The 115,343-nt window shown below is 42.7% G+C and carries 84 protein-coding genes, 1 tRNA gene and 1 pseudogene (1 of these 86 running past the window's edge); 34 read left to right on the forward strand and 52 right to left on the reverse strand.

The genetic code is table 11. The features are described from left to right. Nucleotides 1-68 precede the first annotated feature (68 nt). The 4 genes from H6H03_RS16700 to H6H03_RS16715 form a co-directional block, all read right to left on the reverse strand. Nucleotides 69-332: an alpha/beta fold hydrolase gene (locus H6H03_RS16700; protein WP_242057871.1), complete on the reverse strand. Its 264-nt coding sequence runs from the start codon at nucleotides 330-332 to the stop codon at nucleotides 69-71. A 39-nt stretch (nucleotides 333-371) separates the two neighbouring features. Continuing rightward, on the reverse strand, nucleotides 372-1,121 hold the full coding sequence (locus tag H6H03_RS16705; RefSeq protein WP_190956205.1) for a glucose 1-dehydrogenase: 750 nt from the start codon (nucleotides 1,119-1,121) through the stop codon (nucleotides 372-374). Nucleotides 1,122-1,410: 289 nt separating this feature from the next. Beyond that, nucleotides 1,411-1,794 carry an SgcJ/EcaC family oxidoreductase gene (locus tag H6H03_RS16710; protein WP_242057872.1) on the reverse strand — a complete coding sequence of 128 codons (384 nt, stop codon included), beginning with the start codon at nucleotides 1,792-1,794 and terminating at the stop codon, nucleotides 1,411-1,413. Between the two features lie 131 nt (nucleotides 1,795-1,925). After that, nucleotides 1,926-3,497, reverse strand: a complete 1,572-nt coding sequence (locus H6H03_RS16715) for a GMC family oxidoreductase (RefSeq protein ID WP_190956206.1) — start codon at nucleotides 3,495-3,497, stop codon at nucleotides 1,926-1,928. Between the two features lie 110 nt (nucleotides 3,498-3,607). On the opposite strand from H6H03_RS16715, the gene H6H03_RS16720 reads away from it, so the two are divergent. Beyond that, nucleotides 3,608-4,795, forward strand: a complete 1,188-nt coding sequence (locus H6H03_RS16720) for an RNA-guided endonuclease InsQ/TnpB family protein (protein ID WP_190956207.1) — start codon at nucleotides 3,608-3,610, stop codon at nucleotides 4,793-4,795. A gap of 208 nt (nucleotides 4,796-5,003) precedes the next feature. On the opposite strand, the gene H6H03_RS16725 is transcribed toward H6H03_RS16720, so the two are convergent. From H6H03_RS16725 to H6H03_RS16750, 6 genes are all read right to left on the reverse strand, one after another. Further along, entirely contained in the window at nucleotides 5,004-5,561 is a 558-nt protein-coding gene (locus H6H03_RS16725) for a DsbA family protein (RefSeq protein WP_190956208.1), read from the reverse strand. 206 nt (nucleotides 5,562-5,767) lie between these two features. Continuing rightward, nucleotides 5,768-6,397 (reverse strand): response regulator, encoded by a 630-nt coding sequence (locus H6H03_RS16730; RefSeq protein WP_190956209.1) that lies wholly within the window; start codon nucleotides 6,395-6,397, stop codon nucleotides 5,768-5,770. A 12-nt stretch (nucleotides 6,398-6,409) separates the two neighbouring features. After that, complete coding sequence (locus H6H03_RS16735) at nucleotides 6,410-12,379, reverse strand: AAA family ATPase (RefSeq protein ID WP_190956210.1); 5,970 nt, start codon at nucleotides 12,377-12,379, stop codon at nucleotides 6,410-6,412. A gap of 483 nt (nucleotides 12,380-12,862) precedes the next feature. After that, complete coding sequence (locus H6H03_RS16740) at nucleotides 12,863-13,918, reverse strand: mevalonate kinase family protein (protein WP_190956211.1); 1,056 nt, start codon at nucleotides 13,916-13,918, stop codon at nucleotides 12,863-12,865. A 358-nt stretch (nucleotides 13,919-14,276) separates the two neighbouring features. Continuing rightward, nucleotides 14,277-14,519 carry a hypothetical protein gene (locus H6H03_RS16745; protein ID WP_190956212.1) on the reverse strand — a complete coding sequence of 81 codons (243 nt, stop codon included), beginning with the start codon at nucleotides 14,517-14,519 and terminating at the stop codon, nucleotides 14,277-14,279. Nucleotides 14,520-14,747: 228 nt separating this feature from the next. After that, the gene (locus H6H03_RS16750) at nucleotides 14,748-14,951 is read right to left on the reverse strand and encodes a hypothetical protein (protein ID WP_190956213.1); all 204 of its coding nucleotides are present in this window, start codon (nucleotides 14,949-14,951) and stop codon (nucleotides 14,748-14,750) included. 78 nt (nucleotides 14,952-15,029) lie between these two features. Here H6H03_RS16750 and H6H03_RS16755 point away from each other — a divergent pair, with 78 nt between their 5' ends. The 4 genes and pseudogenes from H6H03_RS16755 (at nucleotide 15,030) to H6H03_RS16770 (ending at nucleotide 19,401) form a co-directional block, all read left to right on the forward strand. Then, complete coding sequence (locus tag H6H03_RS16755) at nucleotides 15,030-15,179, forward strand: hypothetical protein (RefSeq protein ID WP_190956214.1); 150 nt, start codon at nucleotides 15,030-15,032, stop codon at nucleotides 15,177-15,179. A gap of 84 nt (nucleotides 15,180-15,263) precedes the next feature. Then, nucleotides 15,264-15,356 (forward strand): annotated as a pseudogene (locus H6H03_RS40385) (RNA-binding protein); the annotation flags it as partial. 45 nt (nucleotides 15,357-15,401) lie between these two features. Beyond that, entirely contained in the window at nucleotides 15,402-15,629 is a 228-nt protein-coding gene (locus tag H6H03_RS16765; RefSeq protein WP_190956216.1) for a hypothetical protein, read from the forward strand. 190 nt (nucleotides 15,630-15,819) lie between these two features. Continuing rightward, nucleotides 15,820-19,401, forward strand: coding sequence for a WD40 domain-containing protein (locus H6H03_RS16770; protein ID WP_190956217.1), 3,582 nt, complete (start codon nucleotides 15,820-15,822; stop codon nucleotides 19,399-19,401). 16 nt (nucleotides 19,402-19,417) lie between these two features. On the opposite strand, the gene H6H03_RS16775 is transcribed toward H6H03_RS16770, so the two are convergent. From H6H03_RS16775 to H6H03_RS42045, 10 genes are all read right to left on the reverse strand, one after another. Continuing rightward, entirely contained in the window at nucleotides 19,418-20,215 is a 798-nt protein-coding gene (locus H6H03_RS16775) for an oxalate:formate antiporter (RefSeq protein ID WP_190956218.1), read from the reverse strand. Nucleotides 20,216-20,252: 37 nt separating this feature from the next. Then, nucleotides 20,253-20,408 carry a hypothetical protein gene (locus H6H03_RS16780; protein ID WP_190956219.1) on the reverse strand — a complete coding sequence of 52 codons (156 nt, stop codon included), beginning with the start codon at nucleotides 20,406-20,408 and terminating at the stop codon, nucleotides 20,253-20,255. Next, nucleotides 20,389-21,657, reverse strand: coding sequence for a glycosyltransferase (locus tag H6H03_RS16785; RefSeq protein ID WP_190956220.1), 1,269 nt, complete (start codon nucleotides 21,655-21,657; stop codon nucleotides 20,389-20,391). The genes H6H03_RS16780 and H6H03_RS16785 overlap by 20 nt, the downstream gene beginning before the upstream one ends. An 89-nt stretch (nucleotides 21,658-21,746) precedes the next feature. Then, a complete protein-coding gene (locus H6H03_RS16790; protein ID WP_190956221.1) occupies nucleotides 21,747-22,139 on the reverse strand; it encodes a YybH family protein in 393 nt (130 codons plus the stop codon). Between the two features lie 108 nt (nucleotides 22,140-22,247). Beyond that, nucleotides 22,248-22,811, reverse strand: a complete 564-nt coding sequence (locus H6H03_RS16795; protein ID WP_190956222.1) for a DJ-1/PfpI family protein — start codon at nucleotides 22,809-22,811, stop codon at nucleotides 22,248-22,250. A gap of 17 nt (nucleotides 22,812-22,828) precedes the next feature. Further along, complete coding sequence (locus tag H6H03_RS16800) at nucleotides 22,829-23,236, reverse strand: nuclear transport factor 2 family protein (protein ID WP_199338969.1); 408 nt, start codon at nucleotides 23,234-23,236, stop codon at nucleotides 22,829-22,831. Between the two features lie 174 nt (nucleotides 23,237-23,410). Further along, nucleotides 23,411-24,169, reverse strand: a complete 759-nt coding sequence (locus H6H03_RS16805; RefSeq protein WP_190956223.1) for an alpha/beta fold hydrolase — start codon at nucleotides 24,167-24,169, stop codon at nucleotides 23,411-23,413. A 180-nt stretch (nucleotides 24,170-24,349) separates the two neighbouring features. Then, a complete protein-coding gene (locus H6H03_RS42040) occupies nucleotides 24,350-24,790 on the reverse strand; it encodes a GFA family protein (protein ID WP_190956224.1) in 441 nt (146 codons plus the stop codon). Between the two features lie 213 nt (nucleotides 24,791-25,003). After that, nucleotides 25,004-25,366: a hypothetical protein gene (locus tag H6H03_RS16815; protein WP_190956225.1), complete on the reverse strand. Its 363-nt coding sequence runs from the start codon at nucleotides 25,364-25,366 to the stop codon at nucleotides 25,004-25,006. Between the two features lie 257 nt (nucleotides 25,367-25,623). Further along, a complete protein-coding gene (locus H6H03_RS42045) occupies nucleotides 25,624-25,785 on the reverse strand; it encodes a hypothetical protein (RefSeq protein WP_190956338.1) in 162 nt (53 codons plus the stop codon). Nucleotides 25,786-25,993: 208 nt separating this feature from the next. Between H6H03_RS42045 and H6H03_RS16825 the strand changes: the two genes are divergently transcribed. Further along, nucleotides 25,994-26,413, forward strand: a complete 420-nt coding sequence (locus tag H6H03_RS16825) for a GFA family protein (RefSeq protein ID WP_190884670.1) — start codon at nucleotides 25,994-25,996, stop codon at nucleotides 26,411-26,413. A gap of 367 nt (nucleotides 26,414-26,780) precedes the next feature. Here H6H03_RS16825 and H6H03_RS16830 read toward each other — a convergent pair whose 3' ends face one another. After that, nucleotides 26,781-28,763: an ATP-binding protein gene (locus H6H03_RS16830; RefSeq protein ID WP_190956226.1), complete on the reverse strand. Its 1,983-nt coding sequence runs from the start codon at nucleotides 28,761-28,763 to the stop codon at nucleotides 26,781-26,783. Beyond that, nucleotides 28,760-30,040 carry a DUF4255 domain-containing protein gene (locus H6H03_RS16835; RefSeq protein WP_190956227.1) on the reverse strand — a complete coding sequence of 427 codons (1,281 nt, stop codon included), beginning with the start codon at nucleotides 30,038-30,040 and terminating at the stop codon, nucleotides 28,760-28,762. Before H6H03_RS16835 ends, H6H03_RS16830 begins: the two co-directional genes overlap by 4 nt. 586 nt (nucleotides 30,041-30,626) lie before the next feature. On the opposite strand from H6H03_RS16835, the gene H6H03_RS16840 reads away from it, so the two are divergent. Next, on the forward strand, nucleotides 30,627-32,555 hold the full coding sequence (locus tag H6H03_RS16840; RefSeq protein ID WP_190956228.1) for a serine/threonine protein kinase: 1,929 nt from the start codon (nucleotides 30,627-30,629) through the stop codon (nucleotides 32,553-32,555). A gap of 135 nt (nucleotides 32,556-32,690) precedes the next feature. On the opposite strand, the gene H6H03_RS16845 is transcribed toward H6H03_RS16840, so the two are convergent. The 4 genes from H6H03_RS16845 to H6H03_RS16860 form a co-directional block, all read right to left on the reverse strand. Further along, complete coding sequence (locus tag H6H03_RS16845; protein WP_190956229.1) at nucleotides 32,691-33,776, reverse strand: phosphate ABC transporter substrate-binding protein; 1,086 nt, start codon at nucleotides 33,774-33,776, stop codon at nucleotides 32,691-32,693. A 905-nt stretch (nucleotides 33,777-34,681) separates the two neighbouring features. Then, the gene (locus H6H03_RS16850; RefSeq protein ID WP_190956230.1) at nucleotides 34,682-35,797 is read right to left on the reverse strand and encodes a redoxin domain-containing protein; all 1,116 of its coding nucleotides are present in this window, start codon (nucleotides 35,795-35,797) and stop codon (nucleotides 34,682-34,684) included. A gap of 111 nt (nucleotides 35,798-35,908) precedes the next feature. Next, nucleotides 35,909-36,730: an alpha/beta fold hydrolase gene (locus tag H6H03_RS16855; RefSeq protein ID WP_190956231.1), complete on the reverse strand. Its 822-nt coding sequence runs from the start codon at nucleotides 36,728-36,730 to the stop codon at nucleotides 35,909-35,911. A gap of 149 nt (nucleotides 36,731-36,879) precedes the next feature. Beyond that, nucleotides 36,880-37,272: a carboxymuconolactone decarboxylase family protein gene (locus H6H03_RS16860; protein WP_190956232.1), complete on the reverse strand. Its 393-nt coding sequence runs from the start codon at nucleotides 37,270-37,272 to the stop codon at nucleotides 36,880-36,882. Between the two features lie 239 nt (nucleotides 37,273-37,511). Between H6H03_RS16860 and H6H03_RS16865 the strand changes: the two genes are divergently transcribed. The 3 genes from H6H03_RS16865 to H6H03_RS16875 all read left to right on the forward strand — a co-directional run bounded on the left by H6H03_RS16865 (nucleotide 37,512) and on the right by H6H03_RS16875 (nucleotide 40,292). Then, a complete protein-coding gene (locus tag H6H03_RS16865; RefSeq protein ID WP_190956233.1) occupies nucleotides 37,512-38,504 on the forward strand; it encodes an ABC transporter ATP-binding protein in 993 nt (330 codons plus the stop codon). 119 nt (nucleotides 38,505-38,623) lie between these two features. After that, nucleotides 38,624-39,442, forward strand: a complete 819-nt coding sequence (locus H6H03_RS16870; RefSeq protein WP_190956234.1) for an ABC transporter permease — start codon at nucleotides 38,624-38,626, stop codon at nucleotides 39,440-39,442. Nucleotides 39,443-39,491: 49 nt separating this feature from the next. Continuing rightward, on the forward strand, nucleotides 39,492-40,292 hold the full coding sequence (locus tag H6H03_RS16875) for an ABC transporter permease (RefSeq protein WP_190956235.1): 801 nt from the start codon (nucleotides 39,492-39,494) through the stop codon (nucleotides 40,290-40,292). 55 nt (nucleotides 40,293-40,347) lie between these two features. Here H6H03_RS16875 and H6H03_RS16880 read toward each other — a convergent pair whose 3' ends face one another. Continuing rightward, a complete protein-coding gene (locus H6H03_RS16880; protein WP_190956236.1) occupies nucleotides 40,348-40,734 on the reverse strand; it encodes a hypothetical protein in 387 nt (128 codons plus the stop codon). Between the two features lie 299 nt (nucleotides 40,735-41,033). After that, nucleotides 41,034-41,690, reverse strand: coding sequence for a DUF3386 domain-containing protein (locus H6H03_RS16885; protein WP_190956237.1), 657 nt, complete (start codon nucleotides 41,688-41,690; stop codon nucleotides 41,034-41,036). A gap of 100 nt (nucleotides 41,691-41,790) precedes the next feature. Between H6H03_RS16885 and H6H03_RS16890 the strand changes: the two genes are divergently transcribed. Next, nucleotides 41,791-42,462 (forward strand): LuxR C-terminal-related transcriptional regulator, encoded by a 672-nt coding sequence (locus tag H6H03_RS16890; RefSeq protein WP_190956238.1) that lies wholly within the window; start codon nucleotides 41,791-41,793, stop codon nucleotides 42,460-42,462. Between the two features lie 258 nt (nucleotides 42,463-42,720). Here the strand turns inward: H6H03_RS16890 and H6H03_RS16895 are convergent, their stop codons facing one another. Further along, on the reverse strand, nucleotides 42,721-43,434 hold the full coding sequence (locus H6H03_RS16895; protein ID WP_190956239.1) for a DJ-1/PfpI family protein: 714 nt from the start codon (nucleotides 43,432-43,434) through the stop codon (nucleotides 42,721-42,723). A gap of 640 nt (nucleotides 43,435-44,074) precedes the next feature. Between H6H03_RS16895 and H6H03_RS16900 the strand changes: the two genes are divergently transcribed. After that, the gene (locus tag H6H03_RS16900) at nucleotides 44,075-46,057 is read left to right on the forward strand and encodes a DUF4347 domain-containing protein (RefSeq protein ID WP_190956240.1); all 1,983 of its coding nucleotides are present in this window, start codon (nucleotides 44,075-44,077) and stop codon (nucleotides 46,055-46,057) included. Between the two features lie 298 nt (nucleotides 46,058-46,355). On the opposite strand, the gene H6H03_RS16905 is transcribed toward H6H03_RS16900, so the two are convergent. Both H6H03_RS16905 and ldpA read right to left on the reverse strand, forming a co-directional pair. Beyond that, nucleotides 46,356-48,086, reverse strand: coding sequence for a R3H domain-containing nucleic acid-binding protein (locus tag H6H03_RS16905; protein ID WP_190956241.1), 1,731 nt, complete (start codon nucleotides 48,084-48,086; stop codon nucleotides 46,356-46,358). A gap of 147 nt (nucleotides 48,087-48,233) precedes the next feature. Then, a complete protein-coding gene (ldpA, locus tag H6H03_RS16910; protein WP_190956242.1) occupies nucleotides 48,234-49,403 on the reverse strand; it encodes a circadian clock protein LdpA in 1,170 nt (389 codons plus the stop codon). 333 nt (nucleotides 49,404-49,736) lie between these two features. On the opposite strand from ldpA, the gene H6H03_RS16915 reads away from it, so the two are divergent. Next, nucleotides 49,737-55,646, forward strand: coding sequence for a PAS domain-containing protein (locus H6H03_RS16915; RefSeq protein WP_190956243.1), 5,910 nt, complete (start codon nucleotides 49,737-49,739; stop codon nucleotides 55,644-55,646). 7 nt (nucleotides 55,647-55,653) lie between these two features. Then, entirely contained in the window at nucleotides 55,654-57,333 is a 1,680-nt protein-coding gene (locus H6H03_RS16920; protein WP_190956244.1) for a hybrid sensor histidine kinase/response regulator, read from the forward strand. 42 nt (nucleotides 57,334-57,375) lie between these two features. Here H6H03_RS16920 and H6H03_RS16925 read toward each other — a convergent pair whose 3' ends face one another. The 6 genes from H6H03_RS16925 to lepB (H6H03_RS16950) all read right to left on the reverse strand — a co-directional run bounded on the left by H6H03_RS16925 (nucleotide 57,376) and on the right by lepB (H6H03_RS16950) (nucleotide 67,521). Further along, a complete protein-coding gene (locus H6H03_RS16925; RefSeq protein ID WP_190956245.1) occupies nucleotides 57,376-58,731 on the reverse strand; it encodes a hybrid sensor histidine kinase/response regulator in 1,356 nt (451 codons plus the stop codon). Nucleotides 58,732-59,314: 583 nt separating this feature from the next. Continuing rightward, nucleotides 59,315-61,150, reverse strand: a complete 1,836-nt coding sequence (locus H6H03_RS16930; protein WP_190956246.1) for a two-component system response regulator — start codon at nucleotides 61,148-61,150, stop codon at nucleotides 59,315-59,317. Continuing rightward, nucleotides 61,147-64,704 carry an ATP-binding protein gene (locus H6H03_RS16935; RefSeq protein ID WP_190956247.1) on the reverse strand — a complete coding sequence of 1,186 codons (3,558 nt, stop codon included), beginning with the start codon at nucleotides 64,702-64,704 and terminating at the stop codon, nucleotides 61,147-61,149. The genes H6H03_RS16930 and H6H03_RS16935 overlap by 4 nt, the downstream gene beginning before the upstream one ends. Before the next feature lie 503 nt (nucleotides 64,705-65,207). After that, nucleotides 65,208-66,017 carry an MOSC domain-containing protein gene (locus tag H6H03_RS16940; protein WP_190956339.1) on the reverse strand — a complete coding sequence of 270 codons (810 nt, stop codon included), beginning with the start codon at nucleotides 66,015-66,017 and terminating at the stop codon, nucleotides 65,208-65,210. Between the two features lie 65 nt (nucleotides 66,018-66,082). Then, entirely contained in the window at nucleotides 66,083-66,688 is a 606-nt protein-coding gene (lepB, locus tag H6H03_RS16945; RefSeq protein WP_190956248.1) for a signal peptidase I, read from the reverse strand. Nucleotides 66,689-66,867: 179 nt separating this feature from the next. Further along, nucleotides 66,868-67,521, reverse strand: coding sequence for a signal peptidase I (gene lepB / locus H6H03_RS16950; RefSeq protein WP_190956249.1), 654 nt, complete (start codon nucleotides 67,519-67,521; stop codon nucleotides 66,868-66,870). A 318-nt stretch (nucleotides 67,522-67,839) separates the two neighbouring features. Between lepB (H6H03_RS16950) and H6H03_RS16955 the strand changes: the two genes are divergently transcribed. Both H6H03_RS16955 and H6H03_RS16960 read left to right on the forward strand, forming a co-directional pair. After that, nucleotides 67,840-69,159, forward strand: a complete 1,320-nt coding sequence (locus tag H6H03_RS16955) for a dihydroorotase (RefSeq protein ID WP_190956250.1) — start codon at nucleotides 67,840-67,842, stop codon at nucleotides 69,157-69,159. A 395-nt stretch (nucleotides 69,160-69,554) separates the two neighbouring features. After that, nucleotides 69,555-70,733, forward strand: coding sequence for a patatin-like phospholipase family protein (locus H6H03_RS16960; RefSeq protein ID WP_190956251.1), 1,179 nt, complete (start codon nucleotides 69,555-69,557; stop codon nucleotides 70,731-70,733). Between the two features lie 756 nt (nucleotides 70,734-71,489). Here the strand turns inward: H6H03_RS16960 and tsaE are convergent. Together tsaE and H6H03_RS16970 are read right to left on the reverse strand one after the other, a co-directional pair. Then, on the reverse strand, nucleotides 71,490-71,984 hold the full coding sequence (gene tsaE, locus H6H03_RS16965; protein ID WP_190956252.1) for a tRNA (adenosine(37)-N6)-threonylcarbamoyltransferase complex ATPase subunit type 1 TsaE: 495 nt from the start codon (nucleotides 71,982-71,984) through the stop codon (nucleotides 71,490-71,492). A gap of 76 nt (nucleotides 71,985-72,060) precedes the next feature. Continuing rightward, nucleotides 72,061-73,431, reverse strand: a complete 1,371-nt coding sequence (locus tag H6H03_RS16970) for a gluconeogenesis factor YvcK family protein (protein ID WP_190956253.1) — start codon at nucleotides 73,429-73,431, stop codon at nucleotides 72,061-72,063. A 177-nt stretch (nucleotides 73,432-73,608) separates the two neighbouring features. Between H6H03_RS16970 and ruvC the strand changes: the two genes are divergently transcribed. Further along, nucleotides 73,609-74,100: a crossover junction endodeoxyribonuclease RuvC gene (ruvC, locus tag H6H03_RS16975; RefSeq protein ID WP_190956254.1), complete on the forward strand. Its 492-nt coding sequence runs from the start codon at nucleotides 73,609-73,611 to the stop codon at nucleotides 74,098-74,100. An 84-nt stretch (nucleotides 74,101-74,184) separates the two neighbouring features. On the opposite strand, the gene H6H03_RS16980 is transcribed toward ruvC, so the two are convergent. From H6H03_RS16980 to H6H03_RS16995, 4 genes are all read right to left on the reverse strand, one after another. Continuing rightward, nucleotides 74,185-74,257: transfer RNA gene (locus tag H6H03_RS16980), tRNA-Phe, on the reverse strand. Between the two features lie 75 nt (nucleotides 74,258-74,332). Continuing rightward, a complete protein-coding gene (locus H6H03_RS16985; protein WP_190956340.1) occupies nucleotides 74,333-75,202 on the reverse strand; it encodes a metal ABC transporter permease in 870 nt (289 codons plus the stop codon). A gap of 114 nt (nucleotides 75,203-75,316) precedes the next feature. Then, nucleotides 75,317-76,117 carry a metal ABC transporter ATP-binding protein gene (locus H6H03_RS16990; protein ID WP_190956255.1) on the reverse strand — a complete coding sequence of 267 codons (801 nt, stop codon included), beginning with the start codon at nucleotides 76,115-76,117 and terminating at the stop codon, nucleotides 75,317-75,319. 50 nt (nucleotides 76,118-76,167) lie between these two features. Continuing rightward, a complete protein-coding gene (locus H6H03_RS16995) occupies nucleotides 76,168-77,187 on the reverse strand; it encodes a metal ABC transporter substrate-binding protein (protein WP_190956256.1) in 1,020 nt (339 codons plus the stop codon). 329 nt (nucleotides 77,188-77,516) lie between these two features. Between H6H03_RS16995 and H6H03_RS17000 the strand changes: the two genes are divergently transcribed. Then, nucleotides 77,517-79,139 carry an iron uptake porin gene (locus tag H6H03_RS17000; RefSeq protein ID WP_190956257.1) on the forward strand — a complete coding sequence of 541 codons (1,623 nt, stop codon included), beginning with the start codon at nucleotides 77,517-77,519 and terminating at the stop codon, nucleotides 79,137-79,139. Nucleotides 79,140-79,826: 687 nt separating this feature from the next. Here the strand turns inward: H6H03_RS17000 and H6H03_RS17005 are convergent. The 7 genes from H6H03_RS17005 to prfC all read right to left on the reverse strand — a co-directional run bounded on the left by H6H03_RS17005 (nucleotide 79,827) and on the right by prfC (nucleotide 90,841). After that, entirely contained in the window at nucleotides 79,827-80,084 is a 258-nt protein-coding gene (locus H6H03_RS17005) for a collagen-like triple helix repeat-containing protein (RefSeq protein ID WP_190956258.1), read from the reverse strand. A 14-nt stretch (nucleotides 80,085-80,098) separates the two neighbouring features. Then, nucleotides 80,099-81,838 carry an Rqc2 family fibronectin-binding protein gene (locus H6H03_RS17010; RefSeq protein ID WP_190956259.1) on the reverse strand — a complete coding sequence of 580 codons (1,740 nt, stop codon included), beginning with the start codon at nucleotides 81,836-81,838 and terminating at the stop codon, nucleotides 80,099-80,101. Between the two features lie 348 nt (nucleotides 81,839-82,186). Beyond that, on the reverse strand, nucleotides 82,187-82,438 hold the full coding sequence (locus H6H03_RS17015; protein WP_190956260.1) for a hypothetical protein: 252 nt from the start codon (nucleotides 82,436-82,438) through the stop codon (nucleotides 82,187-82,189). A gap of 295 nt (nucleotides 82,439-82,733) precedes the next feature. Further along, nucleotides 82,734-84,008: a glycosyltransferase family 4 protein gene (locus H6H03_RS17020; protein ID WP_190956261.1), complete on the reverse strand. Its 1,275-nt coding sequence runs from the start codon at nucleotides 84,006-84,008 to the stop codon at nucleotides 82,734-82,736. Nucleotides 84,009-85,724: 1,716 nt separating this feature from the next. Next, a complete protein-coding gene (locus H6H03_RS17025) occupies nucleotides 85,725-86,225 on the reverse strand; it encodes an RNA recognition motif domain-containing protein (protein ID WP_190956262.1) in 501 nt (166 codons plus the stop codon). A 622-nt stretch (nucleotides 86,226-86,847) separates the two neighbouring features. Continuing rightward, nucleotides 86,848-89,088, reverse strand: a complete 2,241-nt coding sequence (locus H6H03_RS17030; RefSeq protein ID WP_190956263.1) for a zinc metalloprotease HtpX — start codon at nucleotides 89,086-89,088, stop codon at nucleotides 86,848-86,850. 124 nt (nucleotides 89,089-89,212) lie between these two features. Beyond that, on the reverse strand, nucleotides 89,213-90,841 hold the full coding sequence (gene prfC, locus H6H03_RS17035) for a peptide chain release factor 3 (protein ID WP_190956264.1): 1,629 nt from the start codon (nucleotides 90,839-90,841) through the stop codon (nucleotides 89,213-89,215). A 125-nt stretch (nucleotides 90,842-90,966) separates the two neighbouring features. On the opposite strand from prfC, the gene H6H03_RS17040 reads away from it, so the two are divergent. The 9 genes from H6H03_RS17040 to H6H03_RS17080 all read left to right on the forward strand — a co-directional run bounded on the left by H6H03_RS17040 (nucleotide 90,967) and on the right by H6H03_RS17080 (nucleotide 98,892). Continuing rightward, nucleotides 90,967-91,326, forward strand: coding sequence for a DUF4870 domain-containing protein (locus H6H03_RS17040; RefSeq protein WP_190956265.1), 360 nt, complete (start codon nucleotides 90,967-90,969; stop codon nucleotides 91,324-91,326). A 20-nt stretch (nucleotides 91,327-91,346) separates the two neighbouring features. Further along, complete coding sequence (locus tag H6H03_RS17045) at nucleotides 91,347-91,484, forward strand: hypothetical protein (protein ID WP_190956266.1); 138 nt, start codon at nucleotides 91,347-91,349, stop codon at nucleotides 91,482-91,484. A 234-nt stretch (nucleotides 91,485-91,718) separates the two neighbouring features. Then, a complete protein-coding gene (gene hemB, locus H6H03_RS17050; RefSeq protein ID WP_190956267.1) occupies nucleotides 91,719-92,699 on the forward strand; it encodes a porphobilinogen synthase in 981 nt (326 codons plus the stop codon). A gap of 342 nt (nucleotides 92,700-93,041) precedes the next feature. After that, nucleotides 93,042-93,332 (forward strand): helix-turn-helix domain-containing protein, encoded by a 291-nt coding sequence (locus H6H03_RS17055; protein WP_190956268.1) that lies wholly within the window; start codon nucleotides 93,042-93,044, stop codon nucleotides 93,330-93,332. A 936-nt stretch (nucleotides 93,333-94,268) separates the two neighbouring features. Then, the gene (locus tag H6H03_RS17060) at nucleotides 94,269-95,252 is read left to right on the forward strand and encodes an alpha-ketoacid dehydrogenase subunit beta (protein WP_096539961.1); all 984 of its coding nucleotides are present in this window, start codon (nucleotides 94,269-94,271) and stop codon (nucleotides 95,250-95,252) included. A 134-nt stretch (nucleotides 95,253-95,386) separates the two neighbouring features. Next, on the forward strand, nucleotides 95,387-96,799 hold the full coding sequence (secD, locus tag H6H03_RS17065; protein WP_190956269.1) for a protein translocase subunit SecD: 1,413 nt from the start codon (nucleotides 95,387-95,389) through the stop codon (nucleotides 96,797-96,799). Then, nucleotides 96,796-97,782, forward strand: a complete 987-nt coding sequence (gene secF, locus H6H03_RS17070) for a protein translocase subunit SecF (RefSeq protein WP_190956270.1) — start codon at nucleotides 96,796-96,798, stop codon at nucleotides 97,780-97,782. Before secD ends, secF begins: the two co-directional genes overlap by 4 nt. A gap of 132 nt (nucleotides 97,783-97,914) precedes the next feature. Next, nucleotides 97,915-98,307 (forward strand): hypothetical protein, encoded by a 393-nt coding sequence (locus H6H03_RS17075; RefSeq protein WP_190956271.1) that lies wholly within the window; start codon nucleotides 97,915-97,917, stop codon nucleotides 98,305-98,307. Nucleotides 98,308-98,424: 117 nt separating this feature from the next. Beyond that, entirely contained in the window at nucleotides 98,425-98,892 is a 468-nt protein-coding gene (locus H6H03_RS17080) for a GNAT family N-acetyltransferase (RefSeq protein ID WP_190956272.1), read from the forward strand. Nucleotides 98,893-99,518: 626 nt separating this feature from the next. Here the strand turns inward: H6H03_RS17080 and H6H03_RS17085 are convergent. Beyond that, on the reverse strand, nucleotides 99,519-100,454 hold the full coding sequence (locus tag H6H03_RS17085) for a sensor histidine kinase (protein WP_190956273.1): 936 nt from the start codon (nucleotides 100,452-100,454) through the stop codon (nucleotides 99,519-99,521). 318 nt (nucleotides 100,455-100,772) lie between these two features. Beyond that, the gene (locus tag H6H03_RS17090; protein ID WP_190956274.1) at nucleotides 100,773-101,372 is read right to left on the reverse strand and encodes an L-threonylcarbamoyladenylate synthase; all 600 of its coding nucleotides are present in this window, start codon (nucleotides 101,370-101,372) and stop codon (nucleotides 100,773-100,775) included. 428 nt (nucleotides 101,373-101,800) lie between these two features. Between H6H03_RS17090 and H6H03_RS17095 the strand changes: the two genes are divergently transcribed. From H6H03_RS17095 to H6H03_RS17125, 7 genes are all read left to right on the forward strand, one after another. After that, entirely contained in the window at nucleotides 101,801-103,159 is a 1,359-nt protein-coding gene (locus tag H6H03_RS17095) for an AAA-like domain-containing protein (RefSeq protein ID WP_190956275.1), read from the forward strand. A 54-nt stretch (nucleotides 103,160-103,213) separates the two neighbouring features. After that, entirely contained in the window at nucleotides 103,214-106,714 is a 3,501-nt protein-coding gene (locus H6H03_RS17100) for a WD40 domain-containing protein (protein ID WP_190956276.1), read from the forward strand. Between the two features lie 531 nt (nucleotides 106,715-107,245). Next, entirely contained in the window at nucleotides 107,246-109,360 is a 2,115-nt protein-coding gene (locus H6H03_RS17105) for a M10 family metallopeptidase (protein WP_190956277.1), read from the forward strand. Nucleotides 109,361-109,513: 153 nt separating this feature from the next. Further along, nucleotides 109,514-109,795 (forward strand): peptidoglycan-binding domain-containing protein, encoded by a 282-nt coding sequence (locus tag H6H03_RS17110; protein ID WP_190956278.1) that lies wholly within the window; start codon nucleotides 109,514-109,516, stop codon nucleotides 109,793-109,795. Nucleotides 109,796-109,814: 19 nt separating this feature from the next. Then, nucleotides 109,815-110,678, forward strand: coding sequence for a glycosyltransferase (locus H6H03_RS17115; protein ID WP_190956279.1), 864 nt, complete (start codon nucleotides 109,815-109,817; stop codon nucleotides 110,676-110,678). A gap of 116 nt (nucleotides 110,679-110,794) precedes the next feature. Next, on the forward strand, nucleotides 110,795-114,454 hold the full coding sequence (locus H6H03_RS17120; RefSeq protein ID WP_190956280.1) for a VCBS domain-containing protein: 3,660 nt from the start codon (nucleotides 110,795-110,797) through the stop codon (nucleotides 114,452-114,454). 266 nt (nucleotides 114,455-114,720) lie between these two features. Next, nucleotides 114,721-115,343 carry the 5' portion of a calcium-binding protein gene (locus H6H03_RS17125; protein ID WP_190956281.1) on the forward strand. Its footprint extends 235 nt past the window's final position, so 623 of the gene's 858 nt are visible here — the first part of the coding sequence; it begins with the start codon at nucleotides 114,721-114,723; its stop codon lies beyond the right edge, outside the window.

The raw sequence follows: 115,343 nt of genomic DNA on the forward strand, positions 1-115,343 counted from the left end.
ATATCTCAAACCCGTATTTTATCATATTCACTAGTTAGCTTTTGATGCTTGCATTTACGTCTCATAAGCTAGCCACAGCAAAGCTTTGACAGTTTTCGGAGATGTCTCGTGTAGTCAAATTCATTTACAGTTGGCATCGAACTGTTGCCGTAACCCGGATAGTCAGGAGCAACGAGATGGAATTTATCAGCAAGTGCTGGTATGAGATTACGGAACATGTGAGACGACGTTGGGAAGCCGTGCAATAACAGAATCGTCGGATTATTACGAGAACCAGCTTCACGGTAAAAGATGTCTAAACCATCGATGGAAACTGTGCGATATGTAGTCATGGGATTACTCTTTAGTAAGTGATAAAAGCCTTTTGGACTTCAAATCTGTGCCATACCGCCATCAACAAACAACTCAATGCCGTTCACAAAGCTGCTGTCATCTGAAGCGAGAAAGACAACGGCTTTGGCAATTTCATCGGGTTTGCCGACTCGTCCCAGTGGGATGGTGCTGGCTTGGCTGTCTACGAATTCTTGCAACTGCTGGTCATTCAATCCCAAATGATCGTAACCAGGAGTCGGAACCACACCAGGGCTAATGGCATTCACTCTGATCTTGCGTTCTTTGAGGTCGAGTATCCAATTCCGAGCAAACGATCGCACGGCGGCTTTGGTAGCACTGTAAACACTGAATGCTGGCGTACCTTTTATGGAAGTAATCGAAGCATTCAGGATAATAGAAGCGCCCTCTGGTAACAGTGGCAGTGCCTTTTGTACGGTGAACAGCAAACCTTTGACGTTTACGTTGAATGTTTTGTCAAAGTGTTCCTCAGTGATTGCTCCAAGTGGGGCAATTTGTCCAACACCAGCATTAGCGAAGATAATATCGAGGTGTCCTTGCTCTTGGTTAATGGTGGCAAACAGGCGATCGAGGTCTGCCAGATTAGAAACATCGCTCTGCACAGCCGTAACATTTTTGCCAATAGCTTCTACAGCAGCATCCAGTTCCACTTGGCGACGACCCGTGATGTAGACATAGGCACCTTCAGCAACAAACTGTTTGGCTGTGGCAAGACCGATACCACTGTTGCCACCCGTGACAAGGGCAATTTTTCCTTCTAGTTTTCCCATTATGCTAATCCTTTGATTGTTGGGTTTAAAGCGGTCAGTTACTAATGGAGAGTGGAGTCAGGAGGAAGAATAGTCAGCCCTTATTGGGGAGCTAGGGCGATCGTCTTTTGTATCTTAACAAGCGTACCATTCCTTACATCTCCTTTGATTGATCTGCTTGATGAGGCTGCTTGAGACTCGAAACGAGGTCGGTCACTTGACGTTGAGCTTCTGCGCTCAGTGAGTCAAAGTCGTCTAAGAAGAATTGACGTTCTAGCGTTAACTTGCGGGTATTGAGTAACCCTTCGATCTACCAACCTTCGTCGCCTTTCGTTACGACGTATAGGGGCAGTGAATCTCGTGACGGTGAACTTTCGGTTTGTCCGGGCAGTATTACCCTGATAACTAGGAGCATGAGCGCGAGTTGTGAGTTCACGAAGCGGACAAAATCCACCTCACCCTCCAGGCGTGTTCCTTTGACAACCGTGTCGAACGCTTGCTGATGAAATGCAGCGATTTCTTTTCGACCCTTGAGATGGGTGCCCTCGAACGTGATGAAATCGGCAGTTTCGCTGAACGGGGCAGCAAAGCCTTCGCCGCTACCTCGATTCCAAGCATCAATCATCTGGCGATGGAAAGCACGGATTTCCGACTCGTCAGCAGGAGTGATGGTTTGAGCTACTTGTGAATTCATAGTTGAGTTTTCCTTTTAAGTGATAAATTAGTTTTCAAGCGGCATAGAGGGTGTTATAAACTCTGAAAATCATCGGTTCTGTGAGCCAGTTCCAACCATTCCTCAAAAATCGCAACCAGGGCTGAATTTCGCTAGAGATGCGATTGAACTTGGAAATTAAGTTTATTGGCAATGCTTTTTGAGGTACGCTCCGCTTTGATTAAATCTGCTGCTTTTTCGCCAATCATAATAGTCGGTGCGTTTGTATTTCCCGTGGTGATCGTGGGCATGATGGAGGCATCCACGACACGCAATCCCTCAACCCCATGTACTCGTAGTTCAGGATCGACAACTGCCATTGAGTCAGTACCCATTTTGCAGGTGCCAACCGGATGCCACACAGTACTGCAAGTGTCTCGGATGTAAGCTTCGAGGGCTGCATCACTTTGAATATGGGAACCTGGAGCTATTTCTTTGCCACGAAACTCATCAAAGGCAGTGCTTTGAAACAGTTGTCGTATTAACTTAATTCCCTCGACCAGCTTTTGCACATCGGCTTGATTGTGCAAATAGTTCATTTGAATGGTTGGTGGATCGTTGGGATTAGATGAACGTAAGTTAACGCTGCCAATATTCTGGGGATGCGTCAAAGAGACTGCACCCGTAAATCCAAAATCAGCAGGAGCATAACCAGGTGACAAGAATTGAATCGGGCCGAAGAAAAATTGCAAATCGGGTGTAGCCTCCAAGTTTCCCTTGCTATGCAAAAATAATCCAGCTTCGGTTCCATTACTTGTGATGGCAGGGTGTACATCTTGAGTGGCTGCTTGCACAACACAAGTGAGAATGTGATCCTGAAGGTTTTGACCAACTCCCGGCAAATCTGCAACGACAGAAATTTCCATCGCTTGCAGATATTCTGCATCCCCAATACCAGAAAGCATCAGCAGCTTAGGCGAATCAAATGCGCCTGCACTTAAAATCACTTCCTGGTTGACTCTGACCTGGTGGAGCTTACCTTCATGCAAGTATTCCACCCCAACGGCGTGAGTGCCTTCAAACAGCAATCGCGTTACCAATACCCCTGTCGTTACGGTCAAATTAGGACGATGGAAAATGGGTAAAAGAAAAGCAGCAGCAACACTGTGCCGTTTACCATCCTTGACTGTCAATTGATAGGGTCCTACACCTTCTTGCTGTACACCATTAAAATCAGGATTGTAGTTGTATCCCATTGACACACAAGCATCTACAAAGTGTTGGGAGACCACAGCAGGAGACATCAAATCGGTAACGCTCAATTCTCCATCAACTCCGTGAAATTCTGACGCGCCTCGTTGTTGGTGTTCTGATTTCTTGAAATAGGGCAAGACCCCCTGGTAATTCCAACCAGGATTTCCTAATTCCTGCCAGCGATCATAATCTTGAGGATTGCCCCGGACATACATCATGAAATTAATCGAACTGCTGCCCCCCAAGACTTTGCCACGGGAACAAAGCATTTTGCGATTATTCAAGAAGGGTTCTGGTTCAGAGAAATAGCTCCAGTCCACCTCTGAGCCTAGTAGATTGACGCACTCTGCTGGGATGAAAATCTCTGGTTTCGTATCTGGGTTGCCCGCTTCGAGTAGTAACACAGTTGTGTCATTGTCTTCGGTTAGACGATTGGCAACCACACAACCTGCTGACCCTGCACCAATTACAATGTAGTCATAATTAGTCATAGAACCTCGCGGGAGTGTGGAAACCCAGTAGCTTTAGCTCTGGGAGGAAACACGACACGGGCGGCTAAAGCTGCCGTCAAATCTCTCTCTGGATGAGTTACAATATATGTATGACTCAATCTATATCCGTAAAATGCAAGCTTATAGTCCCCTCTAACTTGGGCGGCGAAATCGACCGCACGTTGGAGAGTTTTGCTGATGCTTGCAATCGGATTTTGGAGGCAGCCAAGCGTGATAATTGCTGGAATACTACTAAGCTGCACCACAAGGTTTATAAGCCTGTGCGTGAGGCAACGGGTTTGAAAGCTAATCATGTCTGTCAGGCTATTAGACGAGTTATTGGTAATGCCAAGGCAGTTAAACAAATCCACAGATTTAGGCCCACCTCTATCAGTTTGGATGTTCGCACCTTTGTTTATAAGGAGGAAAGCCAGTCTGTAGGGGTGACTTTGATGTGTGGACGAGTTGAATTTAAGTTGTCCATTGGTGGTTATCAAATTGCATTGCTTAGGGGACAAGCCCCAACCAGTGCAACATTGAATAAAACCAAACATGGCGGCTACTTTATCAACTTCGTTGTCGATATCCCAACTCAACCTACGGGCAAAACTCCGAAGGTGATTGGGGTTGATTTGGGTAGACGCGATATTGCTACCACTTCCACGGGTAAATCTTGGAGTGGTAAACAGATTCAATCGGTTCGTGACCGCTACAGCAAAATCAGAGCGAACGTTCAAAGTAAACGCACGCGCAGTTCTAGGCGACTGATGCGAAGGCTCTCTGGCAGAGAACGACGCTTTCAAGAATGGTTGAATCACAACATCTCTAAGCAGCTTGTTCAAGATGCAAAACGATTGAATGCAGCACTGGCTTTTGAGGATTTGACCAACATCAGAGAATCCCTGAATCAAAAGCCCAGGAGTAAGGTTGAACGCCGCAGGACTAACAATTGGGCGTTTTACCAACTGCGTTTGTTTGTTGGGAACAAAGCAAATATTGCCGATATCCCGGTTGTATTTGTGCCACCCGCCTACACAAGTCAAACTTGTTCCCGATGCGGAGGTATTCACCCCCTTCAGAGTAAATCCTATCGCAATGGAAAAATTTTTAAGTGTGGTCGCTGTGGTTTTGAACATGATAGCGAAGCGTTAGCGAGTCTTCGAGCGTCTGCTGATATAAATGCGGCTCTTAATATTGCTGCTTTGGGGAAGTCCGTAAGCCTTCCTGAAAGCCTGGGGATGAGTTGTCAATTGCAGGGGCAAATGTCTCTGTTCCCGATATCTCAAATCTGTGGCTAAAGCCCCGCGTCTTTAGACCAGGGTATGCTTACAAAGTTCTCTTCCTCTGTTATCTACAATGGATAAATTGAGTCAAGAATGAACTGATTTAAAGAGCGATCGCCTCTGTATTCTTGCTAAATTGCTGAAATCTCTGGTTCTTGTCGTTGGTATAGAAGTTATGAAATACTCTCCGTTGAAACACTTATTAAGATAAGCACTAAAAACCTTAATCATTTGCAGCAACAATGGCTGCCATTATCTGCTCAACATTCCAGCGATTGGGATAGCGAATTCCATTAATAAACAAAGCGGGTGCAGCCTCCACTCCACTTCGCAGTCCACCTTCGATATCCGCATTAATCCGATCAACATAGGTTCCCCTGGATAAATCCTGCAAAAATTGAGAAATATTAAGTCCTAAACGATTGGCGTACTCTACTAGATAGCCATTCTCTAACTCTTGTTGATGAATGAACAATATCTCATGCATTTGCCAAAACTGCCCTTGAGCCGCAGCGGCTTCCGCAGCTTCCGCTGCTCGTTGAGCATGTGGATGAATCTGTACCTGAGGAAAATGACGGAAGATAAAACCTAAATTGTTTTCTCCAAATGAAACCTTCAATTGGTGTTGAGCAACTTTAATCAATCGATAGACGTTGGCACTTTGAAAACATTCATAATCTCCATACATGACAAAGACTACAGCAGCATTCAGTGCACCTTGAATATGATCCTGGGTTGAAGGCAGAACGAATAAAGAACGATTATCACGGTCGTAAGTCATGTTTCGGTTTGTATTAAGCAAACTTAAGCCTTACAACCCAACTGCGCTAACGTTGCTATGGATTTAATATAGACAATTGACCCTCTGTTGTCGTCCACTCTGGGTTGACATTTTTGTACAATCGACTGATGGATGAACCTGTCCAGCTCGCAGTGGAAAGTTGTCTCCAACTAAAGTTGGAATTTGGATACCAACTTTAGTACAGCTTATAAATTGACAATCCCACGCTTAACAGCAGTAATCACGGCTTGTGTGCGATCGCTTACTCCCAGTTTGCTCAAAATCCGATTTACATGGGATTTGACGGTACTTTCACCAATAATCAAAGTAGTCCCAATTTCCTGATTACCCATTCCTTTTGCCATCAAACGCAGCACTTCCAACTCTCGTTCACTAAGTTCTGGATTGCTGATTCGCTGCAATAATTTTGCACCCACTTCTGGCGGAATATATTTCTGGCCATTATGAATGGCGCGAATCGCATTCAAAAGCTCGCCAGGTTTAGCATCCTTGAGCAGATAGCCTTGAGCGCCCGCCTGCAAGCCGCGATAGATGTCTTCATCACCATCGTAGGTTGTGAGTACCGCGATTCGAGCCTGCTTAAATTCAGCACAAATCGCCATAATGGCTTCAACACCTCCCATTTTGGGCATTCGTAAATCCATTAGCGTAACATCGGGTTGGTATTCTCGAAACGCGGCGATCGCCTGCTGCCCATCTTCAGCTTGAGCGATCGCTGTCATTTCGGGATCGCGGTTAATGATGGTTGCTAGACCCTTTCTGACAATGGCATGGTCGTCAACAATCAGCACCCGAATCGTAGTGGATTGGCTCATTGTAATTCTCACTCAAGGGTTGATAGTGACAATAATTTCTGTTCCTTGACCCGGTTGACTTTGGATTTTTAGTTGTGCGCCAATGCGCTCTGCCCGTTCGCTCATTCCTAATAATCCAAACCCACCGCTCAAAGGAATGCTACCTACTCCAAAGCCCCTACCATCGTCTTTAACCCTTAAAATACACTGTGTCTCGTTGTACACCAACTCAACCATAATTTCGCCAGCACTTGCGTATTTAATCGCATTGGTTAATGCTTCCTGCCCAATTCTGAGTAAGTTATTCTCCACTTCGGTTGGTAAGGAATAGGCTCTACCCTGAGTTTCGCAAATCAGAGCCGTGTCGGTCGTCGAGCGCATTTGAGCCACAATACGATGCAAGGCACTCTCTAAATTACCTTCTTCTAGTAGTCGCGGACGGAGTGCTGATACGGATCGCCGTGCCCCTGCCAGCCCAGCGCGTGCTAGTTCCTCAATTATTTCCAAATGCACTTGGGTTGCCTCTGGGTCGTCCGCCAGCACTTGTGTTGCCGCTCCCACCTGAAGCAGAATACCTGTGAAAGATTGAGCTAGTGTATCATGAATTTCTCGCGCCATTCGGTTGCGTTCTTCCAGAATGGAGGCGTGTTCGGCTCGTTTGCGATCGCTGATGTCTGTGTTTAAAGCATAAAATCCAATGACTTGAGCATTTGCATCGAAATCAGGAATTAAGGTTACACTCAAGTACTTTTTGCCTGCTGGCAGAGGCATTTCTGCTTCAAACGTGGTTGTTTCTCCCCTTAGCGCCTGGTTAATGTAAGGTTCTATCATTTGATACGATGTATGATCTACCAGTTCACGAATCGACTTGCCTAAAATTTCATCTCGGCTACAGTTGCGCCAAATCTCATAGGTACGGTTGACAAAGCGGTGGCGTTGCTTGGCATCAATGTAACCAATACCAACCGGGAGAGCGTCTGTAATGAGTCGCAATTCCTGTTCATGAGCGCGCAGTTCTGCTTCACTTTGCTGTAACGCCGCTGTTCGTTCCGCAACCTCCTGTTCCAAAGTGCGGTTGTAATTTGCTAAGAGGTGTTCTGCTTGTTTACGCTCAGTGATATCTTGAAAGGCTACAATCGCATAAGCTACCTTGCCCTGTTCGTCAAAGACTGGAGTACCCCAAACCTCAACTGGAATAATTGCGTTGCTTTGGTGAATTTCCACATCATCAACTCTGGTATGTTTGCCGCTCAAAGCCTGGATGATTGGCATTTTCTCAGTTGGATATTTTTGATTCGTTCCTGCCAAATAAGTTTGATAAACTTCTGCAAGTTGATCGGGTGTCACAGAAGGATCAATACCTTTGCCCAATAGCTGAGTTGCCCGTCGGTTGAAGTAGTAAGGACAACCTGCCATATCCATGACTGCAATGCCCACCGGAACTGCTTCTAGAAATTGAGCCATCCTGCTTTCGCTCTCACGTAGCTTTGCATAGAGTTTGGCATTTTCAATTGCGATCGCTGCCTGCGTAGAAAGTAGGCTGAGAATTTGCGTTCGCGTAGCGTCTCCTTCGGAGAATCGCTCCGGTGTAAATGCCCCAGTTGCCAACTGATTTTCTAGATACAACACACCGATGAGCTTGCTTTGATTGAGCAGAGGTAAACAAAAGACTGATTGAGTCTGGTGGTGTTGAATGTAGGGATCGTTGATAAAATTACCTTCACGAGTAGCATCATTGAGAATGACCGACTCATGAGTCCGAATCACATAATGAATGATCGATTCAGGTAAACGATTTGCGATCGCAGTCGATTGCAGTACTTGGGTTGCACAGGTCTGTGCACCCTCAACCAATTCACAGGTCGCTTTGATCGTCCATTCTCCTGCGTTTTCTAAAAGCAGACATCCGGTTTGTGCCCCAGCATTCTCAATGAGGATCTGCATTAAGGTGTGGAGCAGTTGTTCCAGTTCAATCTCACTAGAAATAGCTTGGGATGCCTTCATTATTGCTGCTAAATCGAGAGCAACATGTGAGGTATTAGAGGTAGTTCCAGCCGTAGTGTGGATTGGCATGGAACTCACACTTGTTGATTTAGGAAAAAACTGAGGATAATCAGCCTCCAAATTCTTGACCTTTGCCGTTGCGCCCCACCGTTCATAGCAGTAGTGAGCTTCTTTCATGTAAAGATGAGCAAATTTTTCCAAACCTCGCGCCAGATAATGTTTAGCAGCTAATTCGTAAGCTAAGGCTTCTTCCTGAATATATCCGTTTTCTCTAGCTCCTTGAATCGCTTGTTCGTAGAACCCTTCTGCATCAAGCAACTGACCTAAAACTCGCGCTTTTTCTGCCTCGACTAAATGATATTTATGTAGAAAATTCATCGGCGCATGACGCGCCCATTTGTGCATTTTTTCCTGGTTGCTGCTCACGTTAAGGAAAAATACTTTTTGTTCTGAATCAGGAACAGATGAATAAATTGCTAGTCGCACCAAAGAGTCATAAAAGCAGAACAGTGGCATCGTTACTTGCCCTGGCGCACCTTTGAGATACCCTTCAGCCGCATTTGCACTCTCTAACGCTTGAGTAAACTGTCCAAATAGATAGCAGAGGATCAGCTTGTTAATATAGAAATATTGAAATCCCAGAGAATCATTGTTTGCTAAATAGCGGTTCAATCCCTGTTGCTCATTGTAAGCAACGCCTTGTAAACAGCAGGGGTTATTAACCTGTCCTTGTAAGTTAAGCACTGCCTGCCAAAAGATTTGATGGTAACTTAAGCAAGTTTCCTGCTTCAATTGGGCGATGGCATGGCTGTAATTCTCCATCTCCTGTTCTAATTCTGTCAGTTCTAATCCACTGAAATATAAATACTCACATTTTTGATAAGCCGCTAAACCTGCAAATCCGAAATCTCCAGTTTCTACTCCGCTAGAGTAACTTTCCTGTAATAGGGATACAATCTCCCTAAAATGAGACTTGCCAAAGCTGATACCTTCCGCAACAATTAGAAAGGTTTTGCTTTTAAGTTCTTGGGCATTCAGCCGTTCCACAAGGTTGAGGGCGAGTTGACCTAATTGATGAGCTTTTTCTACATCCTGAGTTGCGGCAGTGATCACGACTCCATAACAAGAATAGGCAACCGCAGAAGTGGGTGCATTGCCATATTGAATCGATAACTTGACTTGCTCACATGCCATCAGCCAAAACAGTGCAGGTGCAGCCTGAAAAGCAGGAGAAGCGATATTTGAAATAATCCGCATGGCTGCCAATCTACTGGCATCTGTCATTAAAGGTAAATGCACCAAATCTTGAATATTCCTGCCTTGCAGAACTTCTGTTGTTTCTAAAAGTGCTTGTTGAATCTGCAATTCTGTGGGAAATTCTGGTAGGTTCAGCCCTAATTTTGCCAACACTTGCAACCCGACTTTAATCGCGTCTAACTTGTGAGTTTGTGCTACATAGGTTTTGATTGTGACCTCATGAACTTTCACTTCATCTAAAATGGTTCTGGCTGCTTGCAAAACAATAGCAACCCATTGCTCCATCGCCAGAAAGTCACCGGATAGATAGGCAGTTTCTGCGGCTTCTTCATGGAGAACCAAACTGAGGTCATACTGATGTTGCCAACTATCGGTTGCGAGTAACTCGATGCCTGCGATCGCATATTTCAAAGCTGCACTATAGGCAGTAGCCGCTTTGGCTTTTTGGGCTGCCATTAAGTTGAGTCTGGCAATGCTGTTTCGTTCCTGCCCAAAGACGAGAGCGATCGCTAAATTGAGATGATCGACAATTTCAAACAGCCGCTCTGATAACTCCTCTGGCAACGTTTTTTCCAGCAGATTGCGACCGATTTGCAGATGAACCACCTGTTTGTGCGATTCATCGATTAGAGCATAAGCAGCTTGCTGGACGCGATCGTGCAAAAACTTATACTCTTGAATTAACAAGTTTTCATCTAATTCAGATAGTGGTTGAATTAATCCAGCTTGTATGGCTGCTAGTAAATCTTGAAAAACCGTTTCAGGTGGTTGATCGCAAACAATCGATAGAGTATCTAAATTAAATTCAGCACCGATACAAGCTGCTAACTGGAGAATTTGCTGTGTGTTTTCTGGTAATTTATTTAACTGGATCAGTAGCAACTCCACCACATTATCGGTAATATCCTGGGCTTGAATATCAGCTATGTTCCATTGCCAGCATAAGTGTTGAGCATCAAATGTCAGCAGATTTTCGCTATACAGCATTCTCAAAAATTCATTGACAAAGAACGGATTGCCCTCAGTTTTACGCAAAACTAACTCAGCTAAGGGACGAACGATATCTGCATTCCGATGCAGTGTCTCGGCAATCAACTGATTCAACGGCTCCAGCGTTAAGGGTTCTAAGATAATTTCCTGAAGTACTACCCCTTGTTTTCGCAGTCTCTCTAGCATTAATGCTAATGGATGCGTTGGCTTCACTTCATTATCTCGATAAGCTCCAATCAAAAATAGTGATTGGGCTTGCTCATCCAGCAGCATCAACTCAATTAACTTCAGCGTTGCTGAGTCTATCCATTGCAAATCATCTAAGAATATCACCAGGGGATGTGATTCTGAACAAAACACTCGCACAAATTGCCCAAAGATTCGATGAAAGCGATTTTGAGCTTCAGTTGCTCCAACTTCTGCTACAGGCGGCTGCTTGCCGATAATTAATTCAACTTCGGGGATGATATCAATTATGATTTGTGCGTTGTTTCCCAAAGCGGTAAGTAAGAGCGATCGCCACTGTTGCACATACTCGTCTGGCTCACTAAGTAATTGCCGTACCAATTTTTGCAGGGCATCTGCGATCGCACTGTAGGGAATATTGCGCTGAAATTGATCGAATTTACCAGAGATAAAATAGCCACGCTTTTGGGTGATTGGTTTATAAATTTCCTGCACTAATGCAGATTTGCCAATGCCAGCATAGCCAGATACCAACATCATTTCGACTTGGAATTTTGGGTTGCCCGTTTGTTGGGTTTGTGAAGTTGTTTCTGACTCTGGACACGCTACGCGAACAAACGCCGCCAGTAACATTGCAACTTCCCGATCCCGTCCATAAAGTTTTTGGGGAATTTGGAAGCGATCGCAAACGTCTTGAAGCGCTAGTTGAATGCTAGAGATTTGACCGATTTCTTTTAATTGTTCAGCACAGATTTCTAAATCCGCTTTAATGCCCCAGGCACTTTGATAGCGATTTTCAGCATTTTTCGCCATCAGTTTGAGAATGATATCTGAAACTGGCTTGGGAATCGTTGTATTTATTTCATGAGGCGGAATAGGATGTTTGGCAATATGACAATGGACTAGCTCCAGCACGTCTGTGGTGGGAAATGGTAGTTGTCCGGTGAGCAGTTGGTAAAATGTCACGCCTAGCGAGTAGAAATCAGTCCGGTAATCGAGTAAACGGTTCATCCGCCCGGTTTGCTCTGGAGATAGGTAGGCGAGGGTTCCTTCTAAAACATGAGGGTTCTTGAAAGTCGGATTCGTGCGGTTAAATTGGGTGGCAATCCCAAAGTCTATAATTTTGACAACGCCAGTATCCAGATTGAGAACTATATTTCCAGGGTTAATATCTTTATGAATGACATTGGCTGCATGGATTCTGCCTAGAATATCAGTGAGGGCGATCGCAAAACTTAGAAAAGTCGATAAAGGCATCGGACAGAAAATATCTGGACGCTTGTACATCCATTGCTCTAAGGACTCTGCCCCAAAATCCTCTAAGACAATTACCAGAGTGCGTTGATAGTCTTGCTGGCTGTATGCCTTTACCACTCCTTCCACTGCCAGGGAACGGATAATTTTATATTCTTGTCTGTAACGAGTTAGTTCTTGAGGTGATGGATAATCAAGCTTTAGCATTTTTGCGACGATCGCTACCCTATCGTCTCTCATGCCTCGATACACTAGAGAATTAGAACTTTCATATATTTTGTCTTCTATGGTAATACCAGGTAGAGCAATCATAGAGCAACTCTTGAGAATATGATCTGGCATATCTCAAACTATACAGTAATTCTCATTCTGAAAATAATTACTTGCTTTTTGGTAATCAAGAAGAAATTTGATGAAATAAAAGATTAATAAGTGAACTACCTACAGTGACGCTTCTCTACGAGAGGCTTTCGCCAACGTTGTAGCAACTGCCGTCGGAAGATTGTCGTCAACTCACGCGCAATTCATAAGGACACTTGCGTGGGCGGGTTTCCCGACTTGAGCAAAGTGTCCGTCTCATCACTTCCGGTATCGCTGTAAGTGAGAGGCTTCTTGCTGTTCAAGCTAAGTCTACGCTGTCGTTATCCATTTCTGGTCTATATAAAAAAGAATAACCAGCAACGGCAGCGATGGCTCTAATATAGGTGATGCTAAATTGTTCTTTTTGTTGATTGATATCCATTAAATTAGAAATTACAAGTCAAGCTTAATGCTTTTTGTCCTCAGTTAAGTTAATCATACGGGTAGTTTTGAAATAGTTAACTGTAAGGCTTGCATTTGAGGAAAATCGCGCTTAATAATTTCGATAGCCTTTGTTTGACTGTCTTGATTTTTAACGATCAGTTGTGCAGTGCCATCACCCTGAGAACCCACCCCTTTTCCTCCGAAGATATAAGGTCTCAAAGGCTCGTGATGGAGAAGGAGATGCAGCTTTTTTGCAGTTAATTCTTCTGGACAAGCCGGAACTACGTGGCGATCAAATTCAGTTTGGGCTTTTGTCATTAAAGCCCCAAGAAGTTGGGCATCTCCAAGTTGTATGGCTTCAACTGCCGCCAGGGTAATTTCCGCACTAATAGAACCCAAGTATTTTTGCACATTTTGTCCTATTAGATTAGTAGCTATTGGATAACACTCATTCAATCGTCTGAGAATTTCTTGTGTGTCTTTGCTGCCATCGAGATCCACAATTACAAAAAACAAATCTTTGCTAACTTTTAGCTCCCTTATGTCGATTTGTTCACCATCAAATATCATCAAGATTGGGCGATTTCCATAAGCACAAGCCTGATCCATACGACCACAAAGACTAGGAGTGGTTCTTTCTCCAAGGTATGCCAACTCCATTTCTTCTCGAATTGTCATCTTCAACTCGTACAGACGATTAAATGCTCTCGCCATCAGAACGCAAAAGGCAGCACTTGAAGATAATCCCTTTTGGATGGGTAAGTCGGTTAGATAATTATCAATCTCAAGTCCACCAACACCATAACGAGTAAGAAATTGATAAGCTGTACCAGCAGCATAACTAAAAAAACCGCCCTTTTGGGCTACGCATAAAAGGGTATTAGATTCCATAGGTAATCTGAGCGGTTCATAATGACTACCATCGTTGAGAGAAGAACGAATAATTAACTCAGTTGAATTAGGTTTGACCGAGGCATAAATTCCTTGATTAGTCCCAACAATTAAGGTATAGCCCTTTTCAATCTTAGGGTTAATCCGCCGATATTCTCCTGCCCAATCGCTATGTTCTCCGAACAAACAAAGACGACCTGTCACAAAAATTCTCATTTTCAGTTTCCTGTTGTTAATCGGAGTATATGCTATCCCGATCAACTTCAATCAACAAGTGAAGAAGAAGATGTTGCCAGTTGAGATAGCCGCAACATGCCCTTAGCGTTTAGCAAAACGATTTGCCATCGACCTACGGATTCTTCTTTAGGCTTGGGTTTGATTGATTCTGCATATTTTTTGATGCCAGCCTCAAGTCATTCAACTTTGGCATTGAATTCTTCTAATTTATGAATTGAAAATTGACAATTGTTTCATTCAAGGTTTAAGACTTCTCCTTTCAAGGAGAAAAAATCAAAAAATAAATCCTTTTTTCCAATCCTCTCACTTCTAGGGCTACCGTGTATACACAAGTCTTTTAGAGTTGTTGTGTAAGACACAACAAATTAATTTTTGCTTTTCGATGCAACAAAGGTGCAAGGCGATGCAACAAAGGTGCAAGGCGATGCAACAAAGGTGCAGGGCGATGCAACAAAGGTGCAAGGCAATGCAACAAAGGTGCAAGGCGATGCATCAAAGGTGCAAGGCGATGCAACAAAGGTGCAAGGCGATGCAACAAAGGTGCAAGGCGATGCATCAAAGGTGCAAGGCGATGCAACAAAGGTGCAGGTCAAGAGACTTGTGTGTACACCGTAGCACTTCTAGGGAGAGGGAAAAAGTCAATTGTTAATTGTTAATTGTCCATTGTTGAACTACATTGCTCTGATGAGCGATGTCTTGAGTAATTACCGACTTTTCAAAATAGCTTCATAACAACTTATTAATCAATATTCAATCCGGCAACAACCGAGGGCGATCGCTTCAGGGGGCGACATCTAACCAGAAGCTGTTATTCCGACTCGTTGCCGTATGTCACACAAGGACTATCAACTTCCTGCATCGGTTGAAATGAATTGCAGAAATTTACAGTAGCACAATTAACAACTGCTTCATCGGGGTGAATACATTGCACAACGCCCTCTAACACATGAAAGGCACAGTCATTACAGATAGTTTTACATGGCAATGGTTGAGCATCGATTGAGTTTGACATAGATCAAGATTTTCAAGAAAGGAAACAGCAGCGATAGCAGGCATAAAGCTGAGATGCATTTTAGCTTCAGTGAAAACCATGTTAATTGGGCGTATACTGCTACGCAACACCTACGACATCCCAAGCCGGCGATCGCACCTCATCATCACATTACTGGTTAACCTTTTATTAACCAGTAATGTGATGCGTAGATTTGCCTTCTATGTCATCCTAATTCAGGAGAGTTAATTCGGCGATCGTGTTTGTTTTTAGTATTCACAGGCTTATCTCCGGAATTTAATCTCTACAAGCTGATAATTTTGGAGAAAATCGATGTCAATTTATGTAGGCAATCTCTCTTACCAAGTTACGGAAGAAGATATCAGAGGCGTTTTTGCTGAATATGGTATTGCCAAGCACAGGCAGGGTAAAAGACATTTCCGCACTTGAGTTTCACATAGATATAAATCAATGCCCCATAGAATTTATGAGGGCTTTTTTTTTAGCTATGACCATTCTCTTAAAGACCGATTGATTCAACTTGGTACTGGTCATGGTGGCGCACCAATACTAAGTTTACGTTTAATCGAGATAAAAGTTGGTAAAACTAGCTATTCTTACATTACTTCTGTCCTTGATCCACAAATTTTACTGTTTTTTTGTGACTTTTTTGCCGATTTTCAATTAATCTTAGCGTAGGCGTAGCCCGCACTTCGACACCCTTCGGCGTCGCTCAGGGCAAGAAGCTCAGTGACCACCGCAGGCATCGCAATACCTACTTAGTTTCTCGTGGTTCATATCTAGCAAGGTTTTTGGCTTTTTTTAACCGTCGAACTCACGTTAAATCAGGTAAGATGTGACTAGCAGATCCTTAACCATGTTTTGACTCGTGGACTTAGAGCAAGCCCTAGAGATCGCCAATCAAGCGGTTCATGCTCAAATCGGCAGATACTTGAGTGATGTTGAGCAGCTTATTTTTGCAGGAGCTTGGCAGAGGCAAACCTACGAGCAAATCGCAGAGATAAACGGCTACTCAGTCAAGTATCTTAAGGACGATAGTGGACGCAAGTTTTGGAAGCTCTTGAGTCAGGTACTAGGCGAATCGGTCAGTAAGAACAATTTTAGATCGGCAATTGAGCGATTACGTCAACGTCAGGAAACGCAACCCAAAGCTGACCGAAATCAGTCGGTAGAGATTGTTTTACCTCGTCCTGCTGGCATCCAAACCGATTGGGGCGAGGTCCTTGATGTTTCTCAGTTTTATGGTCGCAGTGCTGAACTCACCACCCTAATGCAGTGGATCGCAAACGATCGCTGTCGTCTGATTGCATTACTGGGGATGGGCGGCATTGGCAAAACGGCTCTCTCAGTTAAGCTAGCCAATCAACTGCTGATTACCTCTAGCATTCAAGGACGCAATGAGTTTGAGTTTGTCATCTGGCGGAGTTTGCGAAATGCTCCTCCTCTAGAGAATTTATTAGCGGACTTAGTATCGTTTCTCTCAAATCAGCAGGATACGCAAAACACTCTCGATCGCTTCATCTACTACTTGCGATCGCATCGTTGTTTAGTCATTCTCGACAACATGGAAACCATCTTGCAGAGTAGTGAGAGCGCAGGACAGTTTCGACCTGGATATGAGGGCTATGGTGAACTGCTACGGCTGGTGAGTGAATCGAATCATCAAAGTTGTGTGGTTCTCACCAGTCGAGAAAAACCTGCGGAAGTGGCAGCATTTGAAGGCGTTGATTTTAAGGTACGATCGCTGCGACTGAGCGGATCGCAACAGGCGGCACAAGCGATTCTGCAAGCCAAAGGATTAATTGGTTCACCTGAACAAAATCAGGAATTGGGCGATCGCTATAGCAATAGCCCGTTAGCAATCAAGATTGTATCAACTTCGATTCAGGATTTGTTTGAGGGCGACATTGATGAGTTCTTGAAGCAAGACACTACAATCTTCAATGGCATTCGTCGGTTACTCGATCAACAGTTCGATCGCCTCTCTCCACTAGAGCAAACGACGATGTATTGGCTCGCGATAAACCGTGAGTGGACCAGTATTGCAGAACTTCAAGACGATATTATTCCTGCGGTTTCTAAGGGGAAGTTATTAGAAACGTTAGAAAGTTTGAATTGGCGATCGCTGATTGAAAAGCAATCGGGTAGCTATACTCAACAGCCTGTAGTGATGGAATACATTACAGAACGTTTGATTGAGCAAGTTACAACAGAATTAAACACAGCAGAACTTAATTTTTTTACGAGTTACGCACTAACTAAAACAACCGTAAAAGAATATGTGCGAGAAAGTCAGGTGCGGTTAATTTTGCAATTTGTAGCTCATGGCTTCTATCAAAAATTTAGTTCCATAGCTGCTCAAGAACAGCAAATCTTCCGAATACTGAGGCAGTTAAGGCGAAGCGAAACTCAGCAATCTGGTTATGGTGCAGGTAATTTAATGAATCTCTGCAACTGTTTGCAGTTAGATCTAACCAACTACGACTTTTCTGGGTTGATCGTTCGACACGCTTACCTACAAACTGTGAATTTGCATCAAGTTAACTTCACCTGCACAAACTTTGATCGGTCTGTCTTTGCCCAAACATTCGGTGCAGTTTATGCCGTTGATATCAGTCCTGATGGCAGTCTGTTTGCGATCGGAGAAGCGAATAACCAGATTCGTCTTTACAACTTTGTAGACGGTCAACCTCTGCTTGTTCTCAAACAGCATACCAGTGAGGTTATGTTCGTCAAATTCAGTCCAGATGGCAAACTGCTTGGCAGTGCTGGTGCAGACTTCACCGTTAGACTATGGGATATTCCGTCTGGAACCCTATTAAGAACGCTAACAGGACATACCAATCCAGTTTGGTCTGTGGCATGGAGTCCCGATGGCACAACGTTAGCCAGTGGTGGTCAGGATAAAATCGTGAAGATTTGGGATGTCTCGACTGGAAAGGTATTGCAAACCTGGCAGGGACACTCCGATCAAATTTGCTCGGTTGCCTGGAGTTCTGATCGCACAACCCTCGCTACGGGGAGCAACGATCGCACCATTAAGCTGTGGAACGCTTTGACTGGACAACTCCTGAATGTCCTGAAGGGACATACGGATTGGGTGCGATCGGTTGGGTTCAGTCCAGATGGCAGAATGCTTGCCAGTGCCAGTGCAGACTTCACCGTTAGACTATGGGATATTCCGTCTGGAACCCTATTAAGAACGCTAACAGGACATACCAATCCAGTTTGGTCTGTGGTATGGAGTCCCAATGGCACAACATTAGCCAGTGGTAGCCACGATCAAACCGTGAAGATTTGGGATGTCTCGTCTGGAAAGGTATTGCGAACCTTACAGGGACACCGTTATCAAGTTTGGTCAGTGGCATTTAGTCCCGATGGTAGGATCTTAATCAGTGGTGGTCATGACCAAACGATTAAGGTCTGGGATGTCGTCACAGGTCAAGTTCTACAAACCTCTCAAGGATATAGCGACTGGGTATGGTCAGTTGCCTGGAGTGCTAATCATGCTGTGATGGCTCAAGGCAGTCGAGATCGAACCGTAAAGCTGCGCGATGGTGCGACAGGAAAACTCTTCAATATCTTAAACAAGCACACTAGCTCGGTGCTGGCAGTCGCGTTTAGTCCCGATAGCCTTGCGATCGCCAGTGGCAGTGCGGATCAGTCAATTCAAATTTGGGAGGTCGCAACCGGACGAGTCTTGCGATCGCTTCGAGGACACACAGGCTGGATTTGGTCAGTTGCCTGGAGCCTGGACGGAACCATGCTTGCCAGTGGTAGCAATGACTTAACCGTAAGGCTGTGGGATGTTGCAACCGGGGAACTGATCAAAATCCTGGAAGGGCATCTCGGTTGGGTGACATCGGTTGCGTTTAGTTCAGATGGTAACGTTCTTGCCAGTGGCGGGTTTGATCAAACCGTAAAACTTTGGGATATTTCAACCGGACAGGTTCTAAAAACTCTGCAAGAGCATAGCGACTGGGTGTGGTCAGTCCAGTTCAGTCCAATCGCTCCACTGCTGGCGACGGGTAGTGTTGACAAGACGGTGAAACTTTGGAATAGCTCCAGAGGAAACGTTTTAAGAACCTTGCAGGGACACACCAACTGGGTGACATCGGTTGCGTTTAGTCCCAATGGCAAACAACTTGCTAGCAGCAGTTATGACCTGACAGTGCGGCTGTGGGATGTTGCCTCTGGACAACTACTAAAGACTCTAGAAGGACATACTAGCTCGGTTTGGTCTGTCGCCTGGAGTCCTGATGGCGTGACTTTACTCAGTGGCAGCGCTGATGAAACAATTAAACTATGGGATACGCAAACCGGAGTCTGCTTAAAGACACTCAGAGCCGATCGCCCCTACGAAGGGATGAATATCACGGGAGTTACGGGTATCACTGAAGCGCAAAAAGCAACGCTCAAAGCATTAGGGGCGATCGAGCAATCGAGTTGAATGAAGGGTATTAGGCTTAGATTTGACAGGCGCGCATCGTCTTGAGGTATTCAACAGCAGCTTCCTCAGCAAATTCATGAGGGATAATAGTCATAGAACGGAGCGATCGATAAATTTCGATGCAGCGTTCTAATGCTGAATAGCAACTTTCGGGTTCGTACAAAGCCACCGTGCCTTTAAGAGCTTCAGCTAAGGTAGGGGCGAGTTGTTCAATCTTCCGAACACCGGAAGGTTTGCATCCTGATCGCAATAGCCCCAAAGGACCCAGAACAGTGCCGCGCAGATATGAAATCAAGTCCAGTGCTTCAAACAGTTCTCCTCGCGCAACTTTACCAACGCCATAGTGAATCCAGATCCAAAATCGATCTTCGATCCACTGTTCATTCGGCATGGGATATGCACCGGTGCTGGAGGCAAAGACCTGTGACAGACGGCGATCGCGTTCCCACAAAACCACTGGCTCATCCACCCGCTTTTCAGCATCAGCAAGAGAGATAAACTTAAGGTCAACATGCAGTAGAGGCGAGTTGTACAGGCAAATCAATACGCGAGGTTCGCCCACGTGTTCACCTGTAAACGATGCCAATAACTCTCCCAACGATGCAGCAATGCTCTGTCGCTCAAACATGACCTGTTCAAAGCTTTCAGGCTCTACCGCAATGATCAAATCGAGATCGCTAAACTCATCCATTGAGTTCTCTGCCCAAGATCCTGCTACGGCAACGCCAACCAGTCGTTGATCTAATGCCAGATGAGGAATAGCATTGCTGATGAACGCTCGATGAGGTGTCAGTGCAGTGGATGGAATTTTCATATGAATCTAATGTTTGAGTTTATTACAGCAATTTTATCTATCTGCTGGATGCAGCAGGGTCTTGCCGCATTTTTCCGATGCCTGCCTTTTGGGTAACCACTAAATCAGGCGTAATCCAAACTCCGCCAAATGGTTGCAGAATTTTCCGCACGCTCGTAAAAACTTGTTGGTTCTTAGCAAAGGTTAAGTGCATTATGAAATGCCGCAACTGCGACTTGTACACCATCTTCAGCCCGAATTTTTTCACCAATGGTAGCCGCTTGCGATCGCATCGTGCGATCGGCTGTCACTGCTTGTAGGGCAGTCGTTAACCGTTCTACCGTCAACGTTTTTTTCGGAATTGGCTGGGGTGCGACCCCTAGTTTGGCAAGGCGATCTCCCCAAAAGGGTTGGTCGCTGAAGAATGGAATCACAATGGCAGGAACACCTGCTCTCAACCCTGCTGCGGTTGTTCCTGCGCCGCCATGATGGACAACCGCAGAGACTCTGGGAAACAACCAATCATGGGGAACGGCTTCGAGCTGAAAGACCGTATCGGGCAGAGCCATTTGCCCAATTCCACCCCAACCGCTTAAGAGGATACCTCGCTGCCCCGTTTGCTCAAGAGCAGCTAGCACGATCTCAGTTGTTGTAGCGGGATCGCGCCCAGTCATGCTGCCAAAACCAATGCAAATTGGCAAAGAACCCGCAGCTAGAAAATCTACCAGATCGGCAAGGGGCACAAAGTCTGGGGCAGCGTCAAGAAACCAGTATCCCGTAACGTGATGGCGATCGCACCAGTTTGCAGGTTTAGGAATCACCGTTGTACTGTAGCCATAGAGAATCGGAATTTGGGCTTGCTCCATGCGGCGAAATGGTTCAGAAAACAACCCAACGGCAGGAAGCTCCAGAACGGATTGCCGCCAGCGATTGATAGATGTGCGAAACGTTTGCCAGAGGATTTGACCGATCAGGGGATAGGTTAGCGCGTTATAAACTCGTCCTAGACGCAGCCCTGGTGGAGTTGTGGGAAAGGGAAAATCTGAATTGGCAGTGATGGGAAGTAGGCTGCTTAAAAAGAAGGGAATGTTTAGCTTCTCGGCAATGTCGTAGCCTGCGGTTGTGGTAATGGAAGAAATGATCGCATCTGTGTGCTGGCAGGCAGACCAAAAATCGTTGAGCATTGCGGTCATTGACGTTTCTACGGCTTTGGCAAACTGACGAATTGAAGCGATCGGATTACCACCCGACTCTAGTAGTTTTTGTCCGTCTTCTCCACTGAGTAACGCCTGCATATCGCCCGCAACCGGGGCAAACGCTAGCCCGTGATTGCGAACCAGCGCCTCAAACGGCAGATGGGTTGCAACTTGAACGCAGTGACCTGCTTGCCGTAAGCCCAGTCCTAGTGCAAGATACGGCTGAATATCTCCACGGGAACCTGTGGTTAAAATAGTGATGTGCATGGTTTTAGGTTGGATGATATAACTATGTCCCCCTATTTATCATCAGTCGGTCGCAAATTATTCCAGCAGAGGTCAGTACACGACTGATTTCAGGAGATGAGTTCTACACCATATGAGTTATCAATCGCACAGAGCCATTTTCCGTCAGTCGTCTTTTTATAGACGTAAATTGCCTTTCTCTCAGTGGAAAACTCTGAATCGGGTTTGTCAGGAGACTCAATATAAGTCTTTGATAAAACCAACGCGATGTCTCCTGTCTCAATAATCACCATGTCACCCTGGGATACCTTAAGACTGTTGTTAAAGTAATCAGAAATCTTTTGAAGAGCTATTTTAATCGCTTCGCGACCTTGTACCAGCGTCCCAGGTTTAACCACCAATACGGCATCTTCTGTATAGCAATTAGCGACAGTATCAAAATCGCGATCGTTGATTGCTTTATCTGCTCTGGCTATTTCTTGCTTTACAGCGTGATCATCCATAATAATGACTCCTTTTTGGTAATGATGATGACTGGGTTTGAGAATTGCGTCGTTTCAGGCTAGAGAGGAGGCGATCGCTCATCACTACTGCCCGGATATTGCTCCTGCTTAGTGAAAAGAAAGACCCTGCCCAACTGGTAAAACAGAGGTTAAAACAGTTTCCTTCATCTGGATTCCTAGTTTTCTTTCAATCACCCATCCCGCTAAATATTGGGCAGCTAAACAACCAGCCGCCGTTGCAATATTATCTTCTATTACAAGCGATCGCTCGACAACGAAAACACCAAAATTCTCCAGTAATTGTTTAGCAGTCGGATAGGTAGTTGCTTGCTTGCCTTGTAGTAGCCCTAGTGCTGCAAGAATTAATGCACCCGAACACATGGAACCGATCAATTGATGTTCTGGGTTCAGATTGAATTGACTGAGGTAATCTGCATCTTTCATCTTCTGGCGCGTCTCAGAACCACTGGAAAACAAAACCACATCTGAAGTATTCGCCAGTTGAACATGACCGTGCATTGGAATGGTTAAACCCGATCGCGAGGTATGATGAGTCTGTTCTCCCAAAATCTGTACGCTCCAGTCGGACGCAGTAACGCGATTTAGCAAATCCCACAGCAGGAATACGTCAATATCAGTGAAATTCTCAAAAGCAACAATTGCTAGCTTCATAAACGAATTACATCCTTTTAGAAAGGTTCAAAGCAATCGTAAGTTCTCTGGCGAATAATTTTTCCGTCTTCAAATTCGATAAATTGGGCAAAGTAGGCTTTTATTTCGCCTCCAATCGGGATTTGTCCCAAAGCGACTGCCAATTTTGCAGTCCAAATGGTTTCCAGAATGACAGTATTTTCAACAACGTAGCTTTTTTGAATGTCGTAGGTCTGACTCGCGAGTAATGTCTTGCCCTTCAAGAAGCCTTCTTTTAGATCGCTCAGATTTCGCTTTGCCCCTTGTGGTATGAGACGGTTTGGATATTCGATTTGCTCGACTGCCTCAGAATAGTAACTTGCCAATTCTTCCACTGATACATCTGCTTCTATGGCTTTCAAATAGTTGATTGCAATTATCAAAATATCATTTGAGCCAGTTGTCATAATTTGCCTTCTCTATTAATCAAAGGTTTAGCCGCGATCGCTACTCTATAGCAATCCTAAATCATTTGTAAAAATTACATTTCTCTTTCTTCTTTCTTCCCTTTGCGTACTTTGCGTACTTTGCGGTTCGTTTCCTTATCCATATTTTTCACAAATCAAATAGGACTGCTATAGTTAAACATTTACCTCACTTGCAACCCCATTTAACAACTCTGCCAGTTCATCAGGACGGCTCAACATCGCTGTATGTCCTGTATTGAGGGTTAAAACCTTCGCTCCAATATTGGCTGCCATCTCATCTTGTCTTGACGGTGGCAGGATACCTTGATCTTTTAGCAACTTAATGTAGGTACAAGAAATGGAAGGCATCTTTTGCCGCGAAACAGGCTCATAGAATAACGCAGGTGGCTCTGGATGCTTACCACCTGCCAGAACTTGTTGCACAGTTGTCTCATCCATATCATTGCAAAGCGTTTTCCGCATATCCTCTTCTATGGCTTTATCCGTGAAAGACATCTTCCATGCAGTTAATCGCAGCCACACGGCAATTCCAAACCGTTCAGATGGACGGAAAATAGAAATCGCTGGTTTTTCCTCTGGTGGAATATTCGCACCCACGAAAACGATGTGTGCCACTCGTTGAGGTAACAATGTTGCAACGGTGGGGGCAAGAACACCTCCAATCGAATGGGCGACCACAATGACTTTTTGAAAGCCAGACGATTCAATTTGAGACTGAATGTATTGTGCAGAGTCAGTGATAGTCAGGCGATTCAGGTTTGTGCCTGGAGCCGCACGACCTACAGCAAGGGCAGGAAAATCAAGCAGTGGCATCATTCGTTCCCAAACCCATGTATCCAATCCGCCACCATGAATGAGTACAAAAGCTAAATCCATCTCTGAGTCCCCCAATACTTGATAGATGTTGTCCATAATTACTTCATCAATTAACTGCCCCTAGTAATCTCACGCTACTTTAATCTCGAACTTTGGTAGATAGGTTTTCGCGATTGTCCCCTCAAATGACAGCCACATAGCGGTACTATTCAGCGGCTGCAAACCAAACTCAAACACCACACGAGTAAAAACCAGTAGTTCGTTGCTATATCGTTGTTAGGTATCGCCACTTGTCTCACGAACTTTGCTATGAGAACCTGGCCAAGTGTCGTGTTGTGGTAGACCGTCGGTGATCTTAAACCAGGGCGACTTCGAGCCAACGAAAAAATGCCCTTCTGGTTCGTTGTTCGGTGCCTGCTCCAAGCCACCCAAGGGAACCCCAATCTTAGTTGGGTCATTCTCATACGTGCTGATTAAATTTGAACCACAAACTGAGCAGAAATGCTTTACAACAAACTCTGACGAGTGATACCGAGACAACAGTTCTTCGCCCTTAGTCCACTTGAACTGCGATGCTTTGATTGTAGCCCGGCTTCGGAATGCTGCACCGTGCCACCGTCGGCATTTTGAGCAGTGGCAATGAAAGATTGGACCAAGTTCGCCTTCAATTTCGTAGGCAATTTTCTCACAAAGGCAGCGACCAGTAAGCAGTTGCATAGACTCCTCTTTTAATACTTAATGGCTTAAATCAGCGGCAGCAGAGAAATGAAACAAAGCAAACCGGATCTCATACCAATTCAAAATTTAAAATTCAAAATTCAAAATTAAGAAAGTAAGACTTAGCATAGGTTTGGGCGTTTGCATCTGTATCATATTTTTTGTGAAATGGTATCACGTGTCCGCTGCATTTGAATCGTTGTGCTGCAAATGTTAGAACGATACACTGACCATCTCCCCAGAAACTGCAAAGTATTCTCGTGTAAATTCAATTGCTGCCTTTTCATCAAAACCTTTGCAAGTGTAGATAACAATCGAGAAAAACTGGGCATTACTCCAAACATAGGCTGAGATACCAGAGTCGATCAATGGAACGAAAGCATCATATCCTGCATTCTCATCTCGACCCATACCCGATGCTGGTGAGAAAATAATCGGTTTACCATAGGTACGAAGGTCAAGATGTGCAGCAACATTGAGAAGATATTTTTCTAAGATTGCTTCGCTCATATCAGTTGTGTAAAAACCTTCGATGAGCAGTCGCTGTCGAAAAATGTTTGGTGCAAGGTTTTTCATTAGTCTCCTTTAGAACAAGTCGTTAGACGATATGTGAAGCTTACAGGAGCATCTGCTTTGCATGGGGTAGAATTCTTCGGTCATAGCGATCGCCTCCTAAGGTATTACATAAGATTTGAGTTTTACCAAAATATCCCGCCGCGTCCAAGGAATAGAACCCCCTTCGTTTAAACCAACAGTGAGTGTAGTTTGGGGCAGACAATCAGGCAAGGATACGACCGTCTTGTAGCTGCATTGTCGTTTGGCGATCGGGTGGTTTAAAGTTTGCCGTTGCCTTTATTACCCTCTACAAGATCGGCTTCTGTTCCAGCATAGATCCTGTCTTTACCGCTACCACCATATATCTCATCATCTTCATGATTGCGATTCCTGCGCTTCAGTAAATTCAGGTTTGAGTTTAATCGTGCGATCGTTTCGATCGTGTCTTTGTTGGTTGTTCACTTACATTTACAACGGTAAGCTGGAACTCAATCAGGGTCAGCCCTGGTAAAGCAAGGAGATCGGCAAGCAGAAAGCGAGGAAAAGCGAGGTAGGCAGCTTTTGATGGTAGAATCGGGATAATTTTGGAAAGTCAGGGTATTATCGAGCAATCGTAACGTTGAATCATCAGGTACTTGGAGAGCGCGAATGGATGAGTCAAGTATTCACGGCGGCTGCCTTTGCGGAACAATCACCTTTGAGGTTGACCCACCCTTTCAGAAAATGGCTCATTGCCACTGCTCACGGTGTCGCAAGAGTACGGGCACAGGTCATGCGACCAATCTAACTATTGATCCGAGTCAGTTTCGATGGCTGTCAGGAGAGGAGGATATTACCCGGTATGACCTTCCCACCGCACAGAGCTTCGGCAAGTGGTTTTGTCGTCATTGCGGCTGTCCGATTCCTCGCCTAACGCGCAATGGCAGATTTATGGTGATTCCAGGTGGCTCATTAGATACAGCACCACCGATTACACCGACGGATCACATCTTCTGGGCATCTAGAGCGTCATGGGGTTGCACGAGCGGAGGACTGCCAACTCATGCCGAGTATCCAGAATCATGGTAAGAGTTGTCTAACAGTAAACCAAAAAGTTTTTGAAAGAACAGCAACTACCAAATATTTTGTAGCTTATAATACTTTTAAATCGCCAAACTCTAACCAGCAGACATAGCAGTAATAATAATTACTTATAATTATCTACTTGATAATTTGTTGACCTTAACCCGACGGAAGATAAATACCGTAAACTACTTGACAGCAGTTCTAATTGCCTAAGTACGATCGCTGGTTTTTAGCTGTCAAAAACATTAAATATGTACGTTCAATCTTTGAGTTTAATAAATTTTACATCCAACTGCGATCGCTCCATAAATTTCTAGTAAATAATATTCTTTTCCTAATCCCATTTCCTATTTCAAGCTACGCTATCAAATCACGTCCACCCGCCTATTTCAGTGTCAGTTAAAGGCTTCTCTAATTTGGTATATTCTGTTTGAGCAGCCCGTAATACGTGTTTCATCTGCACGGGTTCGCCGGCATCGGCAGCGAGAAAAGCTGCATTTAAGGCTATATTACGGATATTACCGCCAGCTACATTTAGCCGCGCCAGTTGCAGGGCATCTAAGTCTGCGGTTGGTGTGTTGGGTGGAAAGACGCGTCGCCAAATCTCGGCTCGTTGTGCTGTGTCGGGGAAGGGGAATTGCACCACAAAACGAATCCGCCGTAGGAAGGCTGTATCAATTGCACTCTTGAGATTGGTAGTGAGAACTGCTAAACCTGGGTAGCTTTCCATACGTTGCAACAAGTAGCTGACTTCGATGTTGGCATAGCGATCGCGTGCATCTTTGACTTCAGAGCGTTTGCCAAACAAGGCATCTGCTTCATCAAACAACAAAATTACTCCACCTTGTTCGGCGGTATCAAACACCCGTCGCAGATTCTTTTCTGTCTCGCCAATATACTTACTAACTACGGATGATAAATCAATACGATACAGATCCAAGCGCAATCTATGTGCCAGCACTTCTGCCCCCAGGGTTTTACCTGTGCCGCTACTACCCGCAAATAAGGCGCTGATTCCCAATCCGCGCCCGCCTTTGCCAGCAAAACCCCAATTGTTATATACAGTACTCCGCTGCCGCACGTGTGCCGCAATTTCACGGAGAATTTGTTTCTGTGGTTCTGGTAATATCAAGTCGTCCCAATCACCAGACGGCTCAATTCGTTGGGCGAGTTCATCCAAGCGCGGACGTGCTTGGACGCGACAAGCATCCCATAAAATTTCACCAATATCGTTTTCTGGTTTTTGTGCTAGTTGCCCTGCGGCTTGTGCACAAGCAGCCCGGATAGTTGCAGCACTCAAATTAAACTGATCTACCAAGGTTTTTACTTGCCCGTTCATTTGTGGTGCAATCCCCGCTAAGGCATCTTGCCAAACTACACCTTGTTCTTTGATTGTTGGTTGATGTACGTCAAAACTAACTACCAAGCGTTGTGATAGGCGCATTCGTTCCCGACTGGTAATGATTAAAAAGCCGTTGATGCGTTCGATGAAATGAGCGATCGCATTCAACCGGGCTGTATCATTGCTATCGAGTTCGTTGCAATCCAGAAGTAAAGCACAGCTACTTAAAATCGTCTCACGAGTCCACAACCGGATGAGATTATCTAACTCGCTTGGTGCTTGGGGAATAACTTGTGCAGGCATTACCCACAAACTCAAACCTTGGAGTTGACAAATTCTAGCAGCGATCGCCCGTTTACTGCTAGTTTCATTACCACATAACTGCACTATTGGCAAGCTATTTATCTTATGAGCTTGCGACCACACGGCTGCAACTCGCTCTGCTAGCTCTTGGTGGGAAGGTACTAAATCGCTGACTTCTTGTAATGGTTCAATGATGCCAGCTAGGCGTTCGTCAAGGTATTGGATGCCTGTGAGATAATGCAAAATTCGCTCGTCAATCCTGAGGGGACTGAGGGTGAGGGCGTGGGCATCACCAACTTGAATTAATCGCCAGTGACGTAAGGGAGCATTTGGGGCGATGGCATCCCAGTGAACATGAGGTAAAGTTGCTAAAGCTAAACTTAAAGTTGGGTAAGCTCGCTGTGCATCGCCGTGTATTTTCGCACATAATTTGCCAAAATCTCCATTCAATTCCATGCCTGCACACAACAACAGCAAATCCCTCTCAAAGGATGAAAGCCTAAACATTTTGCAGACTCTATCCAATGCCGATGGTGCAGGCATAGCAGCAGCAGCTTCTTGGAGTGCTTGCTGTAAATTTTCGTGGTTTTTCGCCTCAGATTGATTTTGCGTCGCAGTGCGATCTTCTAAAATCCCCCGGACTATGGCTAGGGCTGCTGATAGGTAGCGGTAGTTTGCCCGATCCCAATCGATAGTTGTAGAGTTCATGAAATTGTCACCTGTGGCGAATCATATTCTCCAGACTGATTTTTGTGCAATGGACTTTCGGCGCCATCTACCCGCACCCGTACAATATAAGTTCCTGGCTTCACATTTTGAACAGGAATTGTAATTGCATCAGTATCTTCAGTGCGTGATGCAACTAAGAAAGAGTAAGCTACCAAAGTTTGGGCTGACACATCACTGAGCAACAAAACTATACGCTGTGCTTTGCCGACTTTGGGATGGAATTTAACAGTAATTGCTGCTGAGCGTAAATTGTCACCAATCTTTTCCACTTCACCAACGAATGCCGTAATTGTTGGATGGAGCACAAAAGCTGCAACATTTGATTCAACTATCCCATCCGTTTGTCCTGTGTAGCCCATTGGCAAATGTACCACTTGGATACTTTGCACGCTTGGATACAAATCTGCTGGCACTAACAAGCTGATTTGCGTTTCTTTAACATCTTGAGGTACTAGTAATGTCTCCGTGTTACCCAATCGGATTCTGGTGATATCACCGCGTAACCGCTTCCCACGAATCATTAATGTTGTGCCAGCAACAATCATTTGCTGATGTTCAGTTTTTTCCAGAGGTATCACTTGCTCAATATTCGGTTGAGACAAGGGCATCATGTAGAAACCTTCAAGATTATCAGATTTACTACTCTCAATCAATACCATTGATGCTAGGTAGGTAGCTGAAGGCCGATAGTGAGTTTGTAAAGCAGACCATAACTTAGAAGTTTCTTCCATATTAAAAAACTCTGGAGTCAGTTTGATTTGCCCAATTGCTTGTGCTAAATCAGATACAGACACCCCAGCTACAGCTTGGGAAAAAGCAGTGGAAGTATTAGTTGTAGATGCATTTCTCAGAGTATTTTCAATAATCTCCGTTGTAATACATGGCGTTTTATGTAACAAATGCATTGCGTAACCGAGTAAAAGCTCTGTCTGGAAATCCTTGGCTCCGTAGGCTGTTAATAAATAATGGAGATCGAGAGCAAGTGGTGGAGTGCTAGAGGGCAAATTTCCATTCAGCCGTGAGTGCCTGCTACGAAATTCTTGAGATACCCAATCGACATTGCGATTCTGCGTCACTTGATAGAGAAAGAGGTTGAGTTGAGCTCGCTCGTCAGCTTCAACTGAAATTCGATCGGGCGGTAGGGCAGTTACAATTACATCACCAACACTAGCAGCGATCGGATCGCTGACTAAACCGTTTTCCAGCAAAACTTTTAGTACTGCTGTCACTGCGGCTATAGAGAGTACGTTACTCATCCTCGTTCCTCATGGCAATAGCACATTTTAATCATGTACGCCAGGACACATTCACAGAAGATATTTTGCAAAACTTTAAATATCAGGGCTGGGGACTGGGTACTACGAATATACTTCCAGTTCTCAATCGCTAATTCCCGATCCTAATCCCCTATTTTTAGTCCGTAGCTCAGTATTTATCAGGAACCAATTTTAGCGATCGCCAGTCCTAATTTTAAGCATTTTATCAAATTCTTCTCATTATTTTAAGTTCCTAATATGCTAAGCTGAGTGTAACTAGATAAATATAAGTAATATAAATTACTAAGACTTTACATAATAAACATCAAATAAACAAAAAATTTGTAATACTGTAAGAAATGAGGAGCTTAGTTAAGATACTTTGTCCCTAACCTCTGAATTATTACGTAATCGTATAGGATTCCTATTTGATTTTTGAAAAAACCCCGTACTACTGGCACAACCTGATTCCTGATTGTTTACCCCCTACCTAAACTGTAGGAATTCAAAAATCAAAGTGGATTGCTATAGTCCTATCTTTAACTAAACTTAACACCTTAAAATAACTTAGGATGGGTTCCCCCTGATGAAATCCCCACCTTCTTCAAATTCTTGGAATGGTCGCTTCGTAGGTGATAACCAGCGGTATCGTTTAGACCGACGGTTAGGCGGAGGTGGCATGGGAGAAGTCTTCCTGGCAATGGACACCCGTGTAGGTCAGCAGGTAGCGTTGAAGTTGCTCAAAGATACGCTGGTGGCTTCACAAGAAATGAGAAAGCGTTTTGAGCGTGAAGTAGCTGTCTGTGCTGCCCTGCAAAGCGACCACATCGTGAAAATTAGTGATTGTGGAGTCACCCCAGAAGGCTTTCCGTTTTACGTGATGGAATATTTACGGGGACAAACCCTCAGACAATTATTGCTGCGGGAAAAGCGGCTATCAGTGGAGCGCAGTGTAAAAATTATGGCGCAAGTTTGCAAAGGTCTACAACTTGCCCATAAAGGAGTAACTCTGCAACGGGACGGCGGAAAAACCGCTGAGCATATTCAGGTAGTTCATCGCGACCTGAAACCAGATAATATATTTTTGGTACCTACGGATTTGGGAGAGTGGGTAAAGATTTTAGATTTTGGTGTTGCCAAAATCCGTAACGAATCTTCGGAAAACACTAGTATTACAAATATCACCAGTACATTTATTGGTACATTTCGTTACGCGCCTCCGGAACAAATCCAAAGCGATAAAAATTTGGATGCTAGGGGTGATATTTATAGCTTGGGGATTATCCTTTATGAAATGCTGAGTGCAGCCGATCCATTTGGGATTAGTATTAAGGGTAGTCATATCAGCGAAGCTTCCTGGGTATTAGCTCATGCTTATGAGCCACCAAAACCACTGCGCGAGCAACCAGGTTGTGAAAATTTGCCCGAACAATTGGAAGCGGTGGTGATGAAATGCCTCTACAAGAACCCAGTCAACCGATTTGCCAGTGTAGAAGAACTCGATCGCGCTTTGCAAGCTGCTGCCAAATTTGCCACTCCTAGTAATAATATGCCAGGACAGGCTGCTGTCCAGCCGCCACGACCTCTTTACAACCAAGGTTCAGATCGCGAAACTGTATCGAACGACGATACCATTCTTCGCCCTCCAGCTGCCTATAATCAAGGCTCAAATTACGAAACTCTTCCCAGACAATCAGACGACGACACAATTATTCGTCCTCCAGACGCCTATAATCAAGGTTCAAATTACGAAACTCTTCCCAGACAATCGGACGACGACACAATTATTCGCCCTCCAGATGCCTATAATCAAGGCTCAAACCACGAAACCATTCCCAGATTTAACCCGATTGAGCAAAGCCAACCTGAGGAAACTATTCCTCCCCTTCCTACTAGGCAAAATCAAGGTTCAAATCACGAAACTGTTCCTAGACCCTTTAACCCAGTTGAGCAAAACCAACCACAGAGTAACAATCCTCAACAAAATCCTGTGAATAACCCCAATCCCAGCAAACCGGATGCGACCTTATTTCAACCGCGACCCGCATCCAATCAAGGCGGAGTACAAGTACCACCAGATAAAACCTTATTTCAACCGCGACCTACACCCAATCAAGGCGGAGTACAAGTACCACCAGATAAGACATTATATCAACCGCGACCTCTTTCTAATCCCAGTACACCGCCACTACCAACAGATAAAACATTGTATCAACCCCGGCCTGCGTCTAATACTGGCAGACCAGAACCGTCAGTAGATAGAACTTTGTATCAACCGCGACCTGTATCTCCTCAAAACAGGCCACACGCACCAACTGATGACACTATTTACCAACCAAGGCTAAATGACCAGTCAGCTACGGGAAATACTCCTAATTTCTTGCGAATTTTGGGAGTCATCTTAGCAATTGGACTGAGTTTAGCGGTGGTAACCTTTATATATACTCAATGGCAATCTTCTAAAAACTCAACCAACGAGCAAAGTTTCTCTAATAGCGATCGCATTTACAGCTAATATTTTGGCGTTGCTGATTGAAAATATGAATTTGTCTCACGCAAAGTCGCAAAGGCGCAAAGGTACAAAGAAAAGGAAAGGTAATTTTGGCATTTCATATTCTGATTCTGCAACGCCAATATTTTGATTGAATTTTCACAAATCGCGAATGGGTACTAAACCAGCTTGATTTAATAATTGTTGACCTTGGTCGCTCAACATTAAGTTAACATAAGCTACTCCTGCCTGTTCGTCCAAGCTGCCATCTCGCTTAATTACGACAAACAGCCGTCTAACTAACGGGTAAGTGTCCTTGGCAAAATCAATTTTATTGACTTTCTTTCCTATACAAGGAGATACAAAATCTTGATTAGGCTCCCTTGCGATGGAAAGAGGCTTAATTGATTGGTTACAAACTTCTGAAGCCGTAGCGTAACTAATTCCGCCAGGAGTTTTAGCAACTGTTCGTATAGCAGTTGTCGTGTCTTGCACATAAGGTTTCAAAGTTTCAGCAAATGCTTCATTACCAAGAATTGTTTCTTGAATATATTCAGGAGTACCCCCACTTTTGGGGTCGCGGCTCAAAGGACTAATTTCCAGATTTTGGCCACCTACTTGGCTCCAGTTTGTGATTTTGCCAGTGTATATATCCTTAATTTGAGACACTGTTAAACCAGGTATAGACAAATTAGGATTAACGTAAAAAGCAATTCCGTCAATAGCAACAGGTATTTGTTCTAGCCGAAAATTCTTTGTTTTCGCCTCTTGAAATTCTTCTGTTTTTACAGGTCGGGAAGATTGAGAAAAACTTAATTGACCTTCTAAAAGCATTTTTATTCCAGTACCTGAACCAATGCCAGTTGCTAGGAGTGGAGCAGCATAGCTTAACTCAAATCTTGGATGAGCTTGGAAAATTTGCGCCGTTATTGCTGGAGACCTAAGCGGTGCAAAACTTGTAGACCCACCGTATCTAAATCTTCCCTGGGGAATGTTAGGTACATCAGCAAAGGTACGATAAAGAGGAATGGAAGTAGGGGGAGAAATTGTAGGTTTAGGAGAAATTGTTAAGTTACTATGAGAAGTAATTAACACACATGAATTATTCAGTTTTTGATGGTCTGTTGGACAAGTTTTAGGCCAAAGTGCCCACATTAGGTAAGCATCCCCAAGGGCAGCTAAAATGATAAAACTATTTATTACAACACTCTTTGCCCTTAACTTAAGTTTGCGATCGTTATCCATACTGTTACGATTTATAACCTCTCTTGACAAACTGCATTCATCAGAGAATGACCTGTAATTTATACAGGGAAGTGTTTGGGTAACTCCGAGAAATAAAGTAGTGCTACTTGTAGGGTAAGCTTTCTAGCCTTCCCAGTCCACAGGATAGATGAGACCCCATCCTACAATAAATAGACAATAAATATTAAAATATTTTATTAATTGAAAGCTCCTTTGTTAGCGTAAAAGCTAGCATATTATTTGGAACCTTTAGCATCCTATCACATTCCCTAATAGCACTATACTGAATAAATTACTTTTGTTATGTCTCTTATTTTAGATGCAAATAATCAACTAAATATATTAAAAAAGAATGTATCAGTAATTTACAATACTCACTATAAAATATTACAGACCTTTAGTTAAATCCCTAAAATTAGCCTAAATAAACAGCAAATAACAGCTATTTAACTAACTTGTACTTCAGCTATTTTTATAACCACAGTTAGAGAATAGCAAGGATAAATTATCCAATAAATAGCGACGCAGCTGACACATATATAGGACTCATATTTGATTTTTGAAATATACGTAGGGGAGCCAGCCGTGTGGGCGGGTTTCCCGACTTGAACGGACTGGCGTTGCGTTACGCCAAAGGCTAACGCACCAAATCCTTAAGAATGGTGCGTTATGCTTCGCAATAACGCACCCTACAGATACTTAGATTTTTTTAATAATCAAATCGGACTCCTATATTAGGGAATAGCAACAGGAAACAGGCAAAGAAAGCCTGTTGTGTCTGGGTGTTATGGTCAATAGAGTATAAAATCCTTATCTCCAAAAAAGGTATAAAGCACAGTTAAAATATCAGCAAAAACAAACTTTTAAGGCTGTTGTCTCTTCCCTGCTATAAAAACCTACTTTTTTTACTGATTATCAGCTTCGCTATTATTAAGTACAAGATACTTACTATTTTCTTCGCGGATCTTAGCATCTTCTTCGTTGTAAAAGAACGACAGCAAAACAAAGCGCCGTCCGCTGATGACAGGGGTAGCCTCATGCAGCAAGGAACAAGAAAAAATCACAGCTTCTCCAGCATTTGGAGTATAAAGCTGGAGTCCATATTCTGGAAACAGCAAATCACCGCCTTGATAAGCACCGGTATTGAGATTTAATGACATAGCAAACCGTCGGTGAATAGTGCCTTTTGTAGTGTTATCACGATGACGATTAAAAAAGCCTTTATCCGTTGCTTCGTAACAGGATACTAGGTAACGTTCAAAGCGAGTGATGGTAAATTGAAAAGCCTTCTCAATTTCTGGTTTAACCCGTCGCATAATCAGATTATTGATTTGCTTTAATAATTGAGGTTCAGAAATTAAATAGTCTCGACGTTTTTTAAATTCATAGTCATAAACCCCAACTGTTTTGCCGTCGATTTGTCGCATAAATCCAGACTCTTGACCACCATCTGCTTCGTACAAATCAATTAAATGCTGGCAAAAACTTCGATCTAAAACATTCGGTATAAATAAAACAGGTGCTTGTCTGGCTGCGGGAATATTTTCAGCGATCGCAGGTAAGCTTTTGATAAAATTAAATACTTCCTCGCAAGCATTAGTAGTAGCTGAAATTGGCAAAACTTTGATAATTCGTAAATTTTCGTCTAAAATAAAAATTGTTGGTCTGTATTGTAATTCCTTGCTTCCTTGACTTATTGGTTGGCAAACACCGTATTGAAAGCTGACTTTTCCTTCAAAATCCCAAAGAAATTTGAAATAAGTTTTATTTTCGATTAACTCTGCCATAAAAGTGTCATTTGGATCTATGCTGACACCAAAGAATGGCACTTGGTAGGCAGCCAACTGTTGCTGTCTTTTAGAGAATTCATCAATAATCTGGCGACTATAATTGTTTTTAGAACTTCCGAAAAAAAACAAAACGCTACGGTATCCGCCAACCGAATTAAAATGAAAACTTGGATTTGAAGTTGAGGGAATAATGAACCAGGGAATTGGATCGCCAACACTAAGAGTTTGCATAGGATTAAGTAATTTTAGATTTTAGATTTTCGATTGGACTCACGAATCGGTCGTAGGATTTGCAAATTTTGGATTAAATGATTTTCAATGATATTAAGAATTGCCTAATGACTAAAACCCAAAATTAGTAAAAGCAGGCTTTAACTTTCGTAAAAAATTAAGCATTGCTGAAACTACAACATCTGAAGACTCAATTAAAAAGCCATGACCGCCACGGTCGATGACTACAAGTTCAGCGTTGGGAATACCTTGAGCAAGTTGCTGGGAAAACTTGAGCGGAGTGAGAATGTCTTGTTTCCCAACCAAAACTAACGTAGGACAATGAATTTGTTGAAGGCGGTCTATTGTGTCAAAGTCAAGCATGGCTCGGCTGTGATGATACAGTGAATGAGTTGCAGGTGGAAAGGGATATCTGATAGCAAATTCAATTAAACCTTCAATCATTCCAGGAATAGAATAGAAGGCATCTGTAAATATCCAAGGCAATACGATTTTTTCATATAGTTTCAAGTCTACATAATTAAGAAGGTCGCCCCAAGTTTCTATGATGCTGTTGAATAATTCATCGCCTTTTGCCAAAGATGAAAGTAGCATCAAACTTTGTATTTTTTGAGGGTATGCTAATGCTAGTTCTTGGGCAATTTGACCACCCATTGAATGACCTGCTAAATGCACTTTGTCAATGCCGATACAATCCAACAATGCTGCAACATCACCAGCCATCTGTTTAATACTATATTTGCTTTCGGGAGCAGAACTTCGCCCCATACCTCGGTTGTCTATGCGAATAACTTGATATTCTGAAATCAGAGATGGCATAATCAGCGACCAATAAGCATGATCGCAAAGAAAGCCAGCTATTAATACTAAAGGTTCGCCCGTTCCTTTAATATCATAAAATAAATCAATTCCGTTAATTTGAACCTTTGGCATAGTAAATATTTATATAGATAGCTAGCGTCAAGGCAAAAGGCGAAATAAAAAATGCTTATCTGCTGATAGCAGTCCTAAATCATTTGTGAAAGCTTTTTCTTTTTTTTGACTATTGCTTGTTGCCTGCTATATTTTTCAAGTAGGAATTTCTATGTTTTGAATCGCTCATCCACGGGAATTTGATAGCCGTTGGCAAGGCGATTAGTCATATTGGCAGTGGCAGCGATCGCCATTAGTTCCCCAAACATGTTATCATCCATTCCCTTGGCACGCGCCGCTGCTGTATGCGAGGCAATGCAATACTCACAGCCATTTGTCGCACTCACGGCAATATAAATCAGTTCGCGCATCAATGGGTCAATTTCACCAGGGGTGGTCATCACTTCCTTCACGGCTTGCCATGTTCGTTGCAAGGTGGGAGGATGGTTCGCTATGGCTTTCCAGAAATTATTGATATAATCATTTTGGCGTGTGATGCGGATATCATCATATACTGCACGCACTTCCTCGCTGGCTTCTTCGTACTCAATTAGCTTAGTCATATTTCGATATAATTCAATTTTCCAATAAGTGGGAACACTTAAATTGTCATATAGAGCATCTTACTAAGAATAAAAGACCAGTAATATATAGAATCTTAAATTATTCCTTAAAAATATCTGTTACTTATACTTCGACTTCTCTACGAGACGCTACGCGTAGCTTGCTTCCCCGTAGGGGTACGCTCAGTACAATTTACCTGCCTCCACGATTAATTTCACAAGTCAAATAGGATTCTTATATGCCTCAGATTCTTGTCGAAGACTTGAAAAAGAGTTTTTTTGTGTCTCAACGTTCCTCTGGATTTTTTGGTTCAATCAAAGGTCTTGTGGAGCGAAAAACAACAGTTGTCCATGCTTTGAAAGGAGTTTCATTCTCCCTTGAACAGGGAGAACTTGTAGGATACATCGGCCCAAATGGGGCGGGAAAATCGACTACCATTAAAATTTTAAGTGGTATTTTAGTACCATCAAGCGGAACATGTATAATTGGCGGGCGAACTCCTTGGAAAGATAGAATCCGCCATGTTGGTCGTATTGGAGTAGTGTTTGGCCAGCGATCGCAACTGTGGTGGGATCTACCAGTCATTGAGTCTTTCGATTTACTGCGGGATATTTATCGCGTTCCTGATTCAGAATATCGCAAAACACGCCAAGAAATGATTGATTTACTTGGTCTTGAGAGTTTTATCAATACTCCCGTGAGACAGTTAAGCCTCGGTCAAAGGATGCGATGTGATTTTGCAGCCGCAATGTTGCACAGACCGGAAATTCTATTTCTTGATGAACCAACTATCGGACTTGATGCGGTTTCAAAGCTGGCGGTGAGAAAATTTATTAAAACGCTGAATAAAACTCATCAAGTAACTACTATCCTAACTACTCATGATATGGATGATATCGAAGCATTGTGCGATCGCATCATTATTATTGGTGGTGGTGAAATTCTTTGTGATGGAACTTTGGCAGCATTGCGTTCTCAAGTTTCCTCGCGTCGCTATTTAAGAATAGACCTGATAAATGACGATTTCTTTTTTGAAGAAGAAGGAGTTAGTATCATCTCTAAAGAAGGTCGTACTGTAACTCTGGCTTTCGATCCCACAAAAATTTCTGCTGCATCTCTAATTAGTCAAGTTACCTCAAAAAACGAAGTCGCGGATCTTTTTGTCGAAAATCCACCAATTGAGGAAATAGTTGCTGAACTTTATGCCAAGTCAGGAGGAATTTTATATTAATTCGTAATTCGTAATTCGTAATTCGTAATTCGTAATTGATAAATACTTAAAAAATTAAGACATATTTATAATAGTTTGTTTTATGTTTTAATAATATGTTTTTTCAATTTGCTATTAGTATGAAAGCTTATTGGTCGCTGTTTATTGCTAGATTTGCGCTGTTGTTGCAATATCGGACAGCTGCGTTGGCTGGGGTTGCAACTCAGTTTTTTTGGGGATTTGTGAAAGTAATGGTTTTAGAGGCGTTTTTCACTCATACAACCTCTACTCAACCGATGACGCTTCAGGAAGCTGTCGGATATATATGGCTGGGACAAGCGTTTTTGATGGCGGTTGCACCTTGGTCAGGCGATCGCGAGATTCAAGATTTAATCCGATCTGGTGCGGTAGGCTACGATCTTCTGCGACCCACAGACCTTTATAATTTTTGGTTTACTCGTGCTTTGGCGCTTCGCACAGCACCCGTTATCCTGCGTGCTATTCCTCTTCTTTCCATCACAATGTTGATTTTTCCGCTGATAGGGTTTCGAGAGCGATCGCTTTTTTTCCCACCCTCATTTGCTGCTTTTGTTGCCTTTTTTCTCTCCTTTATTGCTGCAATTTTACTTTCATCTGCATTAACAATGCTTCTTACTATATCAATGATGTGGACGCTTTCGGGCGAAGGAATTAATACTATTCTCCCCACTTTGATTATCTTTTTTTCAGGTATGATCGTTCCTTTGCCACTTTTTCCTGAGTGGATTAAGCCTTTATTAAATGCACTTCCTTTCTCAGGACTTATGGATCGACCTTTTCGACTTTTTACTGGTAATCTTCCACCAAATGAACTACTTAATGTGTTGCTACATCAAACTTTCTGGATATTTGCAATAGTTATTATTGGGCGTTTCCTTGTGAAGCGTGGTGTGAAAAAGCTTGTTATTCAAGGAGGATGAACATATAATTTTTAATTCGTAATTCGTAATTCGTAATTCGTAATTTCTGATGAATAATTTTTTCCTCTACCTTCGGTATATCTCCATATCTTTAAAATCACAAATGCAGTACAAAGTTTCCTTTTTACTTCAAGTTTTAGGGCAACTTTTAGGAACTGGAATAGAATTTTTCGGAATCTGGGCACTTTTTAGCCGTTTTAATAGTATTGGCACGTGGACATTAAGTGAAGTTGCGCTATTTTATGGAATGGTTAATATTTCTTTTGCCTGTGCTGATGCTTTAGGACGAGGTTTTGATTCATTTGGAAGAATAATTAAAAACGGTGATTTTGACCGATTACTGCTTCGTCCACGCGCTACAGTGCTTCAACTTTTAGGCACAGAATTTACCTTAAAAAGACTCGGAAGGCTTTCTCAAGGAATTGCCGTTATGTGGTGGTCGCTTTCTACTCTCCATATCTCTTTTAGTATTAAAATATTGTGGCTTTTAGGCACTTCATTTATTGGTGCGATCGCATTATTTTTAGGTATCGTTATTGTCCAAGCAACTATCACATTCTGGACTATTGAATCTTTGGAAATTATGAATATTCTTACATACGGAGGAGTAGAAACTGCTCAATATCCTTTTTCAATTTATACTAAGTGGTTTCAAAGATTTTTCACTTACTTCATACCACTTGCTTGCGTAAGTTATTTTCCTCTGCTTGCAGTGTTGGAAAAACAAGATACGTTTTCAGTACCTTTGTGGTTTTGTTACGTCTCTCCACTGGCAGGGATTTTATTTTTGATAGTTGCGCTTCAGCTTTGGAAACTAGGAGAACGATACTACTGTTCAACTGGTAGTTAATAGCACTGTATATATATCTGAAAAAATAGTGCATATTATCAATTTTATGTTATGCCTAAATTGTAAAATTTTCAAGGCGAAATCGTTTGAATGCTCTAGCTGCTTCAGGAATTAGTTCGATATACCAATGTCTATTTGTTTCATCTTTAAACCAACTAACTATTGCTAGTGCTGGCTGTCCAAACTCTTTATTTTCTAGTCCAAAAAACTTGCAAAATTTTGCACCTAAAATACCAATCTGACCAGCAGATTCACCATTGTATCCCGCGGCTTCAGATAATTCCCAAGTACGTAATCGGCGGTTGTCTTTCATCAAGTAACAATGCTGATACAGTTTATTTAATATGGCTTGATGCCCAGGGGTCAATTCATTATAAATAGCGTAAAATGCTTGAAGATACTCATCTTCTGAAGGAATGTAACGTTCAGTCTTCTTAACCACTTTAATCTTCTCCTTATAACTCGCTTATTGAAAGTTCCAACTCCACATAAGCAATTATGGTATCTCGGTATATAAAAATATAGTTCAGTAAATTCCACTTACTTTTTTCTTGCAATGAAAATATTTTTCTTCGACGTGGTATGTGATTAGAACAAATAGAAAGAGTTGACTTTTTATATATTGATTGTATCTGAGATGATAGACTTTCAATTTCTATAAATAAAACCACCAAAAAATAAAAGCGATCGCTCCTGTAAAATCAAGAGCGATCGCTATTAATTTAAAATGCCAAATATAACTTAAGCAGCAACAGGTTCCAACAATTTGATATCAGAGAAAACAAATTCTTGAATCGATACTTCACCATTTATTTCGGTGCGAATTTCGCGGCGATTTAAGATGAAATAATCGCCAACTTTTTCGTACTCATCGGTAAATTCGCTTCTACCGCCTTTTTGTTCCCCAGTTTTGGGGTCGTGGTAGACAGAATCATAAGTGTGAGACAAGTAACCTTCGCCAGTGTCGTGGCTACTGAAGGTGTCAATTGTCACAAAAGTACCGTGAATCAGACGGTGAACGTGGCACACTTCATTATTGCGGACTTTGTATTTATCGCCGTCAGCCTTACCACCCACTAAAAGTTCAACTGCACCAGTTTCGTCAGTCTTACCATAGCTAAAGGTATTGGCGCTGTGAGTGTCTTCAAAGCTGCGACGGACGCGGTGAATAGCGATTTCCCATGCTTGGCCGTGAATTGCTTGCTTTGCAGACTCGTCTTCTACGTCCAAAACTTCGGCTTTGAGGTTGGCGCTGATAATTACTTTGCCTGTGAAGACTTTATCATCATGCTTATAGGTAATATTTGCAGTGTAACCGGGAAAATTCTTGTCCCAAGTATAGCGGTTCTCATAAGCAGCCCGGAAAAGTTCCTGAGCAGAGAGTTGTGTAACTGTCATGTGCTTCTCCTAGTCGCTACTGTAATTAGCGTTTTAGTATTCTTGGTATTAGCATAGAAGTAATTGTTGAGGCTTGGATAGTCCCCAACTGGGTACACTTATGGTTAATTCTCTTCACGCCGTATTTCATGCGATCGCTAACGTCCAAAACGAGCAAGAATTAAGACTGGCTCTCACGGACAAAATTAGCGACCATTTTGGCGTGCAAAATTGGGGTATCTACCTCCTAGACGAACAACCAACCGCTGAGATTGATATTCCGGGCATTCCAGCAGTATGCTTAGAGAGCAATCCAGTGGGACGCTACGTAGTTGAGCGTCACGCTCCGGCTCACGAGCAATTATTATTATCTCCAGCAGACTGGAAGCATTTTTGCTCCCGCCATGACCACGAACACGTCATGACTGGGCCAATTGTTTGCGATGGTCGTCTTATCGGAACCCTCAACCTCGCCCGTGACAAGGGAAATCCCCCTTTTAATGGCAATGATTTAGCTGACTTGAGCGCTTTATGCATTCATTTGTCAGCAAAAATGGCAACCCTACGCGCAAAATCAAAAATCTCCAATTCGCTTTTAGCAAGTCCTCTCACAGCCCGTGAATTAGAAATTGCCGAATTGGTAGGACAGGGATTAACGAATGCAGAAATAGGCGAAAGACTCTGGATTACTCAAAATTCTGTCAAGCAAGCCTTGAAGAGAATGTTTCGTAAATTGAAGGTTTCAGCGCGTGCAGAATTGGTAGCAAAACTGCAAGACATACAAGTTTCATAAAGGATAAATTTATGAGTCGCCCGCGCATTTTGCAACCGAGTACAAGCTATACATTTAGTGAGTACTTTGAATTGCCTTATGCGCCAACGGAATAATTCGTAATTCGTAGTTCGTAATTCGTAATTGTTACCCCATACTTAAAGATAGGGAATTGAATAATGAATGAATTTGTGTTTTGATTAATAAATTAAGGAGCTTGTACGTTTATAGTTTAATTAAGAACTCATAATTTATGAATTCTTAATTACGAATTACGAATTACGAATTACGAATTTGAATGGATAATATTGATGCCGTCTCCTTTGTTTGTACAAGGGATGCTTCAATTAGCTTCTCCCCGAACTTTTTCACCTGTTTAACTAAAGCCTCTCCAGCATTTTCTGGCGAACCACTATTAAAAGGTGGCGCAGGGTTGTACTCTAGCAGCAATTGAATTAACTTAGCTGTTTGTTCGCCACACAGATGAGCAGCAACTACCAAGCCAAAATCAATGCCAGCAGTCACACCACCACCCGTAATGCGATCGCGGTCAACTACTACTCTCTCAGTTCCCACCTCAACCCCCAGCATTGCTAACTGGTCGCGAAACGCCCAATGACAAGCAGCGCGGTATCCTTGCAATAACCCAGCCGCCGCCAAAATCAAAGAACCAGTACAAACAGAGGTAATATATTTTGCTGTTTTTCCCTGTAGCCTGAGAAATTCCAACACTTCTGTATCCCGCATCATTTCTACTTGTCCCACAGCACCCCCAGGTACGCACAAAACATCCAGCGATGGGCAGTTTTCAAAGGTAGTTGTAGGTAATATCGTCATTCCCTCGCTACTGGTAACTGGCTGTAAACTTTTCCACAATAGATGTACGCAAGTTTCAGGCATCATAGCGAATACTTGATGCGGCCCGGTGATATCAAGTTGAGTCATCCCAGGATAAATAAGTAGACCAATGTGATATTTAGCTTGATTTGTCATAATTCATTTCTTTGAATGATTGTTATGGAATATCGTAAAAGTGACAATCAATTTTGCCCAGTCCTCGAACGAGTACAGTTTAATTTCAATAATTCTCTTCATGCCTTATTTCAGGCTTTAGCTGCTTTTCGCAATCAGCTTACACTTGTTTAAATAACTAATCGATCTTTGTTAGTTTTTGAGCAAACCCTAATTACCGATAAAACGATTTAGCGATCGCTTGGTTTTTATCCGACTTGACAAAATCCTATTGTTACCAGGTAAACTGTACCCGTTGTCAAAATTTTAATTTGGAATTACTTTTAGTATTCTGTACTACAAAAAACCGTTGATAAAGTAAATATGAAGTAGAATGTCTGAGGCTAAAGCCGTAACGCACCGCTTACAAAACGGCAATTTAGACGCTTGCATTATATTTTTTATGGTAAATAATCATCAAATACACGCACAACACGCCTAAGTATAATTTTATTTTTACTTTATAAATAACTTGCTAATTAAATGTGCTTTTGATGTGATACTGAAAAAATATCATACACCTCATCCCATAAATGCGGAATCTAGGTGGTTTTAAGGGGTTTCTTCCTCTTGCCTGTCAGAAATTTAATTTTCGTACAAGTCTATTCCAGAAGCCTCATATATGTTTGAGACAAACTTTTCTGATTTCGATAATTCCGCTTTGGTTACTGGTTTTTCCTCAAGTCAAGGTCTAGGATCAAACTTGATTCCCAACTTATTATTAACTGAAGCACAGTTAGTAAATCCTCAGTCAATTGCCTTCGTCGATTTAAGTATTCCTGAGGTAGAAAAAATTCTTCAAGGTTTAACTACTGACCTCATTATTCCGCTTCAGCCTGAGCAAGATAGTATTACGCAAATCACTGAGACACTCTCTAACTATGACGATCTTTTAGGGGTTCACGTTATTTCCCACGGCAGTTCTGGTCAACTGGAGCTTGGGAATTCTGTAGTCAATCTTGAGACACTCCACAGCCGAAGTCAAGACTTAGAAACCTGGGCAGATGCTTTGGCGGCTGATGCCGATATCTTGCTCTACGGTTGTAATGTTGCCGCAGGTACAGTGGGGAGTACCTTTGTTTCCGAATTGGGGCAATTGACTGGGGCGGATGTAGCTGCATCGACAGATCTAACTGGGAATATATCTCAAGGTGGCAACTGGGTACTGGAGTACGCAACTGGTACAATTGAATCTCCTCTAGCCATCCAGCCTTCGCTTTTAAATACCTATAATGGGCTGCTGGCTGGCTTTGACTACACGAATTTTGCCAGCACGAGTGGACTCAAATTTAACGGCAGTTCGGCCCAGTTTGGTAATGCACTGCGTTTGACTCCAGCCTCTGCATCTCAGTCAGGTAGTGTTTTCTACACTACTCCCATTGCATTGGATACTAACACCTCCTTTCAAACCCAGTTCCAATTTCAATTGACAGGTGGAACTCTTGGAGCAGATGGATTTACCTTTGTGCTGCAAAATAGTCCGGCAAAGGCGAATGCTAAGGGTAGTAGTGGTGGCAATTTAGGCTATGGCGGGACTCTCACCCCTATTACTCAGAGTTTAGCGATCGAGTTTGATACTTATAAGAATGGAACAGATACTAACAACAACAGCATTGCCGTGCTGCGAGATGGTAATGTGAATGCTGCGCTTGCAACCACCAGTACTGTCACTGATTCAAACTCAGCTACCCCAATCGATCTCAACTCCGGTACGCCAATTAATGCTTGGATTGAGTACAACGGTAGTACCGACAAACTAGATGTTTTCCTTTCCCAAAGTTCGACTAAACTTCCAACCGCCAAAGCAGCACTTTCCTACCAGATTGATTTAACTTCTGTTCTCGGTTCCCAAGCCTTTGTTGGCTTTACTGCTGGCACAGGATCTCGATTTAATGCTCACAATATCAACAGTTGGAAATTCAACTCCGATAATGGTGGCTCACCTGATAATGAGAACTCAAATGGATTAGTAGGCTATTGGAAATTTGAAGAAGCAACAGGTAATACTGTTTTAGACAGTTCTGGCAATAATAATAATGGATCGTTGATTAATTCCAGCAGAACGGTTGGCATATATGGCCAAGGTCTTCAAGTGAGTGGCAAGAATAGCTCCCATGCCAGCATACCTGCTTCAGCTAGTCTTAACTCTATAACTAATCAAATCACTGTCTCAGCCTGGGTACGTCCAAATGCTCAACCAGTGGGCTTTCAGGCTGTTGTAAATAGACAGATTGGCACCCTTCTTCATCCCGATCAATTCTATTTGGGGTTTGGTACGCGCAATCAAGTAACTACCTATAAATGGGAAATAGGCACTACTAATGGTGAAGGTAATGTTTATGAAGGTACACCAACCACCAATCGTTGGGTACATCTGGTAGGGACATACGATGGCAGTTTGCTCCGTCTTTATGTTGATGGCGTTCAAATTGGTTCTAACCCAGTTACTGGCAACATATTAGTAGATAACAATCCAGTAACTATTGGTGCAGCGGAGAACTATGGTGAGGGGACACCATTGGGTGACCGTTTCAATGGATTAATAGATGAAGTCCGCATCTATAATCGTGCTTTGAGTGCAACTGAAGTTAAGAACTTAAAGTGAAATATTTTACTAATCAAAGAAAATTGCGATCGCACCTGTAAAGTGTGTGTTGAAAATACTGCTTTGTAAAGATGTTTTCACTAAATTGCCCTATCTTGGGCAACAAAAACGCAAAATTCATTTCCTACAAGAGCAACTAGGATTATCTGTAGAAGAAATGAAGATATCGAAAGATAACGGTGTAGTCATTCCTACAGCTATTTTCAGGTAAATAGACCACGAGTTAGGGGCGCAAGGCCTTGCGCCCCTAGCTAATTTGTAAATCCCCTCTTTGTTTGGCAGAGGGGTTGGGGTGAGGTTACGCCGGATAAATCCTTAAGCGGCGATTTGGTTCTTCGCCAAAGCTATGGGACTTGAGCCGATAGTGTTCTACTAACTCATGTTGCATTTTGCGGACTTGGGGAGAACGCGGCAATAACTCCACTGGCTGCCCTTTGGGAATCACAATTTGCTCAACGGCAAGTCTAGCTTCTTCCAAAGCGTCCATTTCGTCATCGCTACCACTGTGCAAAAACAGTTGCAGTTCTCGGTCGTCGGCCAGTTCGGGGTCGTCGATGTTTAGCAGCCGCCGCAAACCACGGGTAATTTGGGGAATGGTGCTGGATTTAATCATGTGGATGGGCACATGACGCGCTTTGGCCATTTGGCGTAATTTGGCGTGGTTTTTGACATGCGATCGCAATGCTAAAATTGCATCTGCACTATCTATATCTTTTGTCAACACAACTGGTAAAGTTAGCACGCTGATTACCTGTTCGAGTTGGTGGCGGCTAACGCCATACGGATAAACGTGCAGTGGCAAATCTTCACCATTTGGCCCTGGCTGTCTGGTAGCACCCAAATCAATGCTCTCAGAATAATTGAAGGATTCATCCAGTAAGCGGTCAAACTCACTGCGCCCAGTTACCCGTTCTACAGGCAACTGCGGCAGTGCTACCATTTGCCCAGATGAACGCCAGCCGTTAGGCTGTCGGCCCGAAGAAAAAGATTCCTCCCCTGTTGCTAAATGCCCACCACGACCGTTAACTACAGCTAATTGCCTTGTAATCGAGACTTTACCCTGGTCATCAACGGTTCTCGTTTGTGGGTTAGGCTGACGACCCCGCAACAGATTATCTACCGTGTCAGCAACGCTTTCATGTATTACCCAACGTTGCCGTTCCAACATTTCCACAGCAATCTCGAAGGTCGGAGGGGCTTTGCGTTCCAAAACAGTCTTTTGACTGCCTCGGCGTCTAGCTTCGTCGTCTCCCAGAGTCACAGCTTGGATACCCCCAACTAAATCAGCTAGGGTGGGGTTTTTGATCAGGTTTTCAATCTGATTCCCGTGGGCAGTACCTACCAACTGTACACCTCGTTCAGCAATGGTACGAGCCGCTAAAGCTTCCAGTTCCGTGCCAATTTCATCAATGACAATGACTTCTGGCATGTGGTTTTCCACTGCTTCAATCATTACCTGATGCTGTTGGTTTGGATGAGCTACTTGCATCCGGCGAGCGCGACCAATGGCGGGGTGGGCAACATCACCATCCCCAGCAATTTCATTGGATGTGTCAATAATCACCACTCGCTTTTGCAGGTCATCCGCCAAAACACGGGCAATTTCCCGTAAGGCAGTAGTTTTGCCCACGCCTGGACGCCCCAGCATGAGAATCGATTTACCAGTTTCTACCAAATCGCGGATCATACCGATGGTTCCGAACACCGCTCGACCGACGCGACAGGTCAAGCCAATAATCTTGCCCGTGCGGTTACGAATAGCGCTGATCCGATGCAAAGTTTGCTCAATTCCTGCCCGATTATCTCCGCCAAAGGTTCCAACTCGTTGAATGCAATCATCTATCTGTTCTTGAGTAACAGGTTTTTCGCTCAGGTACTCGGCTTGATTAGGAAAGCGAGCCTCTGGGCGGCGACCCAAATCCAAGACCACTTCAACTAAACTATCTCGTTTTGGATGACTCTCTAGTACTTGTCGCAGGTCTTGGGGCAAAATGTCTAATAACTTTTGGAGATCGTCTGTAATCGTCATGCTTTCTATGGGAGAGATAGCGAGGACATTTGCGTGCAGGAGAACCGAGTAATTAAGCTGTCGCGCATCAAAGGCAGCACATCTTTTAATGTTGACACTTAACTGTCAGCGGTCATTAGTGACTGTGCGATTTAAAAGCTTAATAGCTTAATGCTCCTGCTGTGACTTGATCTGGGAAACGAGAGAATGGGCTAGCTTTACAGCTTGCCAAAGTAATTCCTCATCTTCTTCTAGATGAACTGTGGTTTTAAAATTAGTGTTACTCACCTCCTTATTCTCTAACTGTTCAAGAATTGGTGACAGCAGTACACGGGCGTAGCTACCGTAGGCAACCCCAGAAATTGAGGATGGGGGGCACAGGGGCACAGGGGCAGAGGGAAAAAATTCTTGGTTCTCCTCTGCTCCCCTGCTCCCCTGCTTCCCTGCCTCTTTGAGTAGTCCCATTGCCTTTAACTTGGCAACGGTGTAGCTATTTGTGCCGCCTGCTAACTGCACATATCCCGGTAACTTGGCTGTCAAAACTTTTTGCCCTAATTTCACCGCTGCTAAGGTGGTGCCATCACCGATGTCACCGCTCATTGGGCGACCGTCGGTTTGCCAAATTAAAGCACTTTTGAGTGGGGTAATTAGTTCATAGAGCGCTTTTAAGTAATCTATCATCCCCTCGCCATCGGGACAACTGATGGCTACTACCTTTAGTCCATCGACCCACGGTGAAATTGCCTGCCACAATCGCTCAAATTCTGCCAACCGCCCTACTTTTGTATGGATTTCTACGGCATCTACTCCCGTTGACATTACCAATGGCGCGATCGCTCCCGGCGTTGACATATATGAACTTGTATAAATTATATCATATGGACAAACTGGTATACAACGACCACAGCCATAGCATTTTTGGGCTACTACTCCCGAAAAGTCTTCTTTTATACTGTTAAACACGATTGCTTGTGCCGGACAAATCCTTTGGCAGGGTCTAGGGCAGTCTGTAGGGCACTGAGTATAATTAAATTCTGCTTTGCGAAAATGGGGGTCTTCTCCATCATTCAGGCTGACCATTAAAAAAGGTGAATTGCCTTTGTAGCCAAAGCCTCGCTCCTGGGCATCCCTAGCCAAATCCTTGGCTATATGTAGCGCCGCTTGCGCTGCTGCAATCACCGCCGGATCGGCAGCGACATCTATGCAGTCAGCGCCCGCCAAAGTGTAGGCTAACGTTAAACTTCTGACTGCCGGCAGATGCTGGTAACTGGCTCCGCAGATGAGCTTGAACCAGTGACCAAGTTTTAGAGATTGTAAAGGGGCGAACAGATCAGTCACATTTCTATTATGCGTTTATGCGACTAAAAATAGTAGTGTGTAATCAAGAAAAAGTCCGGATTTCCTGATTTGGGCTATTGGGGCAGGGAGCAGAGGAGGCAGAGGGGCAAAGGGGGCAGATGAGAAACAATCTTAGTGTTTCATTAACCAAGGTGACGGGTTAGTAACCATACTCAAAAATCCACTTAAAATTTGGTTTGAGATTGCATAGATTTTTCTACCTGATTGATCCAGATAGTTGCACTTAAGACCAAATTCAATCCATATTTGTGTTTTTGCTTCCTTTGCCCCCTCATCTCTCATACTCCCCACCTCACCATCCACCGACTCCCTATGTTTTACTCAACTACTGTATTCTTTGTGGAAGATTCTGCCGAAGATAGAGCTTTGTATCGACGCTTGTTGGAACAGGACGATCGCAACACCTACGATATTTGCGAATTTGAGTCTGGGGAAGAGGCGCTACAAGCTTGTCAAGGGAAAATACCGGATGTGATTTTGTTGGACTATCAATTGCCAGATTGGAATGGGCTGGAATTTCTGACTCAGTTACAGAGGCAAACCCAAGGTTGCCAAATTTCAGTAATTATGCTAACAGGACAGGGAGACGAAACGATCGCAGTCCAAGCCATGAAGAATGGAGCGCAGGATTATCTGGTCAAGGGAAAACTAACTCGTGACAGTTTATGCCGAGCAATTCATGGGGCAATCAAGCAAATGCAGCTAATACACCAGATAGAACAGCAGCAAGAACAACAACGTCTGGTGGGAGCGATCGCTCTACATATCCGCCAATCTTTGCAGCTGCAAGATATTCTTAATAGCAGTGTTCAAGAAGTCCGCCAGTTACTCAAGGCAGATCGGGCATTAATATATCAGTTAACACCTCAGATGAGGGGTGGTGTTGTAGCGGAGTCAACTTTACCTGAATGGATAGCAGTTTTAGAACTGGAAATTGAAGATACTTGTTTGCAGCCAAGCCAGAGGGAAGAATATATTCATGGAAGAATCTGGACAACGACGAATATCTACGAAGCGGGTTTAAGTAAGTGCCATATTCAATTATTAGAGCGGTTCCAGGTGAAGGCAAGTTTAATTGTGCCGATTTTGCTCAAAAACAAAGGAACTCCAGCACTTGAACTGTGGGGGCTATTTATTGTGCATCAATGTTCTGCCCCGCGAGAATGGCAGACATTTGAAGTGGAATTGCTCAAACAATTGACAGTGCAACTAGCGATCGCCATTCAACAAGCCGAACTCTACAACAATCTCCAAACCCTCAACGCTGAGTTAGAAGCTAAAGTACAAGAACGCACTGCTGCATTACAGGAAAGCGATCGCCGATTCCGGGCTATCTTCAATAACACTTTCCAATTCACAGGTTTATTGACCCCAGATGGCATTTTGTTAGAAGCAAACCAGACTGCGCTGAGTTTTGGTGGACTGAAGCTAGAAGATGTTGTCAACCGTCCTTTTTGGGAAACACACTGGTGGACGATTTCACCACAAACCCAAGAACAATTAAAACAAGCCATCGCCCGTGCAGCTCAAGGCGAGTTTATCCGTTATGAAGTTGATGTGATTGGGGCAAATAACCGAGTAGCAACCATCGATTTTTCCCTACGTCCGCTGCAAAACGAAATTGGTCAAGTCGTTTTGTTGATTCCAGAAGGGCGAGATATCACTCAACGCAAACAAACAGAACTTGCTTTGCATGAGCGCGAAATCATGTTGCATTTAATTGGAGATAATCTGTCCAATGGCGCAGTTTATCGGGTGATTCGGGAACTGGATGGTAGCGATCGCTTTTCCTACCTGAGTGGTGGAATTGAAAAACTGACACAAGTCAAGGTAGAAGATGCACTCAATGATTCATCTTTGCTTTATCGCCAGTTTATTCCAGAGGATATTCCCCGTCTACAGGCAGCGGTTGAAGAGTCGATGGGTGATTTGTCTGTGTTTGATATTCAGCTGCGAATGCAAACCAAGACTGGTCAACTCAAATGGTTGCATTTTCGTTCCACACCACGCCAGTTACACGATGGACGTGTGGCTTGGGATGGATTGGTGGTAGATGTCACCGACCTCAAGCGTACTGAAGAAACACTACGCAAGAGTCAAGCTTTGCTAGAAGAATCCCAGCGAGTTGCTCGCCTTGGTAATTGGGAGTATGAACTTGCCACTGGTAAAATTACCTGGTCGAAGGGACTTTTCGACCTCTTCAATCGGGAACCTACACTTCTGGAACCGACTTATGAAGAAAATCTGCAACTGTATCACCCTGAAGATCGCCACAAATTGCACCAAAGTGTTGAGCGAGCGATCGCCACTGGTGAGTCCTATAAAGAAATTCTCCGCGTACCCCAACCAGATGGTTCCAATCGCTACTTCGAGGGTATTGGACATGCACAATTCAACGCCGATGGACGGGTAATCCGCCTTTATGGTACTGCTCAAGATGTCACGGAAAAGCAAGCCGCACTGCGCGAACGCCAAACAGCTGAAGAAACTTTACGCCAAAGTGAAGAACGTTGGCAACTGGCCATCGCAGGTACTAATGAAGCAATTTGGGATTGGGACATCTCTACCGATCGCACCTTCCGGTCGGATCGTTGGTTCGCAATTTTGGGATATGAACCCAATGAAATAAGCGATGGCGATGATGAGTGGGCTACCCGCATTCATCCTGATGACTATACCAGAGTTATGGCTGCCCAAGAAGCTTATTTGAGTAGGCAAGTTGGAGATTATAACGTCGAGTATCGTCTGCGGTGCAAGGATGGCAGCTATCGCTGGGTGCGATCGCGCGCAAAAGCTGTTTGGGATGAGCAAGGAAATCCAGTGCGATTGGTCGGTTCACTTGGGGACATGAGCCATGTCTACGAGGAGCTGCGCTTACGCAAACTTGCCGAGGATAAACTCCGACACAGTGAAGCCCAACTAGCCACCACTCAACAAATCGCCCATGTAGGTAGTTGGGAATGGGATATAGAAACCAACAAGCGTTCCTGGTCAAAGGAAACTTTTCGCATTTTTGGCCTTAATCCAACTCAAAGCGAACCGAACCTGGCAGAATTTATCCAAATGATTCATCCAGAGGATCGCGAACTGTTCCAGACCAATTTTGAAGGAACCATTGCCCAACAAACCCCTTTCAATAACATTGAGTTCCGAATTGTCCGCCCCAATGGCTCTGTCCGCTACGTTGAGGGTAGAGCAGAGATAGCTTACAATCCTCAAGGGCAAGCAGTTAAGCTGTTAGGATCTATCCTAGATATTACAGAACGCAAACAAACTGAGTTAGAAATCATCCGTAACCGCGACTTGTTAGAAGCTGTTTATAATGAATCCGCTGATGCGCTTTTTTTGGTGGATTTAGCAACATCATTGACCACTGACTGTAATCAGCGAGCAGTGAATTTATTTGCAGCCTCTAGCAAAGCTGAACTGATTAACATTGCAGGCCATACTCTGCAAAAACAACAGTTTACCTCCCAAGAGATAGACTCCATCAACGAAGAAATTAACCAGCAAGGGTTTTGGAGTCGAGAAATTGAATATGTGACCAAGCAGGGCGATTGCTTTTGGGGAAACATCGCAGCTAAGCAAATCACAGTTGCTGGCAATGTCATGAACCTAGTACGAGTCACGGATATCACTGCCCGCAAACAAGCCGAAATAGCCCTCCGAGAAAGTGAGGAACGATTACAATTAGCACTTGAAGCTTCTGGAGATGGTTTATGGGACTGGAATATTCATACTGGAGAGGTGTATTACAGCCCCCGCTATTTAGAAATGCTGGGATACACCTTCGATGAACTTCCACATAATTTGAGTACTTGGAAACAATTGGTTCATCCACAGGATCGGGCTTGGGTAGAGGAAATTTTGGCAGCCCACTTGAAGGACAGTTCAGTACGCTACAAATTTGACTATCGACTCCGAACTAAATCGGGGGAATGGAAATGGGTTGCCAATTATGGCAAAGTTGTCATGCGAGATGCACAAGGAAACCCTTTGCGGATGACTGGTACTCATCGGGATATCAGCGATGTCTACGAGGAATTATGCTTACGCAAGCAAGCCGAAGCAGCTTTAGCCAAAAGTGAAGAACAACTCAGACTCACCTTGGAATTTAATCATATTGGTACTTGGGACTGGAATATTCAAACAAACGAAGTCATTTGGAACGACAACCATTTTCGTTTGCTGGGGTTGGAACCAGAAATACCAACAGCCAAGTATCAGCTATGGCGTAATTCTATGCATCCAGAGGATGTTGGCCGAGTTGAACAGGCTTTATTCAGTGCGTTGGCAGAGCATATTAATTATGAAGCTGAATATCGAGTAATTTACCCCGATGGCAGCATTCACTGGCTCACTGGCAAAGGGCGCGGCGTTTACAACGAAGCAGGCAAAGCTGTACGAATGCTGGGTGTAATCATTGATGTTAGTGCTACCAAACAAGCAGAAGTAGCCCTGCGAGAAAGTGAAGCCCGATTCCAAGCATTTATGAACAATAGTCCGGTACTAGCTTGGATTACCGATACACAGGGGCGTGTACTTTACTTAAATCAAACATACTTACGTACATTTAAATTACAACCCGAACAGGCGATCGGGCAATCCATATTTGACCTCTACCCAGCTGAAATTGCTCAGCAGCATTTAAATCATATTCGCACAGTCAACCAAACAAATCAGGTACTTGAAGTCATCGAAACTGCTTGGCGTCCAGACGACACCATTGGTGAATTTTTGGTATACAAGTTTCCAATTTTGGGATTGTCTACACAAAAGCTAGTGGGTAGGGTGGCGATTGACATCACTGAACGTAAAATTCTCGAACGAGAACTGGCTCATCAGCAACAGTTATTAAATGCTTTTATTAGTAGCGCACCAGTTGGTTTAACCATTCTCGATCGCCAGTTGCATTTTACATTGGTGAATCAAGCACTAGCACAAATGAATGGAATTAAGGCAGCAGAACATATTGGCAAGTCTGTATGGGAAATTATCCCAGATTTGGCACGAAAGCTAGAACCGATCTTTAAACATGTTTTAACTATGGGTGAACCGATTCTGGATTTGGAGATCGACGGGGAAACTCCAAAACACCCTGGTATGAAACGGGCGTGGTTAGTTTCCTGCTTTCCGATTCTTTCTCAGGCTGAGCAACCCATCAGCATTGGCTTTGTGATTGTGGAAATCAGCGATCGTAAACGCGCCCAACAGATGCTAGAACTGCAAGCAGTAATTACCCGCAACATCGCTGAAGGAATTTGCTTAATTAGAGCTACTGACGCCATTATTGTCTACGCCAATCCGAAATTCGAGCAAATGTTTGGCTATGACCCTGGTGAATTAGTCGGTCACCATGTATCAATTGTCAACTACGGTGATGAAAACAATACACCTGAAAATGTTAGCCAGGCAATTATGACTGCTGTTTTCCAACACAGTGAAGCCACTTATGAAGTTCATAATGTTAAGAAAGATGGCACTCCTTTCTGGTGTAGTGCTACCACTTCTGTCTTTGAGCATCCTGAGTATGGAAGCGTCCTTGTTGCTGTCCACCAAGATATTACCGAACATAAGCAAGCAGAGGAAAAAATCAAAGCTTCTCTCAAAGAAAAGGAAGTATTACTCAAAGAAATTCACCATCGCGTGAAGAACAATTTAGGAATTGTCAGCAGTTTGTTACAAATGCAGTGCAGACGTACACAAGATCCTCAGGTGGCTGCAATTCTGTGCGATAGCCAAAACCGCATCGCCTCTATTGCCTTAGTTCATGAAAAATTGTATCGCTCTGAAGACCTTGCTGATATTGATTTCGCCCAATACATCCCAGATTTAACAACTCACTTATTTGATTCCTATAATGTTAGTCCTAGTCAAATTAAACTGAAGATTCAAGTTGATAATGCTAGCCTCGATATCGAAACCGCCATTCCTTGTGGTTTGATTATCAATGAACTGGTTTCCAATGCTTTGAAATACGCTTTTGTTGGTAATCGGGAAGGAGAAATTGAAGTTAAGTTTTATCAAGAAGCTGAGTGTAGTTTGATACTCATTATTCGAGATAATGGTATTGGTTTACCTGAAAATTTTGATACCAAGAAAGTTAAAACGCTGGGAATAACCCTTGTCCAAGGTTTAGTCAAGCAGCTAAGAGGAAAACTCGAAATTGAGTGTCACCAGGGAACACAATTCAAAATTTCTTTTACAAACAGCAGGGCATAAAATAAATATGAGCGGCATCGCATCAAACAGTAATGCAAACCAGACAGTTGGAGTCCTTGTTGTTGAAGATGAATATATTCTTGCCATCAACTTACAAGAAAGCTTAGAGTCTTTAGGATACAGAGTTTTAGATATTGCCGATTCCGCAGAATTAGCTATTGAAAAAGCAACTCAGTTGCGCCCAAACCTGATTTTAATGGATATTAGGTTACGTGGTGAAATTGACGGCATCCAGGCAGCAGAGCAAATTTGGCTTGATTTGCAAATTCCTATTATCTACCTTACCGGGCACTCAGACAAAAATACTGTAGAGCGGGCAACACTGACATCCCCCTTTGGATATATTCTCAAACCCATCAAGGAACAAGAACTTTACGTAGCCATTCAAACAGCTCTCAATCGCTACAATCGGGAGCAATTTTTGAGTTCTGTGCTTCGAGGAATGGGCGACGGCGTAATTGTAGTAGATGCTGAATTACATATTAAATACATCAATGCAGTAGCTGAAGCCATTACAGGTTGGCGATGGGATGAAGCTAAAGATAAAGTGTTAACTGAAGTTCTCAAACTTGTTGATGAACAAACTCAACTTCCAGTAAAAAATCCAATTATCACAGCCCTCGAACAACAAACTATTATCTATCTTGGCACTCAGGTCTTACTGGTTGGGAAAGACGGCACAACTGTTCCAGTAGCTGATAGCGCTACTGCCCTGAGAGATAACAAAGGTGTAATTACAGGAGCCGTACTAGTTTTTCGGGATGACACGCAACGACGGGTAATTGAAGAACGCAACCTCGCTGCTGAACGTGCTAGACAACTAGAAATTCAAGTGGCAGAACTCGAAAGATTGAACAAGTTAAAAGAGGATTTTTTAGTAACCACCTCCCATGAAATGCGAACGCCATTGTCAAATATCAAAATGGCAATTACCGTGCTAGAAAATATTTTAGACCAGCAGGGCATTTTAAATTCAGACGCAGGTTTTACATCTCAAATTGTAGGTCGTTACCTAAGAATCATGCGTGACCAATGCGAACAAGAGTTAGATTTAGTAGACGATTTGCTGTACATGCGAATGATTGATGCAAATACCTATCCATTGGAATTAACTTTAATTCTACTCCAAAACTGGCTTCCTCATATTGCTGAGAGTTTTGAGGCGCGTGTTCGAGATAAACAACAGATATTGCAAGTTAGTGTTTCTCCAGATTTACCACCTTTAGTTTCAGACTTGGCTAGCCTGACTGAAATTATCTCGGAATTACTGAATAATGCTTGTAAATACACACCTGCTAATGAACAAATTAGGGTAACTGTTGAGATCGTGAATATCACAAAAACTATCGTAAATAAGGGTGCTGAATCTGGTGTATCAAATAATATTCAAGTTCCCTACTTTCAAATCACAGTTAGCAATTCTGGGGTTCAAATTCCTATAGAGGAACAATCTCAAATCTTTGAACCGTTTTACCGGATTCCTCAAAGCAATATACAAGAACAATCTCAAGTTTTTGACCAGATTTATCAAATTATCCAAAGCGATCGCCGACAATATGGTGGCACAGGATTAGGCTTAGCATTGGTCAAGAAGTTAGTACAATATCTCCAAGGCACAATTGAAGTTAGCAGTTCTCAAGGCTGGACAAATTTCATAGTTAAACTACCCTGGAGCCTGTCGGAGTAGGGAGTGGGAACTGGGGAATTTAGAGTATATCTTAATTATGAATTACGGATTAGTGTTCGGTTGTTCTATGGGAATTTCGATCGCGAATTCTGCTCCTTGTCCAACAGATGAGTTGCAGGTAATGTTTCCTTGATGTTTTTGCACAATAATTTGATAGCTAATAGACAATCCTAAGCCACTACCTTTGCCTACAGGTTTTGTGGTAAAAAATGGGTCAAATAAACGCGATCGCAATGAATCTTGGATACCAGGGCCATTATCGGCGATCGTAATTTTGACCGTGTTAGAGTTTGTCATCTGTGTGTAAATCCGAATTTGAGGCATTGGGAGTGGTAAGTGCTGAGTGTTGACTGTTAACTGAGGAGTTATTATTCTCCTCTCATCTCCCCATTCCCCACTCCCCACTCCCTTTTCTAAAGCATCAATAGCATTATTTAATAGATGCATAAATACTTGATTTAGCTCGCTTGCATAACATTTGATTAGAGGCAATTTGCCATAATTTTTAACTACAATAATTGCCGGGCGATTAGCTGTTTCCTTGAGGCGATGCTGTAACATCACTAAAGTGTTGTCGATGCCTTCATGGATATTTACTCGCTTGATTTGAGATTCATCGTGTCGAGCAAAGTTTTGTAGTGCTAATACTATTTCTCGAATCCGATTAGAACCTCTATACATCGCGCTTATAAGATTTTGCAAATCTTGAATCACAAAATTCAAGTCTATATCTTGAGATATTTGCTGAATTTTTGGTGTGGGTTGGAGATATTCTTTTTGATAAACTTCAATTATATTTACTAAATCTTGTACATATTGACCAGCATATTGGAGATTTCCATAAATAAAACTGATCGGGTTATTAATTTCGTGAGCAATTCCAGCTACTAACTGCCCCAAGGCTACCATTTTTTCGTTTTGAATTTGTTGAACTTGGGCGGCTTTCAAGTTGTCGAGAGCTTGTTGGAGTAAAAAATTTTTTTCTTGCAGTTTAACTTGGAGCAAACGTAAATTAATCTGATTTTCAATTCGTAGCACAACCTCTGCTCCATGAAAAGGTTTGGCAATATAATCCACACCACCAACATCAAAGGCTTTTGCCTTATCTAAAACATCATCAAGGGCGCTAATAAAAATTACTGGGATTTCGCAAGTTCTATCGTCAGCTTTGAGCTGTTGACAAACTTGATAGCCATCCATACCTGGCATATTGATATCCAGCAAAATCACATCTGGCAAAACCATTTGACACGCAGTCAACGCCATTTTGCCATTTAAGGCTTTGCGAACTTCAAAACCTTGTGCAGTCAACATTGCTGACAAAAGCCGCAAATTATCTGGGGTATCATCTACCACCAAAATATTTTTTTTATGATGGGTAATTTGATTTAAATTCATTATTAATAATTTACCTTGATTGGGTTTTATGTAAAAATTAAAGTCCCAAAATTTATAAATTAAAATTTAAAATTAATTTAGGTTGACTTGTATATTGATTCATTAATTTTATCCAGATAGTTTAATTATTATGATTTGCCATTGCTCTAGTACCTAGCTGTTAAGTTTCCAGCACCAGAAGCTGGCAAGGGAATTTACCTGTTGAATCTGGTTACGGAATTCTTACACATTAGACTTCTTGCAGAAGTCGGGGAAAGGAGAAAGGGGGAAAGCTTTGGTATTTTCCTTTCCCCTTTAACATGTATCCCTTTTCCCACAAGAGTGCAAAAAACACTTTTGCAAGAGGTCTATTGAGGATAGTAAATGCCAATTTGAAATCACACTGCAAATTTCGCTTAATTGCGCCAAAATAGTTATATTTATAGTTTAACTCCACAGGGCTTGAGAGTTTTACAGACGATAAAAAGTATTGGCGAGTGAGGAATTTTACGAAGCTAAAACCTAGATGCAGTATGTGGATAGCACCTGCACGCTAGCTCACTGAGGGTCAATCATAAAGTTTTTGTCAGGTGCTATTTGGTCGCTACCATTGGGGTGCTGTGGCAAGTAGCTCCATAACCAATTGTTCTTTTATGGGTTTAGAGAACAGATATCCTTGAGCAAAATCACAGTTTAAATTTCTCAGTTGGGTTAACTGTTCTTGCGTTTCAACGCCTTCAGCGATCGCGCTCATTCCCATTGAGTTAGCAATACCAATCATTGCTGGTACTAACCCCATATTTTCTTCGTTTTCCTGCATCCGTTTGACAAAAGATTTGTCAATTTTGAGTGCATTTAAAGGAAAGCTATGCAGATAACTTAAAGAAGAATATCCTGTACCAAAATCATCCATAACTAATTTAATTTTACGCTGCTTTAATTGTTCGAGAATTATTTTAATTGCATTAGTATTTTCCATAATTACACTTTCTGTAATTTCTAATTGTAAATGTTCTGGATTGATTTTATTTTCATTAATTATTCGGTCAATTTGATCCAGTAAATTGGGTTGTGAAAATAATCTAGCACTCAAGTTTACACTAATACTTAAAGGTTCTGGTGTTATTGGATGATGTTGCCAGATACTTAGTTGATGGCAAGCTGATTGTAATACCCAAGTATTGATGGCACTAATCAAACCTGTTTCTTCTGCTACAGGAATAAATTCTATGGGAGAAACCAAACCGCGAGTTGGATGTTGCCAGCGTACTAAGGCTTCAAATCCAGAAATTCTGCCTGTAGTTAGGGAAACAATTGGTTGATAATAAACCAGGAATTCTTGTCTTTCAACAGCCCTCCGCAAGTCGTTTTCCAACTCTAAAAGATGAATGGCTTCCTGGTGCATTGCTGGGTCAAAAACGTGATACTTTGCCCTTCCTTGAGCCTTAGCACGATACATTGCTGTATCAGCATCTCGCAGTAAATATTCTGGGCGATCGTAATCTTTATTACCCCAACTAATACCAATGCTGGCATTCATAAAAACTTCATATCTCGACAGTTTAAAAGCCAGTGATAGCTGTTGGAGAATGCGTTCGGCAACTTGGATTGCGATATTGATATCTGCAATATTTTCCAGCAGAATGCCAAATTCGTCACCGCCTAATCGTGCTAGGGTATCAATAGGTATCAGGCATGTTTGCAAGCGGTGGGCGATGGCTATGAGCAATTCATCTCCTACTAAATGCCCCAGAGAATCATTAATTACTTTAAAGCGATCGCAGTCTAAAAAAAGTACTGCAAATTTATAATTAGGTTCTTGCTTAGCACGATTGAGAGCATTTTTGAGTTGTCTGATAAACAATACTCGGTTTGGTAATCCAGTCAGAGAATCATGCAGTGCTATATCTAGAATTTGGCTTTGTAATTTCTGGCGAGAAATAATTTCTTCGTGGAGTTTTTGCAGAGCATTTTCTAACTCCCAAGTCCGCTGTTTTACTCGATGTTCCAATTCAATATTAAGTTTCAATATTTCCAATCGTGCTGACCTTAAAGCCAGTTGATTTTGTACCCGCACTAAAACTTCTTGAAACTCAAAAGGTTTGGTGATGTAGTCTACCCCACCTACGCGAAAGGCTTTCACTTTGTCAAAAACATCATCCAAAGCACTAATAAAAATTACTGGAATATCGGCTGTTAGCTCCCAAGCTTTAAAGGTTTGACAAATTTCATAGCCATCTACTTCTGGCATCATAATATCAAGCAGAATTAGATCGGGTAATACTGTTTGAGTTGCTGTCAGCGCCATTTGCCAGTTCAAGGCTTTACGAACGTTATACCCTTCCCTTGTCAATATTGAAGATAAAACCCGCAGGTTATCTGGCATATCGTCAACGATCAAAATATCTTTTTTATAAGGGTCTAAATGCTCGTAATTCATTCTAGGTTTGTTCTGGTCAATTCCATGATTTTCTCAAACTGATAGTTATTTGCTAAATCCCTGAAGACTTGGAAAACTTGACTCTTATCAGATGGAATTTCTTTGAGTAACTGTAAAATCAGGTCATCGCTACAGCTAGCTGCGGCATAGTGTATCTGTTGGAGCCACTCAGGGGGCATTTGTGACAAATGGCTCAGGAGTTCAGCAACACTAGTAAACATTTGTGTGGGTTGCTCGGTAACCGATGTGTTTGTGATTGGTATTTGGCTGGTATATTTTACGCCCAAATGTTCGCTCAGTTTTTCTAATAATACTTCCTGGGTGAATGGCTTGCGAATAAAATCATCACATCCAATGGACAAAGTTCTCTGGCGTTCTTCTTCAAAGGCGCTAGCAGTCAGGGCAATAATAATGGTGCATTTAGGGGAATAGCTTTGGGGTGTTTCAGGAAAGTCGCAAAGGGGAGCAAAGGAATTCGCCGTTGGACAAAACTGACTCCCACTCAAGTGACTAGCAATTAGCGTTGGACTTTGGCAGTTTACTTCACTTGGTACAACTTCTTCTCTATGCCTCAATTCTTGAGATTTAATGATTCTTGTAGCTTCATAACCGTCCATGACAGGCATTCGCATATCCATAAAAATTAAGTGCGGTTGCCAAGATTTCCAATTGACAACTGCTTCCCTACCATTTATAGCTTCCCTAACTTCAAAGCCCATAGATGTGAGAATTTTGACTAGCAACAGACGGCTTTCTTTGGAGTCGTCAACGACTAAAATCCGGTATGCTTCTTGAGCAGCAGCTAAAGCGATGACTGGGTATTTATTTTGGTTTGTCGGCATTTCTCTGGGACAAGCCAGAGCAATCTGAACGTCAAAAGTAAATATACTACCAATACCGGGAGTACTGCTGACAGTAATACTTCCACCCATCAATTCTACGTATTTACGGCTAATTGCCAAGCCTAATCCTGTACCTTGTTGGGATTTTCTCCCGATTTCGGTTTGCTCAAAAGCCTCAAACAGCAAATCAATCTCTTCTGGCGCAATACCGCAACCAGTGTCTTCTACCTCGAAGATTAGGGATTGGGTAGACGAAGAAGACGCGGTGACAGGGTGACGGGGTGACGGGGTGAAAGAACTGTCGGTGTCTTCCGTTGGCAAAGCCATCGTCGCAAGCCAATGCTCTGACTTGTTTGCGTGTCCTCCAGTCCCTAGCTTCACCCTTAACGTTACCCTACCATTATCAGTAAATTTGATGGCGTTACCCAAGATATTGAGTAATATTTGATATAATTTATTTTCGTCAGTTTCTATGTACTTGGGCAGGTCTGGAGCATATTCAAATACTAGTTCTAAGTTTTTTGATGCGGCACGTAAGTGCAACATTTCTCCTAAGTTTTTCAGCAGATGAATTAAATCAAAGCTGCTCAGATTTAATCTGATTCTACCAGCTTCAATTTTAGACATTTCTAGAATATCGTTAATTAAATTCAATAGATGTTCGCCAGCACGATTTATAATTGCTAAGTTTTGCTGATGTTCGCTAGATAATGAGTAATCTCGGCTCATAACTTGGCTAAAACCAAGAATAGCATTGAGTGGGGTACGTAGTTCGTGGCTCATATTAGCGAGGAATTCGCTTTTGGCAAGGTTGGCGGCCGCGCTGCGTGCTGCTTCACGAATGGCTGCTTGTTTTTCCTGTGCAGCGATTTTTTGTGATTCGAGCAGTTCTTCTTGGGTGATTTGCAATTGCTCAATAACTTGCTGAAATTCATCAGTACGTTTTTTGACTTGAGCTTCTAAGATGAGGTTGTATTCTGCTAGTAATTTTTCTGCTTGTTTGCGTTGACCAATATCAAAAAATGTAGCGATCGCAAAAGCCAAATTCCCCGATTCATCATAAATTGGTTTTCCCAAAACTTCAATGGGAATAATCTTGTCATGACGACGGATTTCCATATCATCAATCCTGCCGCTTTCCCCTTGCAATGCTCTTACAATTGGCAAGCGATCGCTAGGATAAAGTTGATTTGTACCAGCAAGATAAGCTTGATATACTCCTGACAATTGTTCGGGGACAACTTCTGCTACTGCCCCTTGACCAAGAATTTCTTGAGCAATTTCATTTGTATAATAAGGATTACCTTGAGCATCTAGAATAAACACACCTACTGGCATAGCTTCTAAAAATTGAGTCAGCCGACTTTGACTTTCAGATAGCGCTTCATTTAAAACTTGCATCTCGGCATTCTTGGCTTCCAAAACACTAAAGGATACTTCTAGCTGCTTGGCCATAGTTTCAAATGATTTGGCTAGTTCTCCTAATTCATCAGAGCGGTTAATTTTTGGTGTTTGCTCCCATTCTCCTTCTGCAATTTTCTTCGCTGATGTATTTAATTGTAGAATCGGCTTAATTATCCACTGAGCAGTAAAAATCCCAATTTCTGTAGCTACTAACAAAGCAATTATGCACAGCCAAAATGTGGTACGGGTATTGGCGTTAATTTGCTCCATAAATTCCCCTTCAGGAATTACTGCTACAATTAGCCAATCCAAACCCAAATCGTCTTGCCAACTTTTTACTTGTACGAAATAATCTATTCCATCGACAGTAAAATTTAACTGTTTTTTTCCCGCAACAAACTCAAGACTACCAAATTTTTTGATTAAATATTGTGTTGTGAGTCGAGTTACAGAATCTTGGCTATCTAATCCCGATATCCGCTTCGGTCGATCGTTAACCATACTATATGGTGACTCACTAGAAGAAGCTACTATTAATCCCGAACGCTCTAATATAAATGTTCTACCAGATTGTCTGGTCTTTACTTGGGATAAAAAACTGCCGATTTGTGACAAAATCAAATCAACACCAATCACCCCTATCATCTGGCGATGTTTATTGTAAACAGGATAGCTAGAAGATATGGATAAAATTTCTGGTTTATCTTCCCATTGATAAATTTGACTCCAAACTGGTTTGCCAGCCTTGACTGCATCTGCATACCAAGCTTCTTGGCGAGGATCGTAATTTTTGACTTCTTGCAAATGCTGGCGATTTCCTTGGTTATCTGTAGTGTAAACATAAAGTTTACCTATACCTTGTTTTTGGGTAACTTCATTAATTAATAGCTGGCCATTATCTAAACGCTCAATACCAATAAATTCACCTTTGGAATTGGCAAAGTTGTTGTAGCCAATGTTAAAAACCTGCATTTGCTTCCAAAAGTAATTTCCGGTGGTTTTAAAGTCAGAAAGATTGAGCAAATTTAACTCAATTGCATCTAAATTAATTTGATTAATTTGTTTCGGAGTTGTTAAATAGCTATCGAGATGCTGTTCAACGCGATCGCAAATTTCGTTTTCTAATTGAGCAGCAAGTTCTTTTACCGCTTTTTGTCCGTTTTCATAGGAAAGATAGCCCACTAGTCCTACTGCCCCGCAAATTTGCAATATAAACGGGACAATCAGAATATACCTCAGGGGCATCTTGGCATAGACTTTGCCAACTAAGCAATTGAGAGATTTAACGGGCTGAAGTTTAGATAACATTGTTTTTTGATTCTTCCCCAGGGGGTACTAGGGGCATTTTTGTCATATCAGCTACATCCCAGAACAGGATCACTAGGGTGTGTCATAGTTTCAGCTTATGACATATTTTATGCTTTAAAGTATAAAAAAGTACTAAATTCTATTTGATATACTTGTTTGACTGGCTGAGTTCCTCCAATATCTCAATTTTTAAACTTAATGATTACACCTTGATTTGCTCAATTTTATCTAGCAATCTATCAACAGGTTTTCTAGAACAGAAATTGAAGCGAACAGCTACAGTATGCCATTCTCAAATTCAGGTTGCCATTAGCACCGAACCATAAATTTATTTTGGAATTGCTGATGTCTTGCTTTTTCGGTATTAAAACCTTTAAGTTTATATAAAGATCTAGATCGTAGGTACAACAATTTTTAGATTTTGATGTAAACAGACACTAAAAATCAAAAAAATCAAAAAAAGTTTACTCTATATTTTCCAATCTTGCAAAGTGTTAATTTTGTTATGCAGATATCTCAACTTTTGTTCCGATTTGTAAAATTTTTCCGGCTGATGATGCAGGTAATTCTGTATTGATGCTCAATCTGTAGAAGTGATTGAAACGCGATGAAGTAACCCATTCTGGTAAGGTTGCTTGGCGATGGTTTACAAAGATTTTTTGAAAGTTTGGATAAGGTTCCCCCAAATAAGAATCCCGTGTTGGGACTATACAACGTTGACAAGGTTTAACTCCAAAAAAATCCACATCTCCGACTCGAAAGGAGACTAAATCACCTTGTTCGCTAAATAGCCGATCTTCCCAAAATGCTGGTACACCATCGATTTCGATATTGGCGCGGATTCTGCGCCGCATTTCATCTACACTTAAACCGGGAAACCAAGAAGCCACTTCTACTAACGTTGCTGTACTAATTACCGTTGGGCCGGGTGAGTCTGTATCATCAGGAAAGCCGATGAGAGAATTTTGTTTGAGTATCACACCAAACCCAAAAAAATCACTCAAAGTTGCTTCTAATGCTTGCTGTTCCTCATACAAATGAAAAACTTTTTGTGAGTTACTACCAGGAATTTCTAGCGATATAGTTTTATTTGAAACTGTGAATTGCGAGTTTCCAATGAGGCTTGTGTAAGACGCCCGCAATAAATGAATTTTGGCATGACGCTTGCCATTAACAAATCTACCCTGTTCATCAAAAATGGCAAATTCTCTGTCATGTTCTAGCGCACCACTGTCAAGAACTCTAGCACTCTCAACCTCAACACCATCCAGCGACTTAACCGGATACAGTAAAATTTTAGCTAGGTAAGGCATCATAGCAATTTTGGATTTTGTGCTACTCAGAAATGATTGATTCTGAATTTTGAATTCTTCTTCAATTATGGATAAAGTGGTGATTTATCGATTCCCCCAATATGGTTGAGAGGCCAGAAGCGAAATACAGCACGACCAATAATATTTTTGCGGGGGACAACACCCCAACAACGGCTATCGTAGCTACTGTTACGATTGTCACCTAGTACTAAATATGAGTCTGCTGGTATTGTTTGAGGTTTCGCTAAGAAGGGTGGTTGCGCCCCTGATAAGCAAACATCAATTAATGTATTCTGACTTGAACTAACGTAATTGTCTTCTGGGAGAGGTTGATTGTTGATATAAACTTTGCCATTCTGAAGTTGTACTTTTTCTCCAGGTAAACCGATTACGCGTTTAATAAAAGCATCCTGGTATTGTTCTTTTTTCAACTGTTCAGTAGGCGAAAAAACCACAATATCTCCCCGTTGTGGTTTAGAAAATTTATACTTCAACTTATCAACAATGATTTTATCTGCTTCCCACTGGTTTGGTGTACCATGCAGAGTCGGTTCCATAGCACCAGAAGGAATCCAGCGTCTTTCAGTAAAAATCAGGATATACACAGCAATAATCCAGAAGACTAGTATTACACTACCTTCTACAATCATCTTACGGTTGATACTGGGCATATCATAACCAATTCAAAGTTAAAAGTTAAAAGTTAAAAATTTAAAATTCAAAAAGCCGACAGAACAAGAGTTTGCGAGTGTGTATCTGTCGCATTGTTTTTTTAAATTGATATCGCCTTTTGTTTTGGTTTGTTAGTTGTACTTTCTCCTTTGTTGTCATTTTTTTAGATCGATGGTGTTTATGGAGTTGTTTGTGGATATAGTGGTGTTTTATCAATTCCCCCAATGTGATTTAGAGGCCAGAAGCGAAATACAGCACGACCAATAATATTCTGGCGGGGGACAACACCCCAACAGCGGCTATCGTAGCTACTATTGCGATTGTCACCTAGTACTAAATATGAGTCTGCTGGTATGGTTTGGGGTTTTGCCAAAAAGCGCGGTTGGGGAGCGTCTTTACAAACATCAATAACTGTACTCTGCCCTGAGCTTAGATAATTCTGTTCTGGCAGGGGTTTATCATTGATATAGACTTTGCCATTCCTTAATTGTACTTTTTCTCCAGGTAAGCCGATTACACGTTTAATGAAAGCATCCTGGTATTGTTCTTTTTGTAGCTCCTCAGTAGGTGAAAATACTACGATATCTCCGCGTTGGGGGCTGGCAAATTTATACTTCAACTTATCGACAATGATTTTGTCTGCCTCCCACTGGTTTGGCGTACCATGCAGAGTCGGTTCCATCGATCCAGAAGGAATCCAGCGTGCTTCAGCAACAAAGGTACGAATTCCCAGAGCTAGAACAATACTTAAAACAATTGTTCTACCTAGCTCTGCGATCCAGGAATTATCGGGTTGTTGACTTGAGTTATTATCAGACACTTTATTTTGCATGAAATTACTTAACTAAGAGAGAGGGAGGTAGGTAATCAACTAGACTAAAGTGATTTTATCTGTTAATGTTAACGGAAAAATTTTAATTTCCTAGTTAGATTCGGATTTTCACGAGGTTCTTCATAAATTAAAAATAAACTTTTTTTTAACGCTCCGCAAAAATTCGTGACTCAGAGCGCGACTAAGTTTAACCTAAAAGCATAGTTATCTGTAAAACGTAAGCTGCTTTTGGTGACGAAGTTGTTCCAGAAGTAGCCTGAATACTTGCCAAGATTATATTTCCTGATTTTGAATTTTAAATTGGAATTGCTAACCCCCATGTCATCTCCAGAAAGTTTACTGATTCGCCACGCTCGTATTATCCTACCCAATGGTGAAGTTATGATTGGGGATGTGTTGACGCGCGATCGCCAAATAGTCGAAGTTGCGCCAGAAATCTCCCAAACAGAACTAGCCACAGAAATTGACGCACAAGGGTTAACTTTGTTGCCAGGAGTCATCGATCCGCAGGTGCATTTCCGAGAACCAGGACTAGAACACAAAGAAGATTTGTTCACCGCCAGTTGTGCCTGCGCTAAAGGAGGAGTGACTTCTTTTTTGGAAATGCCCAATACCCGCCCCCTGACCACAACGCAGCAAGCTTTAGATGACAAGCTAGAACGTGCCTCCCAAAAGTGCTTGGTTAATTATGGCTTTTTTATTGGGGCAACAGCAGAGAATCTACCAGATTTGCTTCTAGCTAAGCCAACACCAGGCATTAAAATTTTTATGGGGTCGATGCATGGTCAATTGCTGGTTGATGGCGAAACAGCGCTAGAAGCCATATTTGCTAAAGGATCTCGCTTGATTGCTGTTCACGCCGAAGACCAAGCCAGAATCAACCAACGACGCCAAGAATTTGCCAATATTCACGATGTAGCCGTTCATTCCCAAATTCAAGATAATCAAGCAGCTTTGTTGGCAACTCAACTGGCATTAAAACTTTCTAAAAAATATCAACGTCGTTTACATATTCTGCATCTGTCAACAGCCGATGAAGCAGAGTTGCTGCGTCAGGATAAACCGAGTTGGGTAACGGCAGAGGTGACACCACAGCATTTGTTGTTGAATACCAGCGCTTATGCACAGATAGGCACTTTAGCACAGATGAATCCGCCTTTGCGATCGCCCCACGATAATGAAGTCCTCTGGCAAGCTTTACGGGATGGCGTAATTGATTTTATTGCCACAGATCATGCCCCCCACACATTGGAAGAAAAAGCACAAGAATATCCCAACACGCCGTCGGGAATGCCTGGGGTGGAAACTTCCCTAGCTTTAATGTTAACTGCGGCGATGGAGGGAAAGTGTACTGTTCCCCAAGTTGTGAATTGGATGTCCAAAGCTGTGGCTGTGGCTTATGGTATTCCTAACAAAGGAGCGATCGCACCAGGTTATGATGCTGATTTGGTGCTTGTAGATTTAAACACATATCGTCCAGTCCGGCGTGAGGAACTGTTAACTAAGTGCCGTTGGAGTCCTTTTGAAGGCTGGAACCTCACCGGCTGGGCTGTAACCACCATTGTCGGCGGCGAGATTGTTTATGACAAAGGGCAGGTAAATACCCAAGTGCGGGGTCAAGCTTTAACTTTTTTGTAGCAAATATTTATTTAAGCTTACGTAATAGATAAGTGATTATACATCAAAGTAATACTTAGGCTGGCAAGATTTTGATCTACCAAAGCCAAGTTTAGTGCTGCTGTACAAAATTCAAAATTTAAAAAGTTTATCAAGTAAGCTGTTTAAATTTTGAATTGTTTGTCTCTTAAAGTCTTTGGTACTAGAACTTGTTTGAAAAATTGACTTGGCTTCTTATAGAAGTCAGGAAAAGTGCAGTTTCCACAAATCGCAATGGGGGACGAGGATAAGGATGAGTATCCGTCTCTTTACCCTTTTGACTTTAGCTAGTTCTGGGTTAAAATCACAAGCTTCTAAAAGTGGCTTAATTACGAATTCTGAATTCAGAATTACCAAATCAAGGAGAATTGTTATCTATGTCGTTCAAAATTCTTAGTTTAGACGGTGGTGGTATTCGTGGAGTAGTTAGTGCACGCATACTTCAACAAATAGAGCAAGAAATTAGAATTCAGGGTAAAGGAGAATTTTTACACGAATACTTTGATATGATTGCAGGCACTTCTACTGGTTCCATATTAACAGCTGGGATTGCTGTAGGAAAAGAAAGTTATGAATTAATGAAACTTTATCGAGAGAAAGGAAAAGATATATTTCCGCAGAAGAGAAAAGATCGCTACAAAAAATTACCAGCTATAATTCAAAGCGTTTTAGATGTATTTTCGCCACCAAAATATTCTCATGATGGCATAATTAATGTTCTTAAAGACGCATATAAAAACAAAAGAATTAAAGATATTCAAAAACCTATTATTTTGATTCTTGCTTACGATACACTTTATCGCAACACAACATTTTTTACGAATTGTCATCCCGATTTAGGAGACAGATGGTACGATGACTGCTATTTATGGGAGATATGCACCGCTTCTGCCTCTGCTCCTACTTTTTTTCCGCCCTATAAATTAGAATGTGTTGATAAAGACAAATTTGGCCATTGGGTATTCCCACATATTGATGGGGGAGTTGGTGCTAATAATCCCTCTCTAGCGGCGCTGAGTTTAGTTTTGAGAGTAAGTCAATCTAATTCAGTTTCTCAAACAATTAAGCAACAATATAAACTTGATAATTTGCGGCTAGAAGATATCTCTATGCTTTCTATTGGTACAGGTCAAACTGGCGAACCATATCAATATGAACAAGTAAAAACATGGAGAGGTTTAGATTGGGCACAACATTTGACTGATATTTTTATGGAGCCTACATCGGAAATTGGTAGTACAATTTGCCGTCAAATTATGGGTGGATATAATTCTAAACGTTACTTGCGTCTTCAATTTGACTTAAACGAGAGATTTAAAGCTAAGCCGAATGAAACTTATAAAGATAGTAGGATTTTATTGCGGCGAGAGGAGCGCAAAAATCAGTTTACCCAAGAAAATGTTAATGAAGAAATGGATAACACCCATAAAGAGATTATTGAACAATTAATAGATACGACATCTGCTTTCATCGACCAAGGCTATAGCTACTATACGAGAGATGGAAATGGGCCGCAGGTAAAAAAGGCGATCGCCTCTTTTATTAGAGATAACTAGTGCATCCACCTAAGTAGATTTATGTTAGGCAAGTTATTCTAAAATTTATCGTATTTCTACGCTATAGCAGAGAACAGGGCTGGAGCAATAGGCAACAGATTTGAAAGCCTGTTAATTTCGGAGTTTTACGCTGCTTCAACAGCTATATTTTATGTAGAAATACGATAAAAATTACTTATTTATTTCTTTATCTAGTACTATTTACAGATGTAAATAAAAAAAATATTGATAATTGAAATTATAAAAATTAGTCTTAAAAAAATAAAATAATTTATTTTTTGTGTATAGATTATGCACATAACTTGGGAATACTAAGTATCAGAACAAGTTAAACAACTTATATACAAATTGATTGTTGTTTAACTTTTCTGTACTAGCTTTAGCTGCTAAATAATTTAGATTAGTTCTCAGAATGACAGTAGAGAACTAATCTGGTTCAACCAAGCCGTTCGAGTTCTGTCAAACTTCTCATATAACCCAACAACAGTTTACATTTGCTCGACTCAGAATCCGTCAAAATTAGGTTTTTAAGTGATTTTTCAGCAATAAAGCTAGTAGATATAACAGTCCTAAATGAGAAAGTGAAATTTTGCATATAGAGTGTTGACTGTTAATAATTAACAGCCAACATTCAACATTCAATCGTATATCTGCTGCTAAACAATTCTCTCGTTTATTTTTGGTTGAGATAACAATGTTAGTAATTTACAGTGGTGAACGTGGTAGTGGTAGATAGAAGGAGTGTAAAACTCCTATTCATACTGAATTCTGACTTCCGACTTGGAGAATTCTGCTGTCAATGACAGCAATAATTTTGTCAATAGCACAATCGAAAGGTGTGATTTCTGCCTGGCGGTCGCCTTCGTCTCCATATGTCAAACTTATACTTAGATAACTATCTGGCTTGTAGGGCATTCGTTCTGCCCATTCAATAGCCACAATTCCTGGTGTCACCTCAACACCTTCCCAGTAACTTTCTAAATTCAGACTTAGAACTTCTTGCGGTTCAAGGCGATATAAATCTAGATGGTAAAGGGGGAGGCGTCCTTCGGTGTATTCATTAATCAAAGTGAAAGTGGGGCTGACAATCGGTTCAGTAATTCCCAAACCCTTGCCAATGCCTTGAACTAAGGTAGTTTTGCCAGCACCTAAATCACCTTCAAGTAAAATAACACTGCCAGGGGGTAGGGATTCACCGAGAGCAATACCTAAACCTAGTGTTGCCTCTGTATCTGCAAGAAAAATTTTCATAATTAGTTATTAGTCCTTTGCTCATAACCAATGCCCTATGCCCCATGCCCCATGCCCTATGCCCAATGCCCCATATTTATCTTCCATGATTAGCTCTACCGTACCACCGCAATAACACGCGTGCTAGTTTCTGCGGATTGTGGCGTACAATACCCGTTTCATCTTCATATAAAACATTAGCTGGGACAATTCGCCGTCCTAACTCAATTACGGCTTCTCTATCTAGGAAAACGGGATGGGAATTTTGCTGGGCGTAGCGGATGAGTGATTGTTCGGAGGGGGATTTTTTCTGTATTAGTACAGCATCAAATAGCTGTCTTTGCTGACAAGCAGCATCAATAGCTCGGATGTGATCTGCAACAGTATATCCTTCAGTTTCTCCTGGTTGAGTCATTATATTGCAGATATAGATACGGGGAACCTTTGCTTTGGCGATCGCATCGGCAATTTCTGGTACTAATAAATTAGGTATCAAGCTAGTATAAAGGCTACCTGGGCCAATAATAATGTAATCAGCTTCTTTAAGTGCCTTAATAACTGCTGGTATCGCTGGGGGATTAGCTGGAATACAACCAATTTTGATAATTTTTCCGGCAGCTTTAGGAATATTAGACTCTCCTTCAATACGGCGACCATCGGCTAATTCTGCCCAAAGGCGAACATCACTTAGAGTAGCTGGTAGTACTTGCCCCCGCACCGCTAGCACTTTGGAACTGGCTGCAACTGCACGTTCCAAATCTCCAGTAATATCGCTCATAGCCGTTAAAAATAAATTGCCAAAACTATGGCCTGTTAACCCATCTCCGGCACGAAAGCGGTATTGAAATAATTCTGTTAATAACTTTTCTTCATCTGCTAGGGCTGCTAAACAATTGCGAATATCGCCTGGTGGTAGTACGCCAAATTCCTGGCGCAATCGCCCAGAAGATCCACCATCATCAGCTACAGTCACAATGGCAGTAATATTAGCGCTGTAAGTTTTTAATCCCCTCAACAACGTAGAAAGCCCCGTACCGCCGCCAATTACTACTATTTTCGGCCCTCGGTACAATCGACGATGCGCCAGCAAAACATCAATCAGTTCCTCTTCATCATTGGTTCTTAATACCTTAGTAATTGACCCTACGGTGCGAGTTTGTCCCCAAAGGAGTAACAGCAAGCCGCCAAGCAGCACCAAAGGCCCGCTGACATAGTTAGGTAAGATTTCGGTGATTACTCCCAGGAAACTCCTAACCAACTCGAACAGCCAAAAAATTGGGGTAAGCTTAATCCAAATAGCTAACCCCAAAATTGCTAGTAGTACACCTCCAACACTGATTAACAACCAACGTTTAATCGATAATCCAGGCGATAACCATTTGAACCACTGGTTAACGCGATAGGAAGTACGAGAGGGCGACTGCTTTCGCAGGGCGTTGAGGGCTTGTCGGAGAAAACCAATTGACATACCTAGATTCACAGCAGTGCTACAAACTAATAATTAACAGAAAATCTACACCACTTGGTTTCAAACACTAGGCGTGAAACTATTATATTTTTCAATCCCATTAGACTAACAAGCAAGTCTCAAGATTGCCAGTGTTCCCAGTTAAACAATATCTTTGACTTGGTAAGAGTGAATTTAATGGAAAAACGAATTTTAGGATTAGACCCAGGACTGGCAATTTTAGGATTTGGGGTAATTACCTGCACGCAAATGCCCAACAAGATGCAACAGACTACAGTAAATATGCTGGATTTTGGGGTAATTAAAACATCAGCGGATGTTGAAATGGCACAGCGTCTATGCATCTTGTTTGATGATTTACACACCGTAATGGAGGAATTTCAACCAGATTTAGTGGCGATCGAAAAACTATTCTTCTATCGTATGTCAAGCACTATCCTGGTTGCACAAGCACGGGGTGTAGTCATGTTAGTGTTGGGACAGCGCCGACTCCCCTATGTAGAATTTACTCCTGCTCAAATTAAACAAGCTTTAACAGGATATGGCAATGCCGATAAGTCTGAAGTGCAAGAAGCCGTGGCGCGGGAGTTAGATTTAGATGAGATTCCCAAGCCGGACGATGCTGCCGATGCTTTAGCAGTGGCTTTGACAGCATGTTATCAGATTTAATTTATAAATCTGATAACATGCTCGCTCGTGTCAATTTTATATCAGTTATGCCTCATAGTAGAGAGGCTACTATGCTGTAACTTATGCCAGGAACCAGACTTGAACTGGTGACACGAGGATTTTCAGTCCTCTGCTCTACCGACTGAGCTATCCCGGCTGGGGCTTTTTTTGAGCCACGATTAATAAATGTAGCAAAGATAAAATGAATTTGCAAGAGGTTGGAGAAAAATATTTATGCAGCTTTCAAGGTCAATTTAAACCAGATGACCACAGCTAAAAAGAGTAGAAACTGGACAAGAACAATACTAGGGCCAGAAGCTATGCTCAAAAGGCCTGACACAATAATTCCAGTAAGGCTGGTGGTGGAACCGACTATTACCGAAATGACTAGAAACCCGCTAAAGTGGTGACTCATTAGTTTGGCAGTGGAGGCGGGAATGACCAAAAAGGCATTTACTAGTAAAACGCCAACAGCTTTAATTGCTACAGCAACGGCGAGTGAAAGCAAGACCACAAAGGCGTAGCGGTACAATTGCACAGGAATACCTTGAACCTGCGCTACATCTGGGTTAAGTGTCAATAAAATTTGCTGTTGGAGAGTTGATAGTAAAAATATGGAACCCCCCACAAGTACCAGCAGCGTCAAAATCAAATCTGTGGTATCGAGGGCCAGAATATCGCCAAACAGTACTTGCATCAAGTTGCCACGATATCCTTTGATGAGACTAGTCAGAATTAGTCCGATCGCTAATGCCCCAGATAGCACTATACTAAGTACGCTATCGCTACCTAAGTCGGTTTTATCGATAAAGTACAGGACAACAACACCAAAAATTAAGGTAAAAGGTAACAGCATCCAAGTAGGATTTACCTGTAGCAGCACACCCAAGGCCACACCCACCAATGCTGCATGACCAACGGCATGGCTGAAAAAAGATAGTTGGCGCAGGGTAACAAAACTACCCAACATGCCACCAAGTATTCCCATCAGTACAGCTTCTACCATCGCTCGCTGCATAAAGGGGTATTCTAATAAGCTGACTAAGTTATTACCGTTGGCGATCGCTAGCCAAGCTATCTGACAATTATTGAAGAAATCCATATTTATGGGGACTGGGGACTGGGGACTGGGGAGATGGGGAAATAGGGAGGTGGGGGAGGGTGGGGGAAAGATTTCTTCCCACACCTCCCACACCTCTAATGCCCCATGCCCAACTTAATCGTGATGGTGCTGGTAGCGACTGAACCCTGGGCCATAGGTTGCTAAGAGATTTTGCGGTGAAAGGGCAATTTCCGGTTTTCCTGTGCAAACAATGGTTTGATTGAGACAAAGCACGCGATCGCAATGACGGCTTACCATATCAATATCATGGGAAACTTGCAATACTGTCCAACCCTCTTGCCGCTTTAATTCATTTAGCAAAGCGTAAAAATCCGCCGCGCCTTGTACATCAACCCCAGCAAAGGCTTCATCTAGTACTAACAATTTCCGTGGCTTCACCAGGCAATAAGCTAATAACACCCGCTTCAACTGACCACCGCTAAGAGTACCAATAGCTTGATGCTGTAAATGGTAAGCATCGGTTCGCCGCAAAGCTTTTGTGACTGCTAACGATTTATCTTCGTCTTGTCTCCACAACTTTGAGAAAAATGAATCTTCCCTTTTGCCTTTTGCCTTTTGCCTTTTGCCTTCACTTGTCCATCCTAGTCCTACTAATTCCCTGACAGAAATCGGAAAGCTACGGTCAAAGAAAAAATTTTGCGGCATATAGCCCAACAAGTGACGTAAACGCCCCAGTTTTGCAATTGGACGATCCAATATTTCAATCGTACCAGCACTTCGAGGTATCAAATCCAAAACAGCTTTTATTAGAGTACTTTTACCAGCACCATTGGGGCCAACTATAGCTGTATCTGTTCCTGGCAACAATTCAAAGGAAACATCTCGTATAGCTAGATAACTGCCTTGATAGACTGTTAATCCTTCTACTTTTAAAATAGCAATGTTATTAGTCATTATTTATTGGGCATTGGGCATTGGGTATTTGTAAAGAACAAATGACAAACTTATTTACATGCAGTTTCTAAAGTTTGTAAGTTAGCTTTCATCGCTTGGAAATAATACTGTGGATCTGTTTCACCACTCTCCAGAGAATCTAAAGTACGCAAACTTAATTTCAAGTCTTTTGAAAGACTAGTCAGCAATTTATTATCTACTCCTGGTTCGCTAAATAAGGCTTTAACTTTATACTTTTTCACGGCGTTGATTGCATTTTGCACATCTGTTGGCGAAAGTTGATCTTCGGGAATTTCCACCACAGCAACTTGCTTGAGATTGTTGTAGCGTTTGGCTAAGTATGGAAATGCATCATGAAAGGTCACGAAAGTGCAATTTGGAGTCTTTTGTAATGTCTCTTGAAATTCGCTGTTTAATGTTTCTAATTCTTTAATATAAGCCGCAGCATTAGCCTCGTAAGTCGCTTTATTTCCTGGGTCGGCTGCTATTAAACCATCGCGAATATTGCTTACTTGCTGTTTTGCTAAAACTGGATCTAGCCAAACGTGAGGATTACCTTTAGCATGTTCGTGGTCACGTTCTTCTTCAGTTTTGGCTGTTTTCTCAACAGGTGAAATTTCATTTAACGGTTTAATATTTTTACTAGCATCAATTTCTGTTAATTTAGAATTTTGGGCATTTTTGACAGTATCTTCTAAAAATTCCTCCAACCCTAAACCATTTTTTACTAATACATTAGCAGTGGCGATCGCTTTCACATTTTCTGGTGTCGCTTGATATTCATGTACCTCCGTACCAGGTGGCACTAAAATTTCTACATCTGCGACATTTCCAGCCACTGCCTTGGTAAACAAATATATGGGCAAAAATGTGGTCACTACTTTAGTTTTTACCGGCTGTGGTGTTGGAGTAGATGCAACTTCCTGTGTTTGTGGCGACTGTTGGGCAGCTGTTCTTTGATTCTGATTCGATTCGCTACAGCCAGCAACCATTAACAACACTAACACCGCAACTAATGACATGATGCTGTTTCGTCGTCTGTATGTTCTAAATTTTCTCCAATTCCCCATTACCGTATTTCTCCCCAAAACCCATGCTTGCTGTGCCTTTGCTAGAGTTTTTTTGACAATGATACTTATTCTACATCTTCCACTATAATAATTCTCATTCTCATCGACAAAATTTTTTGTTTCAGTAAATGCTGTGTAAATACTTACAGGCAAGTTTAGTGGAGAGGAAGCCTCTACAATTAAGTTTTCCCAAAATAATTAGGATTTATTGACATAATTTATTAAAAAGCTTGCATACTTCTGATAAGATTACTGACGAGTTTTTAATAAAATGTGCTTTCAAAAAAGCATGGTGTGAGTGCGAATAGTAGATAAGTGTGAGGAGAAAAATGCAAAAATTTTGTAAGTATCTGCTAGTTAGTCCAGCAGTATGCAGTGCAATGGTATTTCTGAGTACTGCTGCATTTGGTGGTGAAACATCTGGCACTTCCCAAATCAATCAACCGCAAGTTTTAACTAGTCCAAACACCAAAGTTGAGAATATAGTTCAAAATAAAACAACGGCACAAGTTACTTCAGTGTCTCAGTTGTCAGATGTGCAAACTACAGACTGGGCTTTCCAAGCATTGCAGTCGCTGGTAGAACGCTATGGTTGTATTGCAGGATACCCAAATAGCACTTATCGTGGTAATCGGGCACTGACGCGGTATGAGTTTGCTGCTGGTTTGAATGCTTGTCTAGATCGCGTTAATGAATTAATTGCAACAGCTACTGGTGATTTAGTTAGCAAAGAAGATTTAGCCACACTACAAAAACTGCAAGAAGAATTTTCCGCCGAACTAGCGACACTCCGGGGTCGTGTGGATGCAGTAGAAGCACGTACAGCTGAATTGGAAGCCAATCAGTTTTCTACCACAACCAAACTGCAAGGACAAGTTGTTGCTGTCGTTAGCGATGTTTTGTCAGGAAATACAGTCAACGGTGCAGAAATTACAGAGGAAAATACAACCTTAGGGGTACGGGCACGGATAGAACTTGTCACCAGCTTCACAGGACAAGACACCCTGTTTACTAGAATCCAAGCGAATAATATTCTCAGTCCTGACATTGGTACACCAGAGGGTAATTTATTCTTTGCTGGTGAGGATGGTACCACTACTGCTGCGATCGATGCACTGTTTTACAGATTTCCTTTGGGGAAAAAGACAGAGGTGATTGCTATTGCCAATGCAGGTGCAGCAGATGACATCACTAGTACTGTCAATATCTTTGATGGCGATGGGGCTTTTGGTGCTTTGTCCACCTTTGGTACACGCAACCCAATTTATAACCAGATAAACGGCGCGGGATTAGGATTGACATACGAATTTAGCGATAAATTAGCATTAAGTTTAGGGTATTTGAGTGGTACAGCTAATAACCCTACACCCAATAATGGTTTGTTCAATGGTTCTTATGGTGCCCTGGCACAGTTGACAGTTCAACCAAACGATCGCATTTCTCTTGGTTTAACTTACATCAATTCTTACAACCAACCATTAGCCACAGGTAGCAATGCAGCAACCTTCCAAGATATAGCTACTATCCAGGGTTTACCAGAAGAAGAAGTCGGATTTTCCAGTAATTCTTATGGTGTGCAAGCATCCATTGGCATTACTGACAACATAGTTTTAGGTGGTTGGGTTGGATACACCAACAGCCGAAGCTTGAGAGGAAACCGTGGAGACGTTGACATTTGGAACTATGCTGTTACCCTTGGCTTCCCCGACCTCGGTACAAAAGGTAGCTTAGCAGGTATTATTGCGGGTGTGGAGCCTAAAGTTACAAGTTCTAGCCTCGTAGGATTAGCTAGAGATGAAGACACATCTTATCATTTGGAAGCATTCTATCAATATAAGCTCAGTGATAATATCACCATTACCCCAGGAGTTATTTGGCTAACATCGCCAGATCATAACAATGATAATGATGATGTTGTTATTGGTGCCTTGAGAACCACATTCAGTTTCTAATTTTCCAAATCTCAAAATCAAGACGCAAACTTATCTCTTGCGTCTTGATTTTGTCTGCTATTTAAAAATTACTCCCTTACCACTGTAAGAGTACTTAATTTTTTAACTAACGGCAAATAACGCCAAGCAAGAAATTAAGTAATTATATGGTAATCAAGGAGTAAAAAATTTTCAATTTTCATTGAAAAGACACGTAATACTATTTTATGAAATACCTGATACGTAGGTAGCAAGGTACAGTTCTACGCTTCTACAGCCAATTTATTATGTCGCAAATATTTTTGGGAGCGATCGCCTTTTCCACATCTAGCTTGCATATCCAATATTTGATGAAAGTTTTGTGGGGTGGGCATCTTGCCCGCTTTAATTATGCAATTTAAATGTGAGGAACTGATGACATTAAAGTTAATTTTAAGCCGTCTTTGATTTGTGTTTGATAAACGATCCAGTACTTCATCTCACCAAAACCCAAGAAAAAGTTTGCTGATAAGAACAAAAAGACCAGCCTCCCACAGCTGGTCTCAAAAATGTTTTTTCGCGTTGTCTTCTCAAGAGAGTTAAAACCCAATTGCGCGTTCCCAAAATGCAACGGGCAACTTTTCTTAACAATATTGTAACAGCCAACACAGATTTTTCAGAAAATTTCATCAAAAAAAGATATAAGCAAAATTTAAAAGCTTCTATCTATCAGGAGAATTGGCTACAACGTAGGGTAGAGAAGGGGAGTGTGGGAAGTGTGGGGAGCGTGGGGAGTGTGGGGAGAGAGGGGAGTGTGGGGAGATGGGGAAAAAGAGAATTTATGCTTCCCACACCTCCCACACCTCCCACACCTCCCACACCTCCCACACCTCCCACACCTCTCACACCTCCCACACCTCCCACACCTCTCACACCTCCCACACCTCCCACACCTCCCACACCTCCCACACCTCCCACACCTCCCACACCTCCTGCTTGCCCTATGCCCTATGCCCTATGCCCATGACTAATTGTGGTTTTCCCCAGAGGATGGTTTCTTGCTTATAAATGGCAATCCCAGGTTTTGCACCTTTAGGTTTGTAGACGTGTTTTAGCTGAGTGTATATCACTGGTACTTGGTCGCTCTGACGGGCACGACTGTAGTAAGCTGCAAGATTAGCCACAAATTGCAAATCAGTTTCTTCTACAATTGCACCGGGTTCAAGGCGTAGTAGTACATGGCTACCCGGAATTTCTTGAGCGTGGAACCAGAGATCATAATCTCCAGCTACACGAAAAGTTAATTGGTCATTTTGGCGATTGTTGCGACCGATTAATACTTCAAAGCCGCTGGGAGTACGGTAATGATAAAAGTGGCTGATGGAGTTTTCATTACTGGGGCGATCGCGGTACTCTGGATCTTGTAAATACTTTTGCCCAATCAGTTCTTCACGAATTTCTTCTAAAGCTTGCAAATCTTCTGCTGTTTGGTAGTTGTCTATCTGGTCAATGGCAGCTTGCACTTGCTCTAAATAATCAATTTCTGTCTGCACTTCTAAAAGTAGCGGTTCCACAGCAGAACGAGCGCGTTTAAGTTTTTGGTGCTGTTTGTAAAGACTTTGGGCATTTTGGACGGCATTTTTATCCGGTTGCAGAGCGATCGCTACTGGCTCGTTACTCTCAAAATCTGGGATAATTATCTCTTTCATCCCCGGTTCCCAGTTTTGCAGGTGAGCCATTAATAAATCAGCTTTTTGCCGATATTCATCGGCTCGATCTGATTGCTGCAAGCGTGTCTTAAAGGTTTGAGCTTTGTTGTTTAATTTCTCCAAAATATTATTTAATTTCTGACTCAACTGATGGCGCAATTGGGAAAATAACTGTTGATTGAGTTGGTCAGTGTAGTAAAGCTTGAGTAATTCTTGGGTGTCTTTGGCGCTTTCCACTCCACCCCAACCCATTACTGTGTAGCCGTCTTTTGTCCAAGCGGGTTGAAATTTATTTGAATCTAGAGCTTGCAGCCATTCTTGCCAACGCTCAAATAAACTTTGCCAATCTTCAGGTTTAAGGGTATCGGTTGATGTTTCTGATGGGATATTTGCTGCTAACAACATTGATTCTAGCAGGGCAGCACTTAAACCACTATAACTTTTGAGTAATTGCCGCTTGATTGCTCCTGGTACTAAACTTACCCGTTCTTGCCAGCGTTCTTGAGATTCACTCAAATTGGGGAGAGTCCCAGTCAGTTTAGGTGGTGTTTCGTAAGGTTGTCCGGTTTGAATGGGACGGACACTAGATTGTTGCTGACTGACTTGGTGTGCAGGAGCGATAGTTATATTGCTAGCATCGGTGAGAATAACATTGCTATACTTGCCCATAATTTCTACATACACATGATACAGGGCACTTTCTCCGGGACGCCGAGCAAATTGTAAATCAATAACACGTTCCCAAGGAGCGATCGCTTCAATTCCCACTAAGGCCAAACCACCCAATTGGTGTATCAGTTGTTGGCTGAAGGTGAAGGTATCAGGAATTCGTGGTGGCGGATCGCCGATGCAAATATGTGCAGCTTGAGGATGCCAAGAAATCTCTAGCCAACCCCGCTGTTTCAAGGTGCGTAATGCTATGACAATAGTATAGCGATCGCGTTGGTAAACTTGCTCTGTCCTAGAGGGTAGCCAGTTCGTGCGTAGTTCGCTACAAGCAGCTTTTAGGGTGGTAAAGTCAACTGGTTGCACAAAAATTAATTATTAACTTTCAAATATCGATGCCCAGTATATGCTATCGCGTCTAGTTCATACTGGCATAACATCAAAAAGCGGTCAGCATTAATCAACCTAACTGCATTTGTCCTGCTATTAATATTATTTACGTTGTCTAACTGGTGAAAAACAATGTAGAGACGTAGCAGTGGTACGTCTCTACTGAAAATTTATGTAATATTTCGTGATTAATTTCAAACCCACATAAGTACTTAATCTCTTCTCTAGCGATCGATCTAACCTCTATAACCCTCATTATGACGTTGGTTGATTAATCCTGCTTATGCTTGCAATGCTTTTACCACCATCAGGTATGAGCGGCTTTTAGTACTCATACCTAACTTCGTATTCGCTAGCTTCATTGATGCTGCCTACTTGTTGATTGATATCGCTTTGACTAAAGTAGATATCTTGTTGTTCTTCAACAGAAGATTCCAACTTATGAAAATGTAAGCGTATTTCTTTATTGACTGGGTTGAAAACTGTTTCTAAGTATTTCAATCTCCAAGAGACTCGAAAATTGTCGATATTTGCAAACTCATAAATCTTATTTGGCTCAAAAATTAGTTCACTCATGACGACTCTGATACAGTTTTCAGTTCATTTTACGCTGACGAAAATTCTCCAGACCCTATCTATATGGAGAGGTTTAACTTTCTTGAGTGATTTCTCTAGTTCCAAGCTTGAGCTTTTTCACTTTGAAGCACCTGTTGTACCACCAAAAATCACCAATAGAGAGAATGTTGAGAACATATCCAGGGGCAAAATTAAATTCTCATAAAACACATACTACATTGGGGTAGCACATGTGTGCTACCCCAATGTTGATGATTATGTGTTGGTTATTGCCAATTACCTGTTACTAAGAAGGTTATTTGGTAAGCAATGCTGGTTCTAGTTCTTTAGCTGTTTCTCCCAAAATCTCGTTGTAGAGTTCGCTCAGTTGATTGGCGACGCCATCCCAACTAAACTTAGTTTCGACACGCTTTCTACCAGCTTTACCCAATTCATCTCGCCATTCTGGATTCAACAGAATTCTGTCGATCGCATTTGCAAAACCAGCTACATCTTGCGCTGGTGCTAATAAACCAGTTTGTTCGTTAACGACAGTAAACTGAAGTCCACCCACATCACTTGCCACCACTGGTGTACCGCTGGCCATCGCTTCAATTGCCACCAATCCAAAGGGTTCGTAGTGACTGGGAACAACGCAAACATCGGCTGCTGCATAATAAGTTGGCAAAATATCTTGACTCAAACGACCGGGAAAGATGGTAAGGTCACTCATCCCTAATTCGTTGACAATTTGCTCAATGCGATCGCGCTCAATTCCGTCGCTGTTACCTGGAGTGCTACCACCACCAATAATTAGCTTGAGGTTGTTGGACTCCCGCAGTTGAGACTCATTGACTGCACGCACTAAGGTTTCTATACCTTTGCGTGGATCGAAACGACCGACATACAATACTATTTTGGCTTCCGGAGCGATTCCCAATTCCAATCTGGCTGCATCTCGTCCAATCGAGCCAAATCGCTGAATATCTGTACCGCAGGGAATGATATCGATATCACCTTTTGTGGAAACGAGCGATCGCATATGTTGATGTTCCTGCGGACTCGTCGCTACAATTCGTTCTGCTGTCTCTAGCACTTCTTTTTCCACTGCCAATCGCTGACTGGCAATCAATGGAATATTCTCTATCGTGTTGTATTTTACTGCTCCTAAAGAGTGGTAGGTGTGAATCTGTTTAACTCCTTGAATTTTCTTCAACTCCATCCCTACCCAGCTAGAAAGCCAGTAGTTAGTGTGAACTAACTGGTACTCAATATCATTTTTTACTTGGAACTTGAGGAAATTCTCCACAAATTCTGGTAAATATCCAAAAATCTCATCTCTGGGCACAAACTCCAAGGGGCCTGCTTTTAAACGAATAGTTCGACAATTCTCGCTATGTTGAACAATTGAGTCTTGCTCCAGACTAACCTTGCGGGTAAACATATCAACTTCCCATCCAAGCTGCGCTAGCGCTTCACCCACATGGCGCACGTAAACATTTTGTCCCCCGGCTTCTTCTTTCCCTATTTCAATCGCCGGGTCTCCGTGGACGGAAATCAAGGCGATGCGTTTTTCGGTGGTAGAGTTCATAGTTTGTGTGTTGCGGATTGTAACAAAGTTTTACTAGGTTCCAAGTAGGCGTGCCTCATAGCACGCTTTCCTGAATTATTTAAGAACTTTGATTATTATTGATTTTAATTTAATATCTCTAATATTTTTTTACATCTTCTGCCAGAAGTATACTTTTAGATTAAGTATATGTATTTAATTCTTTTATATTTAAATGGCTATATTTATATCTAATACTTCGGATAGATGAAATTCTATTTTTTGTCTTGTTCGCAGAAAGCGACTTTTATAGATACGTTTATTAATTAGTTAATTACCTTGTTTATACTGCTATAGCTCATAAATGAGTTATTTTTTATACATTACAAGTCTTTGAGATGATAATCCTATAGCTATAATGCTCTTTTAAAATCAGGACTTACGCACACCCTACGAATCCTTGGCGTTCTTCTGTACGAGACGCTGCGCGTTGGCGTAAGCCTATCGTAGAGAAGGCGGTTCGATAAATTAAGCTTTTTGGTAATTTTTGCGTAAATCCTAAAAATGCTTACAGATATAATTTCATTAATAATTTGAAAATTCTACAAACAAAATATTTAGTGTAATTTAATACTTTTGTAAAAGTGACATGATCTACTTGAGTTTAGAAATTTCCAGACTTAAGAGATATCTAAATATTCAGTTTTGGCTTCTAATTTCTTTGAATTGAGTATATTGAACTTTAATTTAAAATTAATATAAACTTAATCTATGTAATATTTATACTCAGTAATATTTGCTACCGATCAAAAATAAAACTTGATTCTAGATTTGAAAGATCTCGAATTTGCAAACAAAAATGGTTCTTGGCAACTTTTGGTGATGATGAAAAGTTACGCGCTTTAAGGCAGAGGGCAGGAGGCAGAAGGCAGAAGGGTTTTAAGATTCTGCCTGTCGTCGTAGAACTTGTGGCCAAGACTCAGATCGAACTTGAAGACTTTTCTTGTGATCTAGAGGTTCTGTAACCCTTGCACAGCAGGAATTTCTGTAGTTTTCTTCTTTCTTCCTTCTGCCCTCTGCCTTCTGCCTTCTGCCTAAACCAGCCCACTAGTGATCACCAAAAGCTGACAAGAACCACAAAAATATCCAACGATTAAAATTCACGCATCAGTTAGTTCGCTTTTCCTAACCTCGATGCTAAGTCAGGACTTACGCAAAGCAGGGTACTACAGAGGTGCAGAGGTCACGGAGAAATGAGACTTTGAGAGATATTTTGCCTAAGTCCTATAAGTTATGATTTAGGAAACAAGTCGCAAAAATTTAACTCCCCCAGTTTTACCCACTGAAGGAGTTTTTGTGTATGCTTTTTGCTTTGCCAAAGATACAGGTGAGGATCTATCTAAAATCCTATACTTTTGGGTTGTAATCAGATACGGTAGGGTAGGAAACCAAATCTAAATATTACAGCTATTTTCAGGTAAATACACAAGGCGGTAGGGGCGCAAGGCCTTGCACCCCGACACAGTGGTTCAAATACATGAAAAAGGCTGTAAGCGTTAATTATTGGGTTACGCTAAGCAGACTATATGTAAATCTAAGATTAACAAGGGAATGTGAAAGTAGGCTTTCCACTATAAGTATTACAAAAATAGCTGCAACGAGATTTTAACCAAGCAGCTAGATAATAATCAATAATTAAAAATTAAAAATCAAAAAACTAATTCTGATTTTTAATTTTTAATTTTTCTCCCTTAAGGATTAATTCGTAGTTTGTGCAGCTAGCATTTGCTTGAGCTTTTCTAATTCGGAAGCCCAACGGGGATCTGGACGAATAGCGTCTGATTCCGTAGTCGTGGTGCTTTCACGAGAACTGCCGCCACCACTGCCACGACGAGGCTTCTTAGAACCTTTTTCACGACGACTACCTTCTTTGTTAGCGTTAGGAGTAGGGTTGCTACTTGCAACACTAGCTGCTTTAGGAGCTTGCTCCTCGCCTTCCTCACCCTTTGTACGAGGTAATGCCTTCTCTAACTTGATGGGAGTGTCTTTAAACATCTGACCATTATACTTTTCAATTATTTGGTCAGCTTGTTCGTCATTGTTGACCGTCAGAAAACCAAAACCACGGCATTTGCCGGTTTTCCGGTCTTTAATTAATTTAGTAGTTACAGCATCACCTTCAGCTGCGAACACTGCTTGTAGATCTTGACGATCGATTTCTTCTTTGGGCAAATTACCTATATATAGGCGAACGGACATGAACTATACCTCCAGAAATAAATGAACATGGCAAGGTGAGAAAACCATTACTTGGCTTTGGCTTTTAAAATAGATGCTATTGAGAAAGACTGCCACCAACCAATTTTTTTGCTCCAAACTATCAACCTATACAATACAGTTTTTCGTTGGGATCAAGCTTATTTAATCCAAGGGCCCACACTACGATGAGCTAATAACACCTTAATTCTAAGAATTGTAAATTTAATAGCCTACTGTCTGCCAAAGTACGCGCTTTCTTTAATGCTCTTTTTCGCAGAATTAAATACCATCCTTTACATTACCACGGTATTTTCTACCTAGCTAGTTTAGCGCACACATTTTCGACTTTAGTATTATCGCATCGTAGCATAAAACACATTTTTTATTCAAGGCAGGATTTTTGGAAACAAAAACCAGCCAGTGGCTGGTTGATTTGCTGCTGTGTTGGGAGGATGAATATGGTATAGAGGGGGGAAAAAGCATCCGAATTGGTCACAAAGCTATAAAGCTGAGTTATTTCGGTTGCTATTGTTTGTGTAAATAAATGTAACACTTGAGAATAAAACCTGCAACTTTTGTTTACATTTCGGTTTGTCATTTGTCCAAAGCAAATTACTAATGACTAACCAGTGAGAAAAACGTATGCACCCCAAGCCTGGGCTGCAACTGCTAAAGCAGTAGACCAAATGGGATGAGGGCTATGAATGGTTTTACCACTTTGAGTTTCTAGGGTTTGGATATCAATCCAAGGTGTTGCTCCTCGTCGGAACCAACCTGTGACGATAATTTGCCGACCAATCAAATCTTGATGATTGACTGATTGTCCCAGCCAAGAGACATGATGTAATTTCACTAAGCCCGCGCTTGATTGTAATATTAAATCTTGGGCTAGGGAGTTGCCAGTGCCTTGACGACCTAATAATTTGCCCACAAGACGCACACTGATGCTGTCAATGGGTAAAGCAGACGGGTCAGCTAACAAGTGAGGCAGACTGTCATCAGTTTGCACACTGGGCGGCTTAATATCGGGAAAGAAAGAATTAATCCGGCTCACTGTACCAATACTAAAACCAATCAAAAGACAGCCTGTAATGAAAGACCAATCCTCATAAATCCACTTGAGATTTAAAAATTTGAGTGCGAATGCTAATTGCCACGTTAGCCACACCAAGCCTGCAAACAGAAGTCCGAGAGGAATTCCTAACCAAGGAGCAATTTGTAATAAGAAAGACTGACGCTTAACTTTTAATGGTTGTTCGCTGGGGAAATGTAATTCGGTGTCTAGATGCCAGTGACGGGCTATTTGGCAGAGACGTTCGATGCGATCGCCCACCAGAGGATGGCTATTATTAATCGTAAACCATCGGCGATAGGGATTGACAACATCCCATTTCAAAAAAGATTCAAAAGAAAGATGACTAGCAATTGTGCCTAAAGAAAGACTCTGTTGGTAACCGATCGGTGCGACAATATTTAAGCTTTCCAACTGGCAACTGGTTTGTTCTTGTTTTTCAATGTCAGTTGCAATTCCAATGGCAATTTTCAACAAGGCACGAATCAAAGCATTGGGATTACCAGTAATTTCAGCTGCGGTGCGATCGCTATAATAAAGCCGTAACCGCGACAACCACAATGCAGTCCCAGTCAGCAAACACCAAACTCCATAAATCAAACTAGCGACAATTGTCACAGGAGTGCGCCAAATTTTTCCTGATATGTTGTCACCCAACTTTGATACTTGTTCGTATACCTTATAAGTTGGTAGTGTCACCAGTAACACCAAAGACATGACAACAAAATCCCAGTGAGCAATATGTCCTACCTGGGTGGCATAAATAACGGCAATTTCATCATCTGTGAGTTGTTCTAACAGTCCTTTACTGACTACAATTCTCGCGTTCCGTGGTAAACTACCGTAGGTGAAAATAATTGGCGCAGTCATTGGCAAAATTCGCAGCTTCGGTAAAGACCAACGCCGTTGTTGATAACAACGTTGTAGTACCCGAACAGCTTCACGACTATGACCGTTCAATACATCTTTAGCTAGTTCTCGTTGACCATAAAAATTTGCTAGTAGCAGATCCAGCAACCAAGGTGATGCCCCAATCAAAATCGCCAACGCTATGAGCAAAAATCGTGTAGGGTCATTGTATAAAACTTGGAATGGCTCTACATAGGGAAGCTTAACTAAAGCATGGTTGATGAATCCCAATACTAACTTGAGGATTTCTCGAATCACCCAAAACAAAGCGATGAATGTTCCCGCAGCCAGCAACCGCAAGGGAATTAATTTTGGTTTGCGTAGGGGTTGCCATGCCTTAGCGCGTTGTGCTTGTCGCCAATAAATAACACCGAATAGTTTGGCTTGGGTGCGGGTGACGGAACCCATGAAGCCATTAAGGGGCGGTGGCGGCGGCGGTGGTATGACAGTAGCTTTGGGTTTAGCTAATGGCACCATCGCAGGGATGTTTTGGTTGTTGCTTTCTTTTACTTCGTCTTTCGGTTTCTCCTCCGATTTAGGAGTGTCTGAGGGGGAATTTTCAAAAGCAACAAATCCAGTTTCGACATTTTTTGATTCTGGTTCAGGTTTTTGACGTTTTGTCAAATGTTCGAGAGCGCGTTTTGCCCACTCTTGAACTTGAGGGTTGTTACTCTCAATGAGATTTTGGCAAAAGGCGATCGCTTTGGAGACTTCGCCAGTGCGGGCATAAGCCATCACTAAACCAACCCTTGCTTGTAAGTTAGCAGTGGCATTACTTTCACTGCTAGCAAGAGGTTCTAAGTGAGCGATCGCTGTTTGGTAATTTCCCTGTTTGAGGGCAACTAAACCAGCCTCCAAAGACGATTTGGCATGTGAAGGCATACAGATTCTGGCACTCCAATCTCTTCTAAACGATCCACGTCTGGGGAAAAGCGCGAACCTCAGATGCCGTGGAAATCAACTGTGCCCAGCTAAGTCCACCTGTGAAGGAATTCTGTATTCTTCTTCATTCCTCCACTGGTTGTTGACTCGAAAATACTGGGGCGATCGCGCTTAATTTCAACTCTGGATGGTCACCCTCTAATTGTTGGCAATTCCATTCATTCCGGAATAGCAACACTGGGCGTCCCATACTATCTTTGACTGTAGTGGTATTGAATAAACGTCCCACTTTATTTAATGCTTCCCAACCACCTTCAACCCAACGGGCGACACTGTAGGGTAATACATCTAGTATAGTTTCTACACCATACTCGTTTTGTAAACGAAACTGCACCACCTCAAATTGCAACTGACCCACCGCCGCCAAAATTGGATCGCGCTTGGCTTCATCAGTTGAATACATAATTTGCACGGCACCTTCTTCGCGCAATTCCGCAACGCCTTTTTGGAATTGCTTAAACTTCGAGGGGTTGGGGTTCCTCAGAGTTGCAAACAGTTCCGGCGAAAAATACGGAATCCCTTCATATTCGAGCTTTTGCCCCGTGTAAATTGTATCCCCGATCGCAAAAACACCGGGATTGTTCAAACCGATCACATCGCCAGGGTAAGCTTCATCAATCGATTCCCTCTCCTGAGCAAAGAGTTTTTGCGGACGGGAGAGACGGACGAGTTTACCAGTGCGAGCGTGATTCACCATCATATCTTTTTCAAACTTACCGGTGCAGACCCGGACAAACGCGACGCGATCGCGGTGTTTCGGGTCCATGTTTGCTTGCAGTTTGAACACAAACCCAGAAAACTCTGGATATGTGGGGGGAACTTCGCCAACACTGCTGACATGAGAACCGGGTTTGAGGGCATAGTCTAGGAAGTATTTGAGGAATAACTCTACCCCAAAGTTTGTCATGGCGCTACCAAAGAACACTGGCGTCATTTTGCCTTCGTGTACCAACTGCAAATCTAGCTCTGGGCCAACTCCTTCTAACAGTTCTAGATCGTTTTTCAGTTGATAGTACAGGTCTTGTTCTAGCAGCTGTTCTATTCTCGAATCACCTAATTCCACTATCGTATCACGGGCTTCTCGGCTACCGTGGGCGCTGCGCTCAAACAGGTGAATTTGTTGCTTGTGTCGGTCAAAAACACCTTTAAAGCGATCGCCCATGCCAATCGGCCAGTTTACTGCATAGGTTTGCAACTTCAATTCTTGCTCAATTTCATCCAAAAGTTCTAAAGGTTCTCTTCCTGGGCGATCGAGCTTATTGACAAATGTAAAAATCGGGATACCCCGCAGTTTACATACTTCAAATAACTTCCGGGTTTGGGGTTCCAAACCTTTGGCGGCATCAATCAGCATCACTGCATTATCGGCGGCGGCAAGGGTGCGATAAGTATCTTCACTGAAATCTTGGTGTCCAGGTGTGTCTAATAAATTTATTTGACAGTCCCGGTATGAAAACTGCAACACCGTGGAAGTAATAGAAATACCCCGTTGTTGTTCCATCGCCATCCAGTCTGACGTAGCCTTGCGCTGTGCCCGTCGTGCTTTAACCGCCCCAGCTTCGTGAATTGCGCCTCCGTATAGCAGTAACTTTTCTGTCAGCGTCGTTTTACCAGCATCAGGGTGAGATATAATTGCAAAGTTGCGACGAAGTTCAACTGCGCGATCGAGTTCAGAATCAAGTTCAATTGACATAACTGTATTTGTTTGTAACTTAACTTAATTTTTTTCCACTTTGGTAAGTCTTTTAATCTTAAGACAACGATGCTCGTGATAGGGTCGTAATATAACCAACAATCTGACTAAATTAGGAGAAAGGGATGTACGACACAGACAAGCGAAAGCTTTTATCCGCCTTGTCTCATGGAGCCATTTTTTTCAGCACAGCTGTTGTATCTATCGGCATACCTATTGCCGTACTGTTCGTATCTGACGATCCTGTTGTTAAAGAAAACGCCAAAGAATCCATCAATTTCCACTTTAATGTCTGGTTCTATGGAGCGATTCTAGGAGCATTGTTTTTTCTATTCGGTTGGCTGGTCTTACCACTATTATTACTGGGGCCACTAGCAGCTATTGGCTATTTGTTGCACTGGGGACTAACGATTTGGGCAATCACTAGGATTTTTAGCAATCCTGATATACCCTTTCGCTATCCCTTTATTTTACGAGTGTTTTAGCATCAATTATGTGTATGGGCATGGGGCATTGGGCATTGGGCATTGGTAATTTTTGTCGGTTATTTTTTTATATTGCTGTTGGGCTAGTAGTTTATACACAACTAATAGTTAGAATTTTGCCAACAGAAGATCTGACAATTTTCAATTGTGAATTGTGAATTGTTTATTGTTATAGATACAATGCCCAATGCCCATTTTCTATATTGTTTTTCTAACTCGTCGGATAGATGTCAATCAAGCTGTAAAATACAAAATTGCCCTACAGCTTGATTTAGGTAGGGCAAATGTCAGTTAAGCACTTTTTGTAGTCTGTCTGATGGCAGGAAACTTTTTCCCTGCTTTTGTGACGCTTTGTTTTGTGTCCATTGCGTTGTTTTTCTTCATAAAATTTTATGTTTCCTACACATCGCCCCCGCCGCCTGCGTACCCATCCACAACTGCGCCGGATGGTTCGTGAGACTGTTTTGACAACCAGCGATTTCATTTACCCATTATTTGCCGTACCGGGTGAAGGAATCGCTAACGAGGTAAAATCTATGCCTGGAGTCTACCAGCTTTCGGTAGATAAAATTGTCGAAGAAGCGAAACAAGTTTATGACTTAGGAATTCCTGCCATCATTTTATTCGGTATTCCCGCTGATAAGGATGTAGATGCTACTGGCGCTTGGCATGATTGCGGTATTGTCCAAAAAGCTGCGACTGCTGTCAAAGCAGCAGTACCAGATTTGATAGTAGTTGCTGATACTTGTTTGTGTGAGTATACCAGTCACGGACACTGCGGTTATCTGCAAGTTGGTGATTTGACAGGACGGGTTTTAAACGACCCAACTTTAGAATTGTTGAAAAAAACAGCAGTTTCCCAAGCAAATGCCGGTGCGGATATCATTGCACCTTCCGGAATGATGGATGGCTTTGTCCAAGCAATTCGTCAGGGTTTGGATGAAGCTGGATTCCAAGACACACCGATTTTGTCTTACGCTGCTAAGTATGCTTCGGCTTATTACGGGCCATTTCGGGATGCAGCAGACTCGACGCCGCAATTTGGAGACAGAAGAACTTACCAAATGGACCCAGGTAATAGTCGCGAAGCAATTAAAGAAATTGAATTGGATATTGCTGAAGGTGCTGATATGCTCATGGTCAAGCCAGCCTTGGCATACATGGATATTATCTGGCGGGTGAAGGAAGCAAGTAATTTACCAGTTGCGGCTTACAATGTTTCTGGTGAGTATTCGATGATTAAAGCCGCGGCTCTGAATGGTTGGGTTGATGAAGAGCGTGTGGTTTTAGAAACTTTAACTGGTTTTAAACGCGCTGGGGCAGATTTGATTTTGACCTATCATGCTAAAGATGCGGCGCGATGGTTAAAGTAGGGTGAGCCATTGAGTAAGAGTTGAGAATCTCACGCAGAGAGAAGTTTGAGCGGCGGCTTCCGCCGATCAAAACTTCGGTGGGCGCAAAGGCACAGAGCTGTGTTTTGGTGTTCAAGCGTGAGATTGTTGTGTTTGAGGTTGGGTTGACTAAAATTTAAAATTTAATCAAGCTGTTTTTATGCATATTGCCCCCGCGATAATACATAAACACGGGATTCTCGTGTTTGCAACAGGGGGACGCGATCGCTTATAAAGGAAGATAGTTAATAATTTTCCTCAATTGCCATTTAATGTCAATTGATTTAATAAAAGGTTTCAATATTTCCGAGGAGAGCATGAAATATGGATATGCAAGTCCTGAGAGAGCGTGCTGGTCTTAGCCGTGCGGAGGTTGCCTTCAGGCTTGCAATCAGCGAAACTAGTGTTCGCAACTGGGAAGCTGGGCGTACTGAACCTACAATGACGCCAAAAAAATATTTAGATGCTTTACGCTTGTTCAAATGTACACCTGAAGAGTTGGCAGCGGCAAGTGAAAAGTCAATTAATCAGCGACATAAACGCAAACCAGGTAGACCGAGACGCTTTCCAGATGCTCAAGTACCTCAAGTAACTGACTCCCCAGTTTGTAGCTGAGAAATTGCTAGTTAGAATTCAGGAGTCAGAATTCAAGAGTCAGAATTCAAGAGTCAGAATTCAGAATGCATAACTACAAAAAGTTCGGTTTTAAAGCAATGTTCAGAGGGTAGCAGGCTCACTCACTAGCGCTGCGCTCAGTAGGTAGACATAATTAAATGTAAAATACAAAAGTTTAAAAGCCTGATAGCAACTAACTTTTCCTTTGTGCGTTCTGTTTTCTGCTTACTGCCTCCTGCCTTCTACTTATTACCCAGTCATACTGAATTCTGTTAGCGCAGCGGAGCGTAGCCCATTGTGAGTCCTGAATTCTAGATTCTTCTTGATAAAATCTAACTTAGGAATGTAGACTTATTTGTTTGCAGCTCCTAATCTAAGGTGCGTTAGCTGTCTTAATAACCTGAATTTTCTCAGGTATTAACGCGTTAAGCTGATGAGAACGCGGCATAAGCCAGGCATTTGACCATCAGCGACTAAATTGTGCCTCTGTTATGGAGTTAAAGTTTGACGTTTGATTTTGCTCCAGTGAAGAGAGTTCCGCTTCTAGCACCACTGGAAAAATCGGGTTTCGATCTTGATTGACAAACGTTCTCACACCTGATAAGTAAAAAATCAGCACTTTCCTTGGTCTGTTTAATAGTTGGTTTCTAAGGCATCTGCTACCGTATATTTACCTAAAATGTTGAGTTGGGTAACAATTTTGATATAGTTGTCTCGGCGATTAGTTCCTGCTTAGAGGGAAAATAGCAATTAAACAGACAGCATAGGAGATGAGAAATCAGAAACAATCAACAAAGAAACTTTTTCTCAATTCTTAAGGTTTATGCCTGGGGCGGTTCGTTTAAATAACCCAAACTCTAACCAGTGCGATCGCTCACGGTATTTGCCACAACCGCACGATAAAATTCTAAAACCATAATCGTACTAAAGGTCTAAATGGCAGAAACACTATTCTTCAACGCCTTGCGTGAAGCCATTGATGAAGAAATGGCGCGTGACTCCAGCGTATTTGTTCTTGGTGAAGACGTAGGACATTACGGCGGTTCCTATAAAGTTACCAAAGACCTGTACCAAAAGTATGGCGAACTCCGAGTTCTAGACACCCCCATCGCTGAAAACAGTTTTACTGGCTTGGCAGTGGGAGCAGCTATGACTGGGTTGCGCCCCATTATCGAAGGTATGAATATGGGCTTCTTACTCCTAGCGTTCAATCAAATATCCAACAACGCTGGGATGCTGCGCTATACTTCTGGCGGAAACTTCAAAATTCCGATGGTAATTCGCGGCCCCGGAGGTGTGGGACGGCAGCTAGGGGCTGAACATTCCCAGCGGCTAGAAACCTACTTCCAAGCGGTACCAGGGTTGAAGATTGTTGCCTGTTCCACACCCAGAAACGCTAAAGGACTGCTAAAATCCGCTATTCGCGATGATAATCCGGTATTGTTCTTTGAACACGTTCTACTTTACAACTTAAAAGAAGACTTACCAGAAGAAGAATACCTGCTCCCCCTGGATAAAGCAGAACTTGTGCGTCAAGGTAAAGATGTCACAATTATTACTTATTCACGGATGCGCCATCATGTGCTACAAGCGGTAAAAACCCTTGAAAAACAAGGATACGATCCAGAAGTAATCGATTTAATATCCCTCAAACCATTAGATTTTGATACCATTGGTGCTTCAGTAAGAAAAACCCATAAAGTTATTGTTGTGGAAGAATCCATGCGAACTGCGGGTATAGGAGCAGAAGTCATCGCTTCAATTAACGATCGCTTATTTGATGAATTGGATGCACCAGTACTGCGGCTTTCTTCCCAAGATATCCCCACACCTTACAACGGCAATCTGGAAAGACTCACAATTGTCCAACCAGAGCAAATAGTAGAAGCTGTGGAAAAAATGGTAGCTTTGCGAGTCTAGGGCAGAGGGGCAGGGGAGCAGGGGGGCAGGGGGAGAAATAACCAATGCCCCATGCCCAATGCCCGATGCCCACTTTCCATTCATAACTCCATAAAAGAGCGCTATTATAGCCTTTGTCAGTTGCGAGTTATGGTATGCAAAGACAGCGATCGCTATTAATCTTGATTTTAGTTCTGGTAATCGCCGCAATTACGGTGATTGCTACAATTCCGATACCTCTTGGACTTGACTTGCGGGGAGGTTCACAGCTCACAATTCAGGTGAAACCATCAGCGGAAATTCCCCAAATCACCGATCGAGAATTGGAAGGTGTGAAGAAAGTTGTCGAAGGCCGGATTAATGGTTTGGGTGTTTCTGAACCAGTGATCCAAACAGTCGGCACAGATAAGATATTGGTACAATTGCCAGGGGTCAACGACCCAGAGCAAGCTGAACGGGTGCTAGGAGGTACGGCACAGCTAGAATTTCGGACACAAAAGCCTAATACAGAAACTCAACTTATAGCTTTCCAAACATCACGGGCTGAATTGAAGGTAAAGCAAGAAGAATTGAGAAAAAGCAATGATAAAGCAGCAATAGCCAAAAATCAAGAAGATTTACAGAAAAATAGTCAAGCGATCGCTGAATTGTTTGAAAGCACTAACCCACCGCTAATTGGCAAATACCTCAAGGATGCCTATGGCGAACCCACTCAAGGTAACAATTGGAATGTTGCCATTCGCTTCGATCAAAAGGGCGGTGAATTGTTTGCTCAGCTGACAAAAAATCTTGCTGGTACTGGACGTAGTATTGGTGTTTTTCTTGATGATGAACTGATCAGCGCTCCTACTGTTGGTATAGAATTTGCTGCCACTGGTATTACCGGAGGCTCCGCAGTAATTACTGGTCGGTTTACCGCACAACAAGCGAATGACTTGGGTGTGCAGCTACGTGGTGGCGCATTACCCGTACCAGTGGAAATTGCAGAGATTCGTACTGTCGGGGCAACTTTAGGTAAAGACAGCATCACTAGTAGTATCTATGCTGGTATCGGCGGTCTGATTTTAGTATTAATATTTATGGTGGTGTATTATAGACTACCAGGAGTAATTGCTGATATAGCACTAGTGATCTACTCATTGTTGACCTGGGCTACCTTTGCTTTGTTGGGTGTCACCCTGACTCTGCCAGGAATTGCCGGTTTTATTCTCAGTATTGGTATGGCGGTAGATGCGAATGTACTCATTTTTGAGCGGACGCGGGAAGAATTGCAAGCAGGCAAATCCCTTTACCGTTCTGTAGAATCTGGTTTTTACCGGGCATTTTCCAGTATTCTAGACGGCAACGTAACTACAGTCATCGCCTGTGCTGCACTATTCTGGCTAGGGGCTGGCTTAGTGAAAGGTTTTGCTTTAACCTTGGCTTTGGGCGTAGCAGTGAGTATGTTTACAGCAATTACCTGTAGTCGCACCTTCATGTTTTTGGCAATTACAATTCCCGCACTCAAAAAACCAGAATATTTCTCTCCTAACCTGCCAACATCGAATAAGGCAGAGGTGTCTCAATGAAACTGAGTATTAACAAATCGCGATCGCTGTGGTGGGCTATTTCTAGTGCCATCATCCTGGCTGGTATCATCTCAATGGTGATTTCTTGGCAAAATCCCAACATCAAAGCACCCCTTCGTCCCAGTTTGGATTTCGTCGGTGGTACGCGATTACAGTTTGAACGGGATTGTACCAAACCCGGTAACTGCGATCGACCCATTGATATCAACGTCGTTCGAGAAGTCGCTAAAGCTCAAGGACTCGGCGATAGCAGCATCCAAATTGTCGCTGACAAAAACACTCGTGCAGAAAATGGTATATTGATTCGCACAAAAAGCTTGGATCGCGAGCAGCGTACAAACTTGCAAAATGCGTTAACCGAAAAAATCGGTACTTTTGACGACCAAAAAAATCAATTTGATACCGTTGGCCCGACTCTGGGGGGAGAATTATTTAGATCTGGGGTAATAGCTCTGATCGTTTCCTTTGCAGGTATTATTATTTACTTGAGCTTCCGATTTCAGTTGGATTATGCGGTGTTTGCTGTCGTTGCTCTATTCCATGATGTTTTAATTACAGTAGGGATTTTTTCGATTTTAGGTTTAGTATTGGGTACTGAAGTCGATAGTTTATTTATCGTTGCTCTACTGACGATTACAGGTTTTTCAGTTAACGATACAGTGGTGATTTACGATCGCATTCGAGAAACCTTGAAAATCAATCCCAACACACCCATCGCTGACATTGTTGATGATGCTGTCAACCAAACCCTAGCAAGGTCTATCAACACAACTTTAACAACATTGCTAACATTATTTGCAATCTTTCTATTTGGTGGTGAAACACTCAAGAACTTTGCCCTAGCTCTAATTATTGGTTTTACAATGGGAGCTTATTCAAGTATTTTCATCGCCAGTACTCTCTTAACTTTGTGGCGAGAACGCACGGATAGATCTCAGATGTTAGTTAATACTGAGTCAATTGATACATCTGCGGGTAATTAGTCATTGGGTATGAGAAGAGGACAAGGGAAGGGGGACAAGGGAGATAAGGAGAATTCTTAACTTTTAATTCCTAACGAGCTAAACGCCCCGCTTCCGCTAACAGTACTCCTAATAATTAATGACTAATCACCAATGAATAATGACAAAGAACAAATGACAAATGACCCAGCATTTGCTCAACAAGTAGAAAGGCTATACCAGTTAACAGTATATGGTAGATGGTTGTTTGTGAGCTGTCTATGGCTCACCATTGCGCCTGTTTCCTTATGGGGTTTACGTTCAGAAATTTCCCTGTGGCAACAATATTTTACTTGGGTAGCAGTGCGATATGGACTGTTCTATCATCCACTGCCTACCTTTGGTTTAGCTTTTTGTATTGGGATGACTGCTGCTGTTTTAGTTTGGCAAAGTCGCAATATCTTACTGGGATTACCAGAGCAAGAAAAACAACGCTTAGAAAAACAAGTTTATCGAATACGTCAACAGGGGCCAACTCATCCTTTATGGAAGTGGGTTTGTTACTGAATATTGACCTGGCTAACTAAATTTTGTCTCTCGTTGCATATAGATATACACATTCAACAATTTCCAGCAAAATATGACTTAGCAATAGCTAAGATACCGCCAAAGTGAGTGCAATACATGAACAATCCTCAAATTCAATTTAGCGATCGCAAATCTGAAATTGACCTTTATCAACTCCAAGAACTGTTAAACATTTCAGCTTTCTGGGCAAAAGGCCGCAGTATTGAGGATTTAAGTATAGCCATTGCCAACAGTGAGCCAGTGATTTCCGCTTGGGACAGTCAGCGACTCATTGGCTTTGCTAGAGCAACATCTGATGGCATATATCGCGCTACGATTTGGGATGTTGTGATTCATCCAGAGTATAGAAATAACGGTCTGGGAAGTAATTTAGTGGAAACTGTTTTGAGTCATCCCCGCATGAGATGGGTTGAGCGAGTTTATCTGATGACTACTCATCAACAGGAATTCTACAAAAAGATTGGCTTCCAGCCCAACACGACTACTACGATGGTGTTGTATAACTTAGCTAACCTGAGTTTGCTTCCTGATACAGAAGTTGAGCTTGAACAATCACCGAAATAGTCGTGTGTGTTGATTGTTAGCTGTTGACCATCGCTTCTCTACAAGACGACAGCTGTGCATTGGTGTCAACTTAAGTTCAAATGCTTATCCCATAGGCGTTTTACCCCACCCCGGTTTTGGCTTTAGACAAAACCGGGGTGGGGTGACGGGGATCTTCATGGTAAGTGAGTGAATTCATGCATCACGTTTTGACAAGGCTTTCACGTTAAGTTGACATTAATGGACATCTGTGCGCCCCTACTGTACGTCATACTAATTTTAAAAAAGAATGCGACAGATATACACGCTCAAAACCTTGTCATATCTAGCTTTGGTAATTTTGAATTTTGAATTGGTATCACTCCTTTGCAATCTGCTGTAAATAATTTTTCAATTTTGCAATTTGGAATTATCTGAATTTTGAACTTGAAATTGAATTGGAACGATGCTTTCAAACCCTCTAATATCATCTGTTTCAAGACTTATTATTTAGAGGTCAGTTCTTATATCATTTAACAAAATACTTGATACAAATGATTAGTCTCTAATTCTCTCCCCCCTGCTGCCTGCCGCCTATTTGTATCACTTTTCAAGTAAAACGGTATTAGCAGGGGGGAAGGGCTTTTGGGATTTTCAAGCACTTTGAATCAGCACTCAGCATTAGTAGATACAGGAATAGAAATTTGTAGTCTGCTCATTTGCTGCGGTACTTCCTTGGCAATTGAAGAAGGCAAAATTTCTAGTTTTCCTCCCATAACTTCTACCAGAGTTTGATTGATTAATAGTCTCATACCTGGAGAAAGAGTAGCGTTCTCTAGGTAAGCTTTACTCGGCTGATTTTCAGATTTAATCGAGTCAATTGGCTCACTCAAAGGTATGGTTTTCGCTGGCACATCCACCCAAATATTAACAAAATTACTTGTAGAGACGGTGCTGCTAGAAATATAGATGCTGCCTTCTTCCATCTGACTAATGGCAGTGTCTATTAAACTGATTAATATTTGGCGGAGCCAGAGATGATCTGCCAAAACATAAATTTCTGGGTCGGCGGGTAACAAGTGCAACGGGAAATTTCGATTTGCCGCCAGCATATAAGTTAAGTTATAAACTTCCTCCAAAATATTAGCTAAGGGTCTAGGCTGAATATTTAGTTTATTTGTACCATGATCGGTTCTGGCAACGTTGAGAATTTCATCCATTAGCTTCAGCAGTTTTAGCGTTCGCTCATGAGCTTGGACAATAAATTCTCGTTCTTCAGCGGGACTTTCACACAGATCTGACAAAATTAACTGATGTAAACCAATTAAACCATTCAGAGGCGATCGCAATTCGTGGGTTGTCCGTGCCAAAAAACCAGCTTTAAACTGGCTCATTTCTCTTGCCATCAGGTATGCCAACTGGGTTTGCTGCATTTGTTGTGATATTGATGACACATCCTGTTGGTCTAATAGTGCTACCGGGGATAAGCTAGATGAAGAGTTTAGCGATGCCTGGCTTGGGCGTAGCCATCGCGCAAATAATCGACGAAAACCTAGACCTAGTGCTATTCCTGCTCCTAAATATATCCAGTTACTCCAATTCATATTTTGGCAATTATTAACTTGTTAATTGACCACAGCAACCCAAATTAAAGTTCCGCATTTTTGGGCTATTGAAACTAGGGAAACAACATTATAGCTATCTCTAGCAGTTTTCAATAATTTGGGAAATTTTGCTGCCCAGACTGTTGGCTGTCAAATATTAACATTTAACAGCTACCACTGATATTTTTTACAACTCAAATAGGATTCATATTTGATTTATGAAAAAAACTCAGTATATTTCTAACTTGATTCTTTTCTGTTCCCTGTCCCCTGTGTACGCAGGTCTGTTCAGTAATCAAATCGGATTCCTATATATATTTATTTATCAATCGCTGAATCTAACTTTATTACACCTTGCCGGAGAATCTGCCAATTAATTCCTGTCCATTTGGCAACGGTGGAAGGTATACCCAATCCCGGTATTTCATCTTGGGATTCTGTCGTTGCCATCAGAACGTCGGGAAACTGAGCCGAAATTTCAGCCATCGTTTGCAAAGGCGGCTGACCTGATAAATTAGCACTAGTGGTGGCAAGAGGGCCTGTTTGCGCCAAAATAGTTAGAGCGATCGCGCTGTTTGGTACTCGAATACCAATTGTTGTCGGGTCAGTAGGATTCATGACTTTTGGCAAGCGCTGACTCGCTGGTAACACTAATGTCAGCCCTCCCGGCCAATATTTATCTGTTAATTGTTGCCAAATTTTATACTCGTTTTCAGTACCTTTGACATAAGGCCACAAATCCTCAGCACTAGCAGCCATCAAAATCAAAGGTTTGTCTTGACTGCGTTGCTTCGCCGCAAAAATTAATTCCGCTTTTTCTGGTAGCGTTGCCAGCGCAGGAACCGTGTCTGTGGGAAAGCTCACCAACAAACCAGCCCGTGCGCCAGCTATGAGCTTTTCTAGAGAAACTTGGGTCATGTTTACGAAACAGTTAAAAGTAAGAGTTAACGTAGGTTCTATTAAATCAAAAAATCGCAATAGGTAAATTTGGCAAGCCCTTGGATAAATCTTAAGGGATAGAATTTTACTTTTCTTACTTTTCTTACTTTTCTTACTTTTTCAAAACTAATAAATTGCAAAAATTTTACACATTATTGCAAACTATTCACACATTTTTTACCTGGAATATGCTTACTGTATCAGAGGCGTTTTCCAAGTCTGTAATTTTACTTAAAAAACCTTGCTTTATAAAGTAAATATAATTATAGTCTTAAAAGTAACTTCGGCTTCAGCACTTACACACAACAGATCAATAATTTAAAAAATTGATTTTTGGTTGGGAAAATCCATAAATATACAATTTCAACTCCAAACCTTGATTTTTTATTAATTCAAATTAATAGCTAATGACTGAAAAAACTACATTTTTGAAACGTTTACGAGGAGTTATTGTATCTGATTCTGGTTGGCAACGGTTACAAGCAGCGAAGCAGCAAGCAGTATTTCATAACACAATTGGACAACTTGATTCGTTGGATGTAATTAGTCAACGAACAGGATTGAGCTACAACACTTTGATAAAGGTTCATCGCCGAGAAACTGCTGTCGATCGCAGTACCTTAGAGGCTTACTTCAAGAGCTTTGGTCTAATATTGCAACCGAGTGATTATCTAAGAGAAGTGGTTCATACTGACCCTATGGAACCAACAAATCTAGAACCAATTAATTTCCAAGGCCCATTACCACTCAACTCGCCATTTTACGTCAAGCGGTTGTCCATTGAACCTCAATGTGATGAAGCAATTTTGAAACCTGGTGCGCTTATTCGTATCAAAGCACCTTGGCAGATGGGCAAAACATCATTAATTGCTCGGATATTGAATCGAGCCAGGGAAACAGGTTTACAAACGCTACTGCTGAGTATGCGGTTAGCAGATACTTCGTTGTTTGGCAATCTAGACCGACTGTTGTATTGGTATTGTGCAGTGATAACTCGCGATTTAGGATTGCCGAATCGTTTAAAGGAGGAGTGGGATGAGCTGTTTGGTGCAAACTACAACTGCACTCGTTATTTTGAGAAGTATATATTAGCCAATAGCGATCGCCCAATAGTAATCGCGGTGGATGACGTGGACATCCTGTTTCAGTATCCCGCGATCGCTAATGACTTTTTTGGTTTGCTACGCGTCTGGTACGAAAAAGGAAAATACGGAGATAGCAGCAGTCATCTTTGGCAAAAGCTACGCTTGGTTGTAGCTCACTCAACCGAAGTTTACATCCCGCTTAATATTAACCAGTCACCTTTTAGCGTCGGATTATCAATTAAGCTACCAGAGTTGACAGCAGAACAGGTGGATGAATTAGCTCAACGGCATGGACTAAATTGGAGTTCTCAGCAAGCCAATCAACTGATTGCACTAGTTGGGGGAAATCCTTATTTATTGCAAGTGGCATTAGCTCAAATCAAAGCTCATGGCATCACTTTAGAACAATTGGCGCAGCAGGCGATCGCTCCAGAGGGAATTTACAGCGATCATCTCCAGCGACAATTGCGGTATCTGCAACAGTATCCCAACCTGATGATGGCATTAACGCAGGTAATGACATCATCGATACCAGTCGAGTTAGAGTTAGTCCAAGCGTTCAAATTGCAAAGTATGGGACTAGTCAAAATACATAATCAACAGGTTACGCCTAGTTGCGATCTGTATCGGCAATATTTTGGCGCAATTTTACCGCAAATAACTATGTCTACTACAGGCTAGGCTGACACTAGACTCCAATAATTTTTATCTATGTCTTAATTACGAATTAATCTCATGCTGAGTGCTGAAAGTCCTGCTTATGAGTATCAGGTTGGTGGCAGTCTGCCGAGGAACGCTGCCAGCTATGTGAAGCGTCAAGCAGATGAAGAACTTTATCAAGCACTGTTAAACGGTGAGTTTTGTTATGTACTAAATGCTCGTCAAATGGGTAAGTCTAGTTTGCGGGTGCAAAGTATGTCCCGTTTGCAAGCAGCAGGAATTCGCTGTGGTGTATTGGATATTAGCGGAATTGGCACCCAACAGGTAACGCCGGAGCAATGGTATATCAGTGCAATCGGTAGTTTAGTTGATAGCTTTCAGCTGGACTTGAACTTACGAACTTGGTGGCGCGATCGCACTGATTTATCATTAGTCAGTCGCTTTGGTCAATTTCTGGAAACTCTACTATTAATGGTTGACTGCCAGCCGATTGTGATTTTTATCGACGAAATCGATAGCGTTCTCGGCTTAAAGTTTCCCATCGATGATTTTTTTGCGTTAATTCGAGCTTGTTACAACAAGCGAGCAGAAAAGCCCGCATATCGTTGTCTCACTTTTGCCTTATTGGGAGTTGCTACGCCAGCGGATCTGATTGCTGATAAAAGCCGTACTCCCTTCAATATTGGACGGGCGATTCAACTGCAAGGATTTTCTTTGTCTGAGGCAATGCCTTTATTGCCCGGACTCAATCACGTTACCAGTAATCCTCAAGCCCTGTTGCGCGAGATTTTAAGTTGGACTGGAGGACAACCATTTTTGACACAGAAAGTTTGTCAGTTAGTGGTGCAGGGAAAATCGTGGGAAGTCTGTGAATCAGAAATTAACCAGTGGGTTGAGGGTTTGGTGAGAAAATCGATTATAGAGAATTGGGAGGCTAACGACGAACCAGAACACTTGAAGACGATTCGCGATCGCCTATTGCACAACGAACAACGGGCAGGGCGTTTGCTAGGACTTTATCAACAAATTCTACTACACTCTCCTTTTGGTACCGATGGAGAACTGGACGCAGGCATTCCAGTCAACAATAGCTTTGAGCAAACACAACTGCTGCTATCAGGTTTAGTTGAGAAACACGACAGTAGACTGCGAGTTAAGAATGCCATCTACCAAGCAGTGTTTAATCTCGATTGGGTTGGCAAACAATTAAGTTACTTGCGTCCTTATTCCCAAGCTTTAAATGCTTGGGCTGTTTCTGGCTATGAAGATGAATCCTGGTTACTCAGGGGGCGATCGCTTCAAGATGTTTTAAATTGGGCACAGGGTAAAAGTCTGGGTGACCTAGACTATCAATTTCTCAGCGCCAGCCAAGAACTCGATCGCCAAGAAATCCAAAAAAACCTAGAAGCAGAAAGGACTAGAGAGGCAGAAGCCCGACTGGCAGCAGAACACAAGCAGTTGATACAAGAAAGAAAAAACGCTAGACAACAAAGGTTGCTGTTGATATTAGTCAGCATTGCCCTGCTAGTTTCTGTGATTTTGGGAACTATAACTTGGTTGCAATATCAGCAGGCAAGTATTAGTGAAATCAGAGCGATCGCCACTTCCTCAGAATCTCTTTTCGCCTCGAACCAAAAGTTAAATGCCTTAGTTGCCGCCCTTGCTGCCAAACACAAGTTACAACAGCTTGGTGGAGGCGATGCAGACACAAGCAATCAGGTTGAAACTGCCCTGAAGCGAACGGTGTATGGAGCGATCGAGTATAACCGTTTATCTGGACATAGGGGGGAAGTTCGCGGGGTCGTTTTTAGTCCGGACAATACGCTGATTGCTACAACTTCAGCCGACAAAACCGTCAAACTTTGGCAACGCAATGGTCAGTTACTTAAGACTCTAAAAGGGCACATTGGTGAGGTTTGGGGCATTGATATCAGCCGAGATAGTCAGCTTATCGCCTCTGCTTCTTGGGATAAAACCGTTAAACTTTGGCGGCGAGATGGCACTTTATTAACCAACTTTACCAAACACAATAACAGAGTTAATAATGTAGCCATTAGTCCCGATCGCCAAATCATTGCTTCGGTTTCTGCCGATCGCACCATCAAACTCTGGCAGCCAAACGGCACGGTAATTCGCACTCTCCAAGGGCATAGCGATGAGGTTTGGGGAATTGCCTTTAGTCCCGACGGTCAAACCTTGGCATCTGGTAGTTGGGATGGCAGCATCAAACTATGGCAACTCGATGGCACATTGATTCGCACAATCCAAGCACATAGCGATCGCGTTAATGCTGTTGCTTTTAGTCCTGATGGTAAAATTCTGGCTTCTGCCAGTGCAGACAATACGATTAAATTGTGGCAACTCGATGGCACGGAAATTACCACACTCAGGGGGCATACCGATTGGGTGTGGGGAATTGCCTTCAGCCCTGACGGGGAATTTTTAGCATCAGGCAGTTGGGATAAAACCGTGAAAGTATGGAGAGTTGACGGCACCTTGGTTTTAACCCTATTAGGACATGGCGATCGCGTGCGGGAAGTTGCATTTAGCCCCGATGGTAAAATACTGGCATCGGCAAGCCTCGACGAAACCGTGAAACTTTGGCGATTACAAAATCCTCTACTCACCTCCTTAAGGGGACACAGAGGCCCTGTGATTCGGGTAGCTGTGAGCCGCAATGGTCAAAGCATTGTCTCAGCCAGCGAAGATAAAACGATCCGCTTGTGGAGTTGGGATGGTAAATTGCTAAAAACATTGAGTGGGCATCGTTCCTCAGTCATCGGCATTGCCATTAGCCCTGATGGCCAAACCCTGGTATCAGGGAGTGGCGATCGCACTATCAAGTTGTGGAAGCCCGATGGTACGCTGATTAAGACAATTGCAGCCCACGACAGCGAAGTATACGAGATTCAATTTAGCCCGGATGGTAGCAAATTTGCCTCTGCCAGTGCAGATAATACGGCAAAGCTTTGGAGTTTAGACGGTAAGCTGTTGCACACCTTTCAAGGACACCAGGAACCCGTTTGGGGAGTTGCCTTTAGCCCCGATGGTCAAACCATCGCCACATCGAGTATTGACAGCACGATTAAACTGTGGACATTAGAAGGGCAATTGCTCAAGACCTTAAAAGGGCATCGCGGCGCGATTTGGGGCATTGCCTTTAGTCCCGATGGTCAAACCCTGGCGTCTGCCAGTGCAGATAGCACCGTCAAACTCTGGAATCGTGATGGAAGGCTGTTAAAGACCCTCAAGGGACACCAGGGAATGGCGACGTATGTTGCCTTTAGCCCGGATGGCAGGCGACTGGCCTCCGCAGGCACTGATGCCACGGTACGGCTTTGGCAGCGAGACGGAACACCACTTGCAACCCTAGAAGCACATCAAAGTGGTGTTACAGCATTGGCATTTACTCGTGATGGCGATCGCTTAATTTCGGCATCACTAGACAAGACTTTAATTATCTGGGATTTAGAGCGCGATCTCAATCTTAATACTGTGCTGAAGGCGGGTTGTGAGTGGGTGCAAGACTATCTCAGAACCAATGCTGAGGTGCAGGAAAGAAACTTGTGTAAATAATTGTAAGAAGTTCAATTCGTCAATCAACCGATGGTGTGAAATTTCAAGATAAGTGGTAGTCGTGGAAATGCCCATCAGGAGACAGTTTCAGCGTATTTTTGCTGTTAATTGCATCCCTTAACTTGAAATAATATCTCCTTAAGTTGAGATTTTAGTCCTTAAGTTGAGATTGGACGCCTTAAGTTGGTCTTGCGTCCAAAAATGAATAATGAAATAATCCGAGAAACAGCAAAAAGCTTGCTTGAGTAACTGTTAAGTGCTGCACATTTACAGTTACGAACAAGACACTGACACTAGCCTTGTGAAAACATCTGACTTCACCAAGAGCTAGAACAAACCTGTAAATCACCCACAGATTGGCGATATCAGTTGATGAAATCTGCACTCAACTGGTAGTGAGGCTAGCTTGTGGATTCAACAGACTAACTCAATTAGCATCTGGCCTTGTTGGCATAGATGACTGATTGACATTTTCGTGCAGATATTGATTCTCAAACAACATCCAAACCTTTAGAAATAGGAAACACTAAAATGCCTAGCGGAATTAACTACATTGATTCATTAGTAAGCTCAGAATTTCGTTGGAATTATGGTTCTCCTCTTGGGAGTCCGGTAAATGTAACTTATAGTTTCCTAACCACCGCTCCTACTGGTCTCTATAGACAAATCTCCGACTTTACTCCCATGACCCAGGAGCAAAAGAATGCAACCAAACTCGCTCTACAGCGCTATAGCGAAATTTCTGGCTTGACTTTTACTGAAGTTGCTCAAGGTGGAAACCTAAAGTTTGGCATAGCTGAGTTAACAACTGCAAGAGGTTATAGTGAAGGAACTGTACCTCCATATCAGCCTGCTGGTTCAGTTGTCCTGTTAGACAATCAATTCAATTCAGGTCCAACGCTCAACGAAAACGATTATTCAGGTGGCTTTACAGTCTTGCTTCATGAAATTGGTCATGCCTTGGGGATGAAACATCCTTTTGACGATTCGCCCAATTTGCCAGCAAGCGAAAATAATGGCAGATATACTGTGATGTCTTATGATTGGGCAGCTGGAGTGGGTAATGCTCCCCAACTCTACGATATTGCTGCTATCCAATATCTATATGGTAAAAACAACAATACTCGAACTGGTAACGACATATATTCTTGGGAAAGCAACGCAGACACAGGCTTATATGTTGGCTTTCAGACGATTTGGGATGCTGGTGGTATAGATACTCTCAGTGCTTCTCGGCAAAGGGTTGACACTACTGTCAATCTCACTCCAGGCTCTTTTAGTTCCATTGGCCCTTACTTTAATGCTGTTACAAGTAGTTCTGACGGTAGCGCCGATCAAAGAAATATAGCGATCGCCTATGGAGTCACCATTGAAAATGCAATTGGCGGATTTGCTAACGATAACATCATTGGTAATACAGTTGCTAACTCTCTTTCTGGTAGCACTGGCAATGACTCTATCCGCGGTGGAGATGGCAATGACTCTATCTATGGTGAAGAGGGGAATGACGTTCTCTATGGAGAAAACGGCAATGACTTGCTATCTGGCGGCAATGGTGATGACCAACTAGGTGGCGATGCAGGCGACGATCGGCTTTTTGGCGATGCAGGCAACGATCGCATTTTTGGCGATGCAGGCAACGATACTCTTGATGGTGGAGTAGGCAATGATACCATGAATGGCGGAACAGGCAACGACCTATATGTGGTCTATAATGCCGCCGATCTAGTCACTGAAGTGGCAGGACAAGGAATAGATACAGTTAATTCCTCTATTGCTTATACTTTAGGCAGCGAAGTCGAAAACTTAACGCTCATCGGCAGTGCAGCAATTAACGGTACAGGCAACACTGCCAATAATATCATCACTGGCAATGACAGTAACAATAGCCTAAGTGGCAATGCAGGTAATGATACCCTCAGTGGTGGAGTCGGCAATGATACCCTCAATGGTGGAGCCGGCACTGATAGCCTGATTGGTGGAGTTGGCAATGACTCCTATGTGCTGTCCAATGCTGATAACAGTAACGGAAGCACCAATGACACAATCTTTGAAAAGACAGGAGAAGGAACAGACACAGTATTGTTGAGTACGCCAGTTTCTACTTACATACTCCCGAATGAGGTAGAGAACCTGCTTGTTGTCCCTACTTCTACGATTAATGTTACGGGTAACAGTGGCAATAACAATATCGCCGTCTTAGGAGATAACGGAGCCGTTAACACACTAACAGGCGGATTGGGAAATGATACCCTAACTGGAGGATACTACAGCTACGATCGCTTCACGTTCAACACCAATGCAGCTTATACAACAGCGATCGGTGTTGATACGATTACGAACTTTGTAGGCTTGAACACTACAACAAATCCATTTAAGGATTCCATAGTGCTAGATAAGACAACATTTACAGCTCTCAAGAGTGTTGTCGGCGATGGTTTTAGTGTTGCTAGCGAATTTGCCACAGTAACAACTGATGCCGCAGCGCAAACTAGTAGTGCATTGATTGTCTACAACGGCAGCAATGGCAAGTTGTTTTATAACGAGAATGGCAGTGCTGCTGGCTTTGGTGTAGGAAGTCAGTTTGCACAGTTGAGTAATATTCCAACTCTCTATGCAGGGTACAACTTTGCAATTCAGGCTTAGACACTTAGAGATGTCTGCTAGTTCTAACTAGGACTTACCCACTGAAATTTGAAATTTAGATCCCCCCCTAGTTCTCTTTGGACAGGGGGGAATTTCTAAAGCTCAGTTTGGGGATCTGAGTGTGTAAGTCCTGCTAATTATATCAGCAATAAAATGCCTTATGACACTAAAAATCGAATACAGACAGATAATTCTTGCCATCTGCCACAACTAAAAGAAGGAGACAGGGGTAATGCTGTCGAAACTCTACAACGCTTGTTGGTTTTCTACAAATATTTAACAGCTAAAGACGTGACAGGCAGATTTGATAGAGAAACTGCTTGCGCTGTCCAAAAATTCCAGCATGGTTTCCATCTATTACCCGACGGTATTGTGGGGCAAAAAACTTGGCACGCCCTCAATTATGCCTTTTTGAGCCTCGAACAACATTTTTAGCACTTAAAACAAAGATTCAATGGTTAATTCTTCTAATTCGCCCTTGGTTTCGGTTGTCATGCCTGTTTATAACCGCGATCGCTATTTAGCAGTGGCGATCGAAAGCGTTCTCATCCAGACATACACCAATTTTGAACTGATAGTTTGGGACGACGGCTCAAGCGATCGCTCCTTAGAAATTGCCAATCGCTATGCTCAAAAAGATTCGCGTATCCGGGTGATTGCAGCTCCTCATCAGGGATTTGCCGTTTCCTTGAAAAAGGCTTTTGCAGCAGCCAAAGGCACTTACATTGGACAACTCGATAGCGATGATGCTTTAGACTTCCGGGCTTTAGAACTGACAGTTCAAGTGCTGGAATCTCAATCACAAGTCGGAATGGTTTACACCAATTACTGGGATCTTAGCCCAGGTGGGCAAGTACAAGGCTTAGGAAATCGTTGTCAAATTCCTTACAGCAAAGACCGCTTGTTGATTGACTTTATGATTTTTCACTTCCGCCTGATGCGTCGCCGAGTATACGAGGAAGTTGGGGGCATTCGAGAAGCCTTTGATGGAATTGTGGATTACGACCTGTGTTTGCGCCTCTCGGAAATTACTGAGATTTGCCATCTCAATCAGCCTCTTTATTACTACCGTCGTCACCCCAATAACATTACCAGCACCCAACAGCTTGAGGTTGCACTATTATCTCAACGGGCAATCCAGGAAGCACTGGTGCGGCGGGGATTAAGCGATCGCTATCAACTGCGAGTAGAAGTGCAAGCCCGCTACTTCATCGATCAAAAGCTAACAGATGCTTGTGCAGCACCCACTACTTTGCAGCAGTCCGATTCTACACCTAATGAGGAGCGCGATCGCACTTTTTACTCTCATGCTGCCTAAACCAGCTTTTGGTAATCATTACCCTCTCAAGCCAGGGGTCGAACATCCCAACACCACTGTGGTCTCACTTGACCAACAGACCGATTAATTCATGGAGAACTTAGGAGATTTTTATCATGGCAAATATTGTTGTAACCACCACCAATGACAACATAGACAGCGCCGACGGCGTTCTCTCGCTGCGTGAGGCGATTATTGAAGCGAATAATACTGTTGGCGATGACAGTATTACCTTTGATGGCAATGTGTTTACCAACACCACGCCCAGCACCATTAGGCTCACCACCATGCTGCCAATCATCAACAGCAACATCTCGATTCAGGGCAATCCCAACAGCAATATCACCATCAGTGGCGATGCTAACAACAACGGGATTAATGACAACGGTGATGTCCGCCTGTTGTTTGTCAACCAGGGCATCGTTAGTATCTCTAACCTCAATTTGAGCAATGGACGAGGTAAAGGCGGTGATGGTGGTGGTCGCGCTGGTGGCGGTGGCGGTATGGGGGGTGCTTTATTTATTAATGGCTTGTCTGATGGTAACTCAGTTCTAACTAGTGTGACGCTCAACAATATTGCTTTCAATAATAATTGGGCAGTTGGCGGCGTGCGCGGCGGCTTCAATAAAGACCTCAACGGCGGCGGCGGCGGCTTCGGCGGCAACGGCGGCAATGGTGAGGGTACTGGTGGCGGGGGCGGTGGCGGTTTCAGCGGCAACGGCGGCAACTACGGCGGCTTAGGCGTAGGGGGCGGCGGTGGCGGCGGCGGTTTCAGCGGCAACGGCGGCAATGGCCCTAGTCAGGGCTTTGGCGGCTTCGGCGGTAGCGGCAGTGGTACTATCTTTGGAGGTCTTCCTGCTGGCGGTGGCACTGGCGGCGGCGGCGGCATCGGTGGCGGCGGCGGTGGCGGCGGCAGGGAAGGCGGCAACGGTGGCACTGGCGGCGGCGGCGGCGGCAGCGGTGGCGGCTTTGGCGGCATTGGCGGCAATGGCGGCGACTTCGGCGGTGGCGGCGGCGGTGCTGGCTATGGCGATTCGTCTTTCGGTGGCAGTGGCGGCTTTGGCGGTGGCGGCGGCTTCGGCTCCGGCAGTGGCGGCAGCGGCGGCTTTGGCGGCGGTGGCGGCGGCAGCAGCAGAAGCTCCGGCTTCGGCGGCTTCGGCGGCGGCAACGGCAACACCGGTGGCGATGGTGCCGGCTTGGGTGGTGCCATCTTTATCCGCTCTGGCTCCCTCACCCTCAACAACACTAGCTTCACCAATAACTCTGCTACAGGCGGAACAGGAGGCAGCAATAGTCAAGGCATCGGTGGCGCCATCTTTGCGGTTACTCCCGACCTAGCAGCCGCCGCAGGTGTTACCACTGCTCCACAAGTCAATGCCACAGGCGACTTCACCTTTAATGGTAACAGTGCTACTAACAGTGACCCCAACCTCTATGGCACAGTCAGCTTTACCGCAGCCAAGCTCTCTGGCAGAGTTTACTTTGACTCCAACAAAAACGGTATCCTTGACGGAAATGATCCGGGCTTTCCATTTCCAGCCGTTACTTTAACACTTTCTGCCACAAATACTGTTAACGGTTCTGTCAACTTAACCACCACAACAGATGGCACAGGAAGTTACTCCTTCTCAAATTTAGCTCCAGGCACTTACACCTTGACTGAAACTCAACCCACTGGCTACGAGGACGGTCAAGAGACTGCCGGTTCCGCCTCAGGGACAGTAGTAGGTAATGATGTGATTAGCAATATTTCTTTGACAGCAGGTGCTAACGCCACAGGCTATAACTTTGGCGAACTAATACCTAATAATCCCGCTACCATCACAGGCAACAATATAGTACAAATCTTTGAAGATGCGAGTAGTCCCGACCTGACAATTGCTCTCAACCTCACCGTTAATGATGTCGATTCAGGTGAAAACAAATTTGGAAAGATTACCTCAATACTAGGAAATCTTGGTAGCCTAGAAGCAAATGCCACAGGCACAACCCTGACTTACACACTCAACAACAATATCATACAGTCTCTAGGGGCAGGTCAAAGCAAAACCGAAAATTTTATTGTTTCCTCGTTTGATGGTACAGCTAGTAAAAACATCTCCGTCAATATTAATGGTGTTAACGATACCGCCACCATCACAGGCACACCTACCACATCAGTCACCGAAGATACTAGCACGACCAATTTAACGGCAACGGGCAAACTCACCGTCAGTGACATAGATGCAGGTCAAAACCAATTTAATACCAGCGTCACCTCAGACAGCGGCAACTTAGGCAGCCTGAGTATTATGCCCACAGGAACTTACACTTACAACGTCGCCAACAGTGCGGTACAATTTATCAACACAGGTAAAACTAAAACTGAAACTTTCACAGTCAGTTCTGTTGACGGTACAGCTAGTCAAGTTATCACCATTACCATTAATGGTGTCAACGATGCCCCAGTCGCAGGTGATGACACAGCCACTACTAATCAAAACACGCCTTTAACTGTGCTGGCGACTGACCTTTTAGCCAACGACACCGATGTAGACAGTTCTACTTTAAGCATTACTAATGTCACTAACGCCGTTAACGGTACTGTAGCTGTCAATAACGGCAATGTCGTCTTTACCCCGACTACAGATTTCACTGGCAATGCCAAATTTGATTATACCGTCAGCGATGGCAATGGCGGCACTGACACAGCAACAGTCAACCTCACCATCAAACAAGTCAACTTCACAGGCACCCCAAATAAAGATCGGCTAACTGGCACAGCCGGCAATAACATCATCACCGGTTTAGCTGATAACGATACCCTCACAGGTAACGGTGGTCAAGACAAATTCATCTTTCGTGCTGGCGATGGCAATGACATCATCACTGATTTTGGTGGGGTAGGCAAAGGTTCAAATCCATCAGCAACAGCGATCGCTCAAGTTGACACACTACAATTTACAGGTGCGGGATTAACTGCTAAAAATCTGCAACTGACTCAAAATAGCTCAAATTTAGAAGTGACTTTTGATAACGTTGCCAATACCAAAGTCACGCTGCAAAACTTCCAATTAGAAAACCTGGATAATCTGCCAGCATCCGGGACACAGCCAATCATTGGCAACATTCTCTTTGATGGACAAACAACCCTCAGCGACAGCTTTGATGTCTTCGATGCCAATTGGAATAATACCAGCATTTTGCAAAAAAACACGGTGACATTCCTCAATGATTTGAATAACAACACCGTAGGTTTTGACAACTCTAATGATGTAATTAATGCTCAAGGTGGTAATGACAAAATCGATGGTAAAAGCGGTAACGACCTGTTAAGAGGAGGTACTGGCAATGATAGCCTGACTGGTGGTGCTGGTAATGATACTCTTGTGGGCGGTGCTGGTAATGACGTACTTACGGGTGGCACTAATGCCGACTTTTTTGTTTACAACACTGACGCTACCTTTACTAGTTCTGCTGTTGGTAAAGATACTATTACTGATTTCCAAAAATCTCAGGGTGACAAGATTGTTTTGGATAAAACCACCTTTGCGATTTCTTCTGTTGCTGGAAATGGTTTTAGTAATCCCAGTGATTTTAAGAGTATTGGTTTTGACTTATTCAATCTAACAATTTTAGAGGGCATTAGTAGTGCCAAGATTGTCTACGATGCTGTCAATGGGCGACTGTTCTACAACGAAAATGGCAGTGCGCCTGGTTTCGGCAGTGGTGGTCAATTTGCAACTCTTACTGGTACGCCAAATCTCTCGGCTTCTGATTTTATTATCCAGTCCTAATTCCTGAAGAAGATGAAACTTCAGGCTCAAAGTTCCAAACTCCGAGTTCCGAACTCCAAACTCGGAGTTGAAAACACTGGCTTCCGAGTTTAGCACCAACTACTAGTCCACCACACTAACAATGATTGGGTGAATAAGTTCGTAGTAAGGACTTTAGTCCTTGATTTGAGCGCTCAGGCGCTCACTACAAACCAAGCATTGTTGACTTGGCGGACTACTAGCTCAAATATCGCTGACTAATTTACACAACTAATAAGGAGAAACTCATGGCAAACTTTGAAGGCACTTTCGGCAATGATGTTTTCACAGGCACAATCGATTCAGAGATATTGAATGGTAATGCTGGCGATGACTACCTTCAAGCAGGAGCCGGAAATGATACTATCAGCGGCGGCTCAGGTTTTAAAGACTTGCTATTCGGCGAGGATGGCAATGATATAATTACTGACTCAGATGGTATTTTAGGGGCGCATGGTGGTGCAGGTAATGACACAATTACTGTGACTTTTGCCGCAAATTGGGATAACGATAGCAATCCTAGTAATGCCCCGCGTTCTGATGGCAAGATTACAGGGGGCTATGGAGACGACATTATAACCGTCACCATGAATAACAGTAACTTCTTCCTGAATCTCAAGGGAGATGAACCTGCTAGTAATACGCCCCAAGATGGCAATGATACCGTCACTCTCTTAGGCACTTATGCAAATGCAGTTATTGACTTAGGTGGCGGAAACGATACCTTGAATGGTGGCGCAGGTTCTGACAATATCAGTGGCGGTAATGACAACGATCTGCTTTTGGGTGGGGGCGGCATCGACCAACTTGCCGGTCAAAATGGCAATGATACCCTTAGAGGCGGTACTGGTAACGATAACTTAATTGGCGG

The organism is Nostoc paludosum FACHB-159, from assembly GCF_014698835.1.
GTDB lineage: Bacteria > Cyanobacteriota > Cyanobacteriia > Cyanobacteriales > Nostocaceae > Nostoc > Nostoc paludosum.

What these genes read in the sequence shown, in the direction of transcription:
- H6H03_RS16700 (WP_242057871.1), bottom strand. Translation starts at nt 332, where the DNA reads ATGACTACATATCGCACAGTTTCCATCGATGGTTTAGACATCTTTTAC.
- H6H03_RS16705 (WP_190956205.1), bottom strand. Translation starts at nt 1,121, where the DNA reads ATGGGAAAACTAGAAGGAAAAATTGCCCTTGTCACGGGTGGCAACAGT.
- H6H03_RS16710 (WP_242057872.1), bottom strand. Translation starts at nt 1,794, where the DNA reads ATGAATTCACAAGTAGCTCAAACCATCACTCCTGCTGACGAGTCGGAA.
- H6H03_RS16715 (WP_190956206.1), bottom strand. Translation starts at nt 3,497, where the DNA reads ATGACTAATTATGACTACATTGTAATTGGTGCAGGGTCAGCAGGTTGT.
- H6H03_RS16720 (WP_190956207.1), top strand. Translation starts at nt 3,608, where the DNA reads ATGACTCAATCTATATCCGTAAAATGCAAGCTTATAGTCCCCTCTAAC.
- H6H03_RS16725 (WP_190956208.1), bottom strand. Translation starts at nt 5,561, where the DNA reads ATGACTTACGACCGTGATAATCGTTCTTTATTCGTTCTGCCTTCAACC.
- H6H03_RS16730 (WP_190956209.1), bottom strand. Translation starts at nt 6,397, where the DNA reads ATGAGCCAATCCACTACGATTCGGGTGCTGATTGTTGACGACCATGCC.
- H6H03_RS16735 (WP_190956210.1), bottom strand. Translation starts at nt 12,379, where the DNA reads ATGATTGCTCTACCTGGTATTACCATAGAAGACAAAATATATGAAAGT.
- H6H03_RS16740 (WP_190956211.1), bottom strand. Translation starts at nt 13,918, where the DNA reads ATGAGAATTTTTGTGACAGGTCGTCTTTGTTTGTTCGGAGAACATAGC.
- H6H03_RS16750 (WP_190956213.1), bottom strand. Translation starts at nt 14,951, where the DNA reads ATGTCAAACTCAATCGATGCTCAACCATTGCCATGTAAAACTATCTGT.
- H6H03_RS16755 (WP_190956214.1), top strand. Translation starts at nt 15,030, where the DNA reads ATGTTAATTGGGCGTATACTGCTACGCAACACCTACGACATCCCAAGC.
- H6H03_RS16765 (WP_190956216.1), top strand. Translation starts at nt 15,402, where the DNA reads ATGCCCCATAGAATTTATGAGGGCTTTTTTTTTAGCTATGACCATTCT.
- H6H03_RS16775 (WP_190956218.1), bottom strand. Translation starts at nt 20,215, where the DNA reads ATGAAAATTCCATCCACTGCACTGACACCTCATCGAGCGTTCATCAGC.
- H6H03_RS16780 (WP_190956219.1), bottom strand. Translation starts at nt 20,408, where the DNA reads ATGCACTTAACCTTTGCTAAGAACCAACAAGTTTTTACGAGCGTGCGG.
- H6H03_RS16785 (WP_190956220.1), bottom strand. Translation starts at nt 21,657, where the DNA reads ATGCACATCACTATTTTAACCACAGGTTCCCGTGGAGATATTCAGCCG.
- H6H03_RS16790 (WP_190956221.1), bottom strand. Translation starts at nt 22,139, where the DNA reads ATGGATGATCACGCTGTAAAGCAAGAAATAGCCAGAGCAGATAAAGCA.
- H6H03_RS16795 (WP_190956222.1), bottom strand. Translation starts at nt 22,811, where the DNA reads ATGAAGCTAGCAATTGTTGCTTTTGAGAATTTCACTGATATTGACGTA.
- H6H03_RS16800 (WP_199338969.1), bottom strand. Translation starts at nt 23,236, where the DNA reads ATGACAACTGGCTCAAATGATATTTTGATAATTGCAATCAACTATTTG.
- H6H03_RS16805 (WP_190956223.1), bottom strand. Translation starts at nt 24,169, where the DNA reads ATGGACAACATCTATCAAGTATTGGGGGACTCAGAGATGGATTTAGCT.
- H6H03_RS42040 (WP_190956224.1), bottom strand. Translation starts at nt 24,790, where the DNA reads ATGCAACTGCTTACTGGTCGCTGCCTTTGTGAGAAAATTGCCTACGAA.
- H6H03_RS16815 (WP_190956225.1), bottom strand. Translation starts at nt 25,366, where the DNA reads ATGAAAAACCTTGCACCAAACATTTTTCGACAGCGACTGCTCATCGAA.
- H6H03_RS16825 (WP_190884670.1), top strand. Translation starts at nt 25,994, where the DNA reads ATGGATGAGTCAAGTATTCACGGCGGCTGCCTTTGCGGAACAATCACC.
- H6H03_RS16830 (WP_190956226.1), bottom strand. Translation starts at nt 28,763, where the DNA reads ATGAACTCTACAACTATCGATTGGGATCGGGCAAACTACCGCTACCTA.
- H6H03_RS16835 (WP_190956227.1), bottom strand. Translation starts at nt 30,040, where the DNA reads ATGAGTAACGTACTCTCTATAGCCGCAGTGACAGCAGTACTAAAAGTT.
- H6H03_RS16840 (WP_190956228.1), top strand. Translation starts at nt 30,627, where the DNA reads ATGAAATCCCCACCTTCTTCAAATTCTTGGAATGGTCGCTTCGTAGGT.
- H6H03_RS16845 (WP_190956229.1), bottom strand. Translation starts at nt 33,776, where the DNA reads ATGGATAACGATCGCAAACTTAAGTTAAGGGCAAAGAGTGTTGTAATA.
- H6H03_RS16850 (WP_190956230.1), bottom strand. Translation starts at nt 35,797, where the DNA reads ATGCAAACTCTTAGTGTTGGCGATCCAATTCCCTGGTTCATTATTCCC.
- H6H03_RS16855 (WP_190956231.1), bottom strand. Translation starts at nt 36,730, where the DNA reads ATGCCAAAGGTTCAAATTAACGGAATTGATTTATTTTATGATATTAAA.
- H6H03_RS16860 (WP_190956232.1), bottom strand. Translation starts at nt 37,272, where the DNA reads ATGACTAAGCTAATTGAGTACGAAGAAGCCAGCGAGGAAGTGCGTGCA.
- H6H03_RS16865 (WP_190956233.1), top strand. Translation starts at nt 37,512, where the DNA reads ATGCCTCAGATTCTTGTCGAAGACTTGAAAAAGAGTTTTTTTGTGTCT.
- H6H03_RS16870 (WP_190956234.1), top strand. Translation starts at nt 38,624, where the DNA reads ATGAAAGCTTATTGGTCGCTGTTTATTGCTAGATTTGCGCTGTTGTTG.
- H6H03_RS16875 (WP_190956235.1), top strand. Translation starts at nt 39,492, where the DNA reads ATGAATAATTTTTTCCTCTACCTTCGGTATATCTCCATATCTTTAAAA.
- H6H03_RS16885 (WP_190956237.1), bottom strand. Translation starts at nt 41,690, where the DNA reads ATGACAGTTACACAACTCTCTGCTCAGGAACTTTTCCGGGCTGCTTAT.
- H6H03_RS16890 (WP_190956238.1), top strand. Translation starts at nt 41,791, where the DNA reads ATGGTTAATTCTCTTCACGCCGTATTTCATGCGATCGCTAACGTCCAA.
- H6H03_RS16895 (WP_190956239.1), bottom strand. Translation starts at nt 43,434, where the DNA reads ATGACAAATCAAGCTAAATATCACATTGGTCTACTTATTTATCCTGGG.
- H6H03_RS16900 (WP_190956240.1), top strand. Translation starts at nt 44,075, where the DNA reads ATGTTTGAGACAAACTTTTCTGATTTCGATAATTCCGCTTTGGTTACT.
- H6H03_RS16905 (WP_190956241.1), bottom strand. Translation starts at nt 48,086, where the DNA reads ATGACGATTACAGACGATCTCCAAAAGTTATTAGACATTTTGCCCCAA.
- H6H03_RS16915 (WP_190956243.1), top strand. Translation starts at nt 49,737, where the DNA reads ATGTTTTACTCAACTACTGTATTCTTTGTGGAAGATTCTGCCGAAGAT.
- H6H03_RS16920 (WP_190956244.1), top strand. Translation starts at nt 55,654, where the DNA reads ATGAGCGGCATCGCATCAAACAGTAATGCAAACCAGACAGTTGGAGTC.
- H6H03_RS16925 (WP_190956245.1), bottom strand. Translation starts at nt 58,731, where the DNA reads ATGAATTTAAATCAAATTACCCATCATAAAAAAAATATTTTGGTGGTA.
- H6H03_RS16930 (WP_190956246.1), bottom strand. Translation starts at nt 61,150, where the DNA reads ATGAATTACGAGCATTTAGACCCTTATAAAAAAGATATTTTGATCGTT.
- H6H03_RS16935 (WP_190956247.1), bottom strand. Translation starts at nt 64,704, where the DNA reads ATGTTATCTAAACTTCAGCCCGTTAAATCTCTCAATTGCTTAGTTGGC.
- H6H03_RS16940 (WP_190956339.1), bottom strand. Translation starts at nt 66,017, where the DNA reads ATGCCTTACCTAGCTAAAATTTTACTGTATCCGGTTAAGTCGCTGGAT.
- lepB (WP_190956248.1), bottom strand. Translation starts at nt 66,688, where the DNA reads ATGCCCAGTATCAACCGTAAGATGATTGTAGAAGGTAGTGTAATACTA.
- lepB (WP_190956249.1), bottom strand. Translation starts at nt 67,521, where the DNA reads ATGCAAAATAAAGTGTCTGATAATAACTCAAGTCAACAACCCGATAAT.
- H6H03_RS16955 (WP_190956250.1), top strand. Translation starts at nt 67,840, where the DNA reads ATGTCATCTCCAGAAAGTTTACTGATTCGCCACGCTCGTATTATCCTA.
- H6H03_RS16960 (WP_190956251.1), top strand. Translation starts at nt 69,555, where the DNA reads ATGTCGTTCAAAATTCTTAGTTTAGACGGTGGTGGTATTCGTGGAGTA.
- tsaE (WP_190956252.1), bottom strand. Translation starts at nt 71,984, where the DNA reads ATGAAAATTTTTCTTGCAGATACAGAGGCAACACTAGGTTTAGGTATT.
- H6H03_RS16970 (WP_190956253.1), bottom strand. Translation starts at nt 73,431, where the DNA reads ATGTCAATTGGTTTTCTCCGACAAGCCCTCAACGCCCTGCGAAAGCAG.
- ruvC (WP_190956254.1), top strand. Translation starts at nt 73,609, where the DNA reads ATGGAAAAACGAATTTTAGGATTAGACCCAGGACTGGCAATTTTAGGA.
- H6H03_RS16985 (WP_190956340.1), bottom strand. Translation starts at nt 75,202, where the DNA reads ATGGATTTCTTCAATAATTGTCAGATAGCTTGGCTAGCGATCGCCAAC.
- H6H03_RS16990 (WP_190956255.1), bottom strand. Translation starts at nt 76,117, where the DNA reads ATGACTAATAACATTGCTATTTTAAAAGTAGAAGGATTAACAGTCTAT.
- H6H03_RS16995 (WP_190956256.1), bottom strand. Translation starts at nt 77,187, where the DNA reads ATGGGGAATTGGAGAAAATTTAGAACATACAGACGACGAAACAGCATC.
- H6H03_RS17000 (WP_190956257.1), top strand. Translation starts at nt 77,517, where the DNA reads ATGCAAAAATTTTGTAAGTATCTGCTAGTTAGTCCAGCAGTATGCAGT.
- H6H03_RS17015 (WP_190956260.1), bottom strand. Translation starts at nt 82,438, where the DNA reads ATGAGTGAACTAATTTTTGAGCCAAATAAGATTTATGAGTTTGCAAAT.
- H6H03_RS17020 (WP_190956261.1), bottom strand. Translation starts at nt 84,008, where the DNA reads ATGAACTCTACCACCGAAAAACGCATCGCCTTGATTTCCGTCCACGGA.
- H6H03_RS17025 (WP_190956262.1), bottom strand. Translation starts at nt 86,225, where the DNA reads ATGTCCGTTCGCCTATATATAGGTAATTTGCCCAAAGAAGAAATCGAT.
- H6H03_RS17030 (WP_190956263.1), bottom strand. Translation starts at nt 89,088, where the DNA reads ATGCCTTCACATGCCAAATCGTCTTTGGAGGCTGGTTTAGTTGCCCTC.
- prfC (WP_190956264.1), bottom strand. Translation starts at nt 90,841, where the DNA reads ATGTCAATTGAACTTGATTCTGAACTCGATCGCGCAGTTGAACTTCGT.
- H6H03_RS17040 (WP_190956265.1), top strand. Translation starts at nt 90,967, where the DNA reads ATGTACGACACAGACAAGCGAAAGCTTTTATCCGCCTTGTCTCATGGA.
- H6H03_RS17045 (WP_190956266.1), top strand. Translation starts at nt 91,347, where the DNA reads ATGGGGCATTGGGCATTGGGCATTGGTAATTTTTGTCGGTTATTTTTT.
- hemB (WP_190956267.1), top strand. Translation starts at nt 91,719, where the DNA reads ATGTTTCCTACACATCGCCCCCGCCGCCTGCGTACCCATCCACAACTG.
- H6H03_RS17055 (WP_190956268.1), top strand. Translation starts at nt 93,042, where the DNA reads ATGGATATGCAAGTCCTGAGAGAGCGTGCTGGTCTTAGCCGTGCGGAG.
- H6H03_RS17060 (WP_096539961.1), top strand. Translation starts at nt 94,269, where the DNA reads ATGGCAGAAACACTATTCTTCAACGCCTTGCGTGAAGCCATTGATGAA.
- secD (WP_190956269.1), top strand. Translation starts at nt 95,387, where the DNA reads ATGCAAAGACAGCGATCGCTATTAATCTTGATTTTAGTTCTGGTAATC.
- secF (WP_190956270.1), top strand. Translation starts at nt 96,796, where the DNA reads ATGAAACTGAGTATTAACAAATCGCGATCGCTGTGGTGGGCTATTTCT.
- H6H03_RS17075 (WP_190956271.1), top strand. Translation starts at nt 97,915, where the DNA reads ATGAATAATGACAAAGAACAAATGACAAATGACCCAGCATTTGCTCAA.
- H6H03_RS17080 (WP_190956272.1), top strand. Translation starts at nt 98,425, where the DNA reads ATGAACAATCCTCAAATTCAATTTAGCGATCGCAAATCTGAAATTGAC.
- H6H03_RS17085 (WP_190956273.1), bottom strand. Translation starts at nt 100,454, where the DNA reads ATGAATTGGAGTAACTGGATATATTTAGGAGCAGGAATAGCACTAGGT.
- H6H03_RS17090 (WP_190956274.1), bottom strand. Translation starts at nt 101,372, where the DNA reads ATGACCCAAGTTTCTCTAGAAAAGCTCATAGCTGGCGCACGGGCTGGT.
- H6H03_RS17095 (WP_190956275.1), top strand. Translation starts at nt 101,801, where the DNA reads ATGACTGAAAAAACTACATTTTTGAAACGTTTACGAGGAGTTATTGTA.
- H6H03_RS17100 (WP_190956276.1), top strand. Translation starts at nt 103,214, where the DNA reads ATGCTGAGTGCTGAAAGTCCTGCTTATGAGTATCAGGTTGGTGGCAGT.
- H6H03_RS17105 (WP_190956277.1), top strand. Translation starts at nt 107,246, where the DNA reads ATGCCTAGCGGAATTAACTACATTGATTCATTAGTAAGCTCAGAATTT.
- H6H03_RS17110 (WP_190956278.1), top strand. Translation starts at nt 109,514, where the DNA reads ATGCCTTATGACACTAAAAATCGAATACAGACAGATAATTCTTGCCAT.
- H6H03_RS17115 (WP_190956279.1), top strand. Translation starts at nt 109,815, where the DNA reads ATGGTTAATTCTTCTAATTCGCCCTTGGTTTCGGTTGTCATGCCTGTT.
- H6H03_RS17120 (WP_190956280.1), top strand. Translation starts at nt 110,795, where the DNA reads ATGGCAAATATTGTTGTAACCACCACCAATGACAACATAGACAGCGCC.